The organism is Vibrio sp. D420a (assembly GCF_030248625.1).
Taxonomy (GTDB): Bacteria; Pseudomonadota; Gammaproteobacteria; order Enterobacterales; family Vibrionaceae; genus Vibrio; species Vibrio fortis_A.
Map to the genome: position 1 here is coordinate 1 of NZ_JAHGAN010000017.1, position 115,343 is coordinate 115,343.

Here is a 115,343-nt window from a genome sequence, read left to right on the forward strand (position 1 = left end):
TGAGCTAGTGTCGCATCACGGAAAGGCCTTTCACCTTTCGATTACCGCTTTCGCGTTAATCTTCAAATTGGAGCGACACACGAGGTTCCCGATCTTCAAGGCTTAGGCGTGACCTCAACCTTGGCAAGGATTCGCTAAACTAGCTGAGCTAGTGTCGCATCACGGAAAGGTCTTTCACCTTTCGATTATCGTTTTCACGTTAATCTACAAATTGGAGCGACACACGAGGTTCCCGATCTTCAAGGCTTAGGCGTGACCTCAACCTTGGCAAGGATTCGCTAAACTAGCTGAGCTAGTGTCGCATCACGGAAAGGCCTTTCACCTTTCGATTACCGCGTTCGCGTTAATCTACAAATTGGAGCGACACACGAGGTTCGAACTCGTGACCTCAACCTTGGCAAGGTTGCGCTCTACCAGCTGAGCTAGTGTCGCATCACGGAAAGGTCTTTCACCTTTCGATCACCGCTTTCGCGTTAATCTACAAATTGGAGCGACACACGAGGTTCGAACTCGTGACCTCAACCTTGGCAAGGTTGCGCTCTACCAGCTGAGCTAGTGTCGCATCACGGAAAGGTCTTTCACCTTTCGATTACCGTTTTCACGTTAATCTACAAATTGGAGCGACACACGAGGTTCGAACTCGTGACCTCAACCTTGGCAAGGTTGCGCTCTACCAGCTGAGCTAGTGTCGCATTCTGAAAACGTCTTTCGCCGTTCAGGGCTGCGAATTATAAGAGCATTTTTTTGTGATGCAAGTCCTTAATGCAAAATTCTGCAACTTTTTCGTCAAGTGCTGAAAAAGCACACAGAATTTCAAAAAAATGTTGATTTCGCAGCCAGATAATCAATTCAAAACAACTATTTTGAATCAATTAGATATTGATGATCGTCTTGCGGTAGTACTGAAGTTCAGCAATCGACTCACGAATGTCATCTAAGGCTAAGTGACTACCAGATTTAGTAAAGCCATCTAATACTTCAGGTTTCCAACGACGCGTAAGCTCTTTCAAAGTGCTCACATCGATGTAACGGTAGTGAAAGTACTCTTCCAGTTCAGGCATATGCTTGTACAAGAAACGACGATCTTGGCCAATACTGTTGCCACAAATCGGTGATTTGCCTTTCGGCACCCACTTTTCAAGAAACTCGATTGTTTGAGCAATCGCATCTTGTTCCGTCACGGTGCTCTCTTTCACACGTTTCACTAGGCCGCTGCCGGTGTGTGTTGTCGTACACCACTCGTCCATTTTATCCAGTTCACTGTCTGGTTGATGGATAGCTAGTACTGGGCCTTCAGCAAGAATGTTCAGCTCACTATCGGTGACGATAGTAGCAATTTCAATGATTTTATGAGTTTCAGGATCAAGTCCCGTCATCTCTAGATCGACCCATATTAGGTTCTGATCGCTAAAGGACATAATGGCGCTGCCTATTTGTTTGCGTGTAAAAGAGGTACTATACCCAAATAAGTATACTCAAACTAGGTTTTGTGCCGCGTAAATCTCATGGCAACAGGCTCAGTTACGACGAGTTCCCTATCATCAAGTTAGATGTGTTAAGTAGAAAATTGTGGCGAAAAAGAAAAAGTTAACCAAAGGTCAAGTACGACGCGTACGCAGTAACCAAAAGAAACGACTCAAGCAGGAAGACTCTGTCCAATGGGATGAGAGCATGCTCGGCGGCACCAAGAGTGGCCTAGTAATTACTCGATTTGGTCAACATGCTGATATCGAAGATGTAGAAACCAGCGAGATCCACCGTTGTAACCTGCGTCGTGGTATCGAAAGCTTGGTCTCTGGCGACCGAGTGATCTGGCGTGCCGGTCTTGAATCGATGGCTGGCATCTCTGGTGTAGTTGAGGCCGTTGAGCCACGTACTTCTATTCTAACTCGCCCGGATTACTACGACGGCCTGAAGCCTGTCGCGGCTAACGTTGATCAAATGGTGATTGTGTCTGCGGTGCTACCAGAGCTATCCCTGAACATCATCGACCGCTACCTGATCGCCTCTGATACATTGAGCATCGCGCCGCTGATTGTATTAAACAAAGTTGACCTGCTCAGCGAAGAACAGCTCGCAGAATACAAACAGACCCTAACCATCTATGAAGAGATTGGCTACAAGGTTCTCTTTGTGAGTAAAGAGACCGGCTACGGCATTGCTGAGCTAGAAGCTGAACTGGCAAACCGCATCAACATCTTTGTTGGTCAATCGGGCGTAGGTAAATCCAGCCTAGTTAACGCGCTGATGCCAACACTTGATATCGAAGAAGGCGCGGTGTCAGAAAACTCAGGTCTTGGCCAACACACCACAACGGCAGCACGTCTATACCACTTCCCATCAGGCGGTGACTTGATTGACTCTCCTGGGGTTCGTGAATTTGGTTTATGGCACTTAGAGCCTGAAGCCATTACCGAAGCCTTTGTTGAGTTCAAGCCGTACCTTGGTGGTTGTAAGTTCCGCGACTGTAAACACAATGATGACCCAGGTTGTATCCTTCGCGAGGCGGTTGAGGATGGCAAGATCAGCCGTATCCGCTTTGAGAACTACCACCGCATCATTGAGAGCATGGTTGAAAACAAAGCCAACCGACAGTACTCAAGAAACAAGAAGGCTGATCTTTAAGGCTATTTTTGTGAATAACTCTCAGCAGTTGCAACCAAAGTTTGCGCACTTGCTGACAATTGGCGCGATATTGAGTAACATCTCGCGCCCTAAAGCGTCATTAACTGATTTTCATTGAAGAAATACACAACATTGGAATATTAATACAATGGATAAGATCAAAGTTGGATTGCAGTACTGGATTCCACAACATGGACTGACTCGCTTAGTCGGTAAACTAGCGTCTGCTAAAGCGGGCAGCTTAACTACAGCGATCATCAACTGGTTCATCAAGCAGTACAAAGTGAACATGGATGAAGCCCTTCACAGCGATCCAAAACACTTCAAGACCTTCAACGAGTTCTTCGTACGTGAACTTAAAGAAGGCATGCGTCCAATCGCGGAAGGCGAATCTGTGATTGTGCACCCTGCCGATGCACGAGTAAGCCAATTTGGCCCAATTACAGATGGCAAACTGATCCAAGCAAAAGGTCATGACTTCTCTGCTCGTGAACTATTAGGTGGCGATGCAAACCTTGCTGAAGAGTTTAAAGATGGTGAATTCGCGACTCTGTACCTATCACCAAGTGATTACCACCGTGTTCACATGCCATGCGACGGTACACTGCGCCAAATGATCTACGTTCCAGGTGATCTGTTCTCAGTGAACCCACTAACTGCGGAAAACGTTCCTAACCTATTTGCTCGTAACGAGCGTGTAGTGTGTATCTTCGATACTGAATTTGGCCCAATGGCTCAAGTTCTAGTTGGTGCAACGATTGTAGGCAGCATTGAGCAAATTTGGGCTGGCACAATTACTCCACCGCGCGGTAACACAGTTTACAAGTGGGATTACCCAGCTGAAGGTGACAAAGCAGTTATCCTGAAGAAAGGTGAAGAGATGGGCCGCTTCAAGCTAGGCTCGACCGTTATCAACCTATTTGCTAAAGACGCAATCAAGTTCGACGAGAGCATGGCAAACGGTGAGAAGACGGTTCTGGGTACTCCATACGCACATATCGCATCAGCAGAAACAGAAACAGAAACAGAAAAAGTACAGCCGGACGCTGAGCAAGAATAAGCGCCAACTACTAATTGATATTTGAAAGGTGAGCTCATGGCTCACCTTTTTTGTATCGACAACCTAATCGTTATGAGAGCGGATTTACAAATATTGACCAAAAGCAAAACAGTTGCCGAAAAGTTAAACGACTTTGCAATTTTATAACCGTCGCCTAAGTATCAAAAAATCAGATAACTTACTCTATTTGTAGATATTTTCTTCATAGGGTTTCCATCACATGCCTAAGCTCAATGTTGGCGTTCTCGTTAAACTGCTGATCTGCTTTGCAATTCCGTTAGGTGTGCTTTTTATGCCTATCGACTCCATTCCCATTGACGATCTGACCCTTATTCAACATCGTCTGTTGGCCATTTTCTTACTGGCTGCGTTGTTGTGGGTGTTAGAACCCGTTCCGGTTTTTGCCACCTCGATCCTGATCATCACTCTTGAAGTAATCATGATATCGGACAAAGGTTTGCACCTATTCAGGCAGCCACCAGCAGGCCATGATTTAGGAGAGCTGATTAAATACACCGATATCTTCAGCGCCTTCTCGTCACCAATTATTATTCTGTTTATGGGTGGTTTTGCGTTGGCGATAGCGGCTTCGAAATACGAACTGGATAACAACTTAGCGCGCGTTCTGCTAAAACCGTTTGGGACAGAACCTCGCTTCATCATGCTCGGCCTGATGCTGATTACTGCTGTGTTCTCGATGTTCATGTCGAATACAGCAACCACTGTGATGATGCTCGCCCTACTTGGTCCAATTGTCGCGTCAGCGCCCAAGGGAGACTTAGGCATTAAAGCCTTGGTACTGTGTATTCCAATCGCGGCTAATACTGGTGGTATCGCGACTCCAATAGGTACACCACCGAATGCAATCGCACTGCAGTATCTGACCGGAGAGAACACCATCGACTTCTTAAGCTGGATGATGATGGGCCTACCCTTTGTAATCATTCAGCTGACGATTGCCTGGGTTTTGCTACAGAAGTTCTTCCCGTCTCAGCAGAAGAACATGGTGCTAAGACTCGATGGACAATTTAAAAAGAGTTGGCGTGCGATTGTGGTTTACGTCACCTTTGCTGCAACAATTCTATTGTGGATGACGACTAAGCTGCACGGCATGAACACCTATGTGGTGTCGATCATTCCACTGGCAGTGTTTACCTTAACCGGCATCATGGGCAAAGAAGAGCTCAAACTGATTAACTGGGACGTGTTGTGGTTGGTCGCAGGTGGTATCGCGATTGGTATTGGTTTAGATAAAACCGGACTTGCAGCCGCGCTGGCGCACGCGATTGACTATGAATCACTCTCGCCGGCTGCTGTAGTACTGACACTGTCTATCGTCTGCTGGTTAATGGCCAACTTCATGTCTAACACCGCGACCGCTAACTTGCTGATGCCGATCGCCGCAGCCATTGGTGCATCTATGGAGAGCTTGGCTGCAATTGGTGGATTACAAGGTTTGCTAGTTGTGGTCGCCTTCTCTGCATCACTCGGCATGATTTTACCTGTATCCACACCACCAAACTCACTCGCCTACTCAACTGGCCTTATCGAAAGCAAAGACATGGCAAAAATGGGCGTTATCTTGGGTGTCGTTGGCCTGACGATTGTCTATCTGGCAATGTTCTTATTCATTTAAATCCCTCTCTTATCCGAACTCGTCACAGCTCAATATCCAATTGAGCTGTGACGCCTTTCTCCGCCTATCAGAGCTTCTTCATTTCAAACCTGTATTATTTTGGAGCTTGATTAATCAAACCCTTTGCGAACTCAGCGCTTTCGGGCATATTAACTCTCTTCGCTTTTTTACATGGATGTGAGCAATGGGATTTGAATGGTTGGCCTTAGCGGCGGCTTTTTTGTGGGCGATTGCCAGTTTGATGTCGGTAAAGCCGGCTCAACATTTAGGCTCATTTGCCTATAGTCGCTGGCGTATGGGCTGCACAGCTATCATGCTCTCAACCATGGCTTGGCTAACCGGAGGCTGGGCAACCGTAGAATCCGATTTAATTACACCTATGATGCTGTCAGGCTTAATTGGTATCTTCATTGGTGATACTGCCCTATTTGCCTGTTTGAACCGAATGGGGCCACGCCAAGCTGGCTTATTGTTCTCTTGTCACGCCGTTTTCTCAGCCATTCTTGGCTACTTTCTGTTTAGTGAAAGCATGACTAGCTTAGAACTCATCGGCTCTGCACTGGTATTTAGTGGCGTACTCACCGCTATTTTCTTTGGTCGTAAAGGGCAAGCAAACAACCAACTTGAAACCATCAAAGGCACGGTTTGGATTGGTGTCGCTTTAGGGCTAACTGCTGCAATTTGCCAAGCTCTTGGTGGCATTATTGCCAAGCCAGTTATGCAAACCAACGTCGACCCAGTCGCCGCCTCAGCGATTCGTATGATTACCGCCTTTATCGCTCACTCACTATTTAGGCTGACGGGTGCTAAGTTATCACGCGCGGTAAATCCAATTAACGGCAATATCCTGTTCATCACCGCAATTAACGGCTTTCTTGCGATGGCGGTTGGGATGACGTTAATTCTCTATGCACTGCAAGAAGGGAATGTCGGTATGGTGGCACTATTATCATCGACAACGCCGATTATGCTGCTGCCGATTTTATGGATTTATACTAAGCAACGACCAAATGCCTACGCTTGGATTGGCGCGATTGTCGCAGTAATAGGAACGGGGATACTAGTCAGCTAATCTGACGTTACCAGAGTTAGCTGACTCAGAAGTAAGAGTTAAGAGCGTGGGAAAGGAAAAGCCGTCACTTCATCGATATGATCATGTCCCATGGCAAGCATGATTAATCGGTCGATACCTAATGCCACACCTGCACAGCTTGGTAGGCCAGCTTTCAGTGCTTCAATCAGATGATGATCGATAGGTTGTGGCTCTAGCCCCATCTCAATGCGTTTTTGATTATCTTCCTCAAAGCGTTGCAGTTGCTCTTGCGGATTATCTAACTCGTGGAACCCGTTAGCCAACTCAATGCCTTTAAAGTAGACCTCGAAGCGATCGGCTACACGATTGTCTTGCGGGTTAATCTTAGCGAGTGCTGCTTGCGAAGCTGGGAAGTCATATACGAATGCAGGTACCGTTTGACCAATTTTAGGCTCCACACCAATGCTGAAGAGAAGTTGCAGTAATGTGTCTCTGTCTTCTTCAGGATCCGCGATATCACTCAAACCTAAAGTACCAGCGCAAGCTTTTAGCTCTTCCATCGAACCCTCTAATGGACACACCCCAAGCACATTAAGAAACGCGTTTTGGTAAGTCATACGCTCAGCCTTGTCCGATTTCAGAACCAACTGCAGCAGATCATCCATCTCATCCATCAGTTTATGATGGTCAAAACCAACTCGGTACCACTCCAACATCATAAACTCAGGGTTGTGGTAGCGGCCGTTCTCTTCATTGCGAAAGGCTTTTGCAATCTGATAAATACAACCACTGCCTGCCGCCAAAAGGCGTTTCATATGAAATTCAGGGCTAGTCATGAAAAACAGCTTTTGACCACCAGCATACCCAGGCCCAACAAACTCGGTTTTGAAAGTGTGCAGGTGCACATCGGTGACCGTGGCGTGGCTCATGGCTGGGGTATCAACCTCCATCACATCACGCTCAAAAAAGAAGTCACGGATCCGACGAATCAATAAAGCACGTTGTTTCAACTGCTTAATCGGCGCAGCTGGCTGCCAGTTGGCTTGGTTCATGATTTTAGAATTACTCACTGAAATAACTGGGGCGAAAGATACCGTTTGTTTAGCAAAAGATCATCTTTTCTTAATGCTGAGTTATCAGAAAGTTTATAACACTGACATTGATGGTTAACGCGAATAATAATCAACAAAATCAATAATAAACCACTCAATATCGCTGCATTTATCGACACGTTCTCTTATCTGTAGCACGCAACAATTTCTTGCCGTGACTGCAGTCACAGATCCCATAAAGTTTATGCTCTCGCTTGCATTACCGAAGCAAAACCCTAAATAAATCAATTTTTGAAATCACGTCCTCTCATACACTGAACCTACCACTTAAGGCTTAGGGGCGCTAAATGGTTCCTACTATTTAGAACTTCCTAAATCGGCTTTTATAATAACAAGCGGAAAACTCCGCATCACACTGGAGGATAACTGTGAAGACAATTACCACAGATATCGCAGTCATCGGCGCAGGCGGCGCTGGTCTTCGTACTGCTATTGCAGCGGCTGAAGCTAATCCTGAATTAGAAGTAGCACTGATTTCTAAAGTTTACCCAATGCGTTCGCACACGGTAGCGGCAGAAGGCGGTTCAGCGGCAGTAATCAAGGACGAAGATAGCCTAGATAACCACTTCAACGATACAGTTGGCGGTGGTGACTGGCTATGTGAACAGGATGTTGTTGAATACTTTGTTGAGAACGCGACTCGCGAAATGATCCAAATGGAGCAATGGGGCTGCCCATGGAGTCGTAAAGAAAATGGTGAAGTAAACGTACGTCGCTTTGGCGGTATGAAGGTAGAGAGAACGTGGTTCGCAGCGGATAAAACCGGCTTCCACATGCTTCATACACTGTTCCAGACTTCGATGAAGTACGACCAAATCAAACGATTTGACGAGTACTTTGTGGTGGATTTGATCGTTGAAGAAGGCGAAGTACAAGGCCTTGTCGCGATTCACATGTCTGAAGGTGAGCTTGTTACCATCAAGGCAAAATCTGTTGTTCTAGCAACCGGTGGCGCAGGTCGTGTTTACCACTGTAACACCAACGGCGGCATCGTAACCGGCGACGGCATGGCAATGGCTTATCGCCACGGTGTACCACTGCGCGATATGGAGTTCGTTCAATACCACCCAACAGGCCTACCTGGCACTGGCATCTTGATGACTGAAGGTTGTCGTGGTGAAGGCGGTATCATCGTCAACAAGAACGGCTACCGTTACCTGCAAGATTATGGCATGGGCCCTGAAACACCAGTAGGCGAGCCGAAAAACAAATACATGGAGCTTGGTCCACGTGACAAAGTTTCCCAAGCATTCTGGCATGAGCAGCAAAAAGGCAACACCATCAAGCACCCTCTTGGTGATGTAGTACACCTTGACCTTCGCCACCTTGGTGAAGAGTACCTGCAAGAGCGTCTACCGTTCATCTGTGAGCTAGCAAAAGCGTACGTGAACGTAGACCCAGCGAAAGAGCCAATCCCAATCCGTCCAACAGTTCACTACACCATGGGTGGTATCGAAACCAATGGCGAATGTGAAACTCGCATTAAGGGTCTATTCGCAGTTGGTGAATGTGCGTCTGTTGGTCTGCACGGTGCAAACCGCCTAGGTTCTAACTCTCTGGCTGAGTTCGTGGTATTTGGCCGCGTAGCTGGTGAGCATGCAGTGAAACGCGCAGCAGAGTTCAAAGGCTGGAATGAAGAGTCTATCGCTAAGCAAGTGAAAGCGGTCGAAGATCGCATTACAGCGTTGATGAACCAAGAAGGCGACGAAAACTGGGCTGATATCCGTACTGAAATGGGTCACACCATGGAAGCGGGCTGTGGTATCTACCGTCAAGAAGACCTAATGCAGGCAACAATCGACAAGATCACTGAGCTTAAGCAGCGCTACAAGAAGATCAGCATTAAAGACAAAGGCAAGGTGTTCAACACTGACCTACTTTATGCTATCGAAGTGGGCTACGGCCTAGAGGTTGCAGAAGCGATGGTTCACTCAGCTATCCTTCGTAAAGAGTCTCGCGGTGCACACCAGCGTCTAGACGACAACTGCACTGAGCGTGATGACGTGAACTTCCTAAAACACTCTCTATCTTTCTTCAACGAAGACGCAGCTCCAACCATCGACTACAGCGACGTTAAGATCACCAAGTCTCAACCGAAAGCGCGTCTGTATGGTGAAGCGGCAGAGAAAGCGGCAGCGGCTGAAAAAGCAGCTCAAGATGAGAACCGTGAAGAGGAGAAAGCGTAATGTCAGCGAATCGTATCCAAAAAGTAGACATCCTGCGCTACGACCCAGAGAAAGATGCAGAACCGTACATGCAGACTTTCGAGGTGCCTTTTGATGAAACCATGTCGGTTCTTGATGCGATTGGCTACATCAAAGATAACCTAGACAAAGACCTCTCTTATCGCTGGTCTTGTCGTATGGCGATCTGTGGCTCTTGTGGCCTGATGGTCGATGGCGTGCCAAAGCTAGCGTGTAAGAGCTTCTTGCGTGACTACCCGAACGGCCTGACTATCGAACCATTGGCTAACTTCCCAATCGAGAAAGATTTGATTGTCGACATGACGCCGTTCATCGAGCGCCTTGAAGCGATTAAGCCTTACATCATTGGTAATGACCGCAAGCCAGAAGACGGCACTAACCTGCAAACACCAGAGCAGATGGCGAAGTACAAACAGTTCGCTGGTTGTATCAACTGTGGTCTTTGCTACGCAGCATGTCCTCAGTTCGGTCTAAACCCTGAATTCATTGGCCCAGCTGCACTGACTCTTGCACACCGTTACAACCTAGATAGCCGTGATAACGGTAAAGATGAGCGTATGAAGCTTATCAATGGTGAAAACGGCGCTTGGGGCTGTACGTTTGTGGGTTACTGTTCTGAAGTTTGTCCGAAGAAAGTCGACCCAGCAGCGGCAGTAAACCAAGGCAAAGTTGAGTCTTCAATGGACTTCGTGATCTCTATGTTCAAGCCTGACGGCACTCCAAAGAAAACAGCACAGGAGGCGTAAGATGAGCAACCGTAAACCTTATGTTCGTCAAATGAATCGTACGTGGTGGAGCAACCATCCGTTCTACCGCTTCTACATGCTACGTGAAGCAACGGTACTGCCATTGGTGCTGTTCACTGTGTTCTTGACCTTTGGTTTAGGCGCACTTGTGAAAGGGCCTGAGTCTTGGCAAACCTGGCTCGACTTCATGGCAAACCCACTGGTTGTCGGCATTAACATTGTCGCGCTACTGGGCAGCCTGCTTCACGCTCAAACCTTCTTTAGCATGATGCCGCAAGTGATGCCGATTCGCATCAAAGGCAAACTGCTTGATAAGAAGCTGATCGTTCTTGGTCAGTGGGCGGCAGTCGCATTTATCTCACTCATCGTTCTTGTTGTGGTTTAAGGAGCTGAATTATGAACCCTAGTTACAAAGTAAATCGCGCTCCTAAACGCTCCGACGAGCCAATCTGGTGGGGCCTATTCGGCGCCGGCGGTACTTGGTTTGCGATGATCACTCCAATCACGATTTTAGTACTCGGTATCTTAGTGCCAATGGGTATTATCGATGCAGAAGCGATGAGCTACGAACGAGTTTCAGGCTTCGCTACAAGCATCATTGGTGGCCTGTTTGTGATTGGTACACTAGCCCTACCTATGTGGCACGCAATGCACCGTGTTCATCACGGCATGCACGACCTTAAGTTCCACACAGGTGTTGTCGGCAAAGTTGCGTGTTACGCGTTTGCTGGCTTAATCAGCGCATTGGCTGTGATCTTTGTGTTTATGATTTAAGAGATAAAGAGCAGATACGGGATTCGAGTAAACGAGATTCGAAGATCTAAAAGTAGATTCGAGTTTCGAGTAATCGAGATGCGAAGAGCTTAAGAGCAGATGCGGGTTTCGAGTAATCGAGATGCGAAGAGCTTGATTGAAAGCGGATGCGAGTTTCGGGTAATCGAGATTCGAAGAGCTTAAGAGCAGATGCGGGTTTCGAGTAATCGAGATGCGAAAAGCTTAAGAGCGAAAGACTAAAAGCAGAACAGGGTTATCTTGTTCTGCTTTTTTGTTGTTGGTCGAATTTCTACTTCTCTGATTCAGTTGTTCTTTTTGTCTCACGCATCCCGTTCTTTCCGCTCTTCGTATCTCGAATCTCGCTTACTCAAATCTATACCTTTCACTTACATTGCTTACGCCACCTTACACTCTGAAATTGGCCCAAATGATATCGTTATCAATAGATAACCTAGAACAATTAAACATCATCAATTAATTCCAGAAGCAGATATCATGAAACAGTTACTCTTAGCACTCTTACCCCTTGCTCTCGCAGGCTGTAACAGCTCATCAGACAACAATACGACACCTACAACACCCACGACTCCAACACCACCACCTACGACCCCGACAACGACCGTAAAGGTGTTTTCATCGATTGATAACTGCTCTACTGCAGCAGAAGTTCCTCACTGTGCATTTGAGAAAGGCATCTATGTGCTTAAGATTGGCTCGACGATCACTGATGAGCACCATCAGCGTGTCATCACACAAGCAACGAACTACACCAACTGGGCAAGCGAAGCCGTTAAGCAGCAACTGAATCAAAAGACGCTAGTGATTGGCATTATGGAGAGTGAACCGACCGAAGAGAGCCCAGAGGCAGAATTCGTTATTACACTTAGCCAAGATAAGAAAATCGCGGATGGTGTTGAGCTGGTTTACACGAACATTGAAGGAGTCGATGAGACACAGCGTGCAACCACTTATCAAAAGCTAATGCAGCTATTTGATTACTATGTCGATGACAACAAAAGCCATCACCTTGGCCAAGGTTTAGAAACAGCTTACTCAAGTTTCAAACAATTACTTGTCGACCAAGATGCTGCCGCTCAAGTCATTAACGCAGAAGCACTTCGCTTCGATGAATGCCCGTACGGAAACGGTCAGCTTTCTCTAATCGCCTCTGAGCGAGCATTGGGTACAGATACGCCGTGTGCAACAGAGGATGGCGAAGATCCTGCACCAAACGGTAAGGTTGATGACATCCATGCGATTAGCGGCGTTAACATGAACCCTGGCGCACTACTTGGATTGATGTACGAATACAAAGTAAACCCTGCAATCAGCGAAGGTGGTGGTGAACTATATGGCTCAAAAGACAGTAAATTCAAAGCCATCGGCCAAGTCGGTTCTGGCACTCTAGATGGTAGTGCGAATGATATGTTTATCTCGTGGGCAAACCCAGCTTTTGCGCCACTTAATACATACTTAGAGACCTACTTCTTGACGAATAAGAAATAAAACAGCAGTGTCATTTGGCGGGTAAGAGTCGCATGTTTTGATAATGTTCGATTCAAGAAAAAGAGGCAGGTACCTAGGTATCTGCCTCTTTGCTTTTCTAAATCACGGAGTAATTAGAGCTTTTGACTACCCATGATCTTATTGCTGTGTGACTTTCTTGGTTTGGTCCATTAAGCCTAATGCACCAAAGCCGGTAATCACATCAAGGTTGGTTTTCAAGCCAGTCTCTTCACCGCCACCGATGTAGTTTTGCGGCATCTGAACTTGGAAGTTCTGCAGATTATTGTACAGCGAGTTTGCCACATCGCGATTTAGCTCAGCGAGGTACACTTCACGGTTAGCACCAAGTGCTGCATATTTCGCTTTCAGTACTTCGGCTTCTGCTCGACCTTTTTCAAGAATCGCTTTCGCTTCAAATTCGGCAGACAGCGCATTGGCTTTTTGAATCGCTAGGTTCGCTTCAGCTGTCGCGAGCTCTTTCTCTTTCTCAACCTCAGCCAGTCGCTTAGTCTTCTCAACCTCTACGATTTCACGCTCCGCAATCTGACGTGCAACTTCGACTTCTTTTTGCTGTGCGATAATTGCAAGTTCTTTGCTACGCTGAGCATCTTGAACTTCACGAGTGCGTTGAATCTCTTTGCGCAGTTGTTCTGTCTCAGCTTGCGCTTTTGAGGTCTCTTGCTCCTGAATAGCACGGATTCGGTCTGCAACGAGACGCTTCTTGTCTGCTAATAGCTGATCTAGTTGCTTCTCTGGTTGAGGGTCGCCAATCGTCACCTGTGTTACTTGGATACCATATTGCTGCAGTGGGTTATCCTGACGAATTGGCTGACCAGTATTGTCTACGACAGGGACTGTCTTCCACACCAGTTGATTGGTTCGTTGCAGCTGGTTCGAGTTTGATTGATTTGCCCCAACAGGCGCTAGTTCTAACTCTTCCACTTCAACTTGACGACGCTCAGTCAGATAGATCCCTTCACGCAGTTGGTCACCCAGTTTGGATTTAAACTGGTTCAAACCACCTTGGAAGAACTCCTCACCGGTATACTGGGTTGCGGTAATCACAGTCACGTTGCGAGCATTCTTCACTAGCAAGGCATCAATCAAGTTGCTGTTGTTACGAAACTCTTTATGCATCTTTTCGACAGCTTGTGGATCGTTACTCAGCTTGAAGCGGAACGTCACCGGGATCTGCCCGATATAGGTATCAGCAAAACGCACCTGTACCGGTTCTAATCTCTGATAGAAATCTTCCCCTTTGCTGTTGCCGAATGACACGGTGATGACTTGGTCATACTTGGTGATCTTAGACAGAAACGGCATACGAAAGTGAATGCCCGGTTCTGTGAATACATCGAGTTCACCAGTAATGTTGTTTTGGTGCACGTAGCTGTAACCGGCATCGGTCATCAATACTGAGCTATTAATTGTTAAGCCTAATGCGAGCAGCGGAATACCAAATACTGCTGCTTTGAGTCCTTTGTGTAGTAGCTGACGTCTTTCTTCTACTTTCAGACCCTGTCCTAAGCCTCTGCTTTCCATTTTATTCTCCTTATTGGATTGTCATTGAGTTAAATCTATAAAAATCAAAGTGATATACAGCTCACTGACAACAGGGACTAATGTATCAAATTGTTACATTAAGGAATAATCGAAAGATTCATCAAATTTATAAGATTTTTACGAATGATACGTATTTGTGCTAATTTTGCGGTATAGGTCTCGATTGGGGTAAGTCAGAAAACTGGAAAACAGCAGGCAATAAAAAAGGCCGCCTAAGCGACCTTTCTTCAAACAGTTGAAGTAACTTACTTCACACGACCAACGTATTCGCCAGTACGAGTATCTACTTTAACAACTTCACCGATAGCGATGAATAGAGGTACACGAACTACTGCACCTGTCGCTAGAGTTGCTGGTTTACCACCAGTACCTTGAGTATCACCCTTCAGGCCAGGATCTGTATCCGTCACTTCGATTTCAACAAAGTTTGGCGGAGTTACTGTGATAGGGTTATCATTCCACAACGTTAGAGTACATACGTCGTTTTCAACTAGCCATTTAGCTGTTTCGCCAACTGCTTTCGCATCTGCAGCGATTTGCTCGAATGTCTCGTTGTTCATGAAGTGGAAAAACTCGCCATCTGAGTACAGGTAACCTAGATCAACGTCTACAACGTCTGCTAGTTCTACTGTATCGCCTGACTTGAATGTTTTCTCTAACACTTTGCCTGACAGCAGTTTACGAAGTTTAACACGGTTAAACGCTTGGCCTTTACCTGGCTTAACGTATTCATTTTCGATAATTGAGCAAGGCTCGTTATCCATCATGAATTTTAAACCGCCTTTGAATTCATTGGTGCTTACTGACGCCATGATTTCCTCTTACACATCTTTGAGTTGATTTCAATGCCGCATATCATAACCCGAAAAGTCGAATCTGTTGAGCAAAACTGGCTCAAACAGCTATCGAATGCGATCTCAGACCCGACAAAACTCCTTGAAGCATTGGAAATAGACCCAACACCATGGCAAGCAGGCTTTGCCGCACGCAACTTATTTGCATTGCGAGTACCGTTAAGCTTTGTCGAGCGAATGGAAAAAGGCAACCCGCATGACCCGCTATTACGTCAGGTTTTGCCATTAAGCGAAGAGTTCGAAGTTCATGAAGGCTACTCTGCAGATCCATTAGAGGAGCAAGACAACGCGATCCCAGGGCTGCTACACAAATACAAAAACCGTGCTTTGATGATTGTGAAAGGTGGCTGTGCTGTGAACTGTCGTTACTGCTTTCGCCGTCACTTCCCTTATCAAGACAACAAGGGCTCTAAATCGGTATGGAAAACGAGTCTCGATTATGTGGCTCAGCATCCAGAGATCAATGAAGTGCTGCTCTCTGGTGGCGACCCGTTGATGGCTAAAGACAGTGAATTGAAATGGCTGGTTAACGCGATTGAATCTATCCCACACATCAAAACGGTGCGTATCCACAGCCGCCTACCGGTGGTGATTCCTGCGCGTATTACTGACGAACTGTGCCAGGTTCTAAGCACGACTCGCCTTAATGTAGTGTTGGTAAACCATATTAATCATGCCAATGAGATCAACGATGAGTTAAAACTCGCGCTATCGAAGCTCAGACGCAGTGGCGTGATCCTGCTTAACCAAGGTGTCATGCTGAAAGGCGTGAACAATTGTGTTAACTCTTTGAAAAATCTAAGCGAAAGTCTATTCGATGCTGGGGTTTTACCCTACTATATGCATGTACTTGATAAGGTACAGGGCGCGGCCCATTTTTATATCTCGGATGAAGAAGCAAAACAGCATATGCAGGGCTTGATGGCAGAAGTGTCAGGGTACCTTGTACCGAAGCTTACTCGAGAGATAGGTGGCCGCAGCAGCAAAACACCACTCGACCTCCACTTAGAATAAGACGTTACCGAAATGAAGATGTATTCGAACAGCACCACACGTAATCAAGGTTTTACCATCATTGAGCTAGTAGTGGTGATTGTCATCTTAGGTATTATTTCGGTGACGGCGGCGAATAAGTTCTTAAATCTACAAGGTGACGCTCGTATTTCTTCCCTTCAAGGTTTGCGAGGCGGAATGCAAGGGGCTGCCGACATGGTTTACCCTATCGCAGTCCAGCAAGGTCTAGAAAAACTCAGCGCCGCAGAGATCACTATTGAAGGTGACAAAGTGCAACTTGTCTATGGCTACCCGGCTGCAGATTCAGCAAATGCTTGGAGCCACCTGATTGAGGCGACATTTGCTGACTCCATTTTCAACTCTGATGATCCTGCCGATTGGTATTTTCACAACACCTCTCGCCAGATACCTTGGATTCGCTTTATGACGAAGACAAAGAAGCAGTCAGGTCAACAATGTTACCTTGAATACACCGAAGCTACATCAACAGCACAACCAACCTTTGAACTGACCACCAGCGGTTGTTAATCATCAATCTGTATAGATTAATCGTCTAGACAAAAACTTTTTGTTCGATCGTCCGGTCTATTATCAGCATACTCGGCTCTATTCTAAATTTTTAGGAGGGGTGATATGTCACAAACCATCGAACAATTTCTCAACCTTGCCCCTTTCAGCTGGGCAGCACTGGCCGTATGCATGTTGTGCGGCTCCTTAATCGGTATCGAGCGTCAAACACGCGGTAAGCCGGTTGGGATTCGCACCTCAATTTTAATCATCAGCGGTACTTATTTCTTCCTGACTATGGCGATAAGCCTGTCGCCAAATACGCTCGACCAAGCGCGTGTGTTAGGCCAGATCATTACTGGCGTCGGCTTTTTGGGTGCTGGAGTAATGATGACGCTAGATGGGAAGATTCATGGCGTAACCTCTGCAGCCATTATCTGGGTATTAGCCGCATTAGGGATGATGATAGCCCTTGGGCATCTCAGCCAATCAGTGATCATCACAGTATTAGCGATTGTGATTTTGCTGGGTGTGGATAAGGTGGAAAACAGCTTCCAGAGTCTACGCCGAGGCGTGCACCAGAAGTGGATGCGTAAAGGCCGAATCAATAAGTCTTAGGTTCACACCAATAATACAAAGCCCAATGAATGATCATTAGGCTTTGTTGTATCAACTGCTTTGTTTGTAGTCTTAATTTAGAAAACCTGAATACAGACTTGGTTCTTACCAGAAATCTTAGCTTGATAAAGCTGCTCATCCGAAGCGCGAATACTCTGGTTCTGCCATAAGTGCGCTAAGCTATCGAACTTGTATAACGAGTATAGCGTCGCCCCACCTGACACCGACACACTGATTCGGTCACCATCACTGCAGCGGTAACCTTGTAGGCTAATATCATTCTGGATGCGCTCAAAGATCGATGTCAGCAGTTCCGAGGATTCGCCGGTGATCGCCACGACAAACTCTTCACCACCAAAGCGGGCCACTATGTCTCGTTGGCGAACACTACTGGTCATTAGGTGCGCGACATGGCAGATCACCTCATCACCCACCTTGTGCCCATACTTGTCATTGACCGCTTTAAAATCATCAATATCAAACACACCAATACCAATGATCGGCTCTTCGTCTTGAGCCATTAATCTTGCCTCAAAGCCACGACGGTTGAGCAGCCCAGTCATAGGATCTCGCATCGCTAGTTCGTTCAAACGTTGATGCTCCTGCTTAGTGCATATGCGCCATAAAACCAGTACCGAAGTAACAAACAAACCCAATAACAAAGAGAGTTGCAGACGGTCCATCTCCAATACATGCAATATATGCTCACGCTTCTTCTCTTCGATGTTTAGATAGAGCTGGGTGTGCAATCCATCGACATACAATGGGTGCGAGTGGGTAAAATCCATAAAACCGTACTTGTTGACTCCAAGCGTGCTCGATATCTCGTAACCATGCTTTGGGTTGGAGACCAAGTTAGAGACGTAACCATCGACACCCAACACGCCCTTAAATTCGCCATCCACATAAATACCTTTGGTGAGCGTCACTACTTTTTTACCCGTTAGGTAATCATCATATTGGCCGGTGTAGACAACTCGGTCTTTCTGCTGCGTGAGCCCAAAGCGAATGGTGTTAATCCAATAAGGGCGGCTGTTCACCACCGAATCAAAGGTATCGCCCTGAATATAGCTAGCGAAATCAGAGGGAGAAGAGATGATGAACTTCTCTTTAGAGATAAAGTAAATCGCCGAGATGGTATCGATAGTATTCGCAAAGTAAGCCATGGTTGGCGCGATAAACAAACGCTTGCTCGCTTCCACATTGAGCTGTGAGCGCGGGTCACACATCTCAATAGGGCCTGAGAACATGAAATCAAAGCGTGGTTGAGATTGCTCCTCGCTCGAGAAGTAACAGGTTTCACCATCAATTTTTCGCGTGTGAGAGAACGCGTAGGTGTCACCATGAAGCGGATACAAGGCCGTGATGTTGTATTCGAGCGCATTAATGATCTGCGTGAGCTCTTCCAGAGACTGGCTCACCCTTTGATTTTCAATCCAATATAGGGCATCTGATTCTTCCGCTGAATCAACAAGTAACAGGCTTAATACTAATAAGAATGAAGCGGTGAGACCCAACAGGGCCTTTTTAAAATCGAGAGTTTGGTAGTTAATCAAAGCAAAGGTAGTTTGTGTTTAATTTTGCCGCACATTGTACCGAAATGTTTACTATCGTCCAGTACTGAACACATAAAAAATACAAAACAAGTTGCTTATTGATCGCAGAGCAGCAAGGAGGATGAGCTAGACAGTGAACACCTAACCAACCTGATCAGGTGCTCATAATGTTTTTGCTTTTAGTTTCAGTCGTTATTTAGCGAAGTTAACGATTGGGAAGCATGGGAAGAAGCCGTTGTCTGCACAGTTAATCAGACCAACTTGCACGCCTTCAATTTTGTTGGTTTTGTTGAAGATACCCACTTGCACCGTCGATACCTCAGACAAGTTCGCTGCACCCACATCGACCAAAGTGTCGCCTTTCGAGTAGTTTACAAAACTCACGTTAGCACCTTTTACATTATTGGTAATGTTCACAGCACCTAAGTTAACACCGGTTGTTTGGCCTTCATTCCAGTTAAAGAAGCCCAAAGATGCACCTGTCATCTCTTGGTTCACCTTAGACGCGCCGAAGAAGCCAAGGTTTACACCTGTCGTCGTTTGAGTTTCAGACATACCAATCACCGCAAGGTCGAGACCTTTTAGGTCGTTCACTTGACCGTGCAATAGCGCCACACGAACACCGCCAACGGCATCAGAATCTGGTGCGTTGAATCCATTGATTGTTGAGAACATCACAGGCGATGAAGCAAAGGCCGCCGGAGCCATTACCGCTGCTGATACTGCAAGTACTGAAAGTAGTTTTTTCATTGGGGAGTCTCCACTGACTGAATCCGCGATTGAAAAGTTAACTAGCGATCGATAAGTTAACTAACAATCAAAGAGTTATCTCATTATTTTGCTTTATCTAACAGCCATCCATGTTAAATCAATGTCATAACTGTCTTTTTGAGTATAGAGCAGATGGAGGCAGATGCGGGATTAGAGTGGCGGGATGCGAAAAGAAAAAAGCGGATGCGGGATGCGAGTGAGCGAGATGAGAAAAGAACAAGAGCAGATGAAGGATACGGGTAGCGAGATGAGAAAGGAATAAGAGCGGATGAAGAAAAGAAGAGATGAGGGAATCGAGTAGCGAGATGCGAAAAGATTAAAGGCGGATGAGAGAGAATGATGTACGAAGAGCGAGAAGGTTTACTGTTCTAGCGATTTGATTAAGGCGCCTAGCATGCGAGATATTTGAAGTGCTTCAGATTGCCACCTAGCCGCTACCTCTTTGGGCACAAACCCAACTTCAGACCCGATATCGGCTTGGGTCGCAAACTCTCCTATTGAGCCTTTGGCAATTGCGAAAAAGCGCTGGCGCTCCTTTAGAGACGTTCTCTCACAGCCCTCTGCGATATTGCTAGGAACAGATAATGCGCTGCGCGTAATCTGATCTTTGAAGCCATAGTCACGGCAAGTGTCCATTTCCCTATAAACAGATATCGATAGCAGACGACTGCGTTGCCAAACATCTAGTTTTCTATAAAGCACAAATAGCTACCCAGCTTTGAAAAGGTAACCATCTCACAAGCGCCGGATAAAAAAGTTCCAAAAAAGCACCAAACCTCGAGACCTCTTTCCTTTAATCTTTTCGTATCCCGACGACTCGAATCCCGAATCTGCCTTTCAAGCTCTTCGAATCTCGCTTACCCGAATCCCGCATCTGCCCCTAAAGCTCTTCGAATCTCGCTTACCCTCATCTCGTATCTGCTCCTAAAAAAAACGGAGACCGAAGTCTCCGTTTTCAATTTCACTATGAATAGCGAAGGGGATTACATCATACCGCCCATGCCACCCATACCGCCCATGCCACCCATATCAGGCATTGCTGGAGCGTCTTTTTGTGGTAGGTCTGTTACCATCGCTTCTGTTGTGATCATTAGACCAGCAACAGATGCAGCGAATTGTAGTGCAGAACGCGTAACCTTAGTTGGATCTAGGATACCCATTGCGATCATGTCGCCGTACTCACCTGTCGCTGCGTTGTAGCCGTAAGAGCCTTCGCCACCTTTCACGTTGTTCGCAACCACTGATTCTTCGTCACCTGCGTTCTTCGTGATTTGACGGATTGGCGCTTCCATTGCACGTAGTGCAACGCGGATACCAACGTTTTGCTCTTCGTTGTCGCCTTCAAGACCAGCAACTTTAGAAGCTACGCGGATAAGTGCAACACCACCACCAGCAACCACACCTTCTTCAACTGCAGCGCGAGTTGCGTGAAGTGCATCTTCTACGCGGTCTTTCTTCTCTTTCATTTCAACTTCAGTCGCAGCACCAACTTTGATTACTGCAACACCGCCTGCTAACTTAGCAACGCGCTCTTGTAGTTTCTCTTTGTCGTAGTCTGAAGTCGCATCTTCGATTTGTTGACGGATTTGAGCAACACGACCTTGGATCATTGCTTCTTCACCCGCGCCATCGATGATGGTTGAGTTTTCTTTAGTGATAGTTACGCGCTTAGCTTGACCTAGGTCTTCTAGCGTTACTTTCTCTAGGTCTAGACCGATCTCTTCAGAGATAACCGTACCGCCAGTTAGGATAGCGATATCTTGTAGCATTGCTTTACGACGGTCACCGAAACCAGGCGCTTTAACAGCAGCAACTTTAACGATACCGCGCATGTTGTTCACAACTAGAGTTGCAAGTGCTTCGCCTTCTACATCTTCAGCGATGATTAGAAGTGGACGAGATGCCTTAGCAACTGCTTCTAGAGTTGGAAGAAGTTCACGGATGTTTGAAACTTTCTTGTCGATAAGAAGGATAAATGGGCTCTCTAGATCAACAGAACCTGCTTCTTGGTTGTTGATGAAGTAAGGAGATAGGTAACCGCGGTCGAACTGCATACCTTCAACTACGTCTAGCTCGTCTTGCAGTGCTTGACCTTCTTCAACTGTGATAACACCATCACGACCTACTTTTTCCATCGCTTCAGCAATGATGTTACCCACTGTCGCGTCAGAGTTTGCAGAGATAGTACCTACTTGTGCGATAGCTTTAGTGTCTGCACATGGAACTGAAAGTGCTTTTAGCTCTTCAACTGCTGCAACAACAGCTTTGTCGATACCACGCTTAAGATCCATTGGGTTCATGCCAGCAGCAACGGCTTTTAGGCCTTCGTTTACGATAGCTTGAGCAAGAACAGTTGCCGTAGTCGTACCGTCACCAGCAGCGTCGTTCGCTTGAGAAGCGACTTCTTTAACCATTTGTGCACCCATGTTTTGGAACTTGTCTTCAAGTTCGATTTCACGTGCAACAGAAACACCATCTTTAGTGATAGTTGGTGCGCCAAATGATTTGTCTAGAACAACGTTACGGCCTTTAGGACCTAGCGTTACTTTTACTGCGTCAGCCAGAACGTTTACACCTTCTAGCATTTTAACTCGTGCGTCGTTACCAAATTTAACGTCTTTAGCAGCCATCTTTATTTCCTTTAAATTCTTTATTCAGTCAGTTCAGTTTGTATAGCGCGGATTACTCAACGATCGCCATGATGTCGTTTTCAGACATGATTAGAACTTCTTTGCCGTCGATCTTTTCTGTTTTAGTGCCGTAGCCTTCAGCAAAGATAACAGTGTCGCCAACTTTAACGTCCAATGGTTGTACTGAACCATTTTCTAGGATGCGGCCTTTACCCACAGCTAGAATTACACCGCGAGTTGATTTTTCAGCGGCAGAACCAGTTAGAACGATGCCACCAGCAGATTTAGATTCAACTTCTTGGCGCTCAACGATAACTCGGTCGTGTAGAGGACGGATATTCATCGGTCTTATCTCCTGATAATTTCCATTTAATTTGATAGTTGCCACGATTGGCATGGGATTAATCAGTATGTTGGGGCGAAGTGAAAGATCCCAAGGGGTGAGAAGAAAAATTTGTGATCGGAAGAGCAGATGTGGGATGAGAGCAGATACGAGTAAACGGGATGCGAGATACGAAAAGCAAAAACACCCCTGCGAATAACCCTGTGTAACTGTCAGGGATAAAACAAAAGAAGGCTGCATATCTTTTCCCCGCTTTTAGCTCTTCGATACTCGTTTACCCGTATCTCGCAACTGCCCCTCTCGCTCTTCGCATCTCGTTTACTCTAATCTCTCATCTGCTTTTAGCTTTCCTTCCCTTCCCGCCCACATCTGTTTATCCTACGCTTTTAGTTTTTACGGCGTTGTACATGCGAGATAAGCACGGGCTTTTGACTGCTCCCATAGCAGAGACATTGCGAACCATGACCATACCGACCATCTTCGGTATGGTGGCGATCTTGATGTTCAACCTTGTTGATACTTTCTTTATCTCACTGCTTGGTACACAAGCACTCGCCGCCGTGAGCTTTACCTTCCCTATTACCTTTGCCATTAACTGCATCACCATGGGGATTGGGGTTGGGCTTTCCACCAGTATTGGCCGCCTACTTGGCAAAGGCTGCTCTGAGAATGCAGCTAGATTTACCGCACATGGATTAATGCTGGCCGTAATTCTCGTCATTAGTGCTTCAACGCTCGGTATATTCACATTGGAACCTCTGTTTAGTGCGCTTGGCGCTAAGCCAGAGCTGCTACCACTGATATCCGAATACATGTTGGTGTGGTATCTCGCGATTCCATTGCTCGTGATTCCAATGGCAGGCAACAGCGCAATTCGTGCCAGTGGCGACACCAAGACTCCAGCAAAAATTATGATGCTGGCAGGCCTTATCAATGGCGTGCTCGACCCGCTACTGATATTTGGATACGGGCCCTTTCCTGAACTAGGTATCCAAGGAGCTGCGATAGCGAGTGGTTTTAGTTGGTTTGGTGCATTGTGCGGATCACTTTATGTACTTATCAAACGTGAGAAGCTTTTAGCACTACCTAAGCCAAAAGATATGCTCAACGATTGGAAGCAGATCCTCACCATAGGTACGCCTGCTGCCCTATCTAACGCACTTAACCCTTTAGCAGGCGCGATTATTATGATGATGCTCGCCAAACAAGGTACCGAGGCAGTGGCCGCCTATGGCGCTGCGCAGCGAATCGAGTCGATATTGATCATTGTGTTGATGTCTCTTACCTCTGCCCTCACTCCTTTCATGGCGCAAAACTTTGGTGCTAATAACCCTCAACGCAGTTTCAAAGCCCTGTTCCTAAGCATGCGCTTTGCTGTTCTGTTTCAAGGGCTCATCTTCTTAATGATGGTGCCGCTCAGCATTCCACTAGCCGCCCTTTTCTCTCAAGAAGAATCAGTACGCGACATCTTGTGGCATTACTTATTAGTCGTACCCTTCAGCTATGGCTTCCAAGGTATAGTGATGATGCTCATTAGTGGCATGAATGCAATGCACAAACCACTCAAAGCCTTCCAGTGGAGCTTTATGCGCCTGTTTCTATTCACGCTGCCTTTTGCTTGGATAGGTAGCCTGATTGACGGCATTGAAGGCCTGTTTATTGGCTTGGCATTGGGGAACATCGCAGGTGGTGTAGCTGGGTATTGTTATGCGTTGAGGTTAAGGGGCAGATGAGGGATGCGAGTGGCGAGATGCGAAGAGATTAATAGAGCAGATGTGAGATTCGAGTGGCGGGATGCGAAGAGATTTAAGGGCATATGCGGCACTCAAATAAGTTAGCCTCCAAGCCCGTCATTCCCTATAGCGAGGGACGAGCGTGGTAGGGAATCTTTCACGCGTAATGAATTAGTTTAGGGAAATGAATATGACAGCGAAGAGTTTTAAATCGGTCTATAATGCGCCGATTGGCAAGATGATCATTATCAGTGATGGCGAGTCGATTATTGAGATCGACCATGTAAATCATGATGAGCCCATAACGAGTAACCCTGACGAACTTTGTAACTTCGCAACGAAGCAGTTAGATGAGTATTTCGCAGGTACGAGAATCGAATTCGCCCTACCTTTAAAAGCAATCAAGGGTACTGAGTTTCAGAAGGCCGCTTGGCAAGCACTGACTACCATTCCTTATGGCGAAACCATCAGCTACGGTGAGCAAGCCAAACGAATGAACAAGCCTAAGGCTGTACGAGCTGTCGGTGGCGCAAACGGCAAGAACCCATTTAGCATCGTGGTGCCCTGCCACCGTGTAATTGGCGCGAATGGGACACTTACAGGTTACACGGGTGGAATGAACAGAAAAAAATGGTTGCTAGATTTTGAAAGCAAGATGCGAGTAAACGGGATACGAGATGCGAAAAGCATGTAGAGCAGATGAGAGTGACGTGATTCGGGATGCGAAAACATGTAACGGCTCTAATTCTGTTCGTGACCGCCTACTCGCATCAGGCTCCTGCTCTTAAGCTCTTCGTATCTCGATTACTCGAATCACGTATCTGCCTTTAATCCCTTCGCATCTCGTTTACCCTCATCTCGCATCTTATCTCATTTCCCAAATACAAAAAAACGGCCACACTCGCGTGCAGCCGTTTCAGTATTCGGTGCTAGTTAAAAACTATTTAACCAGAACTTCGCCCGTCATTTCTGATGGGATTTCTAGACCTACTAGAGAAAGCATAGTTGGAGCTAGGTCAGACAATTTACCGCCTTCTTTGAACTCAACTTCTTTGTCACCAACGTAGATTAGAGGTACTGGTAGGTTAGTGTGAGCAGTGTGGATGCCACCTGTCTCTGGGTCTACCATCATTTCTGCGTTACCGTGGTCAGCAGTGATCAGCATTTGACCGCCTACTTCTTCGATAGCTGCTGTTACTTTAGCTACACACTCGTCCATTGCTTCGATAGCTTTTTCTGCAGCTTCGTAAACGCCAGTGTGACCAACCATATCTGGGTTCGGGTAGTTACAGATGATAGTGTCGTACTTACCAGATTTGATCGCCGCAACCATCTTCTCTGTGAGCTCTTCTGAACTCATTTCTGGCTGTAGATCGTAAGTTGCTACTTTTGGAGAAGCAACAAGTTGACGCTCTTCACCGTCGAATTCGCTCTCAACACCACCGTTGAAGAAGAAAGTTACGTGTGCGTATTTCTCTGTTTCAGAGATACGAAGCTGAGTTTGACCTTGCTTAGATAGCCACTCACCGTAAGTGTTCTCTAGAGACGCTGGTGGGAATGCGATTGCTAGTGGGATATCCGCTGCGTACTGCGTTAGCATTACGAAGTTGATTGCTGGGAATACAGCGCGCTCGAAGCCGTCGAAATCAGGTACGAAAGTACGTGTGATTTGACGAGCACGGTCTGCACGGTAGTTCATGAAGATTACTGCATCGCCATCTGCGATAACTGCGTCTTCTTGACCTTCAGCTTTGATCGCAGTCGCTTTAACGAATTCATCGTTCTCTTCACGCGCGTAAGCTGCTTCAAGACCAGCCACTGCTGAGTCAAAAGTAAATTCTGCTTTCGCTTGAGTGAGAAGATCGTAAGCAACTTGAACGCGATCCCAGTTGTTATCACGGTCCATTGCGTAGTAACGACCAACTAGCGATGCCACGCGGCCTTTACCTAGTTTAGCGAATAGCTCGTCAAAACGTTTTAGAGAGTTCTCTGCGCTGCGTGGTGGCGTGTCACGACCGTCTAGGAAGCAGTGTAGGTAAATCTTCTCAGCGCCACGTGCTGCAGCCATTTCAACTGCTGCGTAGATGTGATCTTCGTGAGAGTGTACGCCACCTGGAGACATAAGACCCATGATGTGTACAGCTTTCTCAGCTTTAACCGCAGCGTCGATAGCTTCAACTAGCGCTGGAGTTTCAGCGAATTCACCGTCAGCGATAGATTTAGTGATACGAGTTAGGTCTTGGTATACAACGCGACCAGCACCAATGTTAGTGTGACCAACCTCTGAGTTACCCATTTGACCGTCAGGTAGACCTACGTCCATACCAGAAGCAGAGATTAGTGTGTTTGGTTTGTTAGCAAACAGGCTATCGATAAATGGAGTTTTTGCATTCGCGATTGCGTTGTTTGCTGTGTCTTCACGGTGACCGTAACCGTCAAGAATCACTAGAGCCATAGGCTTCTTAGCTGACATAGGACTGACCTCGTTCAATTCAAAATAAATCGGTATAAAAACAAATTAGCGTAATTTTACTACAGTTTACAGTCAAAACTGTAGTGGAAGATCAAGAAAGGTAGCAGGTAGGAGGATCAGAGCTGAAAAAAAGCTTCTTTTGAAGGCCAAGTATTTTTGCTTTATGTGCTTATTTACAACCCGGAAGACAACGAAAAAGGCCAGTAACTAAGTTACTGGCCTTACGTTAATTCTCTACCATTTGTTGTGTTGAGCTAGAAGCGTTCCAAACTAGATCACCTATACCATCAGTAGGCTTGAATCCTGTCGGTGCATCCAACAACAGTTTACGAATGGTCTCATGTTCTAAGTTGTGGCAAGCAAAGTCTAAAGACTCTAGTAGATTGTCATACTCGTCAAGTGGCAAAAAGACCTCATGAGCTGTCATGATACGCTCATGAGCAGTACGTTGAACATTATCCCCGATCAACAGTTCTTCATACAATTTCTCTCCCGGACGAAGGCCTGAGAATTGAATTTCGATATCACCATGAGGGTTCTGCTCATTTTTGACAGACAGGCCGGAAAGGTTAATCAAATTCTCAGCAAGGTCTGTAATCTTAACTGATTCGCCCATATCAAGAACAAACACATCGCCGCCTTTGCCCATCGCACCCGCTTGAATAACGAGTTGCGCAGCTTCAGGAATTGTCATGAAGAAGCGAGTGATATCTGGATGAGTTACTGTTAAAGGGCCTCCTGCTTTAATCTGCTTTTTAAACAGTGGGATAACTGAACCAGAAGAACCAAGAACGTTACCAAATCGTACCATGCAGAAACGCGTGCCATTTTCTTTCTGATTCTCTTGTTCAGCTAAGGCTTGCAATCCTAATTCTGCCATGCGCTTGGTTGTACCCATCACATTTGTTGGGCGAACAGCTTTGTCTGTGGAGATCAATACAAAAGACTCGACACCAGCTTCAATAGCCGCTTTCGCAGTATAGTAAGTGCCGTAAACATTGTTTCGCACACCTTCTACAACATTGTATTCAACAAGAGGGACATGTTTGTACGCCGCAGCATGATAAACCGTTTCGACTTTAAAAGACTTCATTGCCGTTAGAAGGCGATGAGAACCTTGAACTGACCCTAGAAGAGGGATGATTTCTACATCAAGGCCTTTAGACTCTTTTAATAAAGAGAGTTCACGATCAATTTGATATAAGCCAAATTCAGATAGTTCAAATAGAACGAGTGTTTTGGGCCCTTGTTTTAAGATCTGACGACATAGCTCTGAGCCAATCGAACCGCCAGCACCAGTGACCATAACAACTTTGTCTTTGATGTTGGCTTCCATTAGAACCTGCTGAGGAGCTACAGCATCACGGCCTAACAAATCCTCAATTGGAACATCAGTAAGCTCATCAATTTTCGCTTTTCCAGATACGATATCGGCCATATCTGGGACGGTTTGTATTTCAACAGGAAGTGGAGCTAACAGATCTAAAATTTGTTTACGGCGAGCACGAGATGCACTTGGAATCGCAAGCAAAATTTTAGAAACGTCATGCTTCTCAATCAAAGCTTCTGCTTTAGATAAATCAACAACGGGCAAACCAAGAATCATAGTATTTGTGAGAGTTTTATCTTCATCGATAAACGCTCGAATACGATAATTTTCGGAAGCGCGGAGTGCAACTGCAAGCTGACGTCCACCAGAGCCTGCACCATAGATGAGCACTTCTTTTCGAGTATCTTTTGATGGTGATGTTGTTACTACGAGATTACGAACAATAAGGCGAGAACCTCCACACAAAAGTGCTAGATAGGCACCATATATGATAGGCACAGTTCTTGGAATTGGTTCCTGCAGATAATAAGCAAAAACCGCTAGCGCGATAGCTGACAACACAGCTCCGGCAGTCACTACAAACAAAGCTTGAAAAGTCAGATATCTAAGGATAGCTCGATACAGTCCAATTTGAGTAAAAATCAAAACTGTAGATATTACAGTTAAGCCAATCAGTAATAAATTGTCACCATCGCTAAGTAGCTTTACATCACCTAACCTTGTCCAAAGAGCAATGTGCAAAGCGAATAAAATAAGCAATGTGTCGATAATGACACTGATAACACGCTTATGTAAGCGAGATAATTGCCAAATAAAATTAAGACGCTGCATAAAAAGATTCCCAACTATTGGATTTTATATAAGGTTTATATCCAAAACCTACTGATGATAGACGAATATATTAATCTGAATTATATTAGACCACTTTTCCTCAATGCTCCGAGCTTAGTTATAGTAAGCAAGCACCCCAACAGCCTCAAATTGGAAACTATCGGGACATTTCTATGAGGATTCAAATGACAGCTTAAACTCTAATCTATACAAGTCGAAAGGAAAAGTGTTGAAGGTAAGAGCGACATATAAAAAGCTAGCCGTCTTCCTTAGAAAAGAGAATAAACTATAGATAATAATCAATCAGAACCAAATAAATCTCGAGTATAGACCTTATCCGCAACATCTTTAATTTCATCAACCATACGATTCGACACAATTACATCACAGCTGGCTTTGAACTCATCAAGATCGGTCATCACTTGTGAGTGGAAAAACTCTAATTCATCAAGTACAGGCTCATAAACTACAACTTCAATGCCTTTGGCTTTAATACGCTTCATTACACCTTGAATGCTTGAGGCACGGAAGTTATCCGAGCCAGCTTTCATGATTAACCGGTAAATGCCAACACGTGTGGGGTTACGCTTGATGATTGAATCCGCCACAAAATCTTTACGTGTTGTGTTGGCATCCACAATTGCTCCGATAATTTCATTTGGTACATCTGCATAGTTTGCACGAAGTTGCTTTGTATCTTTTGGTAAACAATAGCCTCCATAACCAAAAGATGGATTGTTGTAATGATTACCAATACGAGGGTCTAGGCCTACCCCCTCAATAATTTGACGACTATCTAAACCATGTGTTTCTGCATAAGTATCTAACTCATTAAAATAAGCTACACGCAGCGCAAGATAAGTGTTTGAAAACAGCTTTACGGCTTCAGCTTCTGTAGAGTCAGTAAACAGCACTTCAATATTCTCTTTCACTGCCCCTTCCACAAGCAGATTCGCGAAGATTTGTGCACGTTTACTACGTTCACCTACAATAATTCGAGAAGGGTATAAGTTGTCAAAGAGCGCCTTACCTTCACGTAGAAACTCTGGTGAAAAAATAATATTTTCACAACCTAATTCTTGTTTTATACGGGAAGTATACCCTACAGGAACAGTAGACTTAATTACCATCACCGCACTAGGGTTAATGGTCATCACATCCTTTATTACCATCTCTACTGAAGAAGTATTGAAATAGTTAGTTTCAACATCATAATCGGTAGGTGTAGCAATCACTACATACTCTGCATTCGAATAGGCAAGCTCTTTATCAAGAGTCGCCATAAAGTTTAATGGCTTACTTGCCAAAAATTCTTCAATCTCCACATCGGCAATAGGGGATACTTTATCGTTGAGTAAACTCACTTTGTCTTCGAGAATATCGACGGCAATAACTTCATGATGTTGAGCCAACAACATCGCATTTGATAAGCCTACATAGCCTGTACCAGCAATTGCAATTTTCATTTTATATTTCTTATTTGACGTTATAAGACTGCTTAACTAGATTTTAAAAATAGAAGATAAATAGGAAAGTTAAATCACCCTATTTGTATGTAAAATCAAAGTTGAGCTTTGAGTAGAACAGAGCGAACAACCTTAGCGGTCCTATCTATTTCGTCTTCAGTCAACGTTGGATGCACTAAAAACATTAAACTGGTTTCGCCTAGCTCAACTGCGTTCTTTAATGATACTTTAGGCCTATAGCCCGTACCATCAAATGCTTTTTCACGATAAACCTCCGAACAACTCCCTTGATATGCAGGGACGCCTTGTTCAACACATGCATCAACAATTTTATCGCGAGTCCAACCTGGCTTTAAATTTTCCAGACGAACAAACATATAATGCTTGTACTCCGCATGTTCAATGTATTCCGGAGTATAGACACTACGAACGATTGGAAGATCGGCAATAGCTGCGTCAATCACAGCTGCATTCGCTTGACGTATTTGTGTCCACTTTGAAATTCGATTCAATTGAATACGACCAATAGCCGCTTGCATTTCCGTCATTCGCCAATTAGTACCAAAAGATTCGTGTAACCAACGAAAGCCCGGTGGATGCTCTCGATTGTAAATCGCATCAAAGCTTTTACCGTGATCTTTGTACGACCACATGGTAGACCATAATATCTTATCATTGGTTGTTACCATGCCTCCTTCTCCACCTGTAGTCATGATCTTATCTTGGCAGAAAGACCACGCACCAATGTGGCCAATAGTGCCAACACTGCGGCCTTTGTACTTCGCTCCGTGTGCTTGAGCGCAATCTTCAATCACGTAAAAACCGTGCTTTTCGGACAATTCCATAATGGCATCCATCTCTGCAGGCATACCAGCAAGATGCACCACGATCACCGCTTTTGTTTTTGGCGTCAATACTGCTTGTATAGACTCCGCCGTAATCGCTTGGCTGTTTAGGTCCACATCTGCAAAAACTGGTACTGCGCCTGAAGTAACAATTGACGAAGCCGAAGCAAGGAAAGTTCTTGGTGTGGTAATTACCTCATCACCCTCGCCAACGCCTAAGGCTTTTAATGCCACATCGAGAGCAAGTGTTCCGTTACCTAGGGCAATTGCGTATTCACAACCTGCCCATACTGCGAACTCTTTTTCGAACTCACGACACTCGTTACCAGTCCAGTAGTTTACTTTGTTTGACAGTAGCACACGGCTCACTGCATCAGCCTCTTCTTGAGTAAAAGAAGGCCATGGAGAAAATGGTGTATTAAGCACGATGTCACCTAATAAGTGTTATTTTTCTGATTTGATAAGCGTATGAGCAGGAGAGCCCACTACAGTTTGAAAATCTGGTATGTGGTTAATTACCGTCGAACCAGCGCCAACAACGGCATCGCGACCAACGACTACAAGCTGTTTCACTTTGCTACCGATCCCTATCCAAGAGTTTTCACCGACCTCTACGCCGCCAGCTAAGCTTACATTAGGGCTTATGTGAACGCCTTCAGCAAGCCTACAATCATGTTCTACGATAGAGCTTGTGTTAATGATACAACTCGAACCAACGTCGCTAAATGGGTTTACGACTGCATTCGCCATCACCACTGTTCCAGCTTCAATGTTGGCATATTTACTGGTTACTGCACTGGGATGCACTAGCACGTCGAAGTTCGCTCCTGCCACACTCAACTCTCGTTGTTTCGCACAGCGCGTAGCGTTATGGCCTATGGCAACCACTACCACATCATATTCATTTGCCGTTGCTAAAAGTGCAGCAGTATCACCAGAGACATTCCAATGCTCAACAGAGGTTAAACTAGGCCAGCGATCATCAAAAAATGTGATGTTTTGATAACCGTTAAGCTCTGCAATCTCGGCGACCACTTTACCATGTCCGCTAGCTCCTAAAATGGCACAGCTTTTCATGATTGGCGACTATCTTGTTCTTTTGACCCTTTAAAAGGCTCGATAGTGACGTGCCCCTCTGCTGATATCCCTTCCTTGACGAAAACTTTTTTCACCGTCAATAACAGAATTTTAAAATCTAACCACAGGGTATGGTTATCCACATACCAAACGTCCAATTCGAACTTATCTTCCCAACTTATTGCATTTCGCCCGTTAACTTGAGCCCACCCAGTTATACCAGGGCGGACATGGTGACGGGTTGCTTGTCGCTTATTATACAACGGTAGGTACTGCATTAATAACGGGCGAGGTCCGACCAGGCTCATATCCCCTTTTATTACAGATAATAAACCCGGCAATTCATCTAAGCTTGTTGAACGAAGCATTTGACCAAATGGTGTTAAACGCTCAGCATCAGGAAGCTGATGACCATCTGCATCCACTGCGTCTTTCATACTCCGGAATTTATACATAACAAAAGGAGTTCCATTCAAACCTGGTCGTTGTTGTTTAAACAGAACAGGGCTACCTAGTTTACGCTTTATTGCCCACCAAGTGATAGCCATAATTGGTGAGAGCAAAAGTAGTGCTACTAACGCAGCACAAAAATCGAAACAACGTTTAATCATTTAACCTATTTTCTCTCTGTAGAACTTTTTCAGTTCATTTATGTAAAAGCTACGTTCATATTTTTGTTGGATATTCGCTCTTGCATTAACACTCATTGCTTTAAGGGTTTTACAGTTCATAGCCTCAAGCATTGCCAGTTCCAAAGCTATGGAATCTCTAGGAGGAATATTCCAACCATTTTCCCCAGGAGTAATAATTTCGTTTGAACCATTAACGTCGGTAACAATACAAGGTAACCCCATGCTACCAGCTTGAATTGGAGTATTAGGAAATCCCTCTCGATAACTAGGAAGAACCAATATACTAGATGCTCCTATCGCTGCACGAACATCATCAATCCACCCAGTTACATGAATACGCGGTTCATCATTTATTCTTTTTGATAAGTCGATAGGCAACGGCAAGCGCTCATCTTCTGATCCAATCAATAATAGCTTAGCATTCTGTGGTAGTTTATCGAAGGCTTGTATAAGTTCATAAAAACCTTTGTCTTCAGTGAACCTCCCAACAAACGAGAATACAAAATCATCCGCTGTAAAGCCAAAATTTCTCTTTAACAGGGCAATATCCTTTGATACCAAGTCCGCAGAAAACAACTCGGTATCAACACCTGCAATGTTACCATTTCCAATGACTTTCATCGCCTTATCTGTAACTCCGAAACTATAAAGGTCATTCTTGACTCCTTCTCCTTCCGGTACTATTGAGGTAGCACAAGCACAGATGAGCCTATCCATTTGTCTCAATATATATCGCTTAAATCCTTTAGCTGTAGGAAATAAAAGCCCAGTAAAAGTATGGATACGCACTGGAACCCTAGTAATAAACCCAGCAAGCATGGCAATTAAACCCGCTTTAGGGGTGTAGGAATGTACAGCATATGGCTTATGAATTCGAAATAATTCGATCATTTTCCAAAGGCTAATAAGATCTTTCGTAGGGCTAATTCCACGTTCCATCTTTACAGGATAGACCGGTATACCCTCTTCGCGACCAACAACTGCTAAGTCTTCAGTTGGAGATGATACCAGAGAAACATCATATTCTTTATTTATGTTTCTTGGCTGACCAGTAAGGATACCTTTAAGTGTGATAGGGACGGTGGTAACAATAAATAGAGACTTAGTCATTTTCAAAAGCACTTTTAGGATGTTTATAATACTCTAACCACTGGTCAACAATTCTATCGATAGAAAATTTGTCAACGACATGCTGCCTGTTTAGCACACCAATACGTCGCCAATCAGAATCACTTTGTTCCAGTTTTTCTTTTATTGCTTCCGCCAGAGCTTTTGAGTCTCTAATAGGCACTGGTTGCTCGTTATTGGTTAACCACTCCTTGGAACTGCCGGCATCGGTAGTAATGATGTTGCATTCAGAAGCCATAGCTTCGCCAATCACCATAGGCAAACCTTCCCAAGCAGAAGACATTACTAGCGCATCAGCACTTGACATTAATTCATCTACATCTTTTCTCATACCAAGAAAAATTAACTTTTCGTATACACCAACTTCCTTTGCGTATACCTCCAATTTCTCCGTATCTTTTCCTACTATAACAACCTTGAATGGACTAATTACGTCTAATAAAGCGATTGAGTCTAACAAATTATTATAATCTTTGGCAGGGTCATTTCTACCAACACATAATAGTATGCGAGTGTTAGGATCAATGTCTAATCCAAGAAAACTATCTCTTTTTTTTAATACGTTGAATTTTTCAGTATTAACTCCATTAACCATCGAGATAATTTTGTTACTTGGAGCGGCACCAACCTTTACAAAACGTTCAACAGATACTTGTCCGACATTCGTAGTTAAATCAGTGAGAAAGTCTGTAACTCGATACATCCACATTCTAAGAGGCCCACCTTCATTTAAACTGTGCGCGGATGTAATTAAAACAGGGATATCACACAATAACCGAGAAGCTCTTACCATTAAATTAGCATGTATCATATGACTATGGACAACATCGGGAGTATGTTCTTTAATAATTTTAACCAACTTAAAAAAAGAACGTGATAAAGAAATTATTGATTTTTTCAAACCAAGATATATCACCTCTACTTGTGGATTATCCGGTGAAACAACTTTCTCACCATACAAATAAATAATTTTGACATTATGTCCTCTACGAGACATGGTGTCAGCTAAAGAACATACTTGAGTCTCTGCCCCTCCCATGCCTAAGCCAGTAATAACAAAGATGATATTCATATATTCATGCCTTATATTTATTCCCTAGAGTAAGTAAGGTAGCGAAGACGATTGAAATATAAGAATAAATTCTTAACCTCACGGCCGTACCCAAATTATCGTTACCAATAACCCAAATAGTGTTATATATAACAACAAACATAATTAAAAAAACTACAAAGTCATCGATATAGGCGCGTTCCCTACATAGAATTAAAATTGAAAATATAATAAAAGATGACTCAAGCAAGAAAACAAAAATTGAAGAAAAATTAGTAAAATAAAAACCAAAAAACTGAAACAAATAACTGAGAAAAAAATTCACCATAAATTTAATCGGGTTCGAAGTCGATAAGTCTAATCCAAGTGTAGTACCTCCCACATCAGCATCAAATCCACCTCTATAATCTACAAGAGAATTAAATAGACCTAAATAGCTAAACAAAAAACAAAGGAATATATATCCAAAAAAAACAACGTAAAAGTTAGGTAAATACTTAATGAATCTATGAACAAAATATGCTAAGAATACGGAGACAGCCAAATATAACCTTAAGTCCACAAGAGCGAAGACAAGAATTATCAACAAAGGGATCGTGAACACACGAAAAGACCAAGTACTATTCCTCATCAAGTGTATAACGTAAACGATTAAAGAGAAAATAAATACCATGACTGTATCCCTGACAATATCTAAACTAAAGAAAAACAAGGATGGGTATAAAACTATCCATAGTACGGACAATTGATAGTATATTAAGAAATAAGAAAGATTTAACCTTCTTACCATAAGGTGATATATGAATGGAATCGCAAAAACACCAAAAAAAGAAAGGATTAACGAAAAAACATCTCGATCATAAATCCCAACTTCATTTAACCCCCTAAGGAATACAGGCCAATTATTCAGTGCTATATCAGTTAGACCAATCGCGTAGTTATGATAATAGTTTGCGTCACTCCCGCCGCCAAAAGAAATTATATCAATGTCAAAAAAGTTAAGAGCAACAACTATAACCTTAACAGATAAGACAAAATACAAAATAGCATAGTATAAAATTCTATTGTCCAACTGATAACCCTAAAAAAATTTATTTCGAAATTGACGTTTAATTAGTCTTAATTTTTCTAAAGAAAAACTACAAGCTATAGGGGAAATGGTATAGGTAAATATCAAAAATTTATTTAAAACTGTCTTAGGTACTTGGTTCTTCAGGAAGTTAAATTCTTCCTTGTTATTACAAATAATAGCAGTAAAGAAACACGAGTTATAAAGGGCATAAACGTTCTCAACGCCAATATATCCCTCCCATTTATTTAAAAAGTATCTCGTACCAATAAGGTTGTTTTTTCGACTCATTCGATGTTCACCAAATGAGTTGATAGTTACATCAAATGAACTGTTATACCCAATCTTAACTCCATTAGTGTACAGTGTTAAAAAAAAGTCCCAATCTTGATGTTTCACTGCTTGATTATCAAATTTATTAATTCCATTAAATACATCTGTTCTTATAGCCAAGGTGCTCGTTCTAAAGTCATTCTTAAGCTTGAATAAAAAATCACCTCCATTTCCTTTGAACTCTGCCAAATTAATAAAAGAATGTTTTTGAATTGGTGCATCAGTCCCCAAATCAACAACAAAGGAGCCATAAACACAGTCACACGCCTCAATTGAAAATATATCAATTACATTGCTAACATGATCACTAGACCATACATCATCTGAGTCAAGAAAAAATGTCAGATCAGCACAAACCAATTCCCCACCAATATTTCTAGAATGAGCCGCATTAGTTTTTTCGTCTTTTTTAAAAATAATAACTTCCGTATCATTTTTAAATTTTGAAGTCACGGAAACTAAATCATCATAATCATTTGATTGATCGTCAACTAGTATGATTTGTTTTGGTGCTACCTCTTGACTGAGTACAGAATTTATTGTATCTGATATACGTAATGAACTTTCATAACATGGGATGACAACACTATAAGAAAACATAACTAACCTTATTTTTATTTAGCAATTACATAATAATCATCAGAAGCTATAAAATGCTTCATAGGTAGATTGTTGATTATACATAATATGGACTCTGAAACTAATCGATACTCATTATTTTTCCAAGAAGTAAGGTATGATGCGTTATACTGAGAAATAGAATCAACTCTACTTTTGCTATCCTTATTCCTCAAAGATATACTAATATCTTTTTCTACTGAAATATCTTCATAATTAGCCAGAGAAACGCCATTCTTTACAAAACTGTAATAATCTGAAGGAATCGTTGATTCACCGAACTCTTTATAGAGTGTAGCTATACCTGATGACGCAGCTTCGATATGTATCGAAGAATTACCACCAATCAATACACTTATTTTATCAAAAAAATCATTTACAGGTTCAGTTGAGCCATAAGATATTTCTACACCTAAGTTACTAAGTTTTTGCATATCTTCTTTTCTTTGAGCAGGGTGAGCTCTTATTATACAGCCCTGCCTATAAACCCCTAAGCGATTGATAAATTCAGCAACGCTATCTAAATCATCATAACTATTCATAGCCACACCAACGATAACATTGGACTTGATCATCGGTTGACTTAAGCGCTTAATAATACCGCTTAAATATATTTTTGTTTTTTTTGAAACTGGTGTACCACCCTGAGAAATCAAATAATCGTTAAATGCATTTAACCCATCAAGAAATGCATAGTCAAAGTTCAAAGGTGGTAGATTTCCAGGAGATGTTGCGTGCTGTATATAGAGTGTTTCAATTCCCAAGTCTTCACATATCAAACGTAAAACTCTGTTCTCAACATTATGATCATTTGACATAACTAATAGTTTTATGTCTTTTTTATACAAGTAGCGGTAGAAATTAACACAATAAAAATAGCTAACCCAATAAAAAAATAGATACTTGATGTTAAACCTATTATTTGATAAATGATTTAGCTTCCAATAGATTTTACCTCCTCTCTTTAAGAGAAAAAACAGAACTAAAACTAAATCAGATAGTTTCAACTTAACATAATCAACATTTCTATTTATATTCCTCGTGGCAATCTTAGCACAAGAAACGCCTTGATTAACTAGTTCTTCATATATATCACATGTGGTATTATACTGATTAACAGTATTAGAAAAAAAAACCACATCAGCTTTATGATCATCAGTTTTTGATAAGAACAAGTTATTAATTACCTCTCTAAAGAACCTATAACAACTAATTACCCCCCCTTCAAAAACAGATACTTTTGAATTTTTTATTTGAGGAAAAAATTCAATTCCACGTCCGTGCAAATATGCTAAGTCAAACTCAGACTCTCTACTAAATAATTTATTAATAGCTTTATATCGTCTAAACAATTCAATCATTTCATATTTCCAAAATTATAAAAGTTCAACCAAGGCATCGAATAAAACTTTGCACTTAATGCCCAAGTAAGAACAAATCTGAACGCACTAGAAATCAGAAAAGCGTAAGCTACGCCCTGCAGGCCTAAATCTTTAATAAAAGCAAAGACCAGTACGACATTTATAAATCCGGATAATATAGTAACCAAGGAAACATACTTTGTTTTCCTCATATAAAATAAATAATTCGTCACTACCAAGTACATCCCGAAAAATATTTGTCCCTGAATCACAACTGGGAGCAAATGAGACACACTATGATAATCTGCACCTGTAAACAACTCATAAACAACGTCAGATATTTTAAAGTTAATGATAGAAAAAATAATCAATAGTAAAAAAAATATATATGTATATTTTACAATGATTTTATTAGTTGATAAATCATCTTTTTTTAACCTTGAAAATAGCCAAGGAGTATAGGCTCTATTCATGCTATTGAATAACATGTTAATTGCATTTCCAAGGTTTACCAAAACCATATACATACCGGCATATGCTAAACCTAATTCTTGATTAATAATATATCGGTCAAATGACATCAATAAAAAACCGCCACAAACATGTGGAATCAAAGGAGCACCAAACCTTACAGCATCTTTTATATCTTCCTTTTTCAAGGAAAATGATACAAGATCACTTCTGTAAAGAGAGAAAACTGACAATAAACCAAGTAAAAATGAAGTTATTAATAACGCAAAAACTCTACCATCTGCTCCGGCCTCAAAATGAACCACAAACATGACAGTCAGAATAAATGTGATAAAAGAATTTAGTATTTGTGTAAATCCATACTTATATGCATTTTCTCGAACTTGCCACTGTACTAACCTGAATGTTAATAGAAATGAGAAAAATACGCAGAAAGTAGCATAATAGAGCCAAACCTCTGATATAGATAGTAAACTTGAAATCACATTACCAAATAATTTAACAAGCAATAAAGACACTATAAATGTCGCCAACAATATGACTAAACAATTACCGTTGTAAATCGCAAGTCTTTCCTTTGATATGTTCTTGTCAAAGTATCGCCTAGCTGAAGCCCCATGAACACTTAGTCCAACTATGGCATTTAAAAGTCCCATAAATATTAGGAACATTGAAATTTTTCCATATTCCTCCGCTGAAATAAACCTAGTCAATATTGGGAGTAAAAAAAATGGAAGCAACCCTGATATAATTGAGCTTGATAAGTAAACAAACGTCTGTCTAAACAAGAAAATGCCTATTATGCTGTATTAGTTTTGATATAAAGGACTAGAAGTAAACCTTAACTTTCTTAGAATAGTAAGAATCCATTAATGTCACCATTTATCAATATTGGATAAATACAAATAATTCTCTATATCTCTTTAATATCTTCATTGGCCTTTATATAATCATCTCTTTGACCTATATCAAGCCAATAATCATGAATTTGATATGCACAAGTTTTTTTATCATTTTCGATCATGAGCTCAAAAAGAGATGGCATATCATAAAACTCCCCTTTAGGGACGAATTTGATTAAACTGGGGTTTAATAAGTAGATTCCAGCATTTACATGAAAGTTTATACAGGGCTTCTCGTCTAGGCTTAATATTTGACCATATTCGTTGGTATTTATTACACCATAAGGGACTTGTTTCTGGAACTGTCGTACACACATTGAAGCAGTTGATTCATTTTCAATATGAAAATCTAAAAATGAATTGAAATCCATATTAGTAAGGACATCTCCATTTATAACAAAAAAAGGAGAGTCTAAATTTGATTCTATTAGGCTTAAAGCTCCAGCAGTCCCTAAACGTTGCTCTTCGAAAACATAATCAACAACTACACCAAACTCACTTCCATCACCAAAAAAATCAGTAATAACTTCTCGCTTATAATTCAAACAAAAAATAAACCGATGAAAACCCTGATCTCGGAATTGTTCGACGATATGTTGCAACATAGGTTTTTTACCTACATGAAGCATAGGCTTAGGAGTTTCCTTCGTTAATTCTCCCAACCTAGAGCCTAAGCCCCCAGCCATAATTACTACCGTATTTTCTTTTGAAACAAATTCAATATCGCTTAAAGAGAAAATAGTTTTTAACACCCCATGCTCATCCACCAACGGCATATGACGTCGGTGAACACTACGCAACTTAGCTACAATATCACGCTTTTCTGCTTGATGATCCATCACCAGTGGTGTGGAGTTAATCATCTCATGTAGGCTCTCTGTTTTATTTAAGATCCCACGTCGTAGATCACCATCAGTTAAGATACCCAAAAATGTACCTTTGCAATCCACAAATGCTAATAAACCAATACCACCACGATCGAGTGCATCGATCGCATCATGCAATGTACTTTCATCTTTCAATAGAAACGTGTGTTTCATTCTGACTATCTCTCCATGTATGACATACCGTCACACAAAATGTATAACTCTGTCTATACTGAGCTACAACCCAGTACTAGATCAAATGGTGTGGGATTTTCAAGACAACCTTGTGCACCTGACCCCCTTCAACGCCAAACCCTGTTGCATGCCAAGAATGGATATCAAACATTAGTCCGTGTCCCTCAGTGACTTGAATCACATCTCGTTCAGCAGAGGTACATAGCTGATAATCATCCTCGACATTGTAAGCACTAGTCTCTCCTTCCAGCTGTGGCAATTGAGATATTGATTCAATGCCACGGATTAACAAATGCAGATCGACATAGACTCGATGGCGCTCATACACCACATACTCCGGCACGGATTTAAGCTCATAATCCAATTTAACTCCAAACACATCCGAGTCTGGAATGGAGAATTTACCTGTCTCTAGAGAATCAAAACGGGTCAGAACATAGTCAATAGCGTTCTTTATCGGCAGCGAACTTGATTGCTGTAGTGCGGTAATGGTTTGTGGTTGACTTAGCATATGGCATCCCCGATTGAATAGTCTTGCTGCGCCGAAGTATTGAGTAAGGTATCTAACGTAGTATAGGCACCATCGTCTGAATGCATTTTTAGCGCAAGATTCTCGGCAGTAAACAGATCGCCTTTCGCGACAGGTTGCGTCGCCACCGCTTTTTTCTGACGTGCACGATAGATACATTCATTATTCGTCATCTCAAAAGCCGACTCTGCTGATTCATCCACAATAGAAATAAAGCGATGCAGTTGCTCAATATAAGTAGTGAAGCCTTCAACCATGTAGGCTGACTGAGCATCGGTACGCTCAATTTCCAATGTTACATGCTTTTCAAACACACGCGCACCAAGCTGATACGCATAGTGCGATGAGTAAATCGCATCCGGGTGTGCTGGGTCGCTATGATCCGCATATCCCATCACCGCATTTGGGAAGTGTTGTTGCAGGTATTTAATCCGCGCCAACTTCACTTCTTCAAGTTGGCTCGGGAAGGCTTGGAAACCACACAAAAACAGCAATTTTTGCCGAGGAAATTGTTTTTCTAAGGCTTGGAGCTCTTCTAAAGTTCGCCCGCCAATACCAAGGCCTATCACCGTCTCGGTAAGGGTATCACGCACAGTATCTAGTAAAATACGATCATTAAACGACACCGAGTGGATCTCGACATAATCAACTGTGCCGCGCGTACAAAGTGCTACAGCTTGCTTATCTAGCGGCATCAAAAACAGACGTAACCCCAGAGATTCTGCGTGCTCAAAAGCTTGTTCCCATTGCTCACGGGTAAAACACCACGACTTTACCAACTCATAAGCTGCACTGGTTTGACTTACGAAATCATCATGGTCAATCAAGACCTGAAACTTAACGTGTGTCGCACCAGCTTGAGCGACCATCTCTATAAGACGAAATAGATATGAAAGGCTCCCTTCATGGTTGAAAGCCGTTTCTCCAATAATAACTACATGATGTCGATTGTCTTGATGCATGCTGAACGTTCAACTCGTTGCTTTTGGTCAATAAGAAAGTCGTCAAAACTCATGGTTTTGTCATATGGCATTTTGATACTGGCACTGCCGTGAATGGTTTTAAACAACTCAGAGTTGTTTTTAAACAACTGACAGATGTTTTTTAGGGTCAATTGTGAGGCGTCATCACCAAGGTGACGAATAATACGCTGCACCACCTCAAAGTCGTAGGGAGTGTCGACTGTGATCCCATACTGGCTCAGATCATGGCTCGACTTGAGGACACCACACTTAAAGCGTTCAGGATCAAAGATAAACAGCATCAAGTATTCACTAACACTGACATCCATCTCTTGATAGAGCTGTTGAAGTGCCGTGACTTTGATAACCTCTGCTGTAGCACCAATCGGCACCCCAGACAGTCGACAATAATCAAGATTTTGGTCAATACAGAGTTGGATCTGTTGGTCTAGGTACTCACCCGCGACAAAGATATTATCACCGGTAATACGCACTATATAGTCCGCGTTTTCGATCTCAGCCACACTCACCATACGCTCAATCACAGCATCACTTGCACCACGATACAACTCAATATTATTGCGAAAAGCTGTATCAACTAAGATATCATCACACGGCTCTTCTGACGTGCATAAATATATTTTATCCGTTAATGTCGAAAGTTTCGCCTTGGAGATAATCACATCCAACATGGACTTATCATGAGACGGATTCACAGCACGCAATACCTTTAAGGGCAGACGATTAGAGGTTGTTCTTGCAACAATGCACGATACAATTTTCATGTTATTCCTTGTAGAAAGTTCGTGATGGCTGCTCGTGAGGGAGCAACCAATGAACGGAAAGGACCCTTTCACGTGAGCGATTAAACCAAGTCTTCTTTACACAGGATATGGTCAAATGGCAGATCTTTCTTGACGGTCATCCCAATCACAAAGTCTGTCATCTCAGGTTTTAGACCGGTGCCCGGGCGCTTGTAATCAAGATCAGAGGTTTGAATCGCCTCCCCTGCTTTCATTGCTCGGGTTAGAACAATACTACGACGGAACTCTGCTTTCTTCTCTTCGGTTTCTGGCGCTGAAATACGGTAGCTGCCTAACGCATCATTGATACGTTTTACACCATTCACAATCATGCTCAGCTCAGTTTTATTGGCTGAAACTTTGTGATCCCAACCTTCCATATTTTTGTCCAACGTGAAATGTTTTTCAATCAGACAGGCTCCCATCGCAGCTGACGCAAGTGGAATTTCCGTACCAATGGTATGGTCAGAGAAACCAACACTGTACTCAGGGTAAGTACTCATAAGAGTCTTAATGTTGTTGAGGTTCACATCGGAATCCACCGGTGGATAGGTTGAAACACAGTGTAGGATGACGATGTTTTTATTACCTGTTGCTTCAATGCACTTGACTGCTTTATCAATCTCATACATTTCACTCAGACCTGTCGAAATCACCATCGGCTTGCCTTTCTTAGCAAGGTACTCGAGAAATGGATAGTTGTTGAGATCCATAGAAGCCACCTTAATAAAAGGGGTTTCCATTTTATCAACCAAGAAATCCGCCTCACTCTGGCTAAATGGTGTCGATGAACAATCAATGCCCACTGCATCAGCAAAAGCTTTCATGTCCAAGAGCTCTTGCTCTGAGATAGAGTACTCTTCGACGATCTCCTCTAGGGTGAAGTCGGTACGGTCACGGTAGTCATCAGCGATAAAGTAGTTATCTTCATACTTTTTCTTGGCAAAGATAGTGTCTTTCGACCAACTTTGGAATTTAACGCAATCTGCACCAGCTTCTTTCGCTTCGATGATCAGTTTTTTGGCCAACTCCATGTCACCGTTATGGTTGGATCCAAGCTCAGCAATAATGTATGGCTTGCAAAAATTAAATACGTCTTTTTTCTGTGTTAGCTTCATCTTCGTCGCCTATTTAGCAATGACTTCCCACCAAAGTGGTGTGTAGTTATTTGTTTGATTAATCTCTAAGATTGCTGCGCACTCATCCGGATGATTGAATCGCGCTATGAGTTGCTGATTTGCATCCAGATCTGTTTGATAATCTGTATTCACGGCCAGCATGTTCTGATAATGAATTGAGCGCACCTGCAATGATTGACGGATGGTCTCGATATTTATACGACCAATACCCACTGTATTGGACTGATGTTGGCGGTAGTAAGTTACCGCCTGATTGGTAAAAACTGCACGCTTGGATTGACACAAGAGTGTCGAAAACAGATACCAGTCCACCGCGACCAAATCACTTGGGAAGCGTAAAGTCTCTGACGCTAAACCTGTTAAGCGTATGGCAGTATTCGAAAGACCACAGAGGTTCTTATCTCGAATAAAGTCGAGGGTGATCTCATCCCCATCTGCCACTCGCGTAGAAAGGATCCGACTCTGCAACTGCGCCGTCTCATTGAACGATGTCAAATCATTGACCACCACATCATAATCTTCCAACAACCGCAAAGAATGCGCCACGCGATTATCAGAGAAGTAGTCGTCAATATCAGCAAAAATCGCCACTCCATACTGGTTATTGAGGGCAAATTGACACATATGCTCGCGGTTTTTGACAATGCTTCCTGCCGACTCCAACTCAATTATATTCAGTTGTGGATACTGCGCCTTCAAGGCACTCAGATCACCAAAGCCATCGTTAACCAAAACAACATCAAACCCCTGTACGCTCTGACGCACCAAGGAATTAAAGTAGTCATGCACATAAGCTTCTTTCACTGGGAAAATAGTAGTCAGCACGACTGTTTTCGTTCCTACCGATGGCTGGCGCTCGCCGGCATAACAACGACCCGCCTTGATAAACGCCTGTGTTGGGGTCTGCACCCCTTGTACCACAACCGCATTGCTCCCGACAAAGGAGCTAGTTTCGATATGTGCACCGCCATTAATAACAGCACCTGTTGACACATGGCAGTGCGCAGCAATCTGAGCATCATGCTCCACCAAGGCTTTGCTGTTGATGATGCAGTTATCCCCCACCTTAGCATTGGCGTTGATGAGCGCATCATGCATCACGATTACACCAGCGCCGACCTGCGCAGTACGCGCAAGGTGAGCTCGCGGTGATACAACCGTGGCTAAGGGAGCATTTAAATTTATAAGCTGCGAATAAATACGTTCACGCGCCGCACTCGAGTGAATGTGACCAATAGTAATTAAAAAGTGACAGCCTTGTTGAACATACGTTGCCAATGCATCATCGGTATCCGAAATCGGATAGCCAGCCACCGAGGTGCCCACCTTATCAGAGCTGTCTAAAATACCACGAATTTGGTATTGGCCTTGTGATTCAATAACGTCGATGCAAGAAGTACAATGGCCACCACCACCGATTAGGATCAAATCCTTCATCAAACACTCTCCATCACAGGGCTGCTGGGCAGATTAATAAGACGCTGCTCCAGAAACTCTGAAACCCTTAAATCATCACGCATGGTGTTTGCAAACATCGGCAATCGATGCATTAACTGCCAAATTGGCCGTGTCATCACTCCCGATCGATTGGTCTCTTCGAGCACTTGCTCTCGTGTTGTCACATCAGGACAAATTATCCCATTCAACCAATAGTTTGACTGTGCATACTCTGGCTCAGTAACAAATTTAAAATCAGTTCCCTTGAAAAAACTCTTGTAGTCTTCTGCAAGCACTCTCTTTTGTTTTAGGTACTGCTCGATAACTTCCATCTGAGCACACCCTAGAGCTGCATTCAGGTTTGGCATACGATAGTTGAAACCAGGTTCATCATGGAAGAACTCATACGGATGAGGAACTTTTGCTGTCGTAGTGACATGTTTAGTACGCGCACCTAATTCTTGAGTCTTACATAACACCATGCCACCACCGCCTGTGGTGATGATCTTATTGCCATTGAAGCTAACAGCACCAAAATCACCAATAGTACCGGTGTGTTTGCCCTTATAAAACGAGCCTAGACTTTCTGCGGCATCTTCAACCAACGTGATGTTCCATTTCAAACAAACAACAACCAGTTCATCAAGCTCTACAGGGTGACCAAACGTGTGCATTGGTACAACGGCTTTGATTCTTCTACCTGTTTTTTTATGGATACACCCCGCGTCGGTGACTTCGGCATTCTCTTCTAAAAATGCATCCACAGCCTTAGGGCACAACCCTAAACTCACTGGAGATACATCTAGAAAAATAGGCTCAGCCCCCATATGATAAAGAGCATTGCAGGTTGCAACAAAAGTCAAAGCTTGCGTGACGACCAAGTCGCCTCTTTGAACATCAGCCATGTACAATGCAGCATGCAATGCTGCTGTACCATTCACTGTCGCTACAGCTTTAGCCGTACCAGTGTAAGTTTCAATTTTTCTCTCAAAATCATCAACAAACTTACCGACACTAGAAACAAATGTACTTTCAATCGTTTCCATTACGTACGCTTTTTCGTTGCCATCGAAAGTCGGTGCATGTAAGGGAATAAATTCGTCTGTTTTGTAAGTATCTCTCACAAATTCAACAATAGATGTCGCTTTCATTGAATGCTCCACTTACATCTTGCTATCGAGGTATTTACCTGTTTCTTTGTGCCCAAAATCAGGGATCATGGTAAAGAACAGTTTCACAATCTGCTCTTTGGTCCAAGCTCGCTCACCTTTCATCTCAGAGATGCTGCTTTCAAACAAAGTAAGAAGCTCTTGCTCATAAAGAGGTTCATTTTTGATGATGCCCAGATTTTCGAATCGAGATATATCCAGCTCTTCTTTATCAGTAAAAAACTCTTCGAAGTCTTTTTCACCCGTTGTATCACTTGCAGTAAACAAACATGGCCACTTGCCTTGCTCTGGAAGTGTATGTGCAAGTTGGCGAGCTTCTTCTTCTGTTTCACATAGGTGAGGTTCAAACCCAAGTTGCTCTAGGTATTTCACCGCGATATCTGCAAACGAAATAAGATGTAGAGCTTCACTCAGTTTCGGGAAGAAAATGTCACGGTTTTCGCCAAAGATACAAGACATTAAACATAGTTCTCCCGACTCTTGAGGAGTCACAAAGTAGCGTTTAATGTCGTTTGGGGCCACGATAGGTTGGCGCTTTTGAATACGTTGGTTAAATCCGTGAAGTAGTGAGCCATCAGAGAATGCCACATTTGCAAATCGAGCAGTTGAGATTGCCATTTGCTCGCTTTTACGCATCAGGAACATTTCCATAATACGTTTGGATGCTCCCATCATATTAACTGGGTTTGCAGCTTTATCTGTTGAAACACAGAAGTACTTTTTCGCGCCAGCATCAATAGACTGCTGGATCGTTTTGTCGGTATTAAAAACATTCACATCGATCATGCGCATCAATGTATAAGGATCTTTTTCACTTCTAACATGCTTAAGCGCAGATAAGTTCAATACATAATCGAACTTCCCATCAGCTTTAATGAATGCATCGTACTCTAGAGAACCAATGTCCAAAGCAAATGTTTGGAAGTCACCATCAATGTAACCAAACGAGCTCCGGATATCTCGAACGAGCTCTACCATGTTATTTTCACTAATATCGACAACATGTAGTTTCTTAGGGTTACGTTTGAAAATTTCCTTAGTTACTGCTTGCCCAATTGAGCCTGCACCACCCAGAACTAAAAAACGTGACTTTGAAACTATATCCCAAAGATCAGATTCGTAATTACGAATATCAGCAAAAAAAAGTTCTTTATTACGCCCAATGAGAGGTAGAATATTACTCATTCTCTAGTTCCAATTTTCTAATTTAACTTTCTGCTTCAATATAGTTAATATTTGAAGCAATAAAAATCATTAACTCGCTTAATAAAATAAAAATATTTATATATTAAATAAAACAAATCAACCTGATAATAAAAAAGGGGCAAAGCCCCGATTTATTTTTTATCACTCGAATAAGAGTAATTATAGTAACCATACCCGTATGAGCTAGATGCTTTCTTTTCTATAGCATTTAAAATAACACCTTTAACTTCAATACCAGATTGTTCAAAACGATTTCGAGCAACATCTATTTCTTTTATAGTATTTTGCCCAAACCGTGCGACCATTAAAGTAGTGCCAGCGAATGCACCAACTATACTTGGATCGGTTACTGCTAACACTGGTGGAGTATCAACTATCACCAATTCATACTCGTTCGACGCCCATTCCATAAATTCAGCAAAGCGTGGGTGCATCAGTAACTCTGACGGATTTGGTGGCACTTGACCACGAGTAATTATTTCTAGATTTTCAATCGGAGTCGACTTAATCCATTGCGAAAAGTCTTGCTTACTGCTTAACAAGTCTGAAAGACCATGATCCCACTTTACACCAAAGCTTTGCTGCAAGTAGCCTTTTCGCATATCCGCATCAATCAACAATACCTTTTGACCAGTTTTTGCTGCTACTGCAGCAAAGTTCGTCGAGACAAAAGATTTGCCAATGCCTGGGGCAGGGCCTGAAATCATCAAAATGTTGTTCTTTGCCTCAAGCATAGCAAAGTGAAGACTTGTACGTAGCCCACGTAGTGCTTCAACAGACAAATCTGCAGGATTTGATTCTGCAAGCAGCGCTTGCGTACCAGAATTTCGCTTTTTCTTGGACTTAAAGCGATTAGTCAACTCTAGTTGTAAATCAGACTTAGGTACAGCGGCATAAACAGGTAAGCCAAGTTCTTCAATTTGATCAGGACTTTCTACACCACGATGAAACGCTGCTCTAATTAAAACGAACGTAACACTAAAAGTCCCCCCTAACAACAAGGCTAGAACTATAATCAAAGGCTTTTTAGGTTTAACGGCAGTTGCATAGGTTTGAGCATCATCTAAAATACGAACGTTACCTACAGTACCAGCCTTAATAATATTCAACTCCTGAACCTTATTAAGAAGTTGTATGTAGATTTGTTGATTAACTTCGACATCACGTGTCATACGTAATATTTCACGCTGTGTTTTAGGCAATTTTTGAACTAATTTATTTAATCGCTCCTTCTCTTCAAGAAGAATATTACGTTTATCTAACAAAGCTCTATATGTAGGATGATCTTTAGTAAAGCGTTGACTAATTTCACTTTCTTTGAAAGTTAATTGATTTAACTGAGATTCCAGTGAAACCATCAACTGCAATGTTGATCGAGCTTCTAGACCCAAATCAATAGACTCATTTTCCTGTCGATAACTATTAAGAGTATCTTCAAAGTCAGATAGCTGAGATTTAATACTCGGAAGATGTCCTTTTAAGAAAGACAAGCTTTTCTCAGCCTCAGCTGAGTTTCGCTGAACATTTTGCAAAAAGTAAGTTTGAGTTATGTGATTAAGTATTTCAATATTTTGTTTCCCATTCTCACCTTCAAAGCTTAATTTAAGGATACCTGTTTGTTTACCTTGTTCATGCAAAGAGATAGAAGATTTAAGCCAACTTATAGCAGCTAGTCGGCTACGATGACTAACCCTGAATTCAACTCCATCGCTTGCCGTAAGCCCCTCCACAAATAAACTATAACCATTGGCATTAGACAGCTTTCCTGCTACACCTTGCAATACGACTCGTTCAGAGTCTTGTATCAACTTATAAGTACCTTTCCCAGCATTTTCCACTTGGATTTTATAAACATGATTTCTAGCATAATCTGGAACATCAAATCGACTAACTGAGATATGATTAACTTCACCTGTAAGGCGAGCGATACCCTTACCAACAATTGGTATGTATATTGGCGAAACAACAGTAGTTAAATTAAACTTGTCTACTGTTTCACCTAAAATCATACGAGATTTCAAAATTTCAATTTCTGCTGAAACAGATGACTCCTGTGAAAAAACATCGCCCATATCACCTACCATAGAAGATATGCTGCCAGAGCTTTTTTTTTCGATTTGAATCAGAGCGTCAGCTTTGTATACAGGCGTTGAAAGTAGGGCAATTGCGACACCAACAACTAAAAAAATAATTGTGGTTAATGCAATAAACCATTTCGCATCTAAAAAAATCCCGAGCAATTTACCTAAATCTATTGCATCTGAAGAGTTTGAGAGCTGCTGCTGGGAGGATTGTCTGGTCATCAAAGTCACTACTTCCTAAACTAATACTAAAGAGGCTGAATTTATTTTATACAACTCTTTTTACGATCTTCAATTTTATAATTCAACACTACTAATAAACTATTTAATTTTTTTTACCCACCCTTGCGCTGCTTCATTAATTAGTTTGTAAGCATGCTCAAAGGCTTCTCGACTTTGTTGATATGGATCGGGAATATCTTGTTGCCCGATCCACTGGCCGAATAACATAGTTTTACCACGTGCTTCAGGAGATATCTGAGTTAATGCTTCCATATGCCCTTTTTCCATCACCAGTATCAAATCATACAGCGCACAAAGCTGCGGCGTGACTTGCTGTGATTTGTGATTTTCTATATCAACACCATTTTCTGATGCAACAAGAATTGCCGTTTTATCTGCTGCCTTACCGATTAAACGGCTTTTTTCAGCGGCAATACCTGCCGATGCTACATGTTTATTTGGTAATAGTTTTTGTAGAACACGCTCACCTGTTGGGGAACGACAAATATTACCAACACATACTACTAATATTCGTTCAAACATTTTATTCTAGGCCTCAAAAACAGAGCTGGATTATCTAGATACATTACCAATCCCGAACTCGTAATACCGATTCAGATAACTCGTTAAATCCTGAAATAGTTGGAAGAAGTTGGCTAATCACGCGATTCCAACGAATAATCGGAGCAGCAGTTACATAAACAATATCATAAGGTTGTAAGTCGAATTCAGTACCAATAGCTAAGGCTGACACATCTCCCATGTCCAACTGGTAGATATCAGCCATGCGCTCCGACTTATCGCTCGAAGTGCGAATGACAAAAATGCCTCTAGCGTCAGCTGCTAGCTGATTAATACCACCAGCATTACTCAATGCTTCTGTTAAGTTCATACCCGCACGATCAATTTTCAACAATTTGGGTTCGTTAACTTCTCCCATAACAAACACCTTTTGTGCATCATTTCGGGGAATATGAACTATATCTCCTGCTTGTAACAAACGATTTTGAGTTAAGTCACCTCTCTGCATCATTGAGTACAATGAAATATATTCTTGATTTCCATTACGAGTTAATGAAACATTGCGCCAATCGGCATTTTCAGACAAGCCCCCTGAGCGATTTACTGCATCAAGTATAGTCAGAGGAATATTTGTTATCGCTTGCTGCCCTGGCTCTTCGACTTCGCCTGTAACATACGCCTTTTGTGATCTAAAGCCTGCGACATTTACCTCTACTTGCGGGCTCTCAATATATTTTGAAAGACGAATAGCAATATCTTTCCTGATTTCAATTACAGTTTTGTTAACTACTTTAACATTTCCAATATAAGGATAAAAAATCGTACCATCAGCTCGAACCCAATTACCAGCCTCTTCTGCGCTACGATAAGAGCCTGCAGGAATAGTCAACTCTGGGTGGTCCCAAATTGTTACATTCAAAATATCGCCTACGCCAACTTTGTACTCATACTTAGCAATATCGATATCTAATTCTGGGTTAGCTTGAGATACTGATTGAGTTTGACTCTTAAAATTAGAGACCGTTTTAGCTGTTAGGGGGTAGAGGTTAACAATATCTGAAATATTCGTAGCTTGTTGTTCCTCAGAAGGAAAGATCACATTCTTATCATCGGTGGTAAGGTGCGTGCCTGGAGTAGTACAGCCAACTAATAAAGCGGGCAATAACGCAAGAAGGAGACGATTTTTCTTAATCTTCATGTTAACCAAATCATTGTTGAGAAAATGTAATCACGTCCAAGTGATACAAGATAGATGACCTTACCATTGGCAATGACTTAAACGGAGGGTGAAAGGAGTGATATTGTGATATCGGTTCCATTTTAAATCACTGTTGGGCACGCTACCGCCCGTTGATATACCGCGACATCACACTGCGTAGTTGTCTGTGCACCAGAAGCGGTCCTTGAACAGTAAAAGAAAAGCCAATGGTGATTTTATAAAGCATGTATCAAAAACATGCTCAAAATTAATCCGTACGTATTATCCACAGTTTGTTTGTATTATCAACCTTGTTGAATGGTTTAAGAGCAGATGCGAGATGCGAGTAAACGAGTGGCGAAGGGATAAAAAGCAGATTCGTGATGCGAGTGGCGAGATACGAAAAGATAGAAGAACGGATTCGAGATGCGAGTAAACGGGTGGCGAAAAGATAAAAAGCAAGTTGGGATGCGAAAAGAACTGCTCTTCGCATCCCGTATCTCGTTTACTCTAATCTGCTCTTAAGCTCTTCGCTCTATTCCACCTTACTTGGCCTTTGGAACCATGGCGATCTTGCATCTGTTTGCTCAAACAGGTTGTATTGTTTGTTTAACACTTGCCCGCCATCACGAGTTAGAGGTTGCCATGTGAATTGAGTTCGATGTGAGCTTGGTTTTACTGTTAACAAATCAAATGGAATCGATACGTAGAAGCCTTTTGTGTAGCTGCCCTCACCGAAATCTTCTTCACTTAGGTCTGTTAAACTCACAAACGCGCCCGCAATTACACCACTCTTGAACTGTTTTGAAAAGTCGATTCGGGTACCTACGTCGCCGGCGAGGAACTTACCAAAGCCCACTTTAAACAACGTGTCACTCAAAAACTCCCACTCTGGCATATAGTAGCCAGTCACAAAACCTGTGGTACCTTTATCGATAACTCGGTATGAACGGGTTGAGTCAGTAGGATGCGCTTGCCACTCTTCATCAAAGGTTTCAAACCAGCTATCTGGGTCACGTTGACTAATCGCTGTGACATCAGCACCAATTGCCCAGTTACTATTGTATGGGCGGTAAAGCACCTCACCTCCGATACCTGCAAACATACTCTCTAGGTAGCCAGCATAGGCTTGGCTATAAATACCGCTACCGTAATCTTCAAACCAGGTTAACTGTAATCTATCTAAACGAACTGGCTCTTCCACATATTCACGGAAAAGCGTTCTCACTCTTGCGGTTTTATCGGTGCCATCCTCTGGCACTGTGTAGTTAAACTTATCGTAGTTGTCGATAAGGTTGATATACAAAGAGCCTGATAACTCTACATTATTGGTCGCCCAAAAAGACGCATTGGTATACAAACCTAACGCATACAAATAGAAATCTTCTGCTGAACCAAAAGATTGGGCCAAGTTTGGAGATACAGAAACATCAAAACGTTCACGAGCATCTTGGTACACCGCTGCTGAAGTCGGTGCAACCTCTCTATTTTGAGTAGAGTCTTTAATATCAGAATCTAAATAAGAATAGCTAGCAGATTTTTTAAACTGATTAGCATTGATATCCGTTTGAGAAAGCTCCCCCGCATTACTGGTTTCAACAATTTGGTAAGTATCGATGTAATCAGGAACGTGGTTCGCAATCACCGTTGCACCACGCTCAAGTGCCACTTCACGGTCACGGTATTTAACCTGTTTACCTTTCACCACCAGCGTGCTGTCATCAACCAGAACCACTGCTTGCTCATAGCCTGCAATGGTATCTAATTCTTCTGTTAATTTAGCTAAATCAACCTCATCCATATCGCTCACTTCAGTAGGGCGAAGTTTTGCAGCTTCCGTATCACGCCAAATTGAGGCTATTTCATTGAAATTAGTGGTTAGATCGAAGCCCATGGTAAGTGTATCGCCACGCTCGTAACTCACTTTCGCTGTAGCCCAATCGTTAAAGCGATAAACCGCACCTACATTCCAAGGTGTATGCTGTGTCATAACTACCGCGCCGTTTGTAACTGGGTAGTCTTGAGAGTAGTCATTGCCATCATACTCTAGCTTTAGCGTAAGAGGTCTATATGGAGTTTGATATTCTAGCCCACCATAAATGGAAGCATTTCCCCTGAACCAACGCTCAAAGTCGACCATACCACCATTACCTTTAGTATCTGATGGTCGATCACAGAATTTATCACTAACTTTACAGAATGGATTGGTAAAATTACCACTGGTGCCCATATAGCCCCACCCCATGCCTAGAGTAACATCCAGTGGACCGAATCGTTTGCTAGCGGCAACGAACTCACCATCAAACAGACCCGTGCCACCAAAATCACGTACACCGACAGATAACTCTGGCAAGTAATAGCCTTCTTCAATTAAGCGAACTTTGAAATCAATGCCTTTATCAGCATGCTTATTGCAACCACTAAAATTATCGGCCGAGCAACTTGGGTCCCCTGCATTATCTCCACTGTAGAGAACATCTTGCGTTTGTGTATAGCGAATCGTGGTCTCCAACCAAGGCATCAGTTGTAGGCTTACAGCATAGAAATAGTATTCATTATTGAATGATGCACTTAAGTTGAATTCACCCTCTGGCGCCATACGTGCAGTTGGCATTTGCATCAAGCCGACACCACCAAAGTCCATTTGTGAATGCTTAAGAATCGGCTCATCAAAACTTGAAACATCTACTTCAGAAGGTTGCTGTTCTTGCGCAATAGCAGAAAAGCTATTAACAGTCAGTAAAGCACCAGCAATAGAACCTGTAAGAAAAGTTAATGGAAATGATTGATTAGCCGACATTACAAATTAACCTTATGACGTAGAAGTTCGATAATATTTTGATTCAAAGTTGCAAACTCAGAAGGTAGAGAATCAAAAGCGATAAACAGAATCGCACCAGGTGCGAAGTAGGCTTGTTTACTGTTCCAATAGGCATAGCTTACCTCGTCAACATGGCCGTCTGGCTGAATCACAAACGCTGTGCTTTTATCCGCAATTTCAAGCAACTCACCTTCGGGTAGCATAGAGAGATAGTTATCTAACTGGCCATGTTCAATCAACTTAATCTTGTGTGCTTGTTTTATGACACCAACCAAAATTAGATCGGTTGGTCTTGGGGTTAGATACAAGGCGAAGTGCTGCGCTTGATTTGACTTATCCGCTTCTAATACAGTGTCTTTAGAAACCAATAATGGATTTTTTGCTGATTGTGAAATAACTGCATTTCTGTCTAAACCCACAAAATAACGCGCTTGGTAATCAAAGGATTCCAATTGTGCAATCACAAACTTTACTTGCGGTTCTTGAAGTGCCAATTGATTCAATTGTTCAATCACTTGTGCTTTTAAAGTATCAACTTGCTGTTGCGCATTATGATCAAATAACTGTGCAGACAGTGGAAAGTAACCTAACGCACCATTGACATTTGCGTCATCTAACACCTGCTCGAGACGAACAGGTTGTGAATACTTGAGGGTAATCCCCTGTACTGGCAACTCTACACTGAGTTCTTGAGCTTCTTGCTCTAAAGAAAGAGCGTATACCACACTGGATAGGAATAACGAAGAGCAAAGCGAAGCCTGTGCGATACGTTGACCGAATTTGACTAATGATTTCATATTTTGTATCACCACCGATTAGTTCGCTTGATAAGGCTTAAGCAGGGTTAGCTCTAAGCGAGTCATATCTGGGCCAATGTATTGAACCGTTTTCACTACTTTGCCTTGGCTATTTACCCAATATTCGTTTTCTATTTTCTCGCCAAGCGCGGAATAGCTCACTTGCTCGATAAATTTACTCGTTTCTATAGCGGCTAGTGGTGTTTGCACCGTTTCTTGGCTCACATAGGAGCGAACGATGTTAGCACTGTATCCAAATCGATAATCGGGTTGCCAATCGTACGTAGCTTGCCAACGCTGTGCTTTAGGCTGCGCTGACAAATCAAAGCTTGGCACCAATGCATTCTCAGGCTTCGCTGTTAGGCCAGATAGATTTTCGTAAGGCAATAATAAAGTTTGAACTACCCGGCCATTTTCTGTCACGATCATCGCTTTATCAGAAGACATCCACTTCAGTTGCTCTACACCAGTTTCTGGATTTCGCCCAACAAAGGCCAAAACCATGAATATTTTACCTTGGTCATTAATCTGAGCGTAAATGCTGGCGTAAGGTAGGTCTTGGATGTATTCAGCTGTGGTGGAAACATCAGCATCTCCAAACATGGCTTCATTAAAAGTGGCGTTTAAGTCTTGGAACTGCTGGGAACACCCTGCTAGCAACAAACCTAAAGAGGTAATAAAAGGTTTAATCATGACTGTCTTCTGCGTTCTGGTGATGTTATGAATATACTTATATAAAAAAACCACTTTATGCTCACACATAAAATGGCTTTCATTCACCTAACTAATGAATTAGTTAGTTACAGTCGTAGTTGTAGCACCACCGTCGTTAGAAGCTACTGCTGCTGCTGCGCCTACTGCTACTGCTGCAGTTGTTACCGCTACAGTTGTTGCTGTGCCCGCTGCTGCCGCTGAAGCTGCTGCGCCACCTGCTGCTGCGCCACCGGAACCTGCGCCAGCACCTGCCGCCGCTGCAGTTTCGGTAGCTGCGAAAGCCGCACCTGAGAAGCTAACAGCTAGTGCTGCTACTAAAGCAATCTTTTTCATAATGATTCCCATAAAATATAAACGTTTATATACAGAGGCTAAGGTTCCACCCCTTTCCGTTGTTCAGCTTAAACAACTAATTGATCATGATAGTGAATAAGTGTGTACAAGTAAATGCATAAATTCTAGACAAAAACTTCTTTATTCCGCGCCTTCACTCACAACCCTCTGCTTCTTCTGTATTCTGTAATCCTTTATCGCTATACTCCAGAACCATATACCAAAGTAACCTCGAGAAGCTTGGTTATAGTTTCGAGCCCCAAACGACAAGAGTTTAAGATATGCAAGAGTTAGTACCCTTTATTCAAGAGAATATGATTTTAGCCATCGTATGGATTGGCTTAGTGGTTGCCATCATTATGAATGTCATCAAAACATCGAATGCGGCTTACAAAGAGATCACAGCAGCGCAAACCACACAACTAATGAACCGTGAAAATGGTATTGTGGTTGATATTCGTACTAAGGATGAATACAAAAAAGGTCATATTACTGACGCACTTCACATTTTGCCTTCAGATATCAAAGCAAATAACTTTGGTAACCTTGAAAGCCATAAAGCAGACCCAATCATTGTGGTATGTAAAACAGGTCAAACCGCTCAAGAAAGTGCAAACCTACTAGCAAAAGCTGGGTTTGAAAACGTGAGCCTACTGAAGAATGGCCTAGTTGCTTGGAGTGAAGCGAACCTACCTTTAGTAAAGGGTAAGAAGTAACTCCTAGTAGCATTATTAGTAACACGGTTATCTATATACTCGTTTTTCAGGTTACGTAACTTCATTTTGATTACGGAACCCAATGTAAATTTTTAAGGACAAGAAAATGGCTGAAGCAGCACCTCAAGAAACACAACAAAACTTCGCAATCCAACGTATCTTCCTAAAAGACGTTTCTTTTGAAGCGCCTAACTCACCAGATATGTTCCAAAAAGAGTGGAACCCAGATGTAAAACTTGATCTAGACACTCAAAGTCGTGAGCTTGGCCAAGGCGTTTACGAAGTTATCCTACGTCTTACTGTGACAGTTAAGAATGCAGAAGAGACAGCATTCCTATGTGAAGTACAACAAGGTGGTATCTTCACTGCAAGCGAAATGGAAGCTGGTCAACTAGCACACTGCCTAGGTGCATTCTGCCCTAACATCCTATTCCCTTACGCTCGTGAAACTATCTCTAGCCTAGTGGTTAAAGGTACGTTCCCACAACTGAACCTAGCACCAGTTAACTTCGACGCTCTGTTCATGAACTACCTACAAAACCAAGCTCAACAAGCTGAAGGCGAGCAAGCTTAAGTTATACAAGGCTTAATGCCACATAAGACTTAATCTAACCGTTTAAAAATGCACAGCGCGACTTATGCGGTGTGCATTTTTTATATTTTCGGTATATTCAATAAAGTAAAAAGATACTCTTCTCATTTCCTCAAGACTTTCAGGTGGAAGCATGACAGACACAACTCGCACTAATGACATCAGTAGCGCTTATGATAGAAAGAGCGTTTATGGCAAAGAGATCGCCATGACGGTGATTGGCGCTGGTTCCTACGGCACTTCTTTAGCGATTTCTCTTGCACGTAATGGTGCCAACATTGTGCTTTGGGGACATGAACCTGAGCATATGGCTCGCCTAGAAGCTGATCGCGCTAACCATGAGTTCCTGCCAAACATCGACTTCCCAGAAAGTTTGATTATTGAGTCAGATCTAGAGAAAGCTGTATCAGCAACCCGCGACCTGCTTGTTGTTGTTCCAAGCCATGTATTTGGTATTGTACTGAACAGTCTAAAACCTCACCTAAAAACAGATTCACGTATTTGTTGGGCTACCAAAGGTCTAGAACCGGAAACAGGCCGTCTATTGAAAGACGTAGCAAGCGACGTGCTTGGTGATGGTTATTCCTTAGCGGTTCTATCTGGCCCTACATTCGCCAAAGAGCTTGCAGCAGGTATGCCTACTGCTATTTCTGTCGCTTCACCAGACCAAGAGTTTGTAAAAGAGCTACAAGAGAAGATTCACTGTACCCGCACCTTCCGTGTATACGCGAATGATGACTTTATCGGCATGCAACTAGGCGGCGCGGTTAAGAACGTTATCGCGATTGGTGCTGGCATGTCTGATGGTATCGGTTTTGGTGCCAATGCTCGTACCGCATTAATCACTCGCGGCCTAGCTGAAATGAGTCGCTTAGGCGCTGCACTGGGCGCGAAACCAGAAACCTTCATGGGCATGGCTGGCCTGGGTGACTTGGTACTCACCTGTACCGACAACCAATCACGTAACCGCCGCTTTGGTTTAGCCCTAGGTACAGGTAAAGATGTCGATACCGCACAAGAAGAGATCGGCCAAGTAGTCGAAGGTTACCGCAACACCAAAGAGGTTTGGCTTTTGTCTGAACGCATGGGTGTTGAAATGCCAATTGTTGAACAAATTTATCAAGTGTTGTATCAAGGAAAAGATGCACACTTAGCAGCGCAAGATCTGCTGGCTCGAGATAAGAAATCGGAAGGTTAAAAGATCAGGTTCGGGATGAGAGTAAACGAGATGAGAAGAGATTAAAAGCAGATACGGGATGCGAGTAAACTAGATGAGAAGGGATTAAAAGCGGATTCGAGTGACGAGATGCGAGATTAGAAGAGCAAAAGCTTTTCTAATCTTTTAGCTCCTCGCCACTCGTTTACTCTCATGTCGTCACTGCTCTTTAGCTTTTCGTATCCCGAATCTCGATACTCGTATCTGCCCTTCAAAAAATATGGATAGTAAAAAATGAAACACTGTGAACAACAAAAAGTCTGGCAATGCATTGTAAAGGAAGCTCGAGAGCAATCTGAGCAGGAGCCTATGCTTGCGAGTTTTTATCATGCGACCATTATCAACCATGACAGTCTCGGTGCTTCGTTAAGTTACATCCTGGCAAACAAACTTAAAACCGCTTCTATGCCAGCAATGGCGGTACGTGAAGTGGTTGAGCAAGCCTTTGCTGAAGATCAATCAATCATTGATGCTGCGGCTTGTGATATTTGCGCGACCGTGACACGCGACCCGGCGGTAGAGATGTACTCTATGCCGCTGCTCTATCTAAAAGGCTACCATGCCCTGCAAGGCTATCGCGTCGCTAACTGGTTGTGGCGACAAGGCCGTATTGCACTTGCTACTTACCTTCAAAACCAGATTTCAGTGGCGTGCCAAGTGGATATCCACCCAGCAGCTCGAATCGGCAAAGCAATCATGCTCGACCACGCAACCGGTATTGTTATTGGTGAAACCGCTGTTGTTGAAAACGATGTATCTATCTTGCAAGACGTAACCCTAGGTGGTACGGGTAAAGAAGGCGGTGATCGTCATCCTAAGATCCGCGAAGGTGTAATGATTGGTGCCGGTGCGAAAATCTTGGGCAACATTGAAGTTGGTGAAGGTGCCAAAATCGGTTCTTGTTCTGTGGTTCTGCAAGCTGTTCCAGCGCATACTACGGTTGCAGGTGTTCCCGCTAAGATTGTTGGTAAACCTAAAACAGACAAACCATCACTGGATATGGACCAAGGGTTTAATGGACGCTCTCAGAATTTTATTCATGGGGATGGGATTTAAGAGCTTAAGAGCAGATTCGGGATGCGAGTATGCGAGATACGAAAGAATTAAGAGCTTAAAGCAGATTAGAGATTCGAGTAGGCTAAGAGACAAGAGCAGGTTTGTTCGAATTTCGTATCCCTCATCTCGTCACTACTCTTTAGCTCTTCGTATCTCGAATCTCGTTTACTCTTATCTGCTTCTAAAGTATCTGGAATCTCTATATCCATTATAGATAGCTCTATACACTAGAAGTAATTTAATGAGTAGGCTGTAACTTAGATGACAAAAACAATGAAAAAGATTAAAGCTATAAGCGGCCTTATTTTACTTTCTAGTGCGATGTTTTCTATCTCTACTCATGCAGCCTCCCAAGGTGAGTTGAAGGGTGTTAAAAGCGAGATCTCTCGTCAGCAACAAGCCTTATCTTCTCAACAAAAGAAACTGGATAGCCTGCAAGCCAACCTTAAGAAGCAAGAGCTCTCTATCGCTTCATTAGAGAAAGGCATCAAGGAAAGTAAGAAGCAGCTTGCTACCGCTAATGCCAACGTTCAGCAACTCAACAATAAGATTCAAGCGCTTACGACTCAGAAGCAAGTCCATACTCAGAAGCTTGAGCAGCTTATTCAAACTTACTACATGACGCGTCGTGCGAAAGCCTCTTCACACATTCTGAATACCGGTGTCGAGGAGGATCGTATTAGCCACTACTACCAACACTTAGCCAAAGCGCGTACGACAACGATTAAAGCGATTGAGCAGACTCAAGCTGAACTTGAAGAGAGCCAGCGCCTTCGTAAAGCAGAACAAGAGCAAATTGCTTCTCTACTCAAACAGCAAACAACCAAGCGCGATCAGCTCGCTAAGACTCAAGCTCAACGTAAGAAAACGGTTGGTAGCATTAAGAAAAGTATTTCTGGTGATCAAAGCTATCTTGCAGAACTTCAACGCAATGAGACTCGCCTAAAAGCAGAAATTGCCAAAGCAGAAAAAGCCGCTCGCGAAAGACGCAATGCAGTACCTATGGACGGCCTAGCAAAACGCAAAGGAAAATTGCCATGGCCAATCAAAGGTAAGGTGCTACACAATTACGGCACCCGTCAAACTGGTCAAATCAACTGGAAAGGCATGGTGATTAACGCAAGCTACGGCCAACAAGTGAAGTCCGTTTATTCTGGAACGGTGGTCTTTGCCGAGTACCTGCGTGGCTATGGTTTAGTCGTGTTACTCGACCACGGTAAAGGTGATATGACGCTATACGGCTTTAACCAAGCTTTGCTCAAGAAAGAAGGCGATAAGGTAAAAGCCGGCGAGGCCATTGCGCTTGCTGGTGATACTGGCGGACAATCACGACCATCACTCTACTTTGAGATCCGTAGAAACAGTCAGGCGCAGAATCCAAAGAGTTGGTTGGTGAGGTAAGAGCGGATACGGGATGCGGGTAAGCGAGATACGAAGGAATTAAAAGCAGAAGATTCGAGATACGGGTAAGCGAGATGCGAAGAGATTAAAACAGATTCGAGATGTTAGTAAGCGAGTTGTGAACAGCGGAATACCCACACTAAAATATCTCATTTCAAGTTGGGAAGCTTTCAGGATTCGTCATTCCAGAATTGAGGAACGAAATGTCTGGAATCTCTGTGTCGACTTTACCTTCAGCGATACAAAGAGATTCCCTATTACACTCGTACCTCGCTGTCAAAAAAGCAGATACGGGATTCGAGTAGACGAGATGCGAATAGATTAAAGAATAGAAACGGAATCCGAGTCATTGGATGGTGAAGAGCTGCAGGGTGAGAACGGTTTTTTGCTTTTCGCATCTCGTATCCCGGCACTTTAGTCTGCTCTTTTAGCTTTTCTAATCTCGCAACCCGTCACTCGTATCTTTCAACTATCCATTCAACGCCCTTACACCATCTTCCAACAGTGTTAACTGCTCAAAACCTTGAGTGGTTGCGATAGGTTTCACGACAGCAATCATCTGAAGCATGCCTTGGTGAACCACTTGTTCTGTAATCTGCGTTCTTGGTGACATGGCAGATTGATAAGCCAGCCAGCTCGATGCAATAAGGTGCAGAGAAGTCACCATGGATTTCATTTCATCTTCTGATGCTTTCAACAAGTTCAAATCCACGAATGCGCGCATGATCGCAATTAGGTTTGATTGCAAACGCTCTTGTACCGCCATGTAGTCGTTGTGAAGCTGCTCATCGCGAGACAAAATCTCAGGAAGGTTTGCGTAAAAGAATCGGTATTTCCACATCAAAGTGAAGATAGAGTCCAAGTAGTGTTTAAGTAGAGTTAGGCTCTCTTGTTGACCTTGAATTGGGGTAAATCGCTCTAAAAGCTCAGCAGAATACAGAGTGAAGATATCACGCACAATTTCTTGCTTATTGCGGAAATGGTAGTAAAGGTTACCTGGGCTGATCTCAATATGCTCAGCGATATGGTTGGTAGTGATACTACGCTCGCCGTGCTCATTAAATAGCTCTAGCGCCGCATAAACGATCTTGTCACGTGTCTTCATTTCTATTTCGAATCCCTATCTGTTTAGAGAGTTAGTATATCGCCCCTAAACCGATAGATCGAGCCGTTAACATCTGGTCGGCGAAGCTCAATTCTTATCCAACTAGTAAGTATCCATCATAGTGATATCGCACTCCCTGACCGCATGCCAAATTTATGAAGTTAATTCAGGTGCTAACAGCCGAGTAACCTTGGTTTGCACTAGCCCGAATTGTTCATTCCTTGCTATACTCGCGGTAGTTTTATATTCAAAAGAGTAGGTAAAATATGATTATCGTAACTGGTGGTGCTGGCATGATTGGCAGCAATATTGTTAAGGCACTCAATGAAGCAGGCCACAACGATATCTTAGTCGTCGACAACCTCAAAAATGGTAAGAAGTTCAAAAACCTTGTCGACCTAGATATCACGGATTACATGGATCGTGATGATTTCCTAACTCAAATTATGGCTGGTGACGATTTCGGCCATATCGAAGCGATTTTCCACGAAGGCGCGTGTTCTGCTACAACCGAGTGGGATGGCAAATACATGATGCTTAACAACTACGAGTACTCAAAAGAGCTACTCCACTACTGTGTTGAACGTCAGATCCCTTTCCTTTACGCCTCTTCTGCCGCAACTTATGGTGAAACCGATACGTTCATTGAAGAGAAAGAGTATGAAGGTGCGCTAAACGTATACGGCTATTCTAAACAGCAGTTCGACAACTACGTTCGTCGCCTGCAAGAAGATGCAGCAGCGCACAACGAAACTCTCTCGCAAATCACAGGCTTCCGTTACTTCAACGTATACGGCCCTCGTGAAGAACACAAAGGCAGTATGGCTTCGGTGGCTTTCCACCTTAATAACCAAATGAACGCGGGTGAGAATCCGAAGCTATTCGCTGGTAGCGAAACATTTAAGCGTGACTTTGTGTATGTTGGTGATGTAGCCGCAGTTAACCTTTGGTTCCTAGAGAGTGGCGTATCAGGTATTTTCAACCTAGGTACTGGCAACGCTGAGTCTTTTGAAGAGGTCGCAAAAGCAGTCATCAAGTACCACGGTAAAGGTGAAATTGAGACTATTCCATTCCCAGAACACCTAAAAGGTGCATACCAAGAGTTTACTCAGGCAGACTTGACTAAACTGCGTGCCGCTGGTTGTGATATCAAATTCAAAACAGTTGCCGAAGGTGTTGCGGAATACATGGCACTGAAGAACAAATAATTATTCTCTTACTATCCAAAAACTAAGAGCATTTAATAACTGAGAGTTTTCAATGACTGAGAAGCGTAACGACTTCGATGAAAATGCCTACAACCCCACCTTCGAGTGGGGTTTCCTTGCTCCAAAGCATTGGGGCACTTGGCTAACCGTCTTAACTTGCATCCCTTTTGTGTTCCTACCACATAAGTTTAAGCTTTGGTTGAGCAAGAAACTTGTCAAACTTGCATTAAAAAAACCAAGTCGCACTATTAATAATGCTTGGATCAACTTAGGTTTGTGCTTTCCTAATAAGAGTGACTCGGAAAGAGAGGTTCTTCTTAAAGAAACGCTTCTCACCGCTATCATGTTTCTTCTCAACTTTTCTTCGTTAACGCTAAGAAGTCAAAAGTGGTTGCTAAACAATACGAAAATAGAGGGTTTAGAGCATATTCAATCGACACTGGATAGTGGCAGCAAAGCTATTTTACTCGTCCCTCACTCCTGGGGGATCGATATTCCCGCTGTATATTTAGCATCAATGGGCTTGCCTGTATCGGCAATGGCAAAAAAACAAAAAAACCCTGTGATGGATTGGCTAATGCATAGGCAGAGAGTTCAGTATGGAGGTCGTGTTTACGAAAGAGATAATGGTATCAAACCATTTATCAAATCAGTGCGCGACGGCTATCTAGGCTACTACCTTCCAGACCAAGATCATGGGCGAGAGCATAGCATCTTTGTAGACTTTTTTGGCCGACCTAAAGCGACACTGCCCGGTCTAGGCAAACTTGCAAAAGTTAGTCGCGCAAAAATAATCCCTGTGTTCTCAAGCTACAATGCTAATGAGAACAAATACAGCATCACGGTTTACCCTCCTTGGGATCAATATCCGACGAAGAGTGAAGTCGATGACACTCAACAAATGAACCATTTCATTGAGCAAGCTGTTAGCGAAAAGCCTGAGCAATATATGTGGATACTAAAGTTCTTTAATACACAAGAAGACGTAACACAAAACCACCCGTACAATGAACCTAGCCTATGGCACAAGAACTATAAGAAATGAAAAAAATTCTAATCATTGGGCCGTCATGGGTCGGCGATATGGTGATGTCGCAGTCACTCTATATCACCTTAAAACAACAGCACCCTGATGCGGTCATCGATGTGATTGCACCCGGGTGGTGTAAACCCATCCTCGAGCGCATGCCAGAAGTCAATCAAGCGATTGATATGCCGATTGGTCACGGTGAGTTTAACTTTCTCGGTCGCCGAGCAATTGGTAAAACACTCCGTGAAGCTCAATATGATCAAGCTTTCATTTGTCCTAACTCGGCTAAATCAGCATTGATTCCGTGGTTTGCGGGCATCCCAAAACGCACAGGCTGGAAAGGTGAGATGCGATATGGTCTGTTGAATGACCTGCGCCCAAATAAAAAATCATTTCAATACATGGTTGAGCGCTATGTCGCCCTCGCCCACCCTAAAGCAGAAATGATCGATTCTCGCTCTCTAGGTGGGTTAGATCAGCTACCGAGACCGGCTCTCACCATTCTAAAAGATGAGCAGCTAAAAACAGCGAACAAGTTTAATCTTACCCTAGATACTGCCATCACTGGCCTTTGCCCAGGCGCGGAGTTCGGCCCTGCTAAAAAGTGGCCTGAAACGCATTATGCAGAAGTTGCAACCTCGATGAGTAGAGCAGGTAAGCAAGTATGGTTGTTTGGCTCTCAAAAAGATTTGGAAACGTGCAACAACATTAAAGCTCTTGTTTCTGATCAACTTCAATCACAAATTCACGTCCTAGCTGGCCAAACAAGCCTAATTGAAGCAGTAGATCTGCTTGGTGCTTGTCAAACTGTGGTGGCAAACGATTCTGGCTTGATGCACGTTGCCGCTGCTGTGGGTTGTAACGTTGTTGCTGTTTACGGCTCAACTTCGCCTAAATACACACCGCCTTTAGCTGAAAGAGTTGAAATCGTACATACAGATATTGATTGCCGTCCTTGTTTCCAGCGTGAATGTGAATTCAAGCACTTAAAATGTCTGACGGAACTATCACCGAAACAAGTCATCAATAGTATCCATAAGTTAGAAGCTATTTCGGTAAGCGCATGTTGATTCGTTTTTTCTACACACTGATCCTTGCATTTTTGGCCCCTCTGCTTCTATTTGGCTTATACAAAAGCAAGCCAAACAAACCCAAGTTTGGCAAACGCTGGAAAGAGCACTTTGGCATAACACCTAAGCTGACATCAAATCAGCGTCCTATTTGGATTCATGCGGTTTCTGTTGGCGAAAGTATTGCTTCAATACCTTTGATAAAAAAAATCAAAGCGCAAAACCCAAGTCAAACGATTGTGGTAACAACCACAACTAGTACAGGAGCAAAACAAATAGAAAAGCTCGGTGACTTAGTTGAGCACCGCTATATGCCTCTTGATTTTCCTTTTGCAGTGCGCGGCTTTCTGAGAGCTATAAACCCAAGCAAAATGCTCATTGTCGAGACCGAGCTCTGGCCAAATACACTGCATATGGTTCATCGCCGCGATATTCCAATTTATGTGGTCAACGCTCGCTTGTCTGAAAAATCGATGAAGGGCTACGCGAAGGTTAAGTACATTTTTAAAGAAATGGAAACATCAATTACCAAGATTTTGTGTCAATCTGAATCGGATAAGCAGCACTTTTCGCAACTTGGTGTTTCAGAACACAAATTGATTGTAACAGGCTCTATCAAGTTTGATATTTGTATAACTCCAGAGATCCTTAAAAGTGGAACAGAGCTTAGAGAGCAATTAGGAGTTGAGAGACCTGTTTGGATTGCAGCAAGCACTCACCAAGGAGAAGATGAACAAATTCTCGCTAGCCATCGCGAAATCTTGCAGGCTCGACCAAATGCTTTACTTATCATAGTACCACGCCACCCAGAGCGCTTCGATAATGTAGCAAACTTATCACAAGGGCTTGGCTTTAATACACAACGAAGAAGTACGCTCGAAGGTCATCTGAAGAGCCAAACGCAAGTTTATATCGGTGACACGATGGGTGAAATGTTGACACTTATTGGAGCTAGTGATGTTTGTTTCATGGCTGGGAGCTTATTAGGAAATAAAGTCGGTGGACACAATGTACTTGAACCTGTTGCTTTGAACGTTCCAGTGATTTCTGGCCCAAGCTACTTTAACTTTAAAACTATCGTCGATGATATGCTGTCAAAAGACATCATCGATATTACCAGTGCATGCCAACTGTCACACACAGTTCTCCAACGTTTTGATTGCAACAACTCAGAATTGTTTAAGGATTTTATCCAGAGTTACTTACACTCGACAGAAAAGACTATAAAAGCTATTCAATAATGGGACAGATGAACACCGCCTATTTTGTCATCTTAGTTTTTGTCATTGCTATTATCGCATTGATAGTAAAATATCAAAATAAGCCTGAAAAGGTGTTTGGTATTGTGCTTCTTACTCTATACGGGACGCAAACCGTTTCTACAGAGCAAGTAATCAATAGCCTCTCGAACCCCGGAGTTTTGACGCTGGTATTGCTTATAATCTGCTCCTTTTCTTTAGAGAAAACTTATCTTCTAAGAAAAGTAGCTCAGTTCGTTATTAATCCTAGCTACAATGCAACATGGGTAAAATTGTTCTCAATTACTGCCCTGTCGTCTGCATTTCTAAACAACACAGCCATCGTATCTACTTTGATCGCTCCAATACGAGCAAATGGTGCGCACCCTGCTAGTAAACTATTACTTCCGCTTTCTTATGCCGCAATTCTCGGTGGGACACTGACACTTATTGGTACTTCTACAAACTTAATTGTAAACAGTATGGTATTAGATGCCGGGCTGCCCAGCCTATCATTTTTCGATTTTTCTTTAATTGGAAGTATCGTCGTTTTGGGGTGTGGAGTTACTTTGTTTATTCTTAGCCACTGGCTTCCAAACAATATGGAACATACTGCTACGCAAACTGAATACTTTATTGACGCAAAAGTAAGTGCAGGTTCACCTTTGGTGGGTAAAAGTATTCAGCGAAATGGTTTACGTAATCTACATTCGTTGTTTTTGGTCGAAATACACCGAAGTGGAAGAACGATATCTCCAGTCTCCTCGAGTGAGCTAATACAAGAGAACGATCGTCTATTGTTCAGTGGAGACATTCGTAAGGTTACTCAAATAACCCAGTTTCCGGGCTTATCACTATTTGCACACAAAGAAGAAAAATTAAGTCATAACTTGAAAGAAGTTGTTTTGCGTCCGGAAAGCACTCTAGTAAACAAGCGATTAAACGAAATTGGCTTCCGTGCCCTCTTCAACGCAGCAGTCGTAGCAATCCGCCGAGATGGTCATAACGTGTCAGGAAAACTCGGTGAAGTAGCATTGAAAGCAGGCGATTGTTTAGTGCTAGCTGTAGGCGATGACTACGACCAACGAAACAACATCACAAAAAACTTCATTCAGCTTCAAGAACTAAAAGCAGATCGACTCTTAAAAGGCCCACAGGAAGCCGTGGCCATTCTTGGTTTTCTATGCGCTATAACTCTTGCCGCATTTGAACTTAGCCCGCTACTAAATAACCTTATATTCTTATTTGGCGCACTCTTACTCAGTGGTGCTTTAAAAACAAATGAGGTTATTCGCCGACTGCCTGTGCAAATATGGTTAGTAATTTCATCTGCTCTTCTTCTATCACAAGCTTTAACAAACACTAACGCTATAGATCTTCTGCGAGACGTCATAGCCGATCAAGCTGAGCTCATGACACCACTGTCTGGATTACTCATGGTTTACGTTATCACGTGGTTGCTAACTGAATCAGTGACCAATAATGCGGCAGCAGCATTAGTATTCCCTATAGCCTATGCTCTAGCTATTAGCTTAGATGCTAATGTACATAGCTATATTCTAGCCGTTGCATTTGGTGCTAGTGCAAGCTTTATAAGCCCATATGGGTACCAAACCAATTTAATGGTTTACAATGCGGGTCAATACTGTATCAAAGATTATATAAAAATAGGGATACCCATAAGCATTGTATACAGCAGTTTAGTACTGGCTACGATTGTAACTATTTATGGCGTTTAAACCTTCATCGGATTAAAGAGAGACCGGAATGAAACTTTCTCCACAACGAATGACTCATCTTAAACAACTCGAAGCTGAATCAATTCATATCATGCGCGAGGTTGCCGCTGAATTTGACAACCCTGTAATGCTCTACTCTGTTGGCAAGGATTCTTCTGTGATGCTTCACCTTGCACAGAAAGCTTTTGCTCCAGGAGTTCCTCCCTTTCCCCTCATGCACGTAGATACCACTTGGAAGTTCCAAGAAATGATTGAGTTTCGAGATTATATGGCCAAGAAGCTTGGAATGAAACTGATTGTACATCAGAACCCAGACGGTCTTGAAATGAACATCAACCCGTTTGTTCATGGCAGCTCGAAACATACTGATATCATGAAAACTCAAGGCTTAAAGCAAGCCTTAGACCAACAAGGTTTCGACGCTGCATTCGGTGGTGCTCGTCGAGACGAAGAAAAATCACGCGCCAAAGAGCGAGTATATTCATTTAGAGATGAGCATCATCGTTGGGATCCAAAAAATCAGCGCCCAGAGCTTTGGAACATATACAACGGCAAAGTAAACCAAGGAGAGAGCATTCGTGTATTTCCACTATCTAACTGGACCGAGTTAGATATTTGGCAGTACATCTATCTGGAAAAAATTGAAATTCCTAATCTTTACTTCGCCCAAAAACGCCCTGTAGTAGAACGGGATGGTATGTTGATCATGAAAGACGATGATCGTATGGAATTGAAGAAAGGTGAAAAAGTCGAACAACGAATGGTTCGCTTCCGTACATTAGGCTGCTATCCGTTAACTGGTGCCGTTGAGTCTCAAGCGACAACATTACCAGAAATCATTCAAGAAATGCTTCTTACAACCACCTCTGAACGTCAAGGTCGAGCAATTGACCATGATAGTTCCGGATCAATGGAGAAAAAGAAACGTGAGGGATATTTCTAAGCATGTCATCACCTTACAAGAATATACAGAATGTTTCATTAAACACAAATGTAGTTTGGCATAGTACTAATGTTAGCCGTGAAATGCGCGCTACACTAAAACAGCAAACGCCAGTCGTGCTATGGTTTACTGGTTTAAGTGGCTCAGGAAAATCAACTATTGCGAATGCAGTAGAAAGTAAACTTTTAGCTATGAGTAAACACAGTTATCTATTAGATGGCGACAATGTACGACATGGTCTAAATAAAGATCTTGGGTTTAGTGATAAAGATCGAGTTGAAAACATTCGTCGCATTGGTGAAGTTGCGAAGCTTTTTGTTGATGCTGGTAATATAGTCCTAACTGCTTTTATTTCGCCGTTTATTGCAGATAGAGAACAGGTTAGACAACTACTGCAACCCGGTGAATTCTTAGAAGTCTTTGTTGATACCCCTCTCGAAATCTGTGAGCAAAGAGATCCAAAAGGGCTTTACAAGAAAGCTCGCTCTGGCGAAATCAAAGATTTTACTGGCATCGACTCTGACTACCAACCTCCTCACAACCCAGACATTCATATTAAGACAGCCGAGCTATCGGTAGAAGCGTGCGCTAACCAAGTCGTACAAGCTCTTGTTGAAAAAGATTATATTTAAAAGGAAGTCATTATGTCTCATAGCTCCGATCTTATCGCTGAAGACATTGAAGCGTACCTAAGCGTGCATGAAAACAAAGACCTGCTCCGTTTTTTAACTTGTGGCAACGTTGACGATGGCAAGTCCACATTAATTGGTCGCTTACTATACGATAGCAAGTTGATCTATGAAGACCAGATGGCTGCAATTGAAAAAGATTCCCAAAAGTTCAATACAACAGACGAAGCATTCGACTTGGCGTTGTTAGTCGATGGGTTACAGTCTGAACGAGAACAAGGTATCACTATTGACGTAGCATACCGTTACTTCTCTACGGACAAACGCAAATTCATTATTGCGGATACGCCAGGACATGAACAATATACTCGTAATATGGTAACAGGGGCTTCAACTTGCGATTTAGCAATTGTAATGGTTGATGCTCGTCATGGAATCCAGACACAAACACGACGCCACAGCTACATCTGTAGCTTATTGGGCATTCAACATATTGTCGTTGCTATCAACAAAATGGATCTAATGAACTATAGCCAGGATGTATATCAAAAGATAAAGTCTGACTATTGTGAGATGGCAAAAGATTTTGACATCAAAGATATTCGCTTTGTACCCATTTCAGCACTCAAAGGTGACAATGTTGTAGCCCTTAGTGAAAATATGGATTGGTACACAGGGAGCACACTAATGACGCTGCTTGAAACAGTGAAGATCGCTCAAGACATCAACACTGAAGTAATGCGCTTCCCTGTACAATATGTGAACCGTCCAAACCTAGATTTCCGCGGTTTTTGTGGAACACTTGCCTCAGGTATTATTCACGTGGGTGATGAGGTTACTGCACTTCCTTCCAACAAAACCTCACGAGTCAAATCGATATATACCTTCGATGGAGAGCTGGAAAAAGCCATACCTGGCCAAGCCATTACCATCACACTCGAGGATGAAATTGATATTTCGCGCGGAGATATGCTTGTAAACTCTACACATATCCCTCAAGTAATTGACAACTATCAAGCACATATTGTTTGGATGGGCGAATCTTCGATGCAAATGAATAAGGAGTACCTATTCAAATTTGCTACTAAAACCAGCACAGGTAAGGTCTTGCGAATTGAGCACAAAGTAGATGTTAATTCACTCACAAAGCATGCCTCAAACGTTACTACTCTTGAGCTAAATGAGATTGCATTAGCGTCCATAAAGCTGACAGATAAAGTCGCAATAGATGAATATCAATACTTACCTCAAACAGGTGCGTTTATTATAATTGATCGTATTAGCAATGTGACTGTGGGAGCTGGTATGGTGTCTGCAGTGAAACAAGAAAACACTGAAGAAAGGCACCGCGTATACACTGAAGCAGAAATAGAGTTGAACGCCTATGTACGTAAGCACTTCCCAGAGTGGGGGTGTGCTCCTATCTGCTAAACACGAAGTCAATCACCAAAAAGCTTATGTGCCAACCTTATGTGCATCAAAGAAATGGCGCATTTAGAAGTAAGTAAAGTTGTGTGCTACCCATTAGTAGCCACAACTCTACCCATTAACAATCCCCCAGTACATCATGGTTGCCAAGACTATGAAACCAGATCATCGCCGTCACAGGTTAGGTCTGCCAAGTAAAGGATAAGTAATGAACCTGTTTTTAGTTACCTCACCATTTCAATACATTTGTGCAGAAGAAGCTCTCAATACGTATAAAACAGAAGATAATATCTTACTATTGGTAAACCAAGCCTCTGAGCCAGGTATTACCCAAGAGCGAAAATTAGTCACGCGTGAAAAATGGCAGCATATCATTGAAATTCCGAGAACAAATCGAAGTGAACATGTTCCAAAAGCCATAAAAAAAATAAAGTCGATTCTGCAAGGGAAGACTCTCGAACATTTTTTTCATGCAGAATATAGTGCATGGAGAACAAAGCTAATCATCAAAAACTTGCCTTTAAAGAAAGAAGTTTATTTTGATGATGGCACTCTGACTATTAATGAGTATGAAGAGTTAATTAGACCTAGAACTCCGTATTACCGACCTAGATTTTTACAAGATATTAAAATAAGATTTTATGGTTGCCAACCAATTGGAAAATTGGAGCAAAGTTCTAATTTAGAGTTGTTTACGATCTTCAATATAAAAGACAGCGACCATAAAATAGTAAGAAATGACCTTTCTATATTAAAAAAAAGATTCACAATAAGGAATCTATACAATGAGTCAGCACCAATAGGGTTCATTGGTCAGGGTGCTATTGGACATAAAAGAAGAAAAACGATTGAACAGTACGTCTCTGAACTAGAGTTTTTTATAAATAATCATGGAAAAGAAATAATTTATTTCCCTCACCGAACAGAGTCAGAAGAATTAAAAGCTAGAATTAGTCAATTAAAGGGCGTCAAATACCATTATAGTTCACTGCCATTAGAGGCCGAGTTATTAGCTGAGAATATTCAACTTTCAGGCTTGGTCGGCATTACGTCTACGGTACAGTTTACTTCGAAAATTCTCTTCCCAGAAATGCCTATCTATAACTTGAACTCAAAAAATAAAGTCCAAGCACTAACTGAACAAAATCGTCTCAGACAAGAGAGAATTCGTGATTGCTTCTCTGCTCTAGGGATTTCAGATATAACTATATAGATTCAGACAAAAACATATAAAAAGTAAAAGCCCTAGATATATTCTAGGGCTTATTAATTACTATCGGAACATATTGTGATTTACTGGCGTGCCACGTGAAATATCTTCTTTAACTTCTTTACCCATTATTTCATCGTAATATTTAGGTGCAAGCCCGAAACCAGGACGAATACTACGAACATTTTCGGGGGTGACCTTTTGCCCTGCTTTAATGTCTTTCACTACATAAAGCGATCGGCGGAATTTAACATTTCCTTTCTCAGCTTCCGTTCTCTCATAGTTAACTTGACCGAGAGCTTGCCATGCAGTTTCTGTATCTTTACACAGAGCTTCTAACTCATGTGGTTCTAAAGAGAAGCTATCATCTGGACCACCACCATTTCGATCAAGTGTAACGTGCTTCTCGATCAGACATGCACCTAAAGCCACCGAGGCAACTGCGGTTGCATTATCAATAGTATGATCAGATAAGCCAGACAAAACACTAAATCGACTTTGCATGTCCTTGATTGTTCTTAAATTATACTGTTCCGCAGGTGCTGGGTAACCGCTTACACAGTGCAAAACAACCAACTCTTTACAACCGTTATCTTTTGCAACAGCAATAGCTTCGTGAATCTCTTCTTGATTTGCCATCCCGGTTGACATGATCATAGGCTTACCAGTTTTAGCCACTTTCGCAATTAAAGCGTGATCAACCAGTTCGAAAGAAGCAATTTTATATGCTGGTGCATTCAACTCTTCAAGCAGGTCAACAGCTGTAAAGTCAAAAGGAGAGCTAAAGATCGTGATTCCTACCTCTTTCGCTTTCTCAAATAATGCTTCATGCCATTCCCACGGAGTATGGGCCCACTCGTAAAGTTGGTAAAGGCTATTTCCATCCCACAAGCCACCGTGAATCTGAAAGTCTTCTTTATCACAGTCAATCGTGATCGTATCTGGACGATAAGTTTGAAGCTTAATAGCATCAGCACCAGCTTTTTTGGCCATTTCAATAATCTTAAATGCATTATTGATATCGCCATTGTGGTTGGCAGAAAGTTCAGCAATAATATATGGCTTATAATCTAAACCTATCTTTCTGCCATCAATTTCTATAAATGTGTTAGTCATCGACTTTCTCCAATCGAATTTTGTATTTTTGTCCTTGCACTACAATATAAGCAGGGTATCTATCTGGGTCGCTGATACGTAGCAGGTTAAATTGAGAGACTATACTTTCATTAATATCAACTTGACTGTCTTCTGGAGCTCTTTTCCTATAATAATGACTCTCGCTGATTGGCTGGCTTTCTGGTTGTGAGGTATAAATATTTTCACATGCCCAATCCATCAACTGAAGTTCAGCTTCGAATAACTTGCTATTCACTTCGTCATACAGTTCAAGACCATCCAATGGTATTTTCAATTTTTGCCAAATGTCACCTGTGTCTACGCTATCTTCAGCGTTCAGTAATGAGAGTGTCAGCTCTTGTGATCCATTTAACACGTCCCAAATATGAGGGCTCCAACCTCGCCCTTGAGGTAAATCACTCGCATGTAGCACTAATGTAAAATTAAATTTATTTCTTACGTCTTGTCTAACAATCTCAGAACAAGAAATCAAAAACAAAATATCTCCACCTTCTTGTATTGAACTTACAGAGTTCAATATCTTAATATCGTACTTGCTCTCATTTACTTTTTGCCAATGATGCAAATACTTATAAACTGGGTGGCTGCTATCACTACATAAAATTGTTATTTTCATTCTCTAGCTCTATGATTTCTGACACAACTCTACGAGTACCTAAACCATCACATGCTCTTAAATTGTTTAAGTGCATTTGATGCCAATCTGAACAAACTTCTCTATAAGTGTTAAATAACTCACTTGCAATAGAGTTCAGTTCAACCTTACGAGATAAATTTTCTGCGACTAACTGATGACAAATATCTTTTTGATTATCCGCTAACGGCACTACGATACTAGGTAACCCCAAACAAGCCCTCTCCCAACTAGTACTCCCAGGAGCACCTATTGCGATATCATGTTCTAGCATCATTTGAGCCATATAGTTGGTAAAGTCAATATGTTCAATGTTATCTCTGTCTTTACACCAATCGGAAACTTGACTGTAATGTGGGGAGCGAGGGCTCATTAACACAGTAATATTGGCTCGAACATTTTTACTTTCAAGAGATTTCAAGACCGAAAAAGTAGCATTGGGTAAATCAACGCCACCCATCGAAATCAAAATTCTTGGGTTATCTAAATTTGGCTGCCTATCTTCTGCACAGCTTCTTAGCTCACTGAAATTAGGACTCAACAACGCATAATCTACACCGGCGAGCACCATGCCCGTCGTTTCGTACTCAATGGCAGTCCTGGACAACGTTTGGTCTACGACAATATCAGCACAGTGTTTTCTAACAAGATCATCAATAGCTAATATTCGTACACCTGTACGCTGCTTTATTTGCTTCTGCCAATCCTGACCTAATGCGTAATGATCACATATGACCCAATCTACACCGTCTAAATATGGAACTAGGTCATCAATATCTTCTTGAATACTGCGCTGAAGCCAACCGATATAATCGCTACTGTGTTTTGGTGTGATTTGGAGTTCTGGTGGTGTAAGTTCGATAACCGAATATCCACGCTCTTGAATAAAATGACACAAATCCCCTTTTTGAGGAAGGCATGCAAAAGCTACTTGATAGCTATGTTTCGTTAGCTCATCAGCTAATACCAAGCAGCGCATTACATGCCCACTACCAATCCAAACAGATGCGTCTACGCGGAAAATTATCTTTTTCATAGTACTTTAAAGAATACTAAATAGTTTCTCTGCCAACTCCCAATCTTCAGGGGTATCAATATCTTGAACACGACACCTAGGTAGAAGTACAGCTTTAGAGTGGGGAGAGAAAATTGATAGCTTGTTTAAAAATGCTGATGTTTGCCCCCAATAGAATTGACCAGCATCGTGATATCCTTCTTCAAGGTCTTGCGATCTCACCAATTCATTTTCAGGTGAAAACATCGACACCGAACCTTGATCATCAAGCTTTATTGCGCGTTGAATTGGAAACGGGAACGATGTGGCACTAAATGCAAATTGTACCGTATCATCACAAATTAGCTCATAACCTTTCTGAAGATCTTCGGGCAAAATAAACGGCGCAGTAGCATACAAACAACAGACTGCGTCTACCTGCCAACCTTCACTTTCACACCACCGGATAGCATGCTCCATCACATCCATGGTGGTCGCATAATCATCAGAAATATCTTCAGGACGAAGAAACGGTACGTCCGCACCGCATGCTTTCGCGACTTCTGCAATTTCTAAATCGTCCGTAGAGACTATCACTTTATCAAAGCAACCGGATGCCTTAGCGGCTTCTATCGAATAAGCGATCATCGGTTTACCGTGAAACGGTTTAATGTTTTTCCTCGGAATGCGCTTACTACCACCACGAGCTGGGATGACTGCAATTTTCATTAGTTTCCTCGCAAGATATCCGTCAAAGTGTTAACTACCGTGTCTTGCTGTACCTCCGTCATTCCATGAAACATAGGAAGTGAGATAGCTTCTTGGTAGTAACGTTCAGATTCAGGGAAATCTCCTTCGGCAAACCCCATTTCTTGATAGTAAGGCTGAGTATGAACTGGGATATAATGAAGGTTAACACCGATACCACGTTCACGTAGGGCATCAAATATCTGTTTATGAGTTAATTCCAACTTATCTAAACATAAACGGATGACAAACAAGTGCAAGCCAGAGTATGTCTCAGGTAGTTGATATGGCAAGACTAACGGCAGGTTAACTAGTTTCTCATTGTAACGTTTAGATAACTGATGACGTGCAGAAACAAACTCGTCAAGGCGTTTCATTTGACTAACACCAAGTGCCGCTTGAAGCTCGGTCATCCGATAATTGAAACCCAAATCAATTTGCTGATAGTACCAGCCACCGTGAGAGTCACCACTCATTAACTCAGGATCGCGAGTGATACCATGACTTCGTAGCAGCGCCATCTTGTCAGCGAGCTCCTTACTGTTTGTAAGAGCAGCACCGCCTTCAGCAGTGGTGACAATTTTAACAGGATGGAAGCTAAATACTGTAATATCCGAGTACTCACAATTCCCGATCGGTTGGTCTTGATATCGGCCACCAATGGCGTGCGAAGCATCTTCAATCACTTTGAAGCCATACTCCTTAGCCAACTTACTGATTGCAGCCATGTCACATGGCTGACCACACAAATGTACTGGCACCACGACTTTTGGTAGCTTGCCTTCAACTTTTGCTTGAATCAGTTTTTTCTCTAGGCGTTGAGGACACATATTGTAGGTCTCTGGATCAATATCAACGAAATCGACCTGAGCACCGCAATACAAACCACAGTTTGCGGACGCAACAAAAGTAATAGGAGATGTCCAAAGCCAATCTCCTTTACCCAAACCTAAAGCAAGACAGGCAATATGTAATGCCGAAGTCGCACTGTTCACTGCTAATGCATAGTTAGCACCTGTATGCTCAATAAGTGCTTGCTCAAACGCAGGCACTTGTGGCCCCTGAGTCAAAAAATCCGACTTCAAAACCTCAAGAACACTATCAACGTCTTGCTGATTAATATCTTGTTTACCGTAAGGAATCATGGCTTATCTCACACTGTAAAATTAGGGTCTACGTGCTCTTTAATTAATTCACGTAAGCCTTCAACAGTTTCCCACTCAGTGTTGGTACCTGAATTGTACTTAAATCCAAATGGTACTTTCTCAGCTTTGTGATGCTCGATATACTCATTCTCTGAATAGGTAAATGATACCGAAGGTAAAATTGCGTAGTACTTACCTAAATCGATAGTATTCAGAGAGTCAGTATCAGTAATCATCTCTTCATGCAGTTTTTCACCTGGGCGGATACCAACAACTTTTGTTGCCATTCCTGGTGCAATCGCTTCTGCAATATCTAGAATCTTGTAAGATGGGATTTTAGGAACAAAGATCTCACCACCTAAGTGATTTTCCAAGGCGTACATAACCATATTAACGCCATCTTGAAGTGAGATATTAAAACGAGTCATCTCTTCATGAGTGATTGGTAAAACACCTTCTTCTTTTTTCTTCATGAAGAATGGAATTACAGACCCTCGAGAGCCCATTACATTACCGTAACGGACAACACTAAAACGAATATCTTTTGAGCCTTTGATGTTATTTGCAGCTGCGAAAAGCTTGTCCGAGGCTAACTTAGTAGCACCGTACAAATTTATAGGTGCACATGCTTTGTCCGTTGATAGCGCAACTACATCTTTAACACCACATTGCAAAGCGGCATGAATAACATTTTCCGCACCATCGACATTGGTTCGAATACATTCAGTTGGGTTATACTCAGCAGTGTCTACCTGTTTGATTGCAGCAGCATGAATAATGACATCTACTCCTTCACAAGCTTGTACCATACGTTGCTGGTCACGAACATCACCAATAAAAAAACGTAACTGTGGGTAATCTTTCGCAGGGTATGTCTGCTTAATCTCAAACTGCTTCAATTCATCGCGAGAGAAGATAATAATTTTCTTAACGTCCTGATAACGTTCTAAAATTGTTTTAATGAACTGCTTACCAAATGAACCCGTGCCACCAGTAATTAAGACGGTTTTGTTGTTTAACATGCTTTCACCGTTGGTATATGATTGTGGTTTGTCTTCGATTGTTATAGTGCAACCGATGACGGCATTAATGCCTTTGTAGTACTCTAATTATACCTATACTGTAACAGTTTGGTAATGCTTTGTTTTAAAGCTAGATTGCTTTTCATTCTTCTCTACCATTCCGACAACTCAAAAACTGACTGTGGTTATTATATGAACTTATTCTTGGTGACATCCCCTTTCCAACTATTGTGTGCGATTGAGGCAAAACAAGAGTACAAAACGAAAGATAACATCCTACTCCTTCGAGAAGAGAAGGCTGGTAATGCAGTAGCGCAAATGCGCCTGCTGCTAAACAAAGATGAATGGGATCATATTGTTTTTCTTGGTCGTAAGAGTAAAGTCTGGGAAGCTAGAAAATTACAAAGCAAACTCAAAAGGATTTCCCCGTCTCTAAGCTTTAACTATGTGTTTTATGCAGACTACTCGGCTTGGCGTACCAACGTCCTTCTAAACAACATTTCGGTTAACCATGAAGTTATGTTTGATGATGGTGTCGGAACTCTTCGAGAGTTCAATGACAAAATACAGCCCAGAGCCGTTGTGTCGAGAAACAAAGCCAGCCGAGACTTTTTGCTGAAGTTGGTAGGGCTAAAACCTGCTAGAAAGATCTACCCACGTGATAATTTTTCATTCTTTACCTTCTTTGAACTACCAAATTCCGACTTTCCCGTGAGAGTCAATAAACTCTCTCAAATAAGAAATCGCCTGAATACTTCAAATTGCTTCTCCCAAACGGCTCCTATTGGGTTTATTGGCCAAGGTATGGTTGCAACCAAAGGTATAAAGTTAAACTACTACGTCAACATGCTTAAAGAGTTAATTTCAGAAAATGATAAACCTATCATTTACTTCCCTCACCGTACCGAAGAAAGCTTTGTCAGAGAAAAACTTGAAGCTATTGAAGGTTTGACTTATCACCAATCTAAACTCCCATTAGAACTGGAAATATCCAAGGAAAGCCTCGAATTATCAAAAATTTACGGAATAGCCTCGACAGCCAGCGTTAGCTTGGGGGTACTCTACCCAGAAGTCGAAATTGTCGATCTATCAGTTCCGATAGAACACTATGAGATGGAGGCTTTTGGTAAAAATTTCCACTTCATAGCGAAACAGCTAAGACTACAAAGTATTGAATTGGAATAAATTAACGGCATAAAGTGAGTAATTTGCAATCAGCTTTAACAACCTCTTCGGTAAGTTAGCTCTAGGTTAGTTTTCACAAAAAAAGCTAGAGTACACCTGCCATCAAGTCGGTGCAGTGGTGACTTTATAACCCAAACTACGGTATTATATAAACGGTTACAACATCAATGAAGGATTTATATGCCTAGTTCTGTCAACTCCAAATTTACGCTAGTTGATCTACTCTCGTTAACTAAGACTATGCAAACACTCCACCTTGCAGAAATTAACGAAACTTTAGAAAAACTGACGGCTCAACAGCGAATCGCTTGGGCTTTGGAAAACCTAGAAGGGCAACATACTGTTTCCTCTAGCTTTGGGGTTCAATCCTCAGTCATGCTACATCTAATAACCCAACAAAGTCCGAATATTCCAGTCGTATTGACAGACACTGGGTACCTTTTTCCGGAAACATATCGTTTTATTGAAAAACTAACTCAACAGCTTTCATTGAACTTAAAAGTTTATCGCGCTCACGAGACCCGCGAAGCTCAAGAAGCTCGATATGGTAAATTGTGGGAACAAGGCATTGAAGGTCTTCAAAAATACAACAAGATAAACAAAGTAGAACCTATGCGCCGCGCTCTAAATGAGTTGGATATTGGAACATGGTTCTCCGGTTTACGTCGCGATCAATCGAAGTCACGAACCAATTTACCGATCTTATCCATTCAAAACGGCGTGTTTAAATTTTTGCCTGTCATTGATTGGACTAATGAAGACGTTCACAACTACCTCGAAGAGCATAATTTGTCGTACCATCCTCTTTATAAAGAAGGTTACTTATCCGTGGGGGATACGCACACTACTAAAAAGTGGGAACCTGGTATGAGCGAAGAAGAAACACGCTTCTTTGGTTTAAAAAGAGAATGCGGACTGCATGAAGATGATGTCGCAGAACAGAACGAAGTAATGATTTAACCAATCACATTAGACTGTCACATAATTAGCCTTAATATACCTATGCGAAATAGCTAAAAAATTGTAAGACTAAGCGGAAATTTCTCTCCATGATGTTTTTACGATTTTCTCAAATCTAGACATAGATAAGCAGCACTGCTTAAATACCTTCTACACTTTAAAGTTTAGGGCTTGCGCCATACAAAAGCGGCTACTTTTGTGTGACTGAAGCCCTCTATATTTTTCTTGCACGAGCGAATTTCATGAAACCTTGGCTTCTAGACAAAACTTACATTATTGCTGAATTATCAGCTAACCATAACAACGACTTAGAGCGAGCTAAGCAAACCATTGTTGCAATGGCTCAAGCCGGTGCTGACGCAGTGAAAGTTCAGACTTACCGTCCAGAATCTCTTTGTCTCAATATTGACAATGAGTATTTCGGTGAACGAAAAGCTGGATTGTGGAAAGGAAAGCGCTTGTGGGATCTTTACAAAGATGCATCACTTCCATATGAATGGCATAAGCCTCTACAAGAAGTAGCTGAAGAATACAATTTGGACTTTTTTTCTAGCCCTTTCGATCTCGAAGGTGTGGATTTTTTGGAAACATTAAAAGTACCGTACTATAAAATTGCCTCATTCGAAATCACTCATATTCCACTTATTGAAAAAGTAGCTAAAACAGGAAAACCGATCATTATATCGACTGGCGTTGCTGATGCTGAGGATATTCAGTTAGCTCTAGATACTTGCCGAAATGCAGGAAATGAAAACGTGGCTCTATTGAAGTGTACTTCACAATACCCAGCAACTATCGAGCAAGCTAATTTGAGCATGATTCCTGAAATGAGAACTCGCTTCGGTGTACCTATTGGGTTGTCAGATCACACGATGGGGTCATTAGTCCCAACTGTAGCAGTAAGCCTAGGTGCTCAAATAGTTGAAAAGCACTTCATTCTTGACAGAAACGACGGTGGTGCCGATTCCGCTTTCTCAATGGAACCTCACGAGTTCTCACAAATGGTGAAGAATATCCGTGAAGCTGAAGCAAGCCTTGGGGGTATCAACTATCAGGTTTCAGATAGCGACAAACTGCGTCGTCGTTCAATTTTCTTCACTACCGACATTCCAAAAGGAACAATTGTAACCACTCAGCATATCAGTGTTTTACGTAATGGTAGCGGAGCTCATCCGAAGTTTTATAATACAATAATCGGTAAAAAGCTAACTACGGACGTTGATATGGGCCAACCCGTTAAACTTGAATTGTTTCAAGATAACTAAGCAATTTTATTGATAACACATCAAATACTGGCGTTGGCTTTTATGACGTCACAAGTCGACTCCAGTATTCTCCCAAAACCGAAAGTAAGAAGGTAACTCTTGATGAAGATCGCTATCATACCCGCCAGAGGGGGAAGTGTTCGCATTCCCAATAAAAATATACGAGAGTTTTGTGGGAAGCCTATGATTGCATGGTCTATTGAAGCCGCCCTACAATCAAAGTTATTCGATAAGGTTATTGTGTCTACGGATTCCGACCAGATTGCAAAAATCGCAGAAGAATATGGTGCGATAGCACCTTTTCGCAGACCCAAAGAACTTTCAGATGAGTATGCAACCACCCGACAAGTCGTTCAACATGCAATTGACTGGATATCTAAGCATGAGTCGACTCCAGAACATGTTTGCTGCCTCTATGCTACAGCCCCTTTTGTCACTCCTAGTAACCTTTATCGGGCCTATCAGCAGCTCATCGATAGTAAAAAAGATTTCTGTTTTAGTGTAGCCGATTTCCCATATCCTATTCAGAGAGCAATGTTTAAGAATGAAAGTGGCGATATAGAGATGTTACATCCAGAACACCGCTATACTCGCTCTCAAGATCTTGTAGAAACATTCCATGATGCTGGCCAATTTTATTGGGGAAGAGCGCAGGCTTTCATCGATAACCTTCCAACATTTTCTGAACATTCAACTCCATTTACTTTGGAGAGGCATCAGGTTCAAGATATCGATACCGAAGCAGATTGGAAGTTTGCAGAACTCCTGTTCACTGCACATACACAAAGTAACGGATAGTAAATGAAATTAGCGATACGTGTTGATACAGGAACTCATATTGGGAGTGGGCACTTAATGCGCTGCCTCACACTAGCAAAAGCGTGTTTGAAGATAAATATTGATGTTGTTTTCATTTCAAGACAACACCCCGGCCATCAGCTCAACTTACTTCCTCATGACTTGCAGTTAATTCCACTACAAGAGCTACCTTTATCAGAAAAGCCTTGCGGCTCACTTCCGCATAGCCATTGGCTTGGCTGTACAGAACAAGTCGATTCAGAAGTTACAATTCAAGCTCTAGAAGATATCGACTTTATCCCAAATATAGTTTTAGTCGATCATTACGCATTATCTGAAGAATGGGAAACCCGGGTACGAGATCATTTCAAGTGCCAAGTAATTGCTATCGATGGACTCCTCGATCGCCCTCATCAGTGTCAGTATTTAGTTAACCCAACGCTCACAAAGCATCATTGTGTCCCTGGAGTGCAGCAGTTATTAGAAGGTCCTAAATATTTACCTTTGAGAGATGAGTTTCGAATGGGTTCTTCACCAAGAGTACGCCAAAGTTTAAATACCTACCTTATTTGCTTTGGTGGGGTAGATAAAGATAATTGGACCCTTCAAACCTATCTAGTACTTCGGGAGTATCTAGAGCAAACGCATACTACACAGATAAATATTGTTGTTGGTGGTGGTTACCCTTACCTTGAAAGCCTCAAGGAACACTGCAGCAAACACTCGGCAACAAAGTTATATATACAGACTAGTGAAATGTCGTACTTAATGGAAAACGCAGACATTATGATAGGTGCTGGCGGGACCATTGCTTGGGAGCGTTGTGCTCTGGGTTTACCTGCTATTTGCTGGGCGACCGCAGATAACCAAAGAGTTCAAAATGAGAAGTTAGAACAAGAAGGGGCTATTGTTTATCTAGGCACCTCTCAAAACTCACTATACGAGGATCTAACTATGACGCTAGATACTCTTATCAAAGATAAAAACCTGATAAAGAAAATGTCTCTTAATTCAGCAGAGATAATGCGTGATTGGCCTGAAAAAAGTCTATGGTTAAGAGAGCTAAAAAATGGTCTTAATTGTTAGGTAATTCTAAACTTATACCAAAGCGGTGTGAGATAGCTCATTACACACTGCGAGTTGTGTAATGAGCATACTTGGTGAAGCCACTAACTACCTATGAGTGCTTCGAAAAGTACTCGATAATAGCAGCTGGCGTGTTAAGCTCTTCTACCAGCTCATCTGGTACTTGATGCCCTGTTTTTTGCTCTAATTCGACAAAAAGGTTGAACATATCAAGACTATCAAAGCCAGCTTCTTTAAAAGTTACATCTAAAGATAAACCACCAACATCTGACATAGCACCTGACTCCCCAAGTGCTACTTTAATCATTTCTAAATCTACCATCATTACTTCCAATAAAGTTTACTTATATATTACTGCGCTCGACCAAGATAAGCCAACGCCAAAGCCACTTAACACAATCTTATTCCAATCACTATTCATAGCATACTGCTCTATTAACAGGGGAATAGAAGAAGATACCGTATTTCCAGTTGCTCCAATGTTTTTGATAAAACGTTCAGGTTTAGAAAAACGTTTTGCTATAGCATCAATAATTGCTGCACTACCTTGATGCAGTATGTATGCATCAACATCTGACTCATCATAGTCGCTTTTAACTAGCAGCTCTTTAATCTGTTTGGGAACATTAATTGATGCAAAATTAAACACCTGACGCCCATTCATCGAGAATACGCCATCTTTTACTCGCAAAGCATCGGCACCATGACCATCTGTGCCAAATAAAGCACTCCCTATTTTAAATTTTGGTTGTGCACCTATCCATGTAGCTGTCGCGGCATCTCCAAACAACATAGCTGTCGTTCTATCATTTGGATCGATTATTTTGGAGTAAGGGTCGGAGGTGATTAGTAGTGCATTTTCAAGCCCTGCGGCCTGCATAAAGCCTTTAACAGCATACAAACCATGCACATAGCCAGAGCAGCCTAAAGAAAGGTCAAACGCAGCAACAGACTTAGGTAACCCTGCTTTTTTCTGTACTAATGCAGCGGTATGAGGCAACTTCTCTTCATCGCCGTTTTGTGTAACGACTACAACTAGCTGAACATCGTTTTTATTGAAGTTCTCATTTTTAGATACTAAGTTCTCAATTGCAGCCACACAAAGGTCTGAACAGTCTTGGTCAGTGGATTTTCTCGGAAGAAAATATGGTCCAAGTTTTGATTCAACGAACTCACGGGATTCGCCAAACTTGAGCCCTTGTTCAATATTATCAATCCCTTCACTAGGGATATAACTCGCTATATCTTTTATTCCGACTTCCACTATGTTCTCCCAACAATGAATCGTATTTGCCCAAAGTGAACACCATCTAACCAAATATCTGAAACTGAGAATTTATTATGCAACATCACATCTAGTTTAATCTCAATATTTTTGTAGACCACCGGAAGTTTTTTACTAAGATGAAGTTGGCCGAATAGCCACTTACCGTTTTCAGGTTTCTTAACCGTATTGTTCAGCTTTTTGTTAAGTGCTACAACTTCCTCAATACAGCTATAGTTATCAGAAACATGGTTCATGGAAATAGTCTTAGTTTCTTCATCGATTATCGCCGTTGACACTAATCCATCTTCATCAAACTCATAACGCCCAGCTACTTGCGCCTCTGTTTCAACCCACCAAAATGGCTGTACCTCACCATTAGGCAACATAAATTTGCCCGTAGAAACTATATTTCCTGAAGATGGTTTGCTATGAGTGATTTCAGACTGGCATCTTGCAATTTGACGGAAACTCAGTTGTTCGACATACGCACTTGATGAAAAATTCTTTTCACCATACTCAGCAGAAAACTTATAAAAATCCGTACCATGAAGATAATTTCGGTCACCTTTATATTCAAACATATTTCTACCTAAGTGTTATTTGACTCTTCTAGCAGGATTACCTAACCAGGTAGTACGTGAATCTGCATCTTTTAAAATAACCGAACCAGCACCAATCACTGCATATGGGCCAACAGTTATACTATCGCGAACTACGGAATTCGCTGCTACATGAGCTCCATCTTTCACAGAAGAGAAGCCACAAAGTGTTACATTGGGCCCAATGTCAATACAGTCGCTAAGTGTGACATCATGTCCGACGTTAGCACCTGCTCTTACAATAGTGTTATTGCCGATACGAGCTCCCGGCTGAATCGATGCGTGCGAGCAAATCACACTGCCTTTTCCAATTTGAGTATCAAACCCAACCATAGCGCTTGGATGAACAAGAGTTGCCATTCGGTTCAGAGGGATCGCCAATGAATGCAGTAGTTCAGCACGCTCTTCCATTTTTCCAACAGTAAGTAACGCAAAGACAAACTGAATATCATCATCCAATTCATTCCAGTCAGCAGGCTTGCCTAAAACAGGCCACTCTCCTAACATCTCCCCACAGGCATGGTGATCATTAAGGAAGCCTTCTAGGATTAGCGGATGTCCTGACTTTTGCATATCTAATATTACTTGCGCAAAAACCATACCATTACCCGCACCACCAATAATGACGATACGTTGCTTATTCAAAGTGCTTTTTTCTGCATTCAATGCGGCAATCTCTCAAGCTGTTTATTGTGACTGTTCTAATATCAAAAACGATACTTAAAAAAATATAGAGAAGATAACATACAAGCTATATGTATACACCTCTTTCAGAGCTATAAAACATCCGTGTTTTATGTGCTTCTGGAATATTGTTTTAGCGGCTAAAGCGACTTATCTGCTCTAGAGCTCCTTGAAGGTGAGCAAAGTTAGGTTGCTCTCCTTTAACTTGACGATTTGTTTTGTCCATAAATTGATATTGACCACCTGCGCCTACTTCTAAGATATTGTCATCGGAAATCACAGCATACCCGCTATAATTCGAAGAAATGATCCAATCTCTATCAACGGGCTCACCCAGCAGATCTTCTCCGACTGAGTAATCTTTGACGTCATTGGTAACACCGAGGTAATGCTTCATGACTGTTGGCACAACATCTTGGTGACTAGTCAGGCTTTGTGAAGACCACTTAGTGTCTAGTTTATTAATGCCTGGGCCAAATATCGCAAAAGGCACCTTCACTTGAGCATCGGTAAAGTTGCTATTGTGCCCCCAGAAATTCAACTTATTGTCATTCATTTCTTGGCCGTGATCGCCCGTAATAATTACGACTGTATTCTCAAGGTCACCCGTTTCTTTTAGTTTGTTCAACACTTGGGCTGCCACGGTATCAACGTAGCGCACACTCGTCTTATAGCGATTAAAGAATGGCTGTGGATCAGTCTCATTATTCAGCTTCAAGTAGTTGACCACTTGTAGCATTGGTTCATAACGCGGTTCGAAGCCTTTAGGGAAGTCATAACCATGTGGTGCGTCATAGAACAGGAATGAAAATGCCGGTTTCGACTGATCTCGCTTTTCGTACCAGTCTAACCAATCCTTCGTCAGATCAGCATCAAGCTCTGAAGGACGGTTACCTTTGGAGCCAATACGAAGATTTTCAACATTGGTGAATACTGTTTGGTTAAACTCAGGTTTTCTTAGCTGTGCAGCAGTAAAGATCCCTAAATCGTAGTCCAGCTCCTGTAAACGATCGATGAAAACAGGGCTTTGTTGATTCGCTAAAAAGCCATGCCAATATGTACCAGGAATACCGTAAAACAGGCCAAAAATACCGGTACGAGTTGCGTTACCTGTAGCCATATGGTTTTCGAAGATTAAACCGTCTTGAGCGTATTCCCACATGACTGGCGTATTGTCAGCATTAAATGTGTCATATCTCCAAGAGTCGACAACTAGCAACATAATGTTGACCGGCTTTTCGACACTCTTTACTTTCAAAGGAGATAGCGGATAGTTAAGGTCACTCTTGCGGTTTAAAGTCAGTGACTTTTGGCGGGCAATTGCTTCTTCATCGATCCAACCATACTTTTTCATCATGCTGTTTGACGTAGCTGGGTAGAACAGAGGTAAGTAACGCTTCACCATGGTCACTGGCTGATACGCATGCGCAGCTGCCCAAATATGAATACCATGAGTTGCTAATAACGTTAGAAAGGTAATAAAAGCAAACTTACGACCTAGTTTGTACGAACGTACTGGTGCATCGTTTTCCAACCAACGGATTAAAGCCCACTGTAGTCCTAGTAGTAATGCAATACCACCTATCACCATCGCCCACGTAATCAGTGGGAAGCTGACGATTTGTCCTGACAGTACCAGTTCAAGAACAACGGCATTGATATGGAAACGGTACTGTGCAAAAACAATCGTATCGATGAAAAGTGTTGCTACACCAATTGAGGCGATGATTGCTTGTAATAAGTTTCTTGGGGTTTTGGGTAGGAATAAGCTAGGTAGCGCCACTAGACCGATTAACGCCGCAATCAGCGTCATCTGCCCAAAAACAGAGACAATAATAAAAACTATGGCTAATGGCTCTGAAGGAAACTCAGGCAAAAATGAGAAATAACGACATGCAATCAACATGGCAACGAGAGCATTCACCAGAATGAACCACCCGTGCGCATGTAGCCTCTGTTTCAAAGACATATTTACTATCCTAACTATTTTTATAGATGACTATTTCGCAAAATAATCATTGTATCCAGCAAGAAGCGTTTCAAATTCATCTTCTTGCCAATGTATTTGACGTTTATTCAGCTCTTTAAAAAAAGAGCGCTTTAGGCGATCGAGGTTAGATTGCTTCCAAGAGCTCCCTTTACCATAGCCACACTTATCAAAATCGATAATCCAAATTCGATCACGCTTATCGATGAGAATATTATGAATATTTAAATCGGTATGATTAACACCCAAGCTGTGCATCTTCGCGATTTGGTGTCCGATCTCACGATACAGGTCTGCCGAGACTGAGTTTTTTGTCAGAATATCGACAAGGTCTGTGGCACCAGCAATCTTCTCACTCAACAAATCCGCTCGATATAAGAATCCAGCTTTGGTCGCTCTCGCGGCGATAGGTTTCGGAACATTCACACCAGCTTCGATCAAATCATTAAGCAGCTGCATTTCCATATAGCTACGTGTCTTGTCCCAACTGCTAAACCAATAACTATCTTGAACCAACTTGCCAAATAGACCGCCACGGCGATAGTGTCGAAGTGCTGCTGGTAATTTCCCGGTATCGACAAACCACGTTATGCCTCGGCCTGTTGCACTACCTATTACACTCTCTTGGCCTTGCCAGTATTCAATATCAAACACTAACTCGGGGGGATGCTCCAACAGCTGATCGTCAAACCATATTACAAAATTGCTTGAGTGGATCTTTTTGATCATGATTTAGGTTACCAATAATGATTGATCAAAATAAAAGCCCAAGTAAAACCAGCAAATAGTAGAGCTACGAGTACCGCTGCAGAGCCTATATCTTTGGCTCTGCCACTAAGTTCATGGCGCTCAACACCAACTCGATCAACAACCGCCTCAATAGCAGAATTCACCAATTCGACAATTAACACCAGAACCACAACGCCCAACATGAGAACTGTTTCTATAGGACTGACATCTAACCAAATTAACGCAATGATCGCGGCGCACAGTAAAACCAGCTCTTGTCGAATGGCCGCTTCATATTTGAATGCAGCTTTTAAACCCTGAATTGAGTATCCTGTGGCTTTGATGATCCGTTTCAGACCGGTATTTCCTGGTTTTCCTTGGTTTTCTATCGTCATGTGTGAGTCATCTGCTATTTGATTGGTGTAAAACGAGCACTATTTTACATTTATCGGCACTCTCTGCATAATCTTAGGCAATTAAATTTGCGAGCGATTTTTATGCCCCTTTTTACTCAAGCACCTGAATCTGTTTGTTTTTTGCGTTTGTCTGCCATCGGTGACGTTTGCCACGCGGTCGCAGCAGTACAAGCCCTGCAAAAACAATGGCCTACAACCGAGGTCACTTGGATCATTGGCAAGGTCGAAGCCCAACTACTGGAAGGGCTAGAAGGTGTAGAGCTTATCGTCTTTGATAAGAAAGCTGGCTTTGCTGGCATGAAAGACGTTTGGAAAAAGTTATCTGACCGCAAGTTCGATGCTTTAGTTCATATGCAGTTAGCTTTAAGAGCAAGCTTGCTCACTTTAGGTATCAAGGCCACTCATAAAGTCGGCTTTAACTTCAAGCGCGCTAAAGAGGCTCAATGGCTTTTTACCAATAAAAAAATCGAGGATGTTCAATCGCAGCATGTTCTCGACAGTTTCTACTCTTTTGTCGAATATTTAGGTGTGCCTCGTTCTATACCCGAATGGAACTTACCTATTAGTGCCGAAGATACTCTGTTTGCTAAAGAATCATTGAACTCAACCCCTACGGTTGTCATTAGCCCAGCAGCAAGTAAAGATGAACGCAACTGGTTGCCTGAGCGCTACGCCGAATTTGCAGATTATGTGATATCCCAAGGTTATCAGGTAGCAATCTGTGGCTCTCCAGCTAAACGGGAACTAGCTCTCGCAAATGCGATCATGGAAAAAATGACTCATCCCGCTTTAAATTTGGTCGGAAAAACCTCTCTAAAACAGCTCGCAGCAGTCCTCAAAGAAGCCGCTGTTGTTGTTGCCCCTGATTCAGGTCCAGCTCACATAGCCACAACTCAGGGAACACCAGTTGTCGGCTTATATGGTCACAGCAACCCGCTAAGAACAGGTCCTTATAACAACTTAGACCATGTTGTGAGTGTTTATAATCAACATGCAGAAAAGCAACACGGAAAACCTGTCTCTGAACTACCCTGGAGTACTCGGGTAAAAGGTAACGATATAATGGCAGACATCTCTGTTGAATCAGTTGTGCAATCTTTTAAAAAAATCACACAAGGTAAATAACTCATGACAAGCCCAGTAAAACCAACATTGGCAGTTGCACTCATTGTTAAAAATGAAGCAAAAAACCTCGATGCTTGCCTTAAAACAGTCGCTGACTGGGTTGATGAAATCGTTATTCTTGATTCAGGTAGTACCGATGAGACAGAACAAGTCGCTCGTAAGTACACAGAAAAGTTCCACGTTAATCAAGATTGGCCTGGCTTTGGCCCACAACGACGTCTTGCCCAAGAATATGTCGAGTCAGACTTTGTTTTGTGGTTGGATGCAGACGAACGTATTACCGATGAGCTAAAGGTAAGTATTCAACAAGCCGTTGAAAAAAATGAACCAAACACGCTTTACAGCATATGTCGCTTAAGCTGGGTATTTGGTCGCTATATTCGTCACTGTGGTTGGTATCCAGATAGAGTTGTAAGATTGTACCCAACTCAATTAACTCAATATGATGACTCACTAGTCCACGAAAAAGTGGAAATTTCTACAGATATGAACGTAAAAGAGTTGTCTGGAGATGCTATCCACTATACGTACAACGACCTACACCACTACCTAGTAAAATCGGCAGGCTATGCTCAAGCTTGGGCGGAGCAACGAGAAAAGCGTGGCAAAAAGAGTAGCATCCTAGAAGGCATGCTTCATGCTGTTGCATGCTTTCTAAAGATGTATGTATTCAAAGCAGGCTTTTTAGATGGCAAGCAAGGCTTCCTGCTTTCGGTACTGTCTGCGCACTCCACCCTTGTGAAATACGCAGACCTTTGGATTAGGACAAGTACTGAGAAGCCCAAGGATTAAGCTGTTCTAGAGTCGTATTGATATCAATACGACTCATATCTGCTTCCATTTCCTCACCTCCTCCTTTTGGCGGAGAAAACGCAAGATGGCGCTTATCAGAGTTTAGGGGACGCCAACGAAGAGGGGTAGAAGAGCGTTTGCTCGGAAAGAAGCCGACTGTTGGCACATCCAGCGTAGCTGCAATGTGTAATGGTCCGGTAGAACCAGCAATGAAGACACTTGCACACGCAATCGAGCGGGTAAAATCAATCAAACCATCGTTCTTAGAATAAACGACACCTTTACCACCTTTCTTCACGACTAACTCGAGAAGTTGTTGCGCTTTTTCCTCTTCCCCCGGTCCTGCGGTGACCACAAGCTCGTGCGCATGCTCCAATCCAGCTAACATCGTCGCATATTGCTCTAGTGTTAGGTTATTCGCTGACCCGCCAGTTCCCGCATGAACAAACAGCCATGGTTTGCTGGCGTCGATATTGAGCGCTTCTGTCAATTTCTCTTTTTGCTTAACTAGTGCTTCTTTTGGAAAAGCGAAGTAAGGCGCTTGAGGCTCTACCACCGAGACCGACTGTTCGTTTAAAAAAGCTCTAATAAGATCGAGGTTGTATTGGTACTCTGGTTTCGCAGACTGAGAACGCCTCTGCTTAATACGACGGTTATAAAATATCTGTGCAAACTTGGTTGCAGGTGCCAATCGGTATTTTATTCCAGCTTTCCATACGAGCAGCGCGTTGTAAGTGGTTGAAAACAGGTTAATAGACGCATCAAACTTTCTAGATTTAATGTTAGCTACAAGTGCCTTTTGCTCTGCTTTATCTGCATTTGTGGTGCAATCTACGATAACGTCGTCAATCCATGGACAAAGCTCTGCTAATTGCACAGTATATTTAGGTACAAGAGCTGTAATATGAGCCTGAGGCATCGATAACTTCAGCATCGCAAAACTTGGCCAAGCGAGCATAAAGTCACCAATTTTATCGTTACGAATAACTAGAATTTTTTTCATTTCGGTGCTTACCATCTATTTTTCTTCCTTAATCATACCGACTAAGTTAGTGAAATAGGAGTGTATTTGTTAGCATTAACGCAGATTAATCAATTGAGAAAAAATTGTGTCAAATAAAACTCTATCGCGTGTCGTTTACCCAGGAACCTTTGATCCATTGACTAATGGACACCTTGATCTTATTGAACGAGCATCAAAGATGTTTGACGAAGTGATCATCGCTGTTGCTGCCAGCCCGAGTAAAAACACCATGTTCACATTGGAAGAGCGTGTAGAGTTTTGTATCGAAGTTACTAAGCATCTTGATAACGTGACAGCACAAGGGTTCAGCGGACTCATGGTCGATTTTGCGAAAGAAGTCGAGGCAAACGTCTTAATCAGAGGTCTGCGCACAACGGTCGACTTTGAGTACGAATTTGGTCTAACCAACATGTATCGTAGACTCATGCCTGGCCTAGAGAGCGTATTCCTAACACCAGCAGAAGAGTACGCCTTTATCTCTTCAACTATCGTCAGAGAGGTCGCTATTCATGGTGGGGACGTGACTCAGTTTGTACCGAAAGTCATAGCAGAGGCACTTCATAATAAAAAGCATATTTAAAAAAACGGCCCTCAACTCTGAGGGCCGTTTCGCTATTTAGATTCGGAGTCAGCCATCACTTGATAGCGTAAATAGTAGTTCTGCAGTTGATGATACTCCTGAGCCCAATGCTGCTCTGGGTTTTCAACACTGCTATTCAAGTTAAACAGACTATCTTCATCTCGCCAAGGAAACAGCTTTTCTGCATTCGCATTGGCAAACGCACCATGATTGGTAATCGTACGAGCGTTGTTGTACCCAATATTACTCACACCATCTTGAGATAGCATATTCTCTCCACCTAGAGAAACATACTTTTGGTCAGACAAGCTGAAGTGATACAGCGTTGGATAGACATCTCGATGTGAGCCAATTCTACTCTCATCATATTCATAATCTGTGTGCTCTAAAATTTCATCTGGCACATACATATAAAATGGCACACCAAACGTGAGACCAAACTCCTCTTTAGAATCTGTGGCTAAATAACGCATACGGTGATCGCCTGATGCGGCTATCACGGTTTGCTTCCCTAGCGGCGATGCTTTCACACCAGTAATGAACTGCCCCAAAGAGTCGTTCGCATATTGGTAAACCTGAAGTAGATCGTTCGCTTCCTCCTCCATTGAACCGAGTAACTGTTTTAGGCGCTCGCTTTCTCGTACTGGCTTAGCCTGATAATCTGAAGGCGCTCTAAATGGAGAGTGATTGGTCACAGTCATGATGTATATCATCTGCGGCTTGTCTGCTTCATCAAGCAATTTACGAGCAAACTTAAAGATAAATTCGTCTGGGACTCCCCAGGTATCCGCTTCCTTTTTAGCTTCTGGGAATGCTTTAATGATGCTATTTTCGTCATAAACAGTATCAAAGCCTTGGCGAGGTAAGTAGTTAGCGAGATTTCGCCACATACTGTTACCACCATATATAAACACAACGTCATAGCCCGCCTGTTTATACGGCAAGACAGCAGAGCTTGGTAACTCAACACGTTGTGCACTTGAGTGACTGATTGTCGGTATATCACTATGGAACAGCATCATAACAATACTGTCTATCGTCGCAGATGTACCCGCCATGAAACGCTCAAAGACAAAATCTTCATCAAAGTGTTTTCTTAAAGAACCCAACAAATCATTGTTTTCTGGATCATCTTCCACAAGCACATTGTTTCCAAGTCCCTCCATCAATGCCATAACAACATGAGGTTGATGAGATTCTAGGTAATCATTTTTAGGCGTCTTGTAAATCGGATTAGGTTGCCCTAATACTTTGATCATTTGCTGCTCTAGTTCTTGTTTCGAAATAGGCTCAAATTTAGATTGTTTTTTGTAGTCACTCTTGGCCCAGTCAAGCGCCATAAACGCGTTGGGAGTAATGTTATTAAGCGGAGCATATTGAGATACGTTGGCGTGATAGCGCTTCAAAGGCAGCGTACCGACAGAACCTCGAGCAATCACCACTGTTATAGCAATCATAGCGACAACAGACACAGTAATTTGCCACCAACGACGAGTACTCCAGCTTTTATTCTCGAAATAGGCAATGAGCTTACTTGAGCCAACATAGCCTAATAGTCCAACAAAGATAGCCGTTAAAAAAGAGCGTAGGATTGGGTAGTCTTCCCAAGCATTTTCCAGTACCGCTTCGGTATCATCATCTACTAGCCCAAAAACAAAAACATCAATATAGGTCCCGTAAGTGACGTAATAGTAATAATTGGCAATAGACATTCCTGACAATAAGAAAAATATTAAGGCGCTATAGCTAGGAATAACTCGAGTGAACTGTTTATAAATAGAAGAGAAGCTAGAAAGAATCAGTCCTACCAGTAACAAAGGGGCAAAGCCAATTGCGACCACTTTGGCATCAAAACGAAGTCCAACCCAGAAAGCACGCCAAATATCCGTTTCTATGCCGATTAATTCAGAAGGATCCACAACCTGAGAGTAGAACATTGTGCGAGAAAAAAATAGGAGTGCAATACCTGTCAAAAAGAGCACAATAAGTGTGCGAGTTAACTTACGATAGTTTTGGTCAAAATCCATGTTACAGCTTCTGGATGGGGTAGTTCAATGAAACGCAGCATGATATCACAGCTAAATACCATACCCGGCTTATATTCAGGAAATGAGTTTTCTAGAGGTGCTAGCTTTGGCAAGAGTCACAGAAAAACGTATTCCTCTGACCTATTTTTTGCTCCTGTAATTCTTCACCACAATTTGGACAGGGCTCACCCGCTTTGCCATACACCTGTAACTCTTGCGCAAAGTAGCCAGGCTTACCATCCGCCTGAGCGAAGTCTTTCAGCGTTGTTCCCCCCTGCTTAATCGCAGTTGCCAATACTTGCTTTATTTCTTTTGTGATTAGAACCCATTCTGCAGATGTCACTTTATTAGCAGGACGAAGAGGATGGATTTTCGAAGAGAACAGAGCTTCATTGGCATAGATATTACCGACGCCAACCACGACTTTGTTGTCCATAACAAACTGTTTAATCGCAACTCTGCGTCCTTTCGCCTTTTCAGCAAGGGAAGCGGCATTAAACTCTTCAGTTAAAGGTTCAGGGCCTGAGCCTAGTAACACAGGATGTACTTCATCAGGTTTGGACCACAGCCAAGCGCCAAATCGACGAGGATCGTTATATCGTAGAATCTTTCCGTTGGTTAATTTGAGATCGACATGGTCATGTTTACCAGGAGTCAATTCCGCATCAAGCACCCTTAATGAGCCAGACATTCCCAAATGAACAATCGCATTGCCTACCTGAGTGTGAATAATCAAATACTTCGCACGACGAGTTATCTGCTCTATCACCTCACCTTCCAACTGTTTAAGTTCTTGAGGGATATCCCACCTCAACTTTGGCGTTCGAAAAGTAATAGATCTAATCGTTTGTCCAACCAAGTGCGGGCTTATGCCCATGCGGCTTACTTCAACTTCTGGTAACTCTGGCATATCACGCTCTTTTTAATCACAAAGGTTTAACATGATGTTCTCGCGTAAGCTCGTAGATTACAACTCAAAAGTTAACCCTAAAGAGAGCCACATTAGTTCTTCCCCAACTTTTGCTTCCGCGAAATACTTATCGTTGTTGTAACCGGCCAAAACCGACGCATCGTCTTCAACTAATGCTGTGGTAGTCGTATCCGTTGCGAGTTCAAACCCAAAGTAAAATGGATAATCCTCACTGGCTAAGTTGTATTGATAACGCGCAATAGCGAATGTCCCCCACTCTCCGTTGGTGATGGCATTCTGATGATCAGGATCTAAAATTCTATCATCGACTTCATATTGTTCTTTTGCATATAGCCCTTTGTATTCAGCAGAGATCCAATGTTGATCGTTCACTCGGTATCGGACACCGCCCGCGTAGGTTTTTGAATCACGAAAATCTGAATTCCCCATCGCATACTTAGCGAAGATATCCCAAGCTTCAAGCTCATAGATAAAGCGAATACCTAAGCCTCCCTCAACACTATTTTTGGTGTGATAGAAACCCGGCTCGCCAACATAAGTACCGTCTAAAAGATTGGTACTAACTTCAAAGGTATGCGAATGCACATAGAGTGGTAACAAGCTTAATAAAACAACGTGTCGTCTTTTCATATTGCTATCCCTAAAAACAAGCTCTAGAAGTTGAGCTGTCTTTCAAGTGTAGGAAGCAAATTGCATTAGCGACAAAACAAAAAGAAAAAAGTAATAGATTTCTAGTTGTTAGGGCATCAAGTACTCAGATTCAACCGATATTGCCAGCCACTTACCCTGCCAGTTCTTTAGAAGCCAGAAATCGGGGAATTGATAATAAGTAATGCGTTGTGGCTCTTCTTGGTTTTGGTACCACACCTCGATGGTCTGTGGTGAGGAGAGAGATGCGCTAAGAGATTCATATGTTTCAGAGTCTACTTCGGTACCGACAAGCTGTTGCCAACGCTGTGAGAGGGTTTGAGCGCTTGGTTCTGTCAATTCTAGGGGGCGGCCTTGTTCCTGATACTCCCAACTATCCTCATTCAACACAATAGACCACTGAGAGAAGTGCATTGCAGTGATTTGGTCTGATGGGTTCAGTAGGTAAGGAAAGCCACTTTCAGACGTACTTTCGGCTTCTGGCTCTAACAAATAAGTTTTAATGATCGTTGGCAGGTTGAGTACACCAATAAAGGCAATCACACTTAGAATTAGAATGTTGTTCCAGCGGCGACCACGGTATCTCATTGCTTTTGCTCATAAGTTATCAGTACAAAGAAGACTCAGTATAGCGTGAAAGTGACGAGATATTCTATGCGGTAGATATGTGGGCAAGAGTTGCGGCAGATTATAGGTATAAAAAAACCCAGCGATAAGCTGGGTTTTTCAATTCTTTCTTCTACTTAAGAAGAGCCAAAAAAGCATCAATTACTTGATTTTCGCTTCTTTGTACATAACGTGTTGGCGAACTACTGGATCAAACTTTTTGATCTCAAATTTGCCTGGCATGTTACGCTTGTTCTTGTCAGTTGTGTAGAAGTGACCAGTACCTGCAGAAGATACTAGACGAATTTTCTCACGAATGCCTTTAGCCATTGCTTAATTCCTCTTAAACGTTTTCGCCGCGTGCACGGATATCAACAAGAACAGCATCGATGCCTTTCTTATCAATGATACGCATACCTTTAGCAGTTAGACGTAGTTTAACAAAACGTTTTTCGCTCTCTACCCAGAAACGATGAGTTTGTAGGTTCGGCAGAAAACGGCGCTTAGTAGCATTGCGTGCGTGTGAACGGTTGTTACCCGTTACTGGACGCTTACCAGTTACTTGGCATACTCGGGACATGAATGTCTTCTCCAATCGTTTCAGCTCGATATCAACCTTGGTGGCCGAACCTCTCTATCTGTAAAAAATAGAAGGTAAAAACCGTTATGGAAAACCCATACAAGGCTATCAAAGGTCGCGCATTATACTAACTTGACGCGCATTGCTCAAGACCCGAACAGATCCTTTTTAAGGATTTCGTGATCTTTTTTTGTGCAACACAGCTTGCTTGAGTAATCAGAGCTGATTTAAGGTCTAAAAATGTGGGCGAATCATAGCAGATTTCTAGCAACTAACAAGCCAAAATGTGATTCAAATCCACCCACGTTCAGCAAAAGAGACCACTTCGCCGTCGCCAACCACAAAATGGTCGAGCACCCTAATGTCCACCAGCGCCAACGCATCGGTTAATCTGCGCGTAATTCTTCTGTCTGCTTGGCTGGGCTCTGCAACACCAGAAGGATGGTTGTGGGCTAATATCAACGCAGCTGCATTGTGAAACAGAGCCCGTTTAACGACTTCTCTGGGGTAAACAGACGCAGCGTCAATGGTGCCTTCAAACATAACCTCATCTTTAATCACCCGGTTCTGATTGTCTAAAAATAGGATATAGAAGGCTTCACGCTGGCGATCCCTTAAAACACTCGAAAGATAGAGTTTTGTGTGGGTCGGACTCGTTAGAGCATCACCTCGGTTCAGTGTCTCGGCAAGGTAGCGCTGCGTCATCTCTAGCACCGCTTGCAGTTGAACATACTTGGCCTGCCCTAGCCCTTTATGTTGGCAAAACTCTTTCTCTGAAGCAGAGAACAATTGACGTAGCGAGCCAAAATCTTGAATAAGAAAATCAGCCAGATCAATAACGTTCATACCCCGCGTGCCGGTCCGCAAAAAAATAGCGAGTAGCTCGGCATCCGACAGCGACTGTGGTCCGCGCTGCAACAGTTTTTCTCTTGGCATTGAATCGTTGGGCAAAGCTTTCAGTGTCATTAGGCGGCTCTGTTGGTTAATAAGCACCTATTGAACAAAATAAAAAACGAAAGTCGTATCTGACTTTCGTTTTTTTCGTTAACCACTACTTTTCTATGTAATTGAGCGATCCATCAAAGCTTAAAGTTTCCAACCAGATCGTGAATTTCAGATCCTGATTGCGATAACTGGGTGCTGATGCCCTCTGCATGCTGAAGTGTGTCATTGATATGATTCACGATTTGCTGAATCGCCACTAGGTTCTGATTGATATCCTCAGCAACCGCACTCTGCTCTTCTGCTGCCGAGGCTGTTTGAATGCCTCTATCTCGAATCATACCGATAGATTGGTGCACGCCGGACAGAGATTGCTGGATCATTGACGACTCCTCAACTGTCTTCGCTCCGCGCTCCTGGCTTGCCGACATAGTGGTCACAGCTCTTGATACGCCCGTTTGCAGCTGCTTGAGCATATCGCCAATCTCATGGGTACTGTTTTGCGTTCGGCTTGCTAGCGAGCGAACCTCGTCAGCAACCACGGCAAAACCACGGCCTTGCTCACCAGCACGTGCCGCTTCTATCGCCGCGTTCAATGCAAGTAAATTGGTCTGCTCAGCAATTTCACCAATCACATCGAGCACCTTAGTAATTTGCTCGGTCTGTTGGCTCAGTTCAGCAATCGCCTCCGAGGAGCTATTCACTTCATCAACCAGCTTACTGATTCCATCAATCGCTTGATCCACTTCGCGCTGCGCTTCGGTCACTTGGCCGTTTGCATCATCAATCGCCTGCGCCGTTGCATGGGTGTTACTTGCGACCTCTTTGGCTGTCATGCTCATTTCCGTCACAGCCGTCACGACTTTATCGGTTTCAAGGCAGTGGTTTTGCATTTGAGCACTGGCTTGAGACGTTTGCTGATCCAGTTGTCCAGAGACGCTTTGCACGGTATCAGCAGAACGTTGAATGTCCTGCATCAACGGATGAAGCTTGTCCATGAATTCATTGAATGCCGATGCCACCTCACCCACTTCATCTTTACTTTCCATTTTCAGGCGCGCCGTTAAGTCACCGCCTCCCGCCGCCACATCTTGTAAAGACTTAGCAATATGCTGCAGTGGTTTAATGCCTTTAGACACAATAATGCTCGTCAGCACGCTAGTGATAATAAGACCGATGACCGAAATTGTTATTGCAGAGAGCGTATGTTCATTCAACTCTTGGGTACGCAGTTCACGCTGCATCGCCACTTGCTGATCAATATCATCAATGTAGATCCCGGTACCAAGCACCCAATCCCACTTAGGTAAATACTCGGCATAACCTAATTTTGGTGCTTGTGCATCAATACTTGGTTTATGCCAAGAGAAATAAAGGAAGCCATCGCCGTTTTTAGATGCATCAATCAGCCCAGCAATGACTGCCACGCCATTTTCATCTTTCAAACCGATGAGATTTTTGCCTTCCAGAGATGGTTTAATCGCATGCAGCGTGTTGACCCCTTTTGAGTCATACGCAAAGAAATAACCATCACTTTCAAAGCGCATCGCTTTAAGGATTTCTTTTGCCGCTTGTTTGTTATTGCCGTTGACGTCTGTATCGTACAGTGGCTTTATCGCTGTAACCCCCATCATCATGTAGGCTTGCAGCTCTTTTTTACGTGTATCGATCAGCTCTTGTCTATCGCGAGCCAATTCCGCTTCTAAGCTATTACTGCCGTTTATGTAATAGACCACCGAGATCAATGTGGTGATCAACAACAAAGGGATCAGAGTCACCAACAGCAATTTCCCTCGACTTTTCAATACCATCTTATTCCACTACCTCATTATTGTTATTTTTCCCCTCCGATCTTGCAGAACGGGCCAGGATTGTCTGTGAAGTAAACAAAGGTTTTATATAACTCTCAGCAATTAATATTCTGTAGTTTGATATCGATTAGCTTCTCATCAGATTTGCGAGGGCGATGAGAGATTCAGTTGTGCTAAACTCGTCGCCAGAAAATTGGAGATTTAAGATGCAAACACTAGCAGGAAAGAAAATTCTACTCGGCATCAGTGGCGGTATTGCCGCGTATAAATGTGCGGAGCTAACACGTCGCCTAATCGAAAGAGGTGCACAGGTCCAAGTGGTGATGACGCACGCAGCGAAGGAATTTATCACCCCACTCACCATGCAGGCCGTCTCGGGTAGACCGGTGTCTGATAGCTTGCTTGATCCTGCGGCGGAAGCGTCGATGGGCCATATTGAGTTGGCCAAATGGGCGGATCTGGTGCTACTTGCTCCTGCAACTGCAGATTTGATTGCTCGTATGGCCGCTGGCATGGGTAACGACCTATTGACCACGCTCGTCCTTGCAACCGATTCGCCAGTCGCGGTATCTCCTGCGATGAATCAACAGATGTATGCACACCCAGCAACGCAAGAGAACATTGCGACTCTGAAGCGTCGTGGTTGCCATATTTGGGGCCCAGCGGCTGGAGAGCAAGCGTGTGGCGATGTAGGCATGGGTCGTATGTTAGAGCCAATGCAGCTGGTTCACCGTTGTGAGAACTTCTTTCAACCAAAACCTCTTGAAGGTCGTAGGGTTCTAATCACTGCGGGACCAACCCGAGAAGCGATCGACCCTGTTCGCTACATCTCTAACCACAGCTCAGGCAAGATGGGTTACGCGTTGGCAGAAGCAGCAGTCAAACTCGGCGCAACGGTAACGCTCGTGAGCGGCCCTGTTGCATTAGCAACGCCAGAAGGTGTAACACGAGTTGATGTCGAGAGCGCGCAGCAGATGTTCGATGCCGTTATGGGCTCAGCACCACGCCATGATGTCTTCATCAGTTGTGCAGCTGTGGCTGATTACCGTCCACATACGGTAGCCGAGCAGAAGCTGAAAAAGGTCGATGGTACCGATGATATGTCTATTGAGATGGTCAAGAATCCAGATATCGTCGCTTCTGTGGCGCGCATGAACCAAGATCGCCCATTCACCGTTGGCTTTGCTGCAGAAACTCAAGATGTCGAGAAGTACGCACGTGGCAAACTAGCGAAGAAGAACCTCGATATGATCTGTGCCAATGATGTATCGGTAGAAGGGCAAGGCTTCAACAGCAACAACAACGCTCTCAACCTTTACTGGAACGATGGCGATAAGTCACTCCCACTAGAGAGCAAAGAGGCATTAAGCTTCAAGATCTTAGAGCAGATCCAAGAACTTATACCAATCACAGTAAGTAAGTGATCAGAAATAGCGTAGGAAAAACGCTTGAGAACAAGGCAGAGTTTTCCGATAAGTAGTGATTCTACAATCAAAAACTCTAACGAAGTTATCGAGCGTTTTAACAAGCTAGGATGAGCAATTATTTACTACGATTGGTATTTTTGAAGCGTAGCCGCATTTTTGCGCTGACAATACCCTGACACCTCTCGATTCTGTTGACCTAATGCTTACAGAACTAGGAACAGAATTGATTGGTGTTTATAATCCTCTTCACTCATCATCCTCTCTATTAAAGGAAGTAAACAGATGGCTGGTACCCGTAAATCAAACCGTCGTGAAGAAATTCTACAAGCGCTTGCGCAAATGTTGGAGTCAGCAGAAGGCGCATCTCGTATCACAACGGTGAAACTGGCCAAGCAGGTCGGCGTATCAGAAGCTGCACTTTATCGCCATTTCCCAAGTAAAGCGCGCATGTTTGAAGGGTTAATCGAGTTCATCGAAGAGGCGCTAATGTCGCGTATTAATCGCATCCTTGATGAAGAGAAAGATACCTTAGAGCGTATTCGATTGGTGCTGCAACTGATCCTTGTTTTCTCAGAACGTAACCCTGGCCTGACTCGTATTTTGTCTGGTCATGCTCTAATGTTTGAAAACGAACGCCTACGCGATCGCATCAACCAGCTGTTTGAACGTATCGAAACACAACTGCGTCAGATCCTGCGTGAGCGTAAGATTCGTGAGGGTAAATCTTTCCCTGTGGATGAAAGAATTCTTGCAGCTCAACTACTTGGTCAGGTTGAAGGCAGTCTCAATCGCTTTGTGCGTTCAGACTTCAAATACCAGCCAACTGAAAACTTTGATGCCTACTGGGCGCTACTGAGTGCTCAAATCAAATAAATTCAATAACCTAAGCGGTGCTTATGACGACACAAACCAGTTCGACACAACACGTAATCACCAAACCACCTTTTCAGCTTTCGCTACTGCACCCTAAATATTGGGGCGTTTGGTTCGGTTTTGGCTTGCTTGCCTTCATTGTTAATGTGCTGCCTTATCGCGCTCTCCTGCTGCTTGGCCGCTCTCTTGGTGCTCTTGGTGCTCGTTATGGCAAAAAGCGCGTTGCGATCACCGCACGCAATCTAGAGCTCGCATTTCCAGACAAGTCCAGCGATGAAGTCGATGCCATGGTGCAAGAGAACTTCAAAAATACGGGTATGGCACTCATCGAAACTGGCATCACTTGGTTCTGGCCAACGTGGCGCTTTAAGCGTTTGCTGGTAGACAAAGACACCCAAGCACTGCGTACTCATCAGCAGAATGGCAAAGGGGTACTCTTGTGCTGCGTTCACGCGCTTAATCTAGAGATCACTGCTCGTGGGATGGCGGTACTTGGTATTCCGGGGCTTGGCGTATATCGTCCACACAACAACCCTGCTTACGAATTTATTCAGTACCGTGGCCGAACTCAAAATGGCAACCGATTGATTCACCGTAAAGACGTAAAACGCATGATCAAAGTGCTGCGTAAAGGAGAGATCCTTTTCTACCTACCAGATCATGATTACGGCCGTAATAAGTCGGTATTTGTGCCTTTCTTTGCTGTCGAAGATGCCTGCACCACCACTGGTACCAGCATTTTGGCTTACACCAGTAAGTGTGCACTGGTTCCGGGCTCTGGTTTTAGAAATGAAGATGGTAAATATGAGATCATCGCCAATGAGTCCGTGGAAGCAGATTACCCACAAAAAGATGAGAAAGCTGCGGCGGCTTACATGAACCGCTACCTAGAGAAAACCATCTTAAGAGCACCAGAACAGTGGATGTGGCTGCACAAGCGCTATAAAACCATGGAAGACCCAGAAGTGCCAAAAGGCATTCGCTACAAATAAACGTGACCAAAAGAAAGGGGCTGATGATTCATCAGCCCCTTTTGCATTTTATATTCTGAACAGAATCGTATTAGATGCCGTACTCAGCGCGGTACGCTTTTACAGCTTCTAAATGCTCTTTATCTGTACCTTTCTCTTCAAGGAAAGTTACAAGATCTGTCAGGCTAACGATTGAGATGATTGCACAACCGAAATCGCGCTCAACTTCTTGAATCGCAGACAGTTCGCCTTTGCCCTTCTCTTGGCGGTCAATCGCTACCAAAACACCCGCTAGGTCAGCACCATTCGCTTGGATGATTTCCATTGACTCACGAATCGCTGTACCTGCAGTAATTACGTCGTCCACTAGCATGATACGACCTTCAAGAGCGCTACCAACTAGGTTGCCACCCTCACCGTGGTCTTTCGCTTCTTTACGGTTAAAGCAGTAAGGCGTATCTACATCATGGTGATCTGCCAGTGCAACTGCAGTTGTCGTTGCGATTGGAATACCTTTGTATGCAGGGCCAAACAGTACATCAAATTCAATACCAGAATCAGCCAATGCTGCTGCGTAAAAACGGCCTAGACGCGCTAGGTCACGGCCTGTGTTAAACAATCCAGCATTGAAGAAGTAAGGGCTCTTACGGCCAGACTTTAAAGTAAACTCACCAAACTTAAGTACTTCTTTCTCTAGTGCAAATTCAATAAATTCACGTTGATATGCTTTCATGCTCATCCTCTAAATTAATTTACTTTCCAGTTCCTAACTTCCAATAACTCAAGAAGCTAACAATGATGTATTTTCTAAATAGATAGCTCTACAACAAGGCAGCAAGGTTTTTCAGCCCTATGAGCATAGGGGACCTATGTGATTAGGGTGAAAAATGGCAGCTAACGCAGGTGTAGAGTTATATATGACGAAAATAAAAAAATAGCCCCTTAAAAAGGAGCTATTAAAATTGATTATTCTGCCAACGCCGACTTCTGCGCTTCAACAATATCGGCAATGCCCTTATTCGCCAGGGCTAGAAGCTGCATCAGCTCTTCGTGGCTAAACGGTTCACCTTCTGCGGTGCCTTGAATCTCAATCATCTTACCGTCTTCCGTCATTACAACGTTCATATCTGTATCAGCTGCTGAGTCTTCAACGTATTCAAGGTCACACAGGGCTTGTTCACCAACGATACCCACTGAAACTGCCGCTACGTGGCCTTTCATTGGGTTCGTTTTAAGCTTACCGCTCTCTAATAGGTGGTTAATCGCGTCAGCCATTGCTACGCTCGCACCAGAGATAGACGCAGTACGTGTACCGCCATCTGCTTGGATAACATCACAATCGACAGTGATCATGATTTCACCCATCGCTTTTAGATCAACCACAGCACGTAGGCTACGAGCGATCAGACGTTGGATTTCCATCGTACGACCGCCTTGCTTACCGCTCGCTGCTTCACGACGGTTACGTGTGTGCGTTGCACGTGGCAACATGCCGTATTCAGCAGTAACCCAACCCTTTCCTTGACCTTTCAACCAACGCGGTACGTTCTCTTCTACCGTTGCGTTACATAGAACCTTGGTGTTACCAAACTCAACCAGCACAGAGCCTTCAGCATAAGCTGTGTAGTTACGAGTAATTTTAATTGGACGAACTTGATCTACGGCGCGGTCATTTGGACGCATAAGTATCTACCTTATTAGTCTTATCTTTAGGTGTTTAACTATTGAAAGTGTCTGTCACCTAAGAAAGGGGTGAGACAAATTGGATTGGGGCGAGATTATATAGCAGTTTACGGTGCAAAGCTATTTATCCTGAGACACCACCTATCCTGAAAAGCTTATAAACCTAAAAAGCGATGGACGCACATAGCACTCCGTATCGTGATACTATGCGTGCGCGTTATTTTCAGAATGATAAAAGACAGGAAAATTCGATGATTTATAGTATGACGGCATACGCACGTAAAGAAGTAAAAGGCGATTGGGGTACAGCTGTGTGGGAAATCCGCAGTGTAAACCAGCGCTACCTTGAAACTTACTTCCGCATGCCAGAGCAGTTCCGTGGCCTAGAGCCAATCCTTCGCGAGCGTTTTCGTAAACGCCTAGCACGCGGTAAGGTTGAGTGTAATCTGCGCTTTGAAGCAAACCCTGCAGCAAAAGGTGAGCTAAGCATCAACGAAGGCCTAGCGCAGCAAGTGATCAATGCGGCGAACCAGGTAATGGGCATGACTGGCGAAGAGAGCCGCCTAAACCCGTTCCAAGTGATGAACTGGCCAGGTGTGATGGAAACACCAGAGCAAGACATGGACGCGATCAACAAAGACCTTCTAGCTGCGTTTGATGACGCAGTAAAAGATTTCATTGACGCACGTGGCCGTGAAGGCGACAACATGAAAGCTCTAATCGAGCAGCGCCTAACTGCAATCACAGAAGAAGTTGTTAAAGTTCGCGCACGCATGCCTGAGATCCTAGAATGGCAACGTGAGCGTCTTCTTAATAAATTTGAAGAAGCGAAGATTGAACTTGAAGGTGCACGTGTTGAGCAGGAGCTGATCCTACTGGCTCAAAAGTCTGACGTAGCAGAAGAGCTAGATCGCTTAGATTCTCACGTGAAAGAGGCAACGAATATTCTGAAGAAAGGTGGCGCATGTGGCCGTCGTCTAGACTTCATGATGCAAGAGTTCAACCGTGAGTCAAACACACTAGCATCTAAATCTATCAGTACTGACATCACCGCATCTGGTGTAGAACTCAAGGTTCTTATCGAGCAGATGCGTGAACAGATCCAAAACATTGAATAATCTATTAGGCTTCCACCTAACATGATTCGAAAATAGCTCCTGATCTCAGGGGCTATTTTTTATAGCAAGTATAGTTCCTCTCTTCTGCATGCCCTTTGCTAAACAAGAACAGATGCTCATCTTGCACTTTGTACATCAATTCAATTTTAGCTCTCACCAAGGCATCCATATCACGCACAAGGCTGCCACTATCTACAGGCTTTAAATCCCAATCGATATGATGGTAGGCAACCGATAGTAGACCGTTTTCAGCGGTGTAATCCGCTTCAAAGTAGACTTCATAAGGTTTGGTGCCCTCAGCCGCTGTTTTAAAGTGACCCTTTTGAAAAATCAGCAAGGTTTTATCTGAGGTGAACTCTAAGATAGAGCGATCAGCGATCTCTTGATAACCGCTATAGCCTTTTGTGACAAACCCCTCATCGAGTTGTACACATGCCCAGCGCGTACCCGCCAAATGTTGCTGATCAAACTTCCATTGATACAGCCCGATAGCGATAACACTGACTAAAAGTGCGATGTTGAAAGCGATGATTGTTTTTAACCGCATATAGCTCTCGCCCTCTTAATGGCTTTTACGACTGTCTCTGGAATCTGCTCGATTGTCACTGAATGGTTCACATAACTGGCATTCTTGCTGCCATGTTTGGCAAACGCAAAGGCTTTAATCAGGTAAACGCCATCGTCATAAGCCGACTCTGCTACTCTCAGATATACATCTGCATGACAGGTAGGAATAGACTGAGTTGCTAACTCATACGCGAGAAGCTGTCCGTCGCTGATCAAATATGCGCTGTCATGAAGGTAAAAATCGGTCGCACCAACTTGAAAGTGCTGATACTCGCTTGGTTGGATAAAGTCTGGTTTTCTTATAAAAGGTTTAGCTAGCAAGACAAAAATCAGACAGGCAAGTAGAACCACTGTTATCACGCCATGCCACAAATACAGGTTCTCTTTGTGTTTAATAGGCGCGCTAACTTTGATAGGTTCATCGCCTTTGCTTGATGTTGCCGGGATAACCTCACTCTCTTGGCTTACTCGAATTGTCCGCTCTTCAACCTTCTTTTTTACAGGCTCTTCAGCGCAGTGAATCTCAAGTACGTAGCCAATTTTGCTCACCGTTCTAATAGTGACATCAGTAGCGCCTAATTGTGCGAAGCTTTTTCTTAAACCAGAAATGACATTAGTGATCGCTTGGTCGGTAACTAGAGCACCCTCCCAACACGTTTCAAACAAACACTCACGGGTAACGTGGGCACCTTGATTCTCTAACAGCAAGCTCAATACGGCATAGGGCAGCGGGCGCAATTGGATGCTCTCGCCTTCCACACTCGAGAGTGTTCGAGTGGTAGGATCAAGTATCAAATTGGAAAAATAGACTCTATGCATAGGCTCACTGTTACTAGGCTTTGAGCAAATTTTACTCAAAAATATACCGCGGTGATTATGATCCTATCATTACTGACTCTGTGGTGTAAGTGGTAGGCTGAAATCTACTACCAATTCACAGAACAGTGCCAATAAAAAATACACCATCAAATATATCAATAAGTTACAAGGTAAATATAAAAATAAATAAAAGGAAAAGCGTCAATAAACCGACAATTCGTGAAGTTTAAATGAAATCCATCTTTAGTTTTATATTGGCAGTGAACACACAATGCACACTGTTTTTTATCCCCGATGAGATTAATAGAATGAAAAAAGCAGTGATCCTTTTAGCAGCATTTTCTGCCTTTGCTGGTGCTCAAGAGCAAGCCGTTGAAAAAGACGTATCTGGTTTTTATTTAGGCGGTGGTTTCGGTACCACAACTTATGATGATGACGTGTCTGGCTCAACACTAGAAACCAATGATTCAACATTTAAGCTGATTGGTGGTTACCAGTTTAACCGTATCGTCGGCATAGAAGCGCAGTACACCAAGTATAGTGATGTGACAACACCGCAAGCTTCTGGCGCATTAGAACCTACTGCTATTTCTGTTGCTGCAAACCTTGGTTACACCTTTGACAATGGTTGGCGCCCATTTGGTACCGTTGGTTTGACTCAAATGTCTATTGACATACCATTCGCAAAAGACGAAGACGAAACCGCACTTCGTTTAGGTGTTGGTGTTGAATACACCCCTGCAAGCCTAGAGCATTTAAACTTCCGCGTTGCTTACGAAGTCGATACATTCACAATCGAACAAGACTTCCCATTCTCGGACGTTACTATCCAACTTGGTTCGTTCTACGCAGGTGCTACCTACAAGTTCTAATAACTAACACTCTGTTAGCTAGAAAGCAAAAGGGCGACTTTATGTCGCCCTTTTCAATATCTGCCTGTTTTCGCTCACCATTACTCATCTGGCTCTTGAGTACGTCTATCGACATATGGCCAATAATGGTGCCCTACTCGAATCAGTAGTGTCGCAGCCGCAAGTATAAATGCTGCCACCGCCAGCCACACCACCAATACCGCATCCAACTCTTTCATACCTAGCGTGATATATCGGGCAATCGCCATCATTGCGATATAGATAGGATATCGAACAGGGATCTTACCGTTCACCACAAATTGCTGCACCATCGCTAACACTTCGAGATAGATGAACATCAGCAGGATGTCAGTCAAGAGAACGCGTTTTTCAGCAAACACATGCATGAACTCTTCAACCATCGCAAACAGGGTCGCCAATGTAATGGCCACCAGCAGTACGGCTTCAAGAATATGGAATATCTTCAAGAAAGGTCGACTGAAACCTTTTGGTAAATGAGAAGGCATAAACACTCTAATTACTAATTAAACCTGCCAATACAATAGCATGCCTCTATCAAAGTGGCGCTATCTGTTATGACCAACTTTAGGCGTAGAGCGTGACAGCGATGTGAATACTTATCCAACACGCAAAAAAATGGCCCTGCACAATGCAGAGCCACTATCAAAACATCAATACCGACTACAGAAGCAGTAGGTATACAAGGAACACAACCGACAGTCCGTAAATCAGTGGGTGTACCTCTTTGCCTTTACCTGCTACAACCATAGTGAATGCGTAGCTGATGAAGCCCATCGCCATGCCGTTCGCAGGAGAGAAGCTCAATACGGTAAACATGATGGTGAAGAACGCCGCAATACGAGACTCTTTCTTCTCCCAGTTGATCTGACCAAGGCGGCCGACCATGTAGATGCCCACAACTACCATCGCCGGTGCAACCATAGCTGCCGAGAAGATAGAGAAGATTGGGTATAGGAATAGTGAGATAAGGAACAGACCCGCAACCATTACAGCGGCAAGGCCAGTCTTCGCGCCTTGAGAAGAAGCAATACCCGACTCAGAGAAAGCCGTAATCGAAGTGGTACCCAAAACAGAACCAATCACCGTACCGCCAGCATCTGCTACTAGTGCTGACTTCGCGTTTGGCACTTTACCGTCTTTATCAATGATACCCGCATCACGACCAACACCAACAATGGTGCTCAAGCCATCAAAGAAGTCGACAATCAGGAAGATAAGAACGATGAACAGTAGATCAAACATTTTCTCTGGCGTGAAGGCCGAGAAATCAAAGATCGCACCGAAGCTGCCCGCCATGCTTGGTGGCATAGAAATTAGCTCATCAGGGATTGGTGCATTCGACGTACCCATGAACAAATCAGCGATGATAGTCAGAGCAATCGCCGAAACAAACGAGATAAACGTCGCCAGCTTAATATCACGAACCATACAGCCAAGAGCAATGAAGATACTCACGTAAGCGATGATCACTTGTGGGTCTGAGATGTCACCTAGGCCAACCAGAACAAACGGGTTAGAAACGATGATGCCGGCGTTTTTAAGGCCCAAGAACGCGATGAACAGACCAAGCGATACCGTGATCGCCAACTTTAAGTCTTCCGGAATCGACTCAATCATCGACTTACGAATATTAGTCAGAGAGAATGCAAGGTACAAAATGCCCGATAGGAAAATACCAAATAGCGCTTCATTCCACAGTACCGCAACCGAGCCGCTTAGTAGCAGACCTTTAAAGAAGCCGTTCATGCTCATACCTGGAGCTAACATGACCGGGTAGTTACCCCAGATACCCATGATTAGGGTTGAGATAGCCGCAGCCAAAGCAGTTGCCGTAAATACCGCACCTTTATCCATACCTGGAATACCGCCAAGAATGGCAGGGTTCACCGCTAGGATGTAGCTCATCGCCAAGAAAGTAATGAAACCTGCGTATAGCTCAGTGCTAATCGTGGTCTTTCTTTCAGAAATCTTAAACAGAGAATCCAGCGAACCAGATGAGGTGTTTTGGGCCTTAAGGGTGGAATCGGTACTCACAACAAAACCTATGCAAAAAAGTAAGAAATTGAAGATTCAAATGCTGCGAGAAAAAGAGAGGTTTCTACACTAAAAACTGTAGTCACCAAGATAGGCTCAGTAGTAGAAACATCTAGTCTAGCAGGGTCTGTTGGCCCTTCGAGATGATTTTTGCAGCGAGTTGTTGGGGATTTCTACAAGGCAGAGACTTTGAAGTGTAGCTAGCCTACATAAGAAGTCGATAACGCAGTAGAAATCACCAACAAACGCTGCCCAAAGGGTTCGGCTAAAATCGTTTTATGCTTTGTTAAGGAGTCTTTACTTAGAATACTAGGCTACAAACTCCTTGCCGCGCCTAAAACGATTTTTTCTCGAACAAAACTCCATCGCGAAAGGTCAACAGACCCTAGATATATACAGCATTTAATCGTTTGCGCGGATTGTAAGGGTTAAGATTAAAACTTCAACAAATTTTGTCTAGATCACATAAAAAAGTACCAATAGCCACTTATCGCATTTCTAGAAAGATCCTTGGGAAGATCATTTGCCAATAAATAACGATCAAGCCAGTTGTTCTGAATCATTGAAATATGCTACTCTTCGCCTCCATTTTTCTGACCTAATTTTCACCACATTGCGTGTACACTGTGCACAGCAGAGGTGAGCAAGAGTTCGGTCAGTGCTATCTTTTATAGTGAAGAGCAACATCTTCACTCAATCCAACCAACAGTGGAAACATACAGATGGGCAAAGGTACTCTTTACATCGTATCTGCACCTAGTGGCGCAGGTAAATCGAGCTTGATCTCAGCAATGCTAGAAACCAATCCAACCTACGCAATGAAGGTATCTGTTTCACACACCACTCGCGGTATGCGCCCTGGTGAAGAGAATGGTGTTCACTACCACTTCGTTGAAAAGCATCACTTCGAAGACCTTATCGGTAAAGGTGAGTTCTTAGAGTATGCAGAAGTGTTTGGTAACTACTACGGTACCTCTCGCGTATGGATTGAAGAGAACCTAGAGCGCGGTATCGACGTGTTCCTAGATATCGACTGGCAAGGTGCTCGTCAGATCCGCGAACAGATGCCTCAAGCGAAGAGTGTATTCATTCTGCCACCATCAAACGGTGAGCTAGAGCGTCGCCTGAATGTTCGTGGTCAAGATAGTGCAGAAGTTATTGCGAAACGCATGAGCGAAGCGAAGTCAGAAATCTCTCATTATAATGAGTATGACTATGTGATCGTTAATGATGACTTTGATGCAGCCCTTATGGACTTCAGAGCTATCATCCGTGCGGAGCGCTTAAAAGAAGATAAGCAAGCAGCAAAATACAGCGGCATGCTTACCGCTCTACTGGCGGAATAGTCTAGCAAGGCTAGATTTTCCATTGAGATAAGTATACGGTGATCTAGAAAGTCACTAATTAAGCTTGTATACTTTCTCGTCATTCAAAATTTATTAGTTAACTATTTGGAGTCCTCATGGCACGCGTAACTGTTCAAGACGCTGTTGAAAAAGTTGGCAACCGTTTCGACCTAGTTCTTATTGCGGCTCGCCGCGCTCGTCAAATGCAAACTGGCGGTAAAGATTCACTAGTGCCTGAAGAAAACGATAAGCCAACGGTTATCGCACTTCGTGAAATCGAAGAAGGTCTTATCACTAAAGACGTACTAGATGCTCGTGAGCGTCAAGAGCAACAAGAGCAAGAAGCAGCTGAGCTTGCAGCAGTAAGCAGCATCGCTCACTCTCGTTAACTCTTATTCGCAAAAAGCGTCATTGTTATTCGAACTAATTAACCTTCCGGGCCTTTAATTTGTATCTATTCGATAGCCTCAAAGACGTTGCCCAAGAATACCTAACAGAGCCTCAAATTGAGGCTCTGCGTCAATCTTATGTGGTAGCGAGAGATGCCCATGAAGGGCAAACCCGCTCAAGCGGTGAACCATACATTATCCACCCTGTTGCTGTTTCACGTATCCTAGCTGAAATGCGCCTTGATATCGAAACACTCCAAGCAGCCCTACTCCACGATGTAATTGAAGATACTGAAGTTACAAAAGAAGAGTTAGAAGCGCAGTTTGGTAACACAGTGGCGGAGCTTGTTGATGGTGTTTCTAAGCTGGATAAGCTTAAGTTTCGTGATCGCAAAGAAGCGCAAGCAGAGAACTTCCGTAAAATGGTTCTCGCAATGGTGCAAGACATCCGCGTTATCTTGATCAAATTAGCAGACCGAACACACAACATGCGCACGCTCGGGGCACTTCGCCCAGACAAAAAGCGTCGTATTGCACGTGAAACTCTAGAGATCTACTCTCCTCTTGCTCACCGTCTTGGTATTCATAACATCAAGACTGAACTAGAAGAACTTGGCTTTGAAGCCCTTTATCCAAACCGTTACCGAGTTCTTAAAGAAGTGGTGAAAGCCGCTCGTGGTAACCGCAAAGAGATGATCCAACGTATCCATAGCGAGATTGAAGGTCGCCTAGAAGAGGTTGGCTTACCTGCTCGCGTATTTGGTCGTGAAAAGAACCTGTTCTCCATCTACAACAAGATGAAAACCAAAGAGCAGCGCTTCCACACCATTATGGATATCTACGCATTCCGCGTCGTGGTAGACACTCCAGACACCTGTTACCGTGCTCTAGGTCAGGCTCATAGCTTGTATAAGCCTCGTCCTGGCCGCATGAAAGACTACATCGCAGTACCGAAAGCCAACGGCTATCAATCTCTGCATACCTCTATGATCGGCCCTCACGGCGTTCCTGTTGAAGTACAGATTCGTACAGAAGACATGGACCAAATGGCAGACAAGGGTGTAGCAGCGCACTGGTCTTACAAAGGCAATGGTACTCGTAGCAATGGCACCACCGCACAAGTGAAAGCTCAGCGTTGGATGCAGAGTCTACTTGAGCTGCAACAAAGTGCCGGTAACTCGTTCGAATTCATCGAGAACGTTAAGTCTGATCTATTCCCTGATGAGATTTTCGTCTTCACACCGAAAGGTCGTATCGTCGAGCTGCCAGCAGGCGCAACAGCCGTCGACTTTGCTTACGCAGTACATACTGACGTGGGTAATATGTGTGTTGGCGCTCGTGTAGACATGAACCCGTACCCGCTAAGCAAAGCCCTGAAGAACGGTCAGACGATCGAAATCATCAGCGCACCGGGTGCTCGTCCAAATGCTGCATGGCTCAACTATGTGGTGACTTCTCGTGCTCGTACTAAAATTCGCCAGGTTCTTAAGACCATGCGTCGTGAAGAGTCGGTAACCCTAGGTCGCCGTCTACTTAACCACGCACTGGGTGAACACTCGATTGGCGATATTGCTCAAGAGAATGTCGATCATGTTCTATCTGATCTGCGCTTAGAGTCAATTGAAGACCTACTGGCTTCGATTGGTCTGGGTGAGCTGATGAGTATCGTGATTGCTCGTCGTCTACTGGGTGATGCGGACGAACTAACAGAAGTGAACAACGACAGCGATACACCGAAGAAGAAGCTGCCTATCCGTGGCGCTGAAGGTCTATTGCTGACATTTGCCAACTGTTGTCACCCGATCCCAGACGATCACATCATTGCCCATGTATCTCCAGGTCGTGGCCTTGTGGTTCACCGCGAAACGTGTCCAAACGTTCGTGGTTACCAAAAAGAACCTGACAAGTACATGGCGGTGGAATGGTCTGACGATTACGATCAAGAGTTCACAGCTGAGCTTCAGGTTGATCTGCAGAACCACCAAGGTGCGCTGGCTGAGTTAACTAACGTTATCTCGAAAACAGGCTCCAACATTCACGGTATCTCGACTGAAG

108 protein-coding genes and 5 tRNA genes (1 of these 113 running past the window's edge) are annotated in these 115,343 nt (G+C 43.0%); 44 read left to right on the forward strand and 69 right to left on the reverse strand.

All coding sequences use genetic code 11. The features are described 5' to 3' along the window. Nucleotides 1-68: 68 nt before the first annotated feature. The 6 genes from KI743_RS12255 to orn form a co-directional block, all read right to left on the reverse strand. A tRNA-Gly gene (locus tag KI743_RS12255) sits at nucleotides 69-158 on the reverse strand. Nucleotides 159-212: 54 nt separating this feature from the next. After that, a tRNA-Gly gene (locus KI743_RS12260) sits at nucleotides 213-302 on the reverse strand. Nucleotides 303-356: 54 nt separating this feature from the next. Continuing rightward, nucleotides 357-432, reverse strand: a tRNA-Gly gene (locus KI743_RS12265). Nucleotides 433-486: 54 nt separating this feature from the next. After that, nucleotides 487-562 (reverse strand) — tRNA-Gly (locus tag KI743_RS12270). A 54-nt stretch (nucleotides 563-616) separates the two neighbouring features. Then, nucleotides 617-692, reverse strand: a tRNA-Gly gene (locus tag KI743_RS12275). A gap of 180 nt (nucleotides 693-872) precedes the next feature. Next, on the reverse strand, nucleotides 873-1,418 hold the full coding sequence (gene orn, locus KI743_RS12280; RefSeq protein ID WP_150872915.1) for an oligoribonuclease: 546 nt from the start codon (nucleotides 1,416-1,418) through the stop codon (nucleotides 873-875). 151 nt (nucleotides 1,419-1,569) lie between these two features. Here orn and rsgA point away from each other — a divergent pair, with 151 nt between their 5' ends. The 4 genes from rsgA (at nucleotide 1,570) to KI743_RS12300 (ending at nucleotide 6,393) form a co-directional block, all read left to right on the forward strand. Next, complete coding sequence (gene rsgA, locus KI743_RS12285; protein WP_032551244.1) at nucleotides 1,570-2,625, forward strand: small ribosomal subunit biogenesis GTPase RsgA; 1,056 nt, start codon at nucleotides 1,570-1,572, stop codon at nucleotides 2,623-2,625. 148 nt (nucleotides 2,626-2,773) lie between these two features. Continuing rightward, nucleotides 2,774-3,685 carry an archaetidylserine decarboxylase gene (gene asd, locus KI743_RS12290; RefSeq protein ID WP_285466595.1) on the forward strand — a complete coding sequence of 304 codons (912 nt, stop codon included), beginning with the start codon at nucleotides 2,774-2,776 and terminating at the stop codon, nucleotides 3,683-3,685. A 220-nt stretch (nucleotides 3,686-3,905) separates the two neighbouring features. Then, nucleotides 3,906-5,321, forward strand: coding sequence for an SLC13 family permease (locus KI743_RS12295; protein ID WP_285466597.1), 1,416 nt, complete (start codon nucleotides 3,906-3,908; stop codon nucleotides 5,319-5,321). Nucleotides 5,322-5,505: 184 nt separating this feature from the next. After that, nucleotides 5,506-6,393: a DMT family transporter gene (locus KI743_RS12300; RefSeq protein WP_285466598.1), complete on the forward strand. Its 888-nt coding sequence runs from the start codon at nucleotides 5,506-5,508 to the stop codon at nucleotides 6,391-6,393. A gap of 38 nt (nucleotides 6,394-6,431) precedes the next feature. Here KI743_RS12300 and epmA read toward each other — a convergent pair whose 3' ends face one another. Beyond that, the gene (gene epmA, locus KI743_RS12305) at nucleotides 6,432-7,406 is read right to left on the reverse strand and encodes an elongation factor P--(R)-beta-lysine ligase (protein ID WP_285466794.1); all 975 of its coding nucleotides are present in this window, start codon (nucleotides 7,404-7,406) and stop codon (nucleotides 6,432-6,434) included. Nucleotides 7,407-7,834: 428 nt separating this feature from the next. On the opposite strand from epmA, the gene frdA reads away from it, so the two are divergent. The 5 genes from frdA to KI743_RS12330 all read left to right on the forward strand — a co-directional run bounded on the left by frdA (nucleotide 7,835) and on the right by KI743_RS12330 (nucleotide 12,696). Beyond that, nucleotides 7,835-9,652, forward strand: a complete 1,818-nt coding sequence (gene frdA, locus KI743_RS12310) for a fumarate reductase (quinol) flavoprotein subunit (protein ID WP_285466599.1) — start codon at nucleotides 7,835-7,837, stop codon at nucleotides 9,650-9,652. Continuing rightward, entirely contained in the window at nucleotides 9,652-10,416 is a 765-nt protein-coding gene (locus KI743_RS12315; RefSeq protein WP_152468051.1) for a succinate dehydrogenase/fumarate reductase iron-sulfur subunit, read from the forward strand. Before frdA ends, KI743_RS12315 begins: the two co-directional genes overlap by 1 nt. Before the next feature lies 1 nt (nucleotide 10,417). Beyond that, nucleotides 10,418-10,801: a fumarate reductase subunit FrdC gene (gene frdC, locus KI743_RS12320; protein ID WP_285466601.1), complete on the forward strand. Its 384-nt coding sequence runs from the start codon at nucleotides 10,418-10,420 to the stop codon at nucleotides 10,799-10,801. Between the two features lie 11 nt (nucleotides 10,802-10,812). Further along, the gene (frdD, locus tag KI743_RS12325; RefSeq protein ID WP_150872923.1) at nucleotides 10,813-11,190 is read left to right on the forward strand and encodes a fumarate reductase subunit FrdD; all 378 of its coding nucleotides are present in this window, start codon (nucleotides 10,813-10,815) and stop codon (nucleotides 11,188-11,190) included. 495 nt (nucleotides 11,191-11,685) lie between these two features. Further along, entirely contained in the window at nucleotides 11,686-12,696 is a 1,011-nt protein-coding gene (locus KI743_RS12330; RefSeq protein ID WP_285466603.1) for a histidine ammonia-lyase, read from the forward strand. Nucleotides 12,697-12,834: 138 nt separating this feature from the next. Here the strand turns inward: KI743_RS12330 and KI743_RS12335 are convergent, their stop codons facing one another. After that, a complete protein-coding gene (locus KI743_RS12335) occupies nucleotides 12,835-14,238 on the reverse strand; it encodes an SPFH domain-containing protein (RefSeq protein ID WP_285466604.1) in 1,404 nt (467 codons plus the stop codon). Nucleotides 14,239-14,504: 266 nt separating this feature from the next. Beyond that, nucleotides 14,505-15,071, reverse strand: a complete 567-nt coding sequence (efp, locus tag KI743_RS12340) for an elongation factor P (RefSeq protein ID WP_032551233.1) — start codon at nucleotides 15,069-15,071, stop codon at nucleotides 14,505-14,507. Nucleotides 15,072-15,104: 33 nt separating this feature from the next. Here efp and epmB point away from each other — a divergent pair, with 33 nt between their 5' ends. The 3 genes from epmB (at nucleotide 15,105) to KI743_RS12355 (ending at nucleotide 17,252) form a co-directional block, all read left to right on the forward strand. After that, the gene (gene epmB / locus KI743_RS12345) at nucleotides 15,105-16,127 is read left to right on the forward strand and encodes an EF-P beta-lysylation protein EpmB (RefSeq protein WP_285466605.1); all 1,023 of its coding nucleotides are present in this window, start codon (nucleotides 15,105-15,107) and stop codon (nucleotides 16,125-16,127) included. A gap of 12 nt (nucleotides 16,128-16,139) precedes the next feature. After that, complete coding sequence (locus KI743_RS12350) at nucleotides 16,140-16,655, forward strand: prepilin-type N-terminal cleavage/methylation domain-containing protein (RefSeq protein ID WP_275665736.1); 516 nt, start codon at nucleotides 16,140-16,142, stop codon at nucleotides 16,653-16,655. A 105-nt stretch (nucleotides 16,656-16,760) separates the two neighbouring features. Continuing rightward, complete coding sequence (locus KI743_RS12355) at nucleotides 16,761-17,252, forward strand: MgtC/SapB family protein (RefSeq protein ID WP_032551229.1); 492 nt, start codon at nucleotides 16,761-16,763, stop codon at nucleotides 17,250-17,252. Between the two features lie 77 nt (nucleotides 17,253-17,329). Here KI743_RS12355 and KI743_RS12360 read toward each other — a convergent pair whose 3' ends face one another. The 5 genes from KI743_RS12360 to KI743_RS12380 all read right to left on the reverse strand — a co-directional run bounded on the left by KI743_RS12360 (nucleotide 17,330) and on the right by KI743_RS12380 (nucleotide 22,552). Next, on the reverse strand, nucleotides 17,330-18,808 hold the full coding sequence (locus KI743_RS12360) for a diguanylate cyclase (protein ID WP_373417830.1): 1,479 nt from the start codon (nucleotides 18,806-18,808) through the stop codon (nucleotides 17,330-17,332). A 192-nt stretch (nucleotides 18,809-19,000) separates the two neighbouring features. After that, the gene (locus KI743_RS12365; RefSeq protein WP_032551226.1) at nucleotides 19,001-19,558 is read right to left on the reverse strand and encodes a VC2662 family protein; all 558 of its coding nucleotides are present in this window, start codon (nucleotides 19,556-19,558) and stop codon (nucleotides 19,001-19,003) included. A gap of 381 nt (nucleotides 19,559-19,939) precedes the next feature. Next, a complete protein-coding gene (locus KI743_RS12370; protein WP_285466610.1) occupies nucleotides 19,940-20,281 on the reverse strand; it encodes a four helix bundle protein in 342 nt (113 codons plus the stop codon). Nucleotides 20,282-20,562: 281 nt separating this feature from the next. Then, nucleotides 20,563-22,209: a chaperonin GroEL gene (gene groL / locus KI743_RS12375; RefSeq protein WP_032551222.1), complete on the reverse strand. Its 1,647-nt coding sequence runs from the start codon at nucleotides 22,207-22,209 to the stop codon at nucleotides 20,563-20,565. Nucleotides 22,210-22,261: 52 nt separating this feature from the next. Next, nucleotides 22,262-22,552: a co-chaperone GroES gene (locus KI743_RS12380; RefSeq protein WP_032551221.1), complete on the reverse strand. Its 291-nt coding sequence runs from the start codon at nucleotides 22,550-22,552 to the stop codon at nucleotides 22,262-22,264. A gap of 407 nt (nucleotides 22,553-22,959) precedes the next feature. Between KI743_RS12380 and KI743_RS12385 the strand changes: the two genes are divergently transcribed. Continuing rightward, a complete protein-coding gene (locus tag KI743_RS12385) occupies nucleotides 22,960-24,285 on the forward strand; it encodes an MATE family efflux transporter (protein WP_285466613.1) in 1,326 nt (441 codons plus the stop codon). 190 nt (nucleotides 24,286-24,475) lie between these two features. Continuing rightward, complete coding sequence (locus KI743_RS12390; RefSeq protein WP_285466615.1) at nucleotides 24,476-24,979, forward strand: methylated-DNA--[protein]-cysteine S-methyltransferase; 504 nt, start codon at nucleotides 24,476-24,478, stop codon at nucleotides 24,977-24,979. Between the two features lie 246 nt (nucleotides 24,980-25,225). On the opposite strand, the gene gpmM is transcribed toward KI743_RS12390, so the two are convergent. The 26 genes from gpmM to KI743_RS12520 form a co-directional block, all read right to left on the reverse strand. Beyond that, on the reverse strand, nucleotides 25,226-26,758 hold the full coding sequence (gpmM, locus tag KI743_RS12395) for a 2,3-bisphosphoglycerate-independent phosphoglycerate mutase (protein ID WP_285466616.1): 1,533 nt from the start codon (nucleotides 26,756-26,758) through the stop codon (nucleotides 25,226-25,228). A 226-nt stretch (nucleotides 26,759-26,984) separates the two neighbouring features. Then, complete coding sequence (locus KI743_RS12400) at nucleotides 26,985-28,919, reverse strand: nucleoside-diphosphate sugar epimerase/dehydratase (protein ID WP_285466617.1); 1,935 nt, start codon at nucleotides 28,917-28,919, stop codon at nucleotides 26,985-26,987. Between the two features lie 299 nt (nucleotides 28,920-29,218). After that, nucleotides 29,219-30,385 carry a nucleotide sugar dehydrogenase gene (locus tag KI743_RS12405; protein ID WP_285466618.1) on the reverse strand — a complete coding sequence of 389 codons (1,167 nt, stop codon included), beginning with the start codon at nucleotides 30,383-30,385 and terminating at the stop codon, nucleotides 29,219-29,221. A gap of 95 nt (nucleotides 30,386-30,480) precedes the next feature. Continuing rightward, on the reverse strand, nucleotides 30,481-31,656 hold the full coding sequence (locus KI743_RS12410) for a DegT/DnrJ/EryC1/StrS aminotransferase family protein (RefSeq protein WP_285466620.1): 1,176 nt from the start codon (nucleotides 31,654-31,656) through the stop codon (nucleotides 30,481-30,483). A gap of 18 nt (nucleotides 31,657-31,674) precedes the next feature. Then, on the reverse strand, nucleotides 31,675-32,307 hold the full coding sequence (locus KI743_RS12415) for an acetyltransferase (protein WP_285466621.1): 633 nt from the start codon (nucleotides 32,305-32,307) through the stop codon (nucleotides 31,675-31,677). Then, the gene (locus KI743_RS12420) at nucleotides 32,304-32,915 is read right to left on the reverse strand and encodes a sugar transferase (RefSeq protein WP_285466795.1); all 612 of its coding nucleotides are present in this window, start codon (nucleotides 32,913-32,915) and stop codon (nucleotides 32,304-32,306) included. The genes KI743_RS12415 and KI743_RS12420 overlap by 4 nt, the downstream gene beginning before the upstream one ends. Before the next feature lie 3 nt (nucleotides 32,916-32,918). Next, nucleotides 32,919-34,049: a glycosyltransferase family 4 protein gene (locus tag KI743_RS12425; RefSeq protein WP_285466624.1), complete on the reverse strand. Its 1,131-nt coding sequence runs from the start codon at nucleotides 34,047-34,049 to the stop codon at nucleotides 32,919-32,921. Then, on the reverse strand, nucleotides 34,042-35,139 hold the full coding sequence (locus KI743_RS12430) for a glycosyltransferase (RefSeq protein WP_285466626.1): 1,098 nt from the start codon (nucleotides 35,137-35,139) through the stop codon (nucleotides 34,042-34,044). The genes KI743_RS12425 and KI743_RS12430 overlap by 8 nt, the downstream gene beginning before the upstream one ends. 1,060 nt (nucleotides 35,140-36,199) lie before the next feature. Further along, nucleotides 36,200-37,120, reverse strand: a complete 921-nt coding sequence (locus KI743_RS12435; protein ID WP_285466627.1) for a glycosyltransferase family 2 protein — start codon at nucleotides 37,118-37,120, stop codon at nucleotides 36,200-36,202. A 14-nt stretch (nucleotides 37,121-37,134) separates the two neighbouring features. Next, nucleotides 37,135-38,499 carry a hypothetical protein gene (locus KI743_RS12440; protein WP_285466628.1) on the reverse strand — a complete coding sequence of 455 codons (1,365 nt, stop codon included), beginning with the start codon at nucleotides 38,497-38,499 and terminating at the stop codon, nucleotides 37,135-37,137. After that, nucleotides 38,496-39,758, reverse strand: coding sequence for an oligosaccharide flippase family protein (locus KI743_RS12445; protein WP_285466629.1), 1,263 nt, complete (start codon nucleotides 39,756-39,758; stop codon nucleotides 38,496-38,498). The genes KI743_RS12440 and KI743_RS12445 overlap by 4 nt, the downstream gene beginning before the upstream one ends. A 125-nt stretch (nucleotides 39,759-39,883) precedes the next feature. Beyond that, nucleotides 39,884-40,912, reverse strand: coding sequence for a nucleotidyltransferase family protein (locus tag KI743_RS12450; RefSeq protein WP_285466630.1), 1,029 nt, complete (start codon nucleotides 40,910-40,912; stop codon nucleotides 39,884-39,886). A gap of 76 nt (nucleotides 40,913-40,988) precedes the next feature. Next, nucleotides 40,989-41,444, reverse strand: coding sequence for a YhcH/YjgK/YiaL family protein (locus KI743_RS12455; protein ID WP_285466631.1), 456 nt, complete (start codon nucleotides 41,442-41,444; stop codon nucleotides 40,989-40,991). Beyond that, nucleotides 41,438-42,424, reverse strand: coding sequence for an N-acetylneuraminate synthase family protein (locus KI743_RS12460; RefSeq protein ID WP_285466633.1), 987 nt, complete (start codon nucleotides 42,422-42,424; stop codon nucleotides 41,438-41,440). The genes KI743_RS12455 and KI743_RS12460 overlap by 7 nt, the downstream gene beginning before the upstream one ends. Then, on the reverse strand, nucleotides 42,397-43,209 hold the full coding sequence (locus tag KI743_RS12465) for a cytidylyltransferase domain-containing protein (protein ID WP_285466634.1): 813 nt from the start codon (nucleotides 43,207-43,209) through the stop codon (nucleotides 42,397-42,399). Before KI743_RS12465 ends, KI743_RS12460 begins: the two co-directional genes overlap by 28 nt. A gap of 80 nt (nucleotides 43,210-43,289) precedes the next feature. Further along, nucleotides 43,290-44,345, reverse strand: a complete 1,056-nt coding sequence (locus KI743_RS12470; protein ID WP_285466636.1) for an N-acetylneuraminate synthase family protein — start codon at nucleotides 44,343-44,345, stop codon at nucleotides 43,290-43,292. Between the two features lie 9 nt (nucleotides 44,346-44,354). Next, on the reverse strand, nucleotides 44,355-45,803 hold the full coding sequence (locus KI743_RS12475) for a NeuD/PglB/VioB family sugar acetyltransferase (protein WP_285466638.1): 1,449 nt from the start codon (nucleotides 45,801-45,803) through the stop codon (nucleotides 44,355-44,357). Then, complete coding sequence (locus KI743_RS12480) at nucleotides 45,803-46,954, reverse strand: LegC family aminotransferase (protein ID WP_285466640.1); 1,152 nt, start codon at nucleotides 46,952-46,954, stop codon at nucleotides 45,803-45,805. The genes KI743_RS12475 and KI743_RS12480 overlap by 1 nt, the downstream gene beginning before the upstream one ends. Nucleotides 46,955-46,966: 12 nt before the next feature. Then, a complete protein-coding gene (locus KI743_RS12485; protein WP_285466642.1) occupies nucleotides 46,967-48,157 on the reverse strand; it encodes a UDP-N-acetylglucosamine 4,6-dehydratase in 1,191 nt (396 codons plus the stop codon). A gap of 152 nt (nucleotides 48,158-48,309) precedes the next feature. Next, entirely contained in the window at nucleotides 48,310-50,481 is a 2,172-nt protein-coding gene (locus KI743_RS12490) for a polysaccharide biosynthesis tyrosine autokinase (RefSeq protein WP_285466643.1), read from the reverse strand. A 99-nt stretch (nucleotides 50,482-50,580) separates the two neighbouring features. Continuing rightward, nucleotides 50,581-51,024 carry a low molecular weight protein-tyrosine-phosphatase gene (locus KI743_RS12495; protein WP_285466644.1) on the reverse strand — a complete coding sequence of 148 codons (444 nt, stop codon included), beginning with the start codon at nucleotides 51,022-51,024 and terminating at the stop codon, nucleotides 50,581-50,583. Between the two features lie 43 nt (nucleotides 51,025-51,067). Next, nucleotides 51,068-52,201, reverse strand: coding sequence for a polysaccharide export protein (locus tag KI743_RS12500; protein ID WP_285466645.1), 1,134 nt, complete (start codon nucleotides 52,199-52,201; stop codon nucleotides 51,068-51,070). A gap of 535 nt (nucleotides 52,202-52,736) precedes the next feature. Next, complete coding sequence (locus tag KI743_RS12505) at nucleotides 52,737-55,001, reverse strand: YjbH domain-containing protein (protein WP_285466646.1); 2,265 nt, start codon at nucleotides 54,999-55,001, stop codon at nucleotides 52,737-52,739. Beyond that, complete coding sequence (locus KI743_RS12510; RefSeq protein ID WP_285466647.1) at nucleotides 55,001-55,819, reverse strand: capsule biosynthesis GfcC family protein; 819 nt, start codon at nucleotides 55,817-55,819, stop codon at nucleotides 55,001-55,003. The genes KI743_RS12505 and KI743_RS12510 overlap by 1 nt, the downstream gene beginning before the upstream one ends. An 18-nt stretch (nucleotides 55,820-55,837) precedes the next feature. After that, on the reverse strand, nucleotides 55,838-56,512 hold the full coding sequence (locus KI743_RS12515) for a YjbF family lipoprotein (protein WP_285466649.1): 675 nt from the start codon (nucleotides 56,510-56,512) through the stop codon (nucleotides 55,838-55,840). Nucleotides 56,513-56,611: 99 nt separating this feature from the next. After that, complete coding sequence (locus tag KI743_RS12520) at nucleotides 56,612-56,866, reverse strand: hypothetical protein (protein WP_285466650.1); 255 nt, start codon at nucleotides 56,864-56,866, stop codon at nucleotides 56,612-56,614. 281 nt (nucleotides 56,867-57,147) lie between these two features. On the opposite strand from KI743_RS12520, the gene KI743_RS12525 reads away from it, so the two are divergent. The 5 genes from KI743_RS12525 to KI743_RS12545 all read left to right on the forward strand — a co-directional run bounded on the left by KI743_RS12525 (nucleotide 57,148) and on the right by KI743_RS12545 (nucleotide 61,847). Next, on the forward strand, nucleotides 57,148-57,582 hold the full coding sequence (locus KI743_RS12525; protein WP_285466651.1) for a rhodanese-like domain-containing protein: 435 nt from the start codon (nucleotides 57,148-57,150) through the stop codon (nucleotides 57,580-57,582). 106 nt (nucleotides 57,583-57,688) lie between these two features. Further along, a complete protein-coding gene (gene secB / locus KI743_RS12530; protein ID WP_285466652.1) occupies nucleotides 57,689-58,156 on the forward strand; it encodes a protein-export chaperone SecB in 468 nt (155 codons plus the stop codon). Between the two features lie 151 nt (nucleotides 58,157-58,307). Further along, nucleotides 58,308-59,372 carry an NAD(P)H-dependent glycerol-3-phosphate dehydrogenase gene (gpsA, locus tag KI743_RS12535; RefSeq protein WP_285466654.1) on the forward strand — a complete coding sequence of 355 codons (1,065 nt, stop codon included), beginning with the start codon at nucleotides 58,308-58,310 and terminating at the stop codon, nucleotides 59,370-59,372. Nucleotides 59,373-59,624: 252 nt separating this feature from the next. Beyond that, nucleotides 59,625-60,446, forward strand: a complete 822-nt coding sequence (gene cysE / locus KI743_RS12540; RefSeq protein ID WP_261903449.1) for a serine O-acetyltransferase — start codon at nucleotides 59,625-59,627, stop codon at nucleotides 60,444-60,446. A gap of 261 nt (nucleotides 60,447-60,707) precedes the next feature. Next, the gene (locus tag KI743_RS12545; protein WP_285466657.1) at nucleotides 60,708-61,847 is read left to right on the forward strand and encodes a murein hydrolase activator EnvC; all 1,140 of its coding nucleotides are present in this window, start codon (nucleotides 60,708-60,710) and stop codon (nucleotides 61,845-61,847) included. Between the two features lie 469 nt (nucleotides 61,848-62,316). Here the strand turns inward: KI743_RS12545 and KI743_RS12550 are convergent, their stop codons facing one another. After that, nucleotides 62,317-62,952: a TetR/AcrR family transcriptional regulator gene (locus KI743_RS12550; protein WP_150870393.1), complete on the reverse strand. Its 636-nt coding sequence runs from the start codon at nucleotides 62,950-62,952 to the stop codon at nucleotides 62,317-62,319. Between the two features lie 266 nt (nucleotides 62,953-63,218). Between KI743_RS12550 and rfaD the strand changes: the two genes are divergently transcribed. The 9 genes from rfaD to KI743_RS12595 all read left to right on the forward strand — a co-directional run bounded on the left by rfaD (nucleotide 63,219) and on the right by KI743_RS12595 (nucleotide 73,450). Next, nucleotides 63,219-64,160: an ADP-glyceromanno-heptose 6-epimerase gene (gene rfaD / locus KI743_RS12555; RefSeq protein WP_285466661.1), complete on the forward strand. Its 942-nt coding sequence runs from the start codon at nucleotides 63,219-63,221 to the stop codon at nucleotides 64,158-64,160. A 52-nt stretch (nucleotides 64,161-64,212) separates the two neighbouring features. Further along, nucleotides 64,213-65,205, forward strand: a complete 993-nt coding sequence (lpxM, locus tag KI743_RS12560; protein ID WP_285466662.1) for a lauroyl-Kdo(2)-lipid IV(A) myristoyltransferase — start codon at nucleotides 64,213-64,215, stop codon at nucleotides 65,203-65,205. Next, nucleotides 65,202-66,260: a lipopolysaccharide heptosyltransferase II gene (gene waaF, locus KI743_RS12565; RefSeq protein ID WP_285466663.1), complete on the forward strand. Its 1,059-nt coding sequence runs from the start codon at nucleotides 65,202-65,204 to the stop codon at nucleotides 66,258-66,260. Before lpxM ends, waaF begins: the two co-directional genes overlap by 4 nt. Next, a complete protein-coding gene (waaA, locus tag KI743_RS12570) occupies nucleotides 66,254-67,501 on the forward strand; it encodes a lipid IV(A) 3-deoxy-D-manno-octulosonic acid transferase (RefSeq protein ID WP_285466664.1) in 1,248 nt (415 codons plus the stop codon). The genes waaF and waaA overlap by 7 nt, the downstream gene beginning before the upstream one ends. Further along, nucleotides 67,501-69,237 carry an SLC13 family permease gene (locus KI743_RS12575; RefSeq protein ID WP_285466665.1) on the forward strand — a complete coding sequence of 579 codons (1,737 nt, stop codon included), beginning with the start codon at nucleotides 67,501-67,503 and terminating at the stop codon, nucleotides 69,235-69,237. The genes waaA and KI743_RS12575 overlap by 1 nt, the downstream gene beginning before the upstream one ends. 28 nt (nucleotides 69,238-69,265) lie before the next feature. Further along, nucleotides 69,266-70,180, forward strand: a complete 915-nt coding sequence (gene cysD, locus KI743_RS12580; protein ID WP_150870403.1) for a sulfate adenylyltransferase subunit CysD — start codon at nucleotides 69,266-69,268, stop codon at nucleotides 70,178-70,180. Nucleotides 70,181-70,182: 2 nt separating this feature from the next. Further along, on the forward strand, nucleotides 70,183-70,812 hold the full coding sequence (cysC, locus tag KI743_RS12585; RefSeq protein WP_285466666.1) for an adenylyl-sulfate kinase: 630 nt from the start codon (nucleotides 70,183-70,185) through the stop codon (nucleotides 70,810-70,812). Nucleotides 70,813-70,824: 12 nt separating this feature from the next. Further along, nucleotides 70,825-72,240: a sulfate adenylyltransferase subunit CysN gene (gene cysN, locus KI743_RS12590; protein WP_285466667.1), complete on the forward strand. Its 1,416-nt coding sequence runs from the start codon at nucleotides 70,825-70,827 to the stop codon at nucleotides 72,238-72,240. A gap of 205 nt (nucleotides 72,241-72,445) precedes the next feature. Next, nucleotides 72,446-73,450, forward strand: a complete 1,005-nt coding sequence (locus KI743_RS12595; RefSeq protein ID WP_285466668.1) for a glycosyltransferase 52 family protein — start codon at nucleotides 72,446-72,448, stop codon at nucleotides 73,448-73,450. A gap of 60 nt (nucleotides 73,451-73,510) precedes the next feature. On the opposite strand, the gene pseI (KI743_RS12600) is transcribed toward KI743_RS12595, so the two are convergent. The 6 genes from pseI (KI743_RS12600) to pseB are packed head-to-tail and all read right to left on the reverse strand — an operon-like array spanning nucleotide 73,511 to nucleotide 79,126. Continuing rightward, a complete protein-coding gene (gene pseI, locus KI743_RS12600) occupies nucleotides 73,511-74,563 on the reverse strand; it encodes a pseudaminic acid synthase (RefSeq protein WP_285466669.1) in 1,053 nt (350 codons plus the stop codon). Further along, on the reverse strand, nucleotides 74,556-75,200 hold the full coding sequence (locus KI743_RS12605) for a formyltransferase family protein (RefSeq protein WP_285466670.1): 645 nt from the start codon (nucleotides 75,198-75,200) through the stop codon (nucleotides 74,556-74,558). The genes pseI (KI743_RS12600) and KI743_RS12605 overlap by 8 nt, the downstream gene beginning before the upstream one ends. After that, nucleotides 75,178-76,254, reverse strand: a complete 1,077-nt coding sequence (gene pseG, locus KI743_RS12610) for a UDP-2,4-diacetamido-2,4,6-trideoxy-beta-L-altropyranose hydrolase (RefSeq protein ID WP_285466672.1) — start codon at nucleotides 76,252-76,254, stop codon at nucleotides 75,178-75,180. The genes KI743_RS12605 and pseG (KI743_RS12610) overlap by 23 nt, the downstream gene beginning before the upstream one ends. A 6-nt stretch (nucleotides 76,255-76,260) precedes the next feature. Continuing rightward, on the reverse strand, nucleotides 76,261-76,941 hold the full coding sequence (pseF, locus tag KI743_RS12615) for a pseudaminic acid cytidylyltransferase (RefSeq protein WP_285466674.1): 681 nt from the start codon (nucleotides 76,939-76,941) through the stop codon (nucleotides 76,261-76,263). Beyond that, nucleotides 76,941-78,104: a UDP-4-amino-4,6-dideoxy-N-acetyl-beta-L-altrosamine transaminase gene (pseC, locus tag KI743_RS12620; RefSeq protein WP_285466675.1), complete on the reverse strand. Its 1,164-nt coding sequence runs from the start codon at nucleotides 78,102-78,104 to the stop codon at nucleotides 76,941-76,943. Before pseC ends, pseF (KI743_RS12615) begins: the two co-directional genes overlap by 1 nt. A gap of 8 nt (nucleotides 78,105-78,112) precedes the next feature. Then, on the reverse strand, nucleotides 78,113-79,126 hold the full coding sequence (pseB, locus tag KI743_RS12625; RefSeq protein WP_285466676.1) for a UDP-N-acetylglucosamine 4,6-dehydratase (inverting): 1,014 nt from the start codon (nucleotides 79,124-79,126) through the stop codon (nucleotides 78,113-78,115). A 192-nt stretch (nucleotides 79,127-79,318) separates the two neighbouring features. On the opposite strand from pseB, the gene KI743_RS12630 reads away from it, so the two are divergent. The 5 genes from KI743_RS12630 (at nucleotide 79,319) to pseG (KI743_RS12650) (ending at nucleotide 84,420) form a co-directional block, all read left to right on the forward strand. Then, nucleotides 79,319-80,311 (forward strand): hypothetical protein, encoded by a 993-nt coding sequence (locus tag KI743_RS12630; protein WP_285466678.1) that lies wholly within the window; start codon nucleotides 79,319-79,321, stop codon nucleotides 80,309-80,311. 180 nt (nucleotides 80,312-80,491) lie between these two features. Continuing rightward, on the forward strand, nucleotides 80,492-81,271 hold the full coding sequence (locus KI743_RS12635) for a phosphoadenylyl-sulfate reductase (RefSeq protein WP_285466679.1): 780 nt from the start codon (nucleotides 80,492-80,494) through the stop codon (nucleotides 81,269-81,271). Nucleotides 81,272-81,513: 242 nt separating this feature from the next. Continuing rightward, nucleotides 81,514-82,536 carry a pseudaminic acid synthase gene (gene pseI / locus KI743_RS12640; protein ID WP_285466680.1) on the forward strand — a complete coding sequence of 341 codons (1,023 nt, stop codon included), beginning with the start codon at nucleotides 81,514-81,516 and terminating at the stop codon, nucleotides 82,534-82,536. Between the two features lie 102 nt (nucleotides 82,537-82,638). Next, nucleotides 82,639-83,334, forward strand: coding sequence for a pseudaminic acid cytidylyltransferase (pseF, locus tag KI743_RS12645; protein WP_285466681.1), 696 nt, complete (start codon nucleotides 82,639-82,641; stop codon nucleotides 83,332-83,334). Nucleotides 83,335-83,337: 3 nt separating this feature from the next. Further along, on the forward strand, nucleotides 83,338-84,420 hold the full coding sequence (gene pseG / locus KI743_RS12650; RefSeq protein WP_285466682.1) for a UDP-2,4-diacetamido-2,4,6-trideoxy-beta-L-altropyranose hydrolase: 1,083 nt from the start codon (nucleotides 83,338-83,340) through the stop codon (nucleotides 84,418-84,420). A 91-nt stretch (nucleotides 84,421-84,511) separates the two neighbouring features. Here pseG (KI743_RS12650) and KI743_RS12655 read toward each other — a convergent pair whose 3' ends face one another. The 7 genes from KI743_RS12655 to KI743_RS12685 form a co-directional block, all read right to left on the reverse strand. Then, nucleotides 84,512-84,742 carry an acyl carrier protein gene (locus tag KI743_RS12655; protein WP_225310964.1) on the reverse strand — a complete coding sequence of 77 codons (231 nt, stop codon included), beginning with the start codon at nucleotides 84,740-84,742 and terminating at the stop codon, nucleotides 84,512-84,514. A gap of 18 nt (nucleotides 84,743-84,760) precedes the next feature. Then, the gene (locus KI743_RS12660; RefSeq protein WP_285466683.1) at nucleotides 84,761-85,684 is read right to left on the reverse strand and encodes a ketoacyl-ACP synthase III; all 924 of its coding nucleotides are present in this window, start codon (nucleotides 85,682-85,684) and stop codon (nucleotides 84,761-84,763) included. Then, entirely contained in the window at nucleotides 85,684-86,268 is a 585-nt protein-coding gene (locus KI743_RS12665; RefSeq protein ID WP_285466684.1) for a hypothetical protein, read from the reverse strand. Before KI743_RS12665 ends, KI743_RS12660 begins: the two co-directional genes overlap by 1 nt. Before the next feature lie 15 nt (nucleotides 86,269-86,283). After that, nucleotides 86,284-86,952, reverse strand: a complete 669-nt coding sequence (locus tag KI743_RS12670; protein WP_285466685.1) for a NeuD/PglB/VioB family sugar acetyltransferase — start codon at nucleotides 86,950-86,952, stop codon at nucleotides 86,284-86,286. A gap of 151 nt (nucleotides 86,953-87,103) precedes the next feature. Next, nucleotides 87,104-88,939 carry a DUF3413 domain-containing protein gene (locus tag KI743_RS12675; protein WP_285466686.1) on the reverse strand — a complete coding sequence of 612 codons (1,836 nt, stop codon included), beginning with the start codon at nucleotides 88,937-88,939 and terminating at the stop codon, nucleotides 87,104-87,106. 30 nt (nucleotides 88,940-88,969) lie between these two features. After that, nucleotides 88,970-89,686: a 3-deoxy-D-manno-octulosonic acid kinase gene (locus KI743_RS12680; protein ID WP_285466687.1), complete on the reverse strand. Its 717-nt coding sequence runs from the start codon at nucleotides 89,684-89,686 to the stop codon at nucleotides 88,970-88,972. A gap of 8 nt (nucleotides 89,687-89,694) precedes the next feature. Next, nucleotides 89,695-90,081, reverse strand: a complete 387-nt coding sequence (locus KI743_RS12685) for a diacylglycerol kinase (RefSeq protein WP_150870443.1) — start codon at nucleotides 90,079-90,081, stop codon at nucleotides 89,695-89,697. A 102-nt stretch (nucleotides 90,082-90,183) separates the two neighbouring features. Between KI743_RS12685 and KI743_RS12690 the strand changes: the two genes are divergently transcribed. Next, complete coding sequence (locus tag KI743_RS12690) at nucleotides 90,184-91,227, forward strand: glycosyltransferase family 9 protein (RefSeq protein WP_285466796.1); 1,044 nt, start codon at nucleotides 90,184-90,186, stop codon at nucleotides 91,225-91,227. 3 nt (nucleotides 91,228-91,230) lie between these two features. Next, entirely contained in the window at nucleotides 91,231-92,019 is a 789-nt protein-coding gene (locus KI743_RS12695) for a glycosyltransferase family 2 protein (protein WP_285466688.1), read from the forward strand. Here KI743_RS12695 and KI743_RS12700 read toward each other — a convergent pair. After that, entirely contained in the window at nucleotides 91,988-93,022 is a 1,035-nt protein-coding gene (locus KI743_RS12700) for a glycosyltransferase family 9 protein (RefSeq protein ID WP_285466689.1), read from the reverse strand. The two genes, KI743_RS12695 and KI743_RS12700, sit on opposite strands and share 32 nt — an antisense overlap. 106 nt (nucleotides 93,023-93,128) lie before the next feature. On the opposite strand from KI743_RS12700, the gene coaD reads away from it, so the two are divergent. Further along, a complete protein-coding gene (gene coaD, locus KI743_RS12705; protein ID WP_150896115.1) occupies nucleotides 93,129-93,623 on the forward strand; it encodes a pantetheine-phosphate adenylyltransferase in 495 nt (164 codons plus the stop codon). A gap of 32 nt (nucleotides 93,624-93,655) precedes the next feature. Here the strand turns inward: coaD and KI743_RS12710 are convergent, their stop codons facing one another. The 8 genes from KI743_RS12710 to KI743_RS12745 form a co-directional block, all read right to left on the reverse strand. Beyond that, on the reverse strand, nucleotides 93,656-95,650 hold the full coding sequence (locus tag KI743_RS12710; RefSeq protein ID WP_285466691.1) for an LTA synthase family protein: 1,995 nt from the start codon (nucleotides 95,648-95,650) through the stop codon (nucleotides 93,656-93,658). 100 nt (nucleotides 95,651-95,750) lie between these two features. Further along, nucleotides 95,751-96,560 carry a bifunctional DNA-formamidopyrimidine glycosylase/DNA-(apurinic or apyrimidinic site) lyase gene (gene mutM / locus KI743_RS12715; RefSeq protein ID WP_285466693.1) on the reverse strand — a complete coding sequence of 270 codons (810 nt, stop codon included), beginning with the start codon at nucleotides 96,558-96,560 and terminating at the stop codon, nucleotides 95,751-95,753. Nucleotides 96,561-96,617: 57 nt separating this feature from the next. Then, nucleotides 96,618-97,211, reverse strand: a complete 594-nt coding sequence (locus KI743_RS12720; RefSeq protein WP_285466695.1) for a hypothetical protein — start codon at nucleotides 97,209-97,211, stop codon at nucleotides 96,618-96,620. 108 nt (nucleotides 97,212-97,319) lie between these two features. After that, nucleotides 97,320-97,817: a hypothetical protein gene (locus KI743_RS12725; RefSeq protein ID WP_285466698.1), complete on the reverse strand. Its 498-nt coding sequence runs from the start codon at nucleotides 97,815-97,817 to the stop codon at nucleotides 97,320-97,322. A 180-nt stretch (nucleotides 97,818-97,997) separates the two neighbouring features. Next, nucleotides 97,998-98,165 carry a 50S ribosomal protein L33 gene (gene rpmG / locus KI743_RS12730; RefSeq protein ID WP_002535344.1) on the reverse strand — a complete coding sequence of 56 codons (168 nt, stop codon included), beginning with the start codon at nucleotides 98,163-98,165 and terminating at the stop codon, nucleotides 97,998-98,000. A gap of 13 nt (nucleotides 98,166-98,178) precedes the next feature. Then, on the reverse strand, nucleotides 98,179-98,415 hold the full coding sequence (gene rpmB / locus KI743_RS12735; RefSeq protein WP_004728407.1) for a 50S ribosomal protein L28: 237 nt from the start codon (nucleotides 98,413-98,415) through the stop codon (nucleotides 98,179-98,181). 291 nt (nucleotides 98,416-98,706) lie between these two features. After that, entirely contained in the window at nucleotides 98,707-99,381 is a 675-nt protein-coding gene (radC, locus tag KI743_RS12740; protein WP_285466700.1) for a DNA repair protein RadC, read from the reverse strand. A gap of 113 nt (nucleotides 99,382-99,494) precedes the next feature. Beyond that, complete coding sequence (locus tag KI743_RS12745; protein WP_285466702.1) at nucleotides 99,495-101,168, reverse strand: methyl-accepting chemotaxis protein; 1,674 nt, start codon at nucleotides 101,166-101,168, stop codon at nucleotides 99,495-99,497. 206 nt (nucleotides 101,169-101,374) lie between these two features. Here KI743_RS12745 and coaBC point away from each other — a divergent pair, with 206 nt between their 5' ends. The 3 genes from coaBC (at nucleotide 101,375) to KI743_RS12760 (ending at nucleotide 104,460) form a co-directional block, all read left to right on the forward strand. Beyond that, nucleotides 101,375-102,592 carry a bifunctional phosphopantothenoylcysteine decarboxylase/phosphopantothenate--cysteine ligase CoaBC gene (gene coaBC, locus KI743_RS12750; RefSeq protein ID WP_285466703.1) on the forward strand — a complete coding sequence of 406 codons (1,218 nt, stop codon included), beginning with the start codon at nucleotides 101,375-101,377 and terminating at the stop codon, nucleotides 102,590-102,592. 285 nt (nucleotides 102,593-102,877) lie between these two features. After that, nucleotides 102,878-103,468 carry a nucleoid occlusion factor SlmA gene (slmA, locus tag KI743_RS12755; protein ID WP_032551139.1) on the forward strand — a complete coding sequence of 197 codons (591 nt, stop codon included), beginning with the start codon at nucleotides 102,878-102,880 and terminating at the stop codon, nucleotides 103,466-103,468. Nucleotides 103,469-103,491: 23 nt separating this feature from the next. Continuing rightward, nucleotides 103,492-104,460, forward strand: a complete 969-nt coding sequence (locus KI743_RS12760; RefSeq protein ID WP_285466705.1) for a Kdo(2)-lipid IV(A) acyltransferase — start codon at nucleotides 103,492-103,494, stop codon at nucleotides 104,458-104,460. Nucleotides 104,461-104,530: 70 nt separating this feature from the next. On the opposite strand, the gene pyrE is transcribed toward KI743_RS12760, so the two are convergent. Then, nucleotides 104,531-105,172 carry an orotate phosphoribosyltransferase gene (gene pyrE, locus KI743_RS12765; RefSeq protein WP_026000307.1) on the reverse strand — a complete coding sequence of 214 codons (642 nt, stop codon included), beginning with the start codon at nucleotides 105,170-105,172 and terminating at the stop codon, nucleotides 104,531-104,533. 233 nt (nucleotides 105,173-105,405) lie between these two features. Further along, the gene (rph, locus tag KI743_RS12770; protein ID WP_032551137.1) at nucleotides 105,406-106,122 is read right to left on the reverse strand and encodes a ribonuclease PH; all 717 of its coding nucleotides are present in this window, start codon (nucleotides 106,120-106,122) and stop codon (nucleotides 105,406-105,408) included. Nucleotides 106,123-106,373: 251 nt separating this feature from the next. Between rph and KI743_RS12775 the strand changes: the two genes are divergently transcribed. Next, a complete protein-coding gene (locus KI743_RS12775) occupies nucleotides 106,374-107,240 on the forward strand; it encodes a YicC/YloC family endoribonuclease (RefSeq protein ID WP_032551135.1) in 867 nt (288 codons plus the stop codon). A 52-nt stretch (nucleotides 107,241-107,292) separates the two neighbouring features. Here the strand turns inward: KI743_RS12775 and KI743_RS12780 are convergent, their stop codons facing one another. Both KI743_RS12780 and KI743_RS12785 read right to left on the reverse strand, forming a co-directional pair. Beyond that, entirely contained in the window at nucleotides 107,293-107,787 is a 495-nt protein-coding gene (locus tag KI743_RS12780; RefSeq protein WP_285353206.1) for a hypothetical protein, read from the reverse strand. Further along, nucleotides 107,778-108,626 carry a transcriptional regulator gene (locus tag KI743_RS12785; protein ID WP_285466708.1) on the reverse strand — a complete coding sequence of 283 codons (849 nt, stop codon included), beginning with the start codon at nucleotides 108,624-108,626 and terminating at the stop codon, nucleotides 107,778-107,780. The genes KI743_RS12780 and KI743_RS12785 overlap by 10 nt, the downstream gene beginning before the upstream one ends. Before the next feature lie 308 nt (nucleotides 108,627-108,934). Here KI743_RS12785 and KI743_RS12790 point away from each other — a divergent pair, with 308 nt between their 5' ends. Further along, the gene (locus KI743_RS12790) at nucleotides 108,935-109,498 is read left to right on the forward strand and encodes a porin family protein (protein WP_285466709.1); all 564 of its coding nucleotides are present in this window, start codon (nucleotides 108,935-108,937) and stop codon (nucleotides 109,496-109,498) included. Between the two features lie 80 nt (nucleotides 109,499-109,578). Here KI743_RS12790 and KI743_RS12795 read toward each other — a convergent pair whose 3' ends face one another. Both KI743_RS12795 and KI743_RS12800 read right to left on the reverse strand, forming a co-directional pair. Next, on the reverse strand, nucleotides 109,579-110,004 hold the full coding sequence (locus KI743_RS12795; RefSeq protein ID WP_032551132.1) for a phosphate-starvation-inducible protein PsiE: 426 nt from the start codon (nucleotides 110,002-110,004) through the stop codon (nucleotides 109,579-109,581). A 175-nt stretch (nucleotides 110,005-110,179) separates the two neighbouring features. Next, nucleotides 110,180-111,553, reverse strand: a complete 1,374-nt coding sequence (locus KI743_RS12800) for an NCS2 family permease (RefSeq protein WP_150870478.1) — start codon at nucleotides 111,551-111,553, stop codon at nucleotides 110,180-110,182. Between the two features lie 722 nt (nucleotides 111,554-112,275). Here KI743_RS12800 and gmk point away from each other — a divergent pair. The 3 genes from gmk to spoT all read left to right on the forward strand — a co-directional run. After that, nucleotides 112,276-112,899: a guanylate kinase gene (gene gmk, locus KI743_RS12805; RefSeq protein WP_032551130.1), complete on the forward strand. Its 624-nt coding sequence runs from the start codon at nucleotides 112,276-112,278 to the stop codon at nucleotides 112,897-112,899. Nucleotides 112,900-113,015: 116 nt separating this feature from the next. After that, nucleotides 113,016-113,288: a DNA-directed RNA polymerase subunit omega gene (gene rpoZ, locus KI743_RS12810; protein WP_004741437.1), complete on the forward strand. Its 273-nt coding sequence runs from the start codon at nucleotides 113,016-113,018 to the stop codon at nucleotides 113,286-113,288. Nucleotides 113,289-113,347: 59 nt separating this feature from the next. Beyond that, nucleotides 113,348-115,343, forward strand: the 5' portion of a protein-coding gene (spoT, locus tag KI743_RS12815) for a bifunctional GTP diphosphokinase/guanosine-3',5'-bis pyrophosphate 3'-pyrophosphohydrolase (RefSeq protein WP_032551128.1). Its footprint extends 128 nt past the window's final position; only the first 1,996 of its 2,124 coding nucleotides appear in the window; it begins with the start codon at nucleotides 113,348-113,350; its stop codon lies beyond the right edge, outside the window.

Bases quoted from the DNA above. Each gene is read 5' to 3' on its own strand.
- orn (WP_150872915.1), bottom strand. From the start codon at position 1,418: ATGTCCTTTAGCGATCAGAACCTAATATGGGTCGATCTAGAGATGACG.
- asd (WP_285466595.1), top strand. From the start codon at position 2,774: ATGGATAAGATCAAAGTTGGATTGCAGTACTGGATTCCACAACATGGA.
- KI743_RS12295 (WP_285466597.1), top strand. From the start codon at position 3,906: ATGCCTAAGCTCAATGTTGGCGTTCTCGTTAAACTGCTGATCTGCTTT.
- KI743_RS12300 (WP_285466598.1), top strand. From the start codon at position 5,506: ATGGGATTTGAATGGTTGGCCTTAGCGGCGGCTTTTTTGTGGGCGATT.
- epmA (WP_285466794.1), bottom strand. From the start codon at position 7,406: ATGAACCAAGCCAACTGGCAGCCAGCTGCGCCGATTAAGCAGTTGAAA.
- KI743_RS12315 (WP_152468051.1), top strand. From the start codon at position 9,652: ATGTCAGCGAATCGTATCCAAAAAGTAGACATCCTGCGCTACGACCCA.
- frdC (WP_285466601.1), top strand. From the start codon at position 10,418: ATGAGCAACCGTAAACCTTATGTTCGTCAAATGAATCGTACGTGGTGG.
- frdD (WP_150872923.1), top strand. From the start codon at position 10,813: ATGAACCCTAGTTACAAAGTAAATCGCGCTCCTAAACGCTCCGACGAG.
- KI743_RS12330 (WP_285466603.1), top strand. From the start codon at position 11,686: ATGAAACAGTTACTCTTAGCACTCTTACCCCTTGCTCTCGCAGGCTGT.
- KI743_RS12335 (WP_285466604.1), bottom strand. From the start codon at position 14,238: ATGGAAAGCAGAGGCTTAGGACAGGGTCTGAAAGTAGAAGAAAGACGT.
- efp (WP_032551233.1), bottom strand. From the start codon at position 15,071: ATGGCGTCAGTAAGCACCAATGAATTCAAAGGCGGTTTAAAATTCATG.
- epmB (WP_285466605.1), top strand. From the start codon at position 15,105: ATGCCGCATATCATAACCCGAAAAGTCGAATCTGTTGAGCAAAACTGG.
- KI743_RS12350 (WP_275665736.1), top strand. From the start codon at position 16,140: ATGAAGATGTATTCGAACAGCACCACACGTAATCAAGGTTTTACCATC.
- KI743_RS12355 (WP_032551229.1), top strand. From the start codon at position 16,761: ATGTCACAAACCATCGAACAATTTCTCAACCTTGCCCCTTTCAGCTGG.
- KI743_RS12365 (WP_032551226.1), bottom strand. From the start codon at position 19,558: ATGAAAAAACTACTTTCAGTACTTGCAGTATCAGCAGCGGTAATGGCT.
- groL (WP_032551222.1), bottom strand. From the start codon at position 22,209: ATGGCTGCTAAAGACGTTAAATTTGGTAACGACGCACGAGTTAAAATG.
- KI743_RS12380 (WP_032551221.1), bottom strand. From the start codon at position 22,552: ATGAATATCCGTCCTCTACACGACCGAGTTATCGTTGAGCGCCAAGAA.
- KI743_RS12385 (WP_285466613.1), top strand. From the start codon at position 22,960: ATGCGAGATAAGCACGGGCTTTTGACTGCTCCCATAGCAGAGACATTG.
- KI743_RS12390 (WP_285466615.1), top strand. From the start codon at position 24,476: ATGACAGCGAAGAGTTTTAAATCGGTCTATAATGCGCCGATTGGCAAG.
- gpmM (WP_285466616.1), bottom strand. From the start codon at position 26,758: ATGTCAGCTAAGAAGCCTATGGCTCTAGTGATTCTTGACGGTTACGGT.
- KI743_RS12400 (WP_285466617.1), bottom strand. From the start codon at position 28,919: ATGCAGCGTCTTAATTTTATTTGGCAATTATCTCGCTTACATAAGCGT.
- KI743_RS12405 (WP_285466618.1), bottom strand. From the start codon at position 30,385: ATGAAAATTGCAATTGCTGGTACAGGCTATGTAGGCTTATCAAATGCG.
- KI743_RS12415 (WP_285466621.1), bottom strand. From the start codon at position 32,307: ATGAAAAGCTGTGCCATTTTAGGAGCTAGCGGACATGGTAAAGTGGTC.
- KI743_RS12425 (WP_285466624.1), bottom strand. From the start codon at position 34,049: ATGACTAAGTCTCTATTTATTGTTACCACCGTCCCTATCACACTTAAA.
- KI743_RS12430 (WP_285466626.1), bottom strand. From the start codon at position 35,139: ATGAATATCATCTTTGTTATTACTGGCTTAGGCATGGGAGGGGCAGAG.
- KI743_RS12435 (WP_285466627.1), bottom strand. From the start codon at position 37,120: ATGTTTTCTTATAGTGTTGTCATCCCATGTTATGAAAGTTCATTACGT.
- KI743_RS12440 (WP_285466628.1), bottom strand. From the start codon at position 38,499: ATGATTGAATTGTTTAGACGATATAAAGCTATTAATAAATTATTTAGT.
- KI743_RS12450 (WP_285466630.1), bottom strand. From the start codon at position 40,912: ATGAAACACACGTTTCTATTGAAAGATGAAAGTACATTGCATGATGCG.
- KI743_RS12455 (WP_285466631.1), bottom strand. From the start codon at position 41,444: ATGCTAAGTCAACCACAAACCATTACCGCACTACAGCAATCAAGTTCG.
- KI743_RS12460 (WP_285466633.1), bottom strand. From the start codon at position 42,424: ATGCATCAAGACAATCGACATCATGTAGTTATTATTGGAGAAACGGCT.
- KI743_RS12465 (WP_285466634.1), bottom strand. From the start codon at position 43,209: ATGAAAATTGTATCGTGCATTGTTGCAAGAACAACCTCTAATCGTCTG.
- KI743_RS12470 (WP_285466636.1), bottom strand. From the start codon at position 44,345: ATGAAGCTAACACAGAAAAAAGACGTATTTAATTTTTGCAAGCCATAC.
- KI743_RS12475 (WP_285466638.1), bottom strand. From the start codon at position 45,803: ATGAAGGATTTGATCCTAATCGGTGGTGGTGGCCATTGTACTTCTTGC.
- KI743_RS12480 (WP_285466640.1), bottom strand. From the start codon at position 46,954: ATGAAAGCGACATCTATTGTTGAATTTGTGAGAGATACTTACAAAACA.
- KI743_RS12485 (WP_285466642.1), bottom strand. From the start codon at position 48,157: ATGAGTAATATTCTACCTCTCATTGGGCGTAATAAAGAACTTTTTTTT.
- KI743_RS12490 (WP_285466643.1), bottom strand. From the start codon at position 50,481: ATGACCAGACAATCCTCCCAGCAGCAGCTCTCAAACTCTTCAGATGCA.
- KI743_RS12495 (WP_285466644.1), bottom strand. From the start codon at position 51,024: ATGTTTGAACGAATATTAGTAGTATGTGTTGGTAATATTTGTCGTTCC.
- KI743_RS12500 (WP_285466645.1), bottom strand. From the start codon at position 52,201: ATGAAGATTAAGAAAAATCGTCTCCTTCTTGCGTTATTGCCCGCTTTA.
- KI743_RS12505 (WP_285466646.1), bottom strand. From the start codon at position 55,001: ATGTCGGCTAATCAATCATTTCCATTAACTTTTCTTACAGGTTCTATT.
- KI743_RS12510 (WP_285466647.1), bottom strand. From the start codon at position 55,819: ATGAAATCATTAGTCAAATTCGGTCAACGTATCGCACAGGCTTCGCTT.
- KI743_RS12515 (WP_285466649.1), bottom strand. From the start codon at position 56,512: ATGATTAAACCTTTTATTACCTCTTTAGGTTTGTTGCTAGCAGGGTGT.
- KI743_RS12520 (WP_285466650.1), bottom strand. From the start codon at position 56,866: ATGAAAAAGATTGCTTTAGTAGCAGCACTAGCTGTTAGCTTCTCAGGT.
- KI743_RS12525 (WP_285466651.1), top strand. From the start codon at position 57,148: ATGCAAGAGTTAGTACCCTTTATTCAAGAGAATATGATTTTAGCCATC.
- secB (WP_285466652.1), top strand. From the start codon at position 57,689: ATGGCTGAAGCAGCACCTCAAGAAACACAACAAAACTTCGCAATCCAA.
- gpsA (WP_285466654.1), top strand. From the start codon at position 58,308: ATGACAGACACAACTCGCACTAATGACATCAGTAGCGCTTATGATAGA.
- cysE (WP_261903449.1), top strand. From the start codon at position 59,625: ATGAAACACTGTGAACAACAAAAAGTCTGGCAATGCATTGTAAAGGAA.
- KI743_RS12545 (WP_285466657.1), top strand. From the start codon at position 60,708: ATGACAAAAACAATGAAAAAGATTAAAGCTATAAGCGGCCTTATTTTA.
- KI743_RS12550 (WP_150870393.1), bottom strand. From the start codon at position 62,952: ATGAAGACACGTGACAAGATCGTTTATGCGGCGCTAGAGCTATTTAAT.
- rfaD (WP_285466661.1), top strand. From the start codon at position 63,219: ATGATTATCGTAACTGGTGGTGCTGGCATGATTGGCAGCAATATTGTT.
- lpxM (WP_285466662.1), top strand. From the start codon at position 64,213: ATGACTGAGAAGCGTAACGACTTCGATGAAAATGCCTACAACCCCACC.
- waaF (WP_285466663.1), top strand. From the start codon at position 65,202: ATGAAAAAAATTCTAATCATTGGGCCGTCATGGGTCGGCGATATGGTG.
- waaA (WP_285466664.1), top strand. From the start codon at position 66,254: ATGTTGATTCGTTTTTTCTACACACTGATCCTTGCATTTTTGGCCCCT.
- KI743_RS12575 (WP_285466665.1), top strand. From the start codon at position 67,501: ATGGGACAGATGAACACCGCCTATTTTGTCATCTTAGTTTTTGTCATT.
- cysD (WP_150870403.1), top strand. From the start codon at position 69,266: ATGAAACTTTCTCCACAACGAATGACTCATCTTAAACAACTCGAAGCT.
- cysC (WP_285466666.1), top strand. From the start codon at position 70,183: ATGTCATCACCTTACAAGAATATACAGAATGTTTCATTAAACACAAAT.
- cysN (WP_285466667.1), top strand. From the start codon at position 70,825: ATGTCTCATAGCTCCGATCTTATCGCTGAAGACATTGAAGCGTACCTA.
- KI743_RS12595 (WP_285466668.1), top strand. From the start codon at position 72,446: ATGAACCTGTTTTTAGTTACCTCACCATTTCAATACATTTGTGCAGAA.
- pseI (WP_285466669.1), bottom strand. From the start codon at position 74,563: ATGACTAACACATTTATAGAAATTGATGGCAGAAAGATAGGTTTAGAT.
- KI743_RS12605 (WP_285466670.1), bottom strand. From the start codon at position 75,200: ATGAAAATAACAATTTTATGTAGTGATAGCAGCCACCCAGTTTATAAG.
- pseG (WP_285466672.1), bottom strand. From the start codon at position 76,254: ATGAAAAAGATAATTTTCCGCGTAGACGCATCTGTTTGGATTGGTAGT.
- pseF (WP_285466674.1), bottom strand. From the start codon at position 76,941: ATGAAAATTGCAGTCATCCCAGCTCGTGGTGGTAGTAAGCGCATTCCG.
- pseC (WP_285466675.1), bottom strand. From the start codon at position 78,104: ATGATTCCTTACGGTAAACAAGATATTAATCAGCAAGACGTTGATAGT.
- pseB (WP_285466676.1), bottom strand. From the start codon at position 79,126: ATGTTAAACAACAAAACCGTCTTAATTACTGGTGGCACGGGTTCATTT.
- KI743_RS12630 (WP_285466678.1), top strand. From the start codon at position 79,319: ATGAACTTATTCTTGGTGACATCCCCTTTCCAACTATTGTGTGCGATT.
- KI743_RS12635 (WP_285466679.1), top strand. From the start codon at position 80,492: ATGCCTAGTTCTGTCAACTCCAAATTTACGCTAGTTGATCTACTCTCG.
- pseI (WP_285466680.1), top strand. From the start codon at position 81,514: ATGAAACCTTGGCTTCTAGACAAAACTTACATTATTGCTGAATTATCA.
- pseF (WP_285466681.1), top strand. From the start codon at position 82,639: ATGAAGATCGCTATCATACCCGCCAGAGGGGGAAGTGTTCGCATTCCC.
- pseG (WP_285466682.1), top strand. From the start codon at position 83,338: ATGAAATTAGCGATACGTGTTGATACAGGAACTCATATTGGGAGTGGG.
- KI743_RS12655 (WP_225310964.1), bottom strand. From the start codon at position 84,742: ATGGTAGATTTAGAAATGATTAAAGTAGCACTTGGGGAGTCAGGTGCT.
- KI743_RS12665 (WP_285466684.1), bottom strand. From the start codon at position 86,268: ATGTTTGAATATAAAGGTGACCGAAATTATCTTCATGGTACGGATTTT.
- KI743_RS12675 (WP_285466686.1), bottom strand. From the start codon at position 88,939: ATGTCTTTGAAACAGAGGCTACATGCGCACGGGTGGTTCATTCTGGTG.
- KI743_RS12680 (WP_285466687.1), bottom strand. From the start codon at position 89,686: ATGATCAAAAAGATCCACTCAAGCAATTTTGTAATATGGTTTGACGAT.
- KI743_RS12685 (WP_150870443.1), bottom strand. From the start codon at position 90,081: ATGACGATAGAAAACCAAGGAAAACCAGGAAATACCGGTCTGAAACGG.
- KI743_RS12690 (WP_285466796.1), top strand. From the start codon at position 90,184: ATGCCCCTTTTTACTCAAGCACCTGAATCTGTTTGTTTTTTGCGTTTG.
- KI743_RS12695 (WP_285466688.1), top strand. From the start codon at position 91,231: ATGACAAGCCCAGTAAAACCAACATTGGCAGTTGCACTCATTGTTAAA.
- KI743_RS12700 (WP_285466689.1), bottom strand. From the start codon at position 93,022: ATGAAAAAAATTCTAGTTATTCGTAACGATAAAATTGGTGACTTTATG.
- KI743_RS12710 (WP_285466691.1), bottom strand. From the start codon at position 95,650: ATGGATTTTGACCAAAACTATCGTAAGTTAACTCGCACACTTATTGTG.
- mutM (WP_285466693.1), bottom strand. From the start codon at position 96,560: ATGCCAGAGTTACCAGAAGTTGAAGTAAGCCGCATGGGCATAAGCCCG.
- KI743_RS12720 (WP_285466695.1), bottom strand. From the start codon at position 97,211: ATGAAAAGACGACACGTTGTTTTATTAAGCTTGTTACCACTCTATGTG.
- KI743_RS12725 (WP_285466698.1), bottom strand. From the start codon at position 97,817: ATGAGATACCGTGGTCGCCGCTGGAACAACATTCTAATTCTAAGTGTG.
- rpmG (WP_002535344.1), bottom strand. From the start codon at position 98,165: ATGGCTAAAGGCATTCGTGAGAAAATTCGTCTAGTATCTTCTGCAGGT.
- rpmB (WP_004728407.1), bottom strand. From the start codon at position 98,415: ATGTCCCGAGTATGCCAAGTAACTGGTAAGCGTCCAGTAACGGGTAAC.
- radC (WP_285466700.1), bottom strand. From the start codon at position 99,381: ATGACACTGAAAGCTTTGCCCAACGATTCAATGCCAAGAGAAAAACTG.
- KI743_RS12745 (WP_285466702.1), bottom strand. From the start codon at position 101,168: ATGGTATTGAAAAGTCGAGGGAAATTGCTGTTGGTGACTCTGATCCCT.
- coaBC (WP_285466703.1), top strand. From the start codon at position 101,375: ATGCAAACACTAGCAGGAAAGAAAATTCTACTCGGCATCAGTGGCGGT.
- slmA (WP_032551139.1), top strand. From the start codon at position 102,878: ATGGCTGGTACCCGTAAATCAAACCGTCGTGAAGAAATTCTACAAGCG.
- KI743_RS12760 (WP_285466705.1), top strand. From the start codon at position 103,492: ATGACGACACAAACCAGTTCGACACAACACGTAATCACCAAACCACCT.
- pyrE (WP_026000307.1), bottom strand. From the start codon at position 105,172: ATGAAAGCATATCAACGTGAATTTATTGAATTTGCACTAGAGAAAGAA.
- rph (WP_032551137.1), bottom strand. From the start codon at position 106,122: ATGCGTCCAAATGACCGCGCCGTAGATCAAGTTCGTCCAATTAAAATT.
- KI743_RS12775 (WP_032551135.1), top strand. From the start codon at position 106,374: ATGATTTATAGTATGACGGCATACGCACGTAAAGAAGTAAAAGGCGAT.
- KI743_RS12780 (WP_285353206.1), bottom strand. From the start codon at position 107,787: ATGCGGTTAAAAACAATCATCGCTTTCAACATCGCACTTTTAGTCAGT.
- KI743_RS12785 (WP_285466708.1), bottom strand. From the start codon at position 108,626: ATGCATAGAGTCTATTTTTCCAATTTGATACTTGATCCTACCACTCGA.
- KI743_RS12790 (WP_285466709.1), top strand. From the start codon at position 108,935: ATGAAAAAAGCAGTGATCCTTTTAGCAGCATTTTCTGCCTTTGCTGGT.
- KI743_RS12795 (WP_032551132.1), bottom strand. From the start codon at position 110,004: ATGCCTTCTCATTTACCAAAAGGTTTCAGTCGACCTTTCTTGAAGATA.
- gmk (WP_032551130.1), top strand. From the start codon at position 112,276: ATGGGCAAAGGTACTCTTTACATCGTATCTGCACCTAGTGGCGCAGGT.
- rpoZ (WP_004741437.1), top strand. From the start codon at position 113,016: ATGGCACGCGTAACTGTTCAAGACGCTGTTGAAAAAGTTGGCAACCGT.